At 62.7% G+C, this 108,206-nt stretch carries 120 protein-coding genes and 10 pseudogenes (1 of these 130 running past the window's edge); 83 read left to right on the top strand and 47 right to left on the bottom strand.

What is annotated here, in order from left to right:
- From SCLO_RS20475 to SCLO_RS20485, 3 genes are all read left to right on the top strand, one after another.
- Positions 1 to 1,197: an AAA family ATPase gene (locus tag SCLO_RS20475; protein WP_015460581.1), complete on the top strand. Its 1,197-nt coding sequence runs from the start codon at positions 1 to 3 to the stop codon at positions 1,195 to 1,197.
- Positions 1,194 to 2,264 (top strand): ParB/RepB/Spo0J family partition protein, encoded by a 1,071-nt coding sequence (locus tag SCLO_RS20480; protein WP_025160828.1) that lies wholly within the window; start codon positions 1,194 to 1,196, stop codon positions 2,262 to 2,264. Before SCLO_RS20475 ends, SCLO_RS20480 begins: the two co-directional genes overlap by 4 nt.
- Positions 2,265 to 2,344: 80 nt before the next feature.
- Positions 2,345 to 3,475 carry a replication initiator protein A gene (locus SCLO_RS20485; protein ID WP_020819382.1) on the top strand — a complete coding sequence of 377 codons (1,131 nt, stop codon included), beginning with the start codon at positions 2,345 to 2,347 and terminating at the stop codon, positions 3,473 to 3,475.
- A 1,938-nt stretch (positions 3,476 to 5,413) separates the two neighbouring features.
- Here SCLO_RS20485 and SCLO_RS20490 read toward each other — a convergent pair.
- Positions 5,414 to 6,448 (bottom strand): hypothetical protein, encoded by a 1,035-nt coding sequence (locus SCLO_RS20490; protein ID WP_025160827.1) that lies wholly within the window; start codon positions 6,446 to 6,448, stop codon positions 5,414 to 5,416.
- A gap of 158 nt (positions 6,449 to 6,606) precedes the next feature.
- Here SCLO_RS20490 and SCLO_RS20495 point away from each other — a divergent pair, with 158 nt between their 5' ends.
- The 5 genes from SCLO_RS20495 (at position 6,607) to SCLO_RS20515 (ending at position 10,218) form a co-directional block, all read left to right on the top strand.
- Positions 6,607 to 6,888, top strand: a complete 282-nt coding sequence (locus tag SCLO_RS20495) for a hypothetical protein (RefSeq protein WP_020819380.1) — start codon at positions 6,607 to 6,609, stop codon at positions 6,886 to 6,888.
- Positions 6,861 to 7,295, top strand: a complete 435-nt coding sequence (locus SCLO_RS20500) for a type II toxin-antitoxin system VapC family toxin (RefSeq protein WP_231923453.1) — start codon at positions 6,861 to 6,863, stop codon at positions 7,293 to 7,295. Before SCLO_RS20495 ends, SCLO_RS20500 begins: the two co-directional genes overlap by 28 nt.
- 58 nt (positions 7,296 to 7,353) lie before the next feature.
- A complete protein-coding gene (locus tag SCLO_RS20505) occupies positions 7,354 to 7,644 on the top strand; it encodes a hypothetical protein (RefSeq protein ID WP_020819378.1) in 291 nt (96 codons plus the stop codon).
- Between the two features lie 13 nt (positions 7,645 to 7,657).
- Complete coding sequence (locus SCLO_RS20510) at positions 7,658 to 8,785, top strand: tyrosine-type recombinase/integrase (RefSeq protein ID WP_020819377.1); 1,128 nt, start codon at positions 7,658 to 7,660, stop codon at positions 8,783 to 8,785.
- A 197-nt stretch (positions 8,786 to 8,982) separates the two neighbouring features.
- Positions 8,983 to 10,218 (top strand): NnrS family protein, encoded by a 1,236-nt coding sequence (locus tag SCLO_RS20515; RefSeq protein WP_051585721.1) that lies wholly within the window; start codon positions 8,983 to 8,985, stop codon positions 10,216 to 10,218.
- Positions 10,219 to 10,359: 141 nt separating this feature from the next.
- Here the strand turns inward: SCLO_RS20515 and SCLO_RS20520 are convergent, their stop codons facing one another.
- The 3 genes and pseudogenes from SCLO_RS20520 to SCLO_RS20530 form a co-directional block, all read right to left on the bottom strand.
- Complete coding sequence (locus SCLO_RS20520; RefSeq protein WP_037487314.1) at positions 10,360 to 10,677, bottom strand: ATP-binding protein; 318 nt, start codon at positions 10,675 to 10,677, stop codon at positions 10,360 to 10,362.
- A 58-nt stretch (positions 10,678 to 10,735) separates the two neighbouring features.
- Positions 10,736 to 10,963, bottom strand: a pseudogene (locus tag SCLO_RS20525) (response regulator); the annotation flags it as partial.
- Position 10,964: 1 nt separating this feature from the next.
- Positions 10,965 to 11,360, bottom strand: a complete 396-nt coding sequence (locus SCLO_RS20530) for a PepSY domain-containing protein (RefSeq protein ID WP_066521301.1) — start codon at positions 11,358 to 11,360, stop codon at positions 10,965 to 10,967.
- 152 nt (positions 11,361 to 11,512) lie between these two features.
- Here SCLO_RS20530 and SCLO_RS23510 point away from each other — a divergent pair, with 152 nt between their 5' ends.
- The 4 genes from SCLO_RS23510 to SCLO_RS20555 all read left to right on the top strand — a co-directional run bounded on the left by SCLO_RS23510 (position 11,513) and on the right by SCLO_RS20555 (position 13,882).
- On the top strand, positions 11,513 to 11,866 hold the full coding sequence (locus tag SCLO_RS23510) for a hypothetical protein (protein ID WP_037487485.1): 354 nt from the start codon (positions 11,513 to 11,515) through the stop codon (positions 11,864 to 11,866).
- An 84-nt stretch (positions 11,867 to 11,950) separates the two neighbouring features.
- Entirely contained in the window at positions 11,951 to 12,715 is a 765-nt protein-coding gene (locus SCLO_RS20540) for an IS6-like element IS6100 family transposase (protein ID WP_013054031.1), read from the top strand.
- A 113-nt stretch (positions 12,716 to 12,828) separates the two neighbouring features.
- Positions 12,829 to 13,359, top strand: a complete 531-nt coding sequence (locus SCLO_RS20550) for a GNAT family N-acetyltransferase (RefSeq protein WP_096362250.1) — start codon at positions 12,829 to 12,831, stop codon at positions 13,357 to 13,359.
- A gap of 67 nt (positions 13,360 to 13,426) precedes the next feature.
- Positions 13,427 to 13,882, top strand: coding sequence for an SDR family NAD(P)-dependent oxidoreductase (locus SCLO_RS20555; RefSeq protein ID WP_231923454.1), 456 nt, complete (start codon positions 13,427 to 13,429; stop codon positions 13,880 to 13,882).
- Between the two features lie 120 nt (positions 13,883 to 14,002).
- On the opposite strand, the gene SCLO_RS23080 is transcribed toward SCLO_RS20555, so the two are convergent.
- Complete coding sequence (locus tag SCLO_RS23080; RefSeq protein WP_066522310.1) at positions 14,003 to 14,284, bottom strand: toxin-antitoxin system HicB family antitoxin; 282 nt, start codon at positions 14,282 to 14,284, stop codon at positions 14,003 to 14,005.
- Positions 14,281 to 14,706, bottom strand: coding sequence for a putative toxin-antitoxin system toxin component, PIN family (locus SCLO_RS20565; RefSeq protein ID WP_066522313.1), 426 nt, complete (start codon positions 14,704 to 14,706; stop codon positions 14,281 to 14,283). Before SCLO_RS20565 ends, SCLO_RS23080 begins: the two co-directional genes overlap by 4 nt.
- A gap of 356 nt (positions 14,707 to 15,062) precedes the next feature.
- Here SCLO_RS20565 and SCLO_RS20570 point away from each other — a divergent pair, with 356 nt between their 5' ends.
- The 4 genes from SCLO_RS20570 to SCLO_RS20585 all read left to right on the top strand — a co-directional run bounded on the left by SCLO_RS20570 (position 15,063) and on the right by SCLO_RS20585 (position 17,703).
- Positions 15,063 to 15,668 (top strand): transcription elongation protein SprT, encoded by a 606-nt coding sequence (locus tag SCLO_RS20570; RefSeq protein ID WP_066522323.1) that lies wholly within the window; start codon positions 15,063 to 15,065, stop codon positions 15,666 to 15,668.
- A gap of 90 nt (positions 15,669 to 15,758) precedes the next feature.
- Positions 15,759 to 16,412, top strand: coding sequence for a ParA family protein (locus tag SCLO_RS20575; protein ID WP_066522316.1), 654 nt, complete (start codon positions 15,759 to 15,761; stop codon positions 16,410 to 16,412).
- Positions 16,412 to 16,747 carry a hypothetical protein gene (locus tag SCLO_RS20580; protein WP_066522319.1) on the top strand — a complete coding sequence of 112 codons (336 nt, stop codon included), beginning with the start codon at positions 16,412 to 16,414 and terminating at the stop codon, positions 16,745 to 16,747. The genes SCLO_RS20575 and SCLO_RS20580 overlap by 1 nt, the downstream gene beginning before the upstream one ends.
- Positions 16,744 to 17,703, top strand: coding sequence for a replication initiator protein A (locus SCLO_RS20585; protein ID WP_066522322.1), 960 nt, complete (start codon positions 16,744 to 16,746; stop codon positions 17,701 to 17,703). The genes SCLO_RS20580 and SCLO_RS20585 overlap by 4 nt, the downstream gene beginning before the upstream one ends.
- 574 nt (positions 17,704 to 18,277) lie before the next feature.
- Here SCLO_RS20585 and SCLO_RS20590 read toward each other — a convergent pair.
- The 7 genes and pseudogenes from SCLO_RS20590 to SCLO_RS20615 all read right to left on the bottom strand — a co-directional run.
- Positions 18,278 to 18,562 (bottom strand): annotated as a pseudogene (locus tag SCLO_RS20590) (Tn3 family transposase); the annotation flags it as partial.
- A gap of 63 nt (positions 18,563 to 18,625) precedes the next feature.
- Positions 18,626 to 19,492: a recombinase family protein gene (locus SCLO_RS20595; protein WP_006961816.1), complete on the bottom strand. Its 867-nt coding sequence runs from the start codon at positions 19,490 to 19,492 to the stop codon at positions 18,626 to 18,628.
- A gap of 142 nt (positions 19,493 to 19,634) precedes the next feature.
- Positions 19,635 to 22,544, bottom strand: coding sequence for a Tn3 family transposase (locus SCLO_RS20600; protein ID WP_006961814.1), 2,910 nt, complete (start codon positions 22,542 to 22,544; stop codon positions 19,635 to 19,637).
- A gap of 25 nt (positions 22,545 to 22,569) precedes the next feature.
- Positions 22,570 to 23,436: pseudogene (locus SCLO_RS20605) on the bottom strand (Tn3 family transposase); the annotation flags it as partial.
- Positions 23,437 to 23,601 carry a hypothetical protein gene (locus SCLO_RS23610; protein WP_157080356.1) on the bottom strand — a complete coding sequence of 55 codons (165 nt, stop codon included), beginning with the start codon at positions 23,599 to 23,601 and terminating at the stop codon, positions 23,437 to 23,439.
- Positions 23,598 to 23,816 (bottom strand): conjugal transfer protein TraD, encoded by a 219-nt coding sequence (locus SCLO_RS20610; RefSeq protein WP_066522250.1) that lies wholly within the window; start codon positions 23,814 to 23,816, stop codon positions 23,598 to 23,600. Before SCLO_RS20610 ends, SCLO_RS23610 begins: the two co-directional genes overlap by 4 nt.
- 70 nt (positions 23,817 to 23,886) lie before the next feature.
- Complete coding sequence (locus SCLO_RS20615) at positions 23,887 to 24,159, bottom strand: conjugal transfer protein TraD (protein WP_066522247.1); 273 nt, start codon at positions 24,157 to 24,159, stop codon at positions 23,887 to 23,889.
- A 175-nt stretch (positions 24,160 to 24,334) separates the two neighbouring features.
- Between SCLO_RS20615 and traA the strand changes: the two genes are divergently transcribed.
- The 12 genes and pseudogenes from traA to SCLO_RS20685 all read left to right on the top strand — a co-directional run bounded on the left by traA (position 24,335) and on the right by SCLO_RS20685 (position 36,448).
- Positions 24,335 to 27,262 carry a Ti-type conjugative transfer relaxase TraA gene (traA, locus tag SCLO_RS20620; RefSeq protein WP_066522244.1) on the top strand — a complete coding sequence of 976 codons (2,928 nt, stop codon included), beginning with the start codon at positions 24,335 to 24,337 and terminating at the stop codon, positions 27,260 to 27,262.
- 62 nt (positions 27,263 to 27,324) lie between these two features.
- On the top strand, positions 27,325 to 27,570 hold the full coding sequence (locus tag SCLO_RS20625; RefSeq protein WP_174521996.1) for a ribbon-helix-helix domain-containing protein: 246 nt from the start codon (positions 27,325 to 27,327) through the stop codon (positions 27,568 to 27,570).
- Positions 27,571 to 27,573: 3 nt separating this feature from the next.
- Positions 27,574 to 28,008: a putative toxin-antitoxin system toxin component, PIN family gene (locus SCLO_RS20630; protein ID WP_066522240.1), complete on the top strand. Its 435-nt coding sequence runs from the start codon at positions 27,574 to 27,576 to the stop codon at positions 28,006 to 28,008.
- Complete coding sequence (locus SCLO_RS20635; RefSeq protein ID WP_231923455.1) at positions 28,005 to 28,781, top strand: DUF6118 family protein; 777 nt, start codon at positions 28,005 to 28,007, stop codon at positions 28,779 to 28,781. The genes SCLO_RS20630 and SCLO_RS20635 overlap by 4 nt, the downstream gene beginning before the upstream one ends.
- The gene (locus SCLO_RS20640) at positions 28,747 to 29,511 is read left to right on the top strand and encodes an IS6-like element IS6100 family transposase (RefSeq protein WP_013054031.1); all 765 of its coding nucleotides are present in this window, start codon (positions 28,747 to 28,749) and stop codon (positions 29,509 to 29,511) included. The genes SCLO_RS20635 and SCLO_RS20640 overlap by 35 nt, the downstream gene beginning before the upstream one ends.
- A 55-nt stretch (positions 29,512 to 29,566) precedes the next feature.
- Positions 29,567 to 30,049, top strand: a pseudogene (locus tag SCLO_RS20650) (recombinase family protein); the annotation flags it as partial.
- Positions 30,050 to 31,423 (top strand): hypothetical protein, encoded by a 1,374-nt coding sequence (locus SCLO_RS20655; protein WP_031293519.1) that lies wholly within the window; start codon positions 30,050 to 30,052, stop codon positions 31,421 to 31,423.
- A gap of 279 nt (positions 31,424 to 31,702) precedes the next feature.
- The gene (gene trbL, locus SCLO_RS20665) at positions 31,703 to 32,947 is read left to right on the top strand and encodes a P-type conjugative transfer protein TrbL (RefSeq protein ID WP_231923456.1); all 1,245 of its coding nucleotides are present in this window, start codon (positions 31,703 to 31,705) and stop codon (positions 32,945 to 32,947) included.
- Positions 32,948 to 33,007: 60 nt separating this feature from the next.
- Entirely contained in the window at positions 33,008 to 33,685 is a 678-nt protein-coding gene (trbF, locus tag SCLO_RS20670) for a conjugal transfer protein TrbF (protein WP_066520914.1), read from the top strand.
- 110 nt (positions 33,686 to 33,795) lie between these two features.
- Positions 33,796 to 34,695, top strand: coding sequence for a P-type conjugative transfer protein TrbG (gene trbG / locus SCLO_RS20675; protein ID WP_169925567.1), 900 nt, complete (start codon positions 33,796 to 33,798; stop codon positions 34,693 to 34,695).
- On the top strand, positions 34,695 to 35,141 hold the full coding sequence (locus tag SCLO_RS20680) for a hypothetical protein (protein WP_066520924.1): 447 nt from the start codon (positions 34,695 to 34,697) through the stop codon (positions 35,139 to 35,141). The genes trbG and SCLO_RS20680 overlap by 1 nt, the downstream gene beginning before the upstream one ends.
- 11 nt (positions 35,142 to 35,152) lie before the next feature.
- The gene (locus tag SCLO_RS20685; protein WP_123905550.1) at positions 35,153 to 36,448 is read left to right on the top strand and encodes a TrbI/VirB10 family protein; all 1,296 of its coding nucleotides are present in this window, start codon (positions 35,153 to 35,155) and stop codon (positions 36,446 to 36,448) included.
- 573 nt (positions 36,449 to 37,021) lie between these two features.
- Here the strand turns inward: SCLO_RS20685 and SCLO_RS23615 are convergent.
- The 3 genes from SCLO_RS23615 to SCLO_RS20700 are packed head-to-tail and all read right to left on the bottom strand — an operon-like array spanning position 37,022 to position 39,247.
- On the bottom strand, positions 37,022 to 38,203 hold the full coding sequence (locus SCLO_RS23615) for a KfrB domain-containing protein (protein ID WP_066520933.1): 1,182 nt from the start codon (positions 38,201 to 38,203) through the stop codon (positions 37,022 to 37,024).
- Positions 38,194 to 38,571 carry a hypothetical protein gene (locus tag SCLO_RS20695; protein WP_066520935.1) on the bottom strand — a complete coding sequence of 126 codons (378 nt, stop codon included), beginning with the start codon at positions 38,569 to 38,571 and terminating at the stop codon, positions 38,194 to 38,196. Before SCLO_RS20695 ends, SCLO_RS23615 begins: the two co-directional genes overlap by 10 nt.
- The gene (locus SCLO_RS20700; RefSeq protein ID WP_066520937.1) at positions 38,558 to 39,247 is read right to left on the bottom strand and encodes a recombinase family protein; all 690 of its coding nucleotides are present in this window, start codon (positions 39,245 to 39,247) and stop codon (positions 38,558 to 38,560) included. Before SCLO_RS20700 ends, SCLO_RS20695 begins: the two co-directional genes overlap by 14 nt.
- A 139-nt stretch (positions 39,248 to 39,386) precedes the next feature.
- Between SCLO_RS20700 and SCLO_RS20705 the strand changes: the two genes are divergently transcribed.
- The gene (locus SCLO_RS20705) at positions 39,387 to 40,370 is read left to right on the top strand and encodes an arsenic resistance protein (protein WP_066520939.1); all 984 of its coding nucleotides are present in this window, start codon (positions 39,387 to 39,389) and stop codon (positions 40,368 to 40,370) included.
- A gap of 15 nt (positions 40,371 to 40,385) precedes the next feature.
- Here SCLO_RS20705 and fliE read toward each other — a convergent pair whose 3' ends face one another.
- On the bottom strand, positions 40,386 to 40,736 hold the full coding sequence (gene fliE / locus SCLO_RS20710) for a flagellar hook-basal body complex protein FliE (RefSeq protein WP_066520942.1): 351 nt from the start codon (positions 40,734 to 40,736) through the stop codon (positions 40,386 to 40,388).
- A 163-nt stretch (positions 40,737 to 40,899) separates the two neighbouring features.
- On the opposite strand from fliE, the gene SCLO_RS20715 reads away from it, so the two are divergent.
- The 4 genes from SCLO_RS20715 to SCLO_RS20730 are packed head-to-tail and all read left to right on the top strand — an operon-like array spanning position 40,900 to position 42,737.
- The gene (locus SCLO_RS20715; protein ID WP_066520945.1) at positions 40,900 to 41,649 is read left to right on the top strand and encodes an HAD-IIB family hydrolase; all 750 of its coding nucleotides are present in this window, start codon (positions 40,900 to 40,902) and stop codon (positions 41,647 to 41,649) included.
- A gap of 36 nt (positions 41,650 to 41,685) precedes the next feature.
- Positions 41,686 to 42,036 carry a DUF3147 family protein gene (locus tag SCLO_RS20720; protein ID WP_066520949.1) on the top strand — a complete coding sequence of 117 codons (351 nt, stop codon included), beginning with the start codon at positions 41,686 to 41,688 and terminating at the stop codon, positions 42,034 to 42,036.
- A 46-nt stretch (positions 42,037 to 42,082) separates the two neighbouring features.
- Positions 42,083 to 42,331 (top strand): DUF4160 domain-containing protein, encoded by a 249-nt coding sequence (locus SCLO_RS20725; protein WP_066520951.1) that lies wholly within the window; start codon positions 42,083 to 42,085, stop codon positions 42,329 to 42,331.
- A complete protein-coding gene (locus SCLO_RS20730) occupies positions 42,318 to 42,737 on the top strand; it encodes a DUF2442 domain-containing protein (RefSeq protein ID WP_066520955.1) in 420 nt (139 codons plus the stop codon). The genes SCLO_RS20725 and SCLO_RS20730 overlap by 14 nt, the downstream gene beginning before the upstream one ends.
- 171 nt (positions 42,738 to 42,908) lie before the next feature.
- Here SCLO_RS20730 and SCLO_RS20735 read toward each other — a convergent pair whose 3' ends face one another.
- Complete coding sequence (locus SCLO_RS20735) at positions 42,909 to 43,319, bottom strand: MerR family transcriptional regulator (RefSeq protein WP_066520958.1); 411 nt, start codon at positions 43,317 to 43,319, stop codon at positions 42,909 to 42,911.
- Between the two features lie 76 nt (positions 43,320 to 43,395).
- Between SCLO_RS20735 and SCLO_RS20740 the strand changes: the two genes are divergently transcribed.
- The 8 genes and pseudogenes from SCLO_RS20740 to SCLO_RS20775 all read left to right on the top strand — a co-directional run.
- Positions 43,396 to 44,046, top strand: coding sequence for a cation transporter (locus SCLO_RS20740; protein ID WP_066520979.1), 651 nt, complete (start codon positions 43,396 to 43,398; stop codon positions 44,044 to 44,046).
- 158 nt (positions 44,047 to 44,204) lie between these two features.
- Positions 44,205 to 44,522 carry a hypothetical protein gene (locus SCLO_RS20745; RefSeq protein WP_231923457.1) on the top strand — a complete coding sequence of 106 codons (318 nt, stop codon included), beginning with the start codon at positions 44,205 to 44,207 and terminating at the stop codon, positions 44,520 to 44,522.
- Between the two features lie 58 nt (positions 44,523 to 44,580).
- Positions 44,581 to 45,945 (top strand): TolC family protein, encoded by a 1,365-nt coding sequence (locus SCLO_RS20750; RefSeq protein ID WP_066520965.1) that lies wholly within the window; start codon positions 44,581 to 44,583, stop codon positions 45,943 to 45,945.
- The gene (locus SCLO_RS20755; RefSeq protein WP_066520967.1) at positions 45,942 to 47,120 is read left to right on the top strand and encodes an efflux RND transporter periplasmic adaptor subunit; all 1,179 of its coding nucleotides are present in this window, start codon (positions 45,942 to 45,944) and stop codon (positions 47,118 to 47,120) included. Before SCLO_RS20750 ends, SCLO_RS20755 begins: the two co-directional genes overlap by 4 nt.
- A gap of 3 nt (positions 47,121 to 47,123) precedes the next feature.
- Positions 47,124 to 50,381 carry an efflux RND transporter permease subunit gene (locus tag SCLO_RS20760; RefSeq protein WP_123905551.1) on the top strand — a complete coding sequence of 1,086 codons (3,258 nt, stop codon included), beginning with the start codon at positions 47,124 to 47,126 and terminating at the stop codon, positions 50,379 to 50,381.
- Complete coding sequence (locus tag SCLO_RS20765) at positions 50,381 to 50,728, top strand: DUF190 domain-containing protein (RefSeq protein ID WP_066520969.1); 348 nt, start codon at positions 50,381 to 50,383, stop codon at positions 50,726 to 50,728. The genes SCLO_RS20760 and SCLO_RS20765 overlap by 1 nt, the downstream gene beginning before the upstream one ends.
- A 147-nt stretch (positions 50,729 to 50,875) precedes the next feature.
- Positions 50,876 to 51,376, top strand: a complete 501-nt coding sequence (locus tag SCLO_RS20770; protein ID WP_066520973.1) for an SRPBCC family protein — start codon at positions 50,876 to 50,878, stop codon at positions 51,374 to 51,376.
- A pseudogene (locus SCLO_RS20775) lies at positions 51,369 to 51,665 on the top strand (NAD(P)/FAD-dependent oxidoreductase); the annotation flags it as partial. The gene SCLO_RS20770 and the pseudogene SCLO_RS20775, both read left to right, overlap by 8 nt.
- A gap of 53 nt (positions 51,666 to 51,718) precedes the next feature.
- Here SCLO_RS20775 and SCLO_RS24050 read toward each other — a convergent pair.
- Positions 51,719 to 53,347 (bottom strand): annotated as a pseudogene (locus SCLO_RS24050) (Tn3 family transposase); the annotation flags it as partial.
- Between the two features lie 186 nt (positions 53,348 to 53,533).
- A pseudogene (locus tag SCLO_RS24440) lies at positions 53,534 to 53,965 on the bottom strand (DUF4158 domain-containing protein); the annotation flags it as partial.
- A gap of 200 nt (positions 53,966 to 54,165) precedes the next feature.
- Here SCLO_RS24440 and SCLO_RS20785 point away from each other — a divergent pair.
- The 21 genes from SCLO_RS20785 (at position 54,166) to SCLO_RS20890 (ending at position 68,636) form a co-directional block, all read left to right on the top strand.
- Positions 54,166 to 54,768, top strand: coding sequence for a recombinase family protein (locus SCLO_RS20785; RefSeq protein WP_066520976.1), 603 nt, complete (start codon positions 54,166 to 54,168; stop codon positions 54,766 to 54,768).
- Between the two features lie 31 nt (positions 54,769 to 54,799).
- Positions 54,800 to 55,156, top strand: coding sequence for a type II toxin-antitoxin system RelE/ParE family toxin (locus tag SCLO_RS20790; protein WP_066520988.1), 357 nt, complete (start codon positions 54,800 to 54,802; stop codon positions 55,154 to 55,156).
- The gene (locus tag SCLO_RS20795; protein WP_066520978.1) at positions 55,149 to 55,433 is read left to right on the top strand and encodes an XRE family transcriptional regulator; all 285 of its coding nucleotides are present in this window, start codon (positions 55,149 to 55,151) and stop codon (positions 55,431 to 55,433) included. The genes SCLO_RS20790 and SCLO_RS20795 overlap by 8 nt, the downstream gene beginning before the upstream one ends.
- Before the next feature lie 125 nt (positions 55,434 to 55,558).
- Complete coding sequence (locus SCLO_RS20800; protein WP_083949185.1) at positions 55,559 to 56,197, top strand: NAD(P)/FAD-dependent oxidoreductase; 639 nt, start codon at positions 55,559 to 55,561, stop codon at positions 56,195 to 56,197.
- On the top strand, positions 56,197 to 56,634 hold the full coding sequence (locus SCLO_RS20805; protein WP_096362251.1) for an aspartyl protease family protein: 438 nt from the start codon (positions 56,197 to 56,199) through the stop codon (positions 56,632 to 56,634). Before SCLO_RS20800 ends, SCLO_RS20805 begins: the two co-directional genes overlap by 1 nt.
- A gap of 78 nt (positions 56,635 to 56,712) precedes the next feature.
- Complete coding sequence (locus tag SCLO_RS20810; RefSeq protein WP_013039775.1) at positions 56,713 to 58,062, top strand: IS1380-like element ISSp1 family transposase; 1,350 nt, start codon at positions 56,713 to 56,715, stop codon at positions 58,060 to 58,062.
- 177 nt (positions 58,063 to 58,239) lie between these two features.
- The gene (locus SCLO_RS20820) at positions 58,240 to 59,043 is read left to right on the top strand and encodes a retroviral-like aspartic protease family protein (protein ID WP_231923460.1); all 804 of its coding nucleotides are present in this window, start codon (positions 58,240 to 58,242) and stop codon (positions 59,041 to 59,043) included.
- 68 nt (positions 59,044 to 59,111) lie between these two features.
- On the top strand, positions 59,112 to 59,432 hold the full coding sequence (locus tag SCLO_RS20825; protein WP_083949232.1) for a TFIIB-type zinc ribbon-containing protein: 321 nt from the start codon (positions 59,112 to 59,114) through the stop codon (positions 59,430 to 59,432).
- A 150-nt stretch (positions 59,433 to 59,582) separates the two neighbouring features.
- Positions 59,583 to 59,939, top strand: coding sequence for a hypothetical protein (locus SCLO_RS20830; protein ID WP_066521945.1), 357 nt, complete (start codon positions 59,583 to 59,585; stop codon positions 59,937 to 59,939).
- 123 nt (positions 59,940 to 60,062) lie between these two features.
- Positions 60,063 to 60,350 (top strand): hypothetical protein, encoded by a 288-nt coding sequence (locus tag SCLO_RS20835; protein ID WP_123905552.1) that lies wholly within the window; start codon positions 60,063 to 60,065, stop codon positions 60,348 to 60,350.
- Positions 60,347 to 60,619: a hypothetical protein gene (locus SCLO_RS20840; RefSeq protein ID WP_123905553.1), complete on the top strand. Its 273-nt coding sequence runs from the start codon at positions 60,347 to 60,349 to the stop codon at positions 60,617 to 60,619. The genes SCLO_RS20835 and SCLO_RS20840 overlap by 4 nt, the downstream gene beginning before the upstream one ends.
- The gene (copM, locus tag SCLO_RS20845; RefSeq protein ID WP_217998863.1) at positions 60,612 to 60,956 is read left to right on the top strand and encodes a CopM family metallochaperone; all 345 of its coding nucleotides are present in this window, start codon (positions 60,612 to 60,614) and stop codon (positions 60,954 to 60,956) included. The genes SCLO_RS20840 and copM overlap by 8 nt, the downstream gene beginning before the upstream one ends.
- Positions 60,956 to 61,876, top strand: coding sequence for a cation diffusion facilitator family transporter (locus tag SCLO_RS20850; RefSeq protein WP_066521955.1), 921 nt, complete (start codon positions 60,956 to 60,958; stop codon positions 61,874 to 61,876). Before copM ends, SCLO_RS20850 begins: the two co-directional genes overlap by 1 nt.
- 62 nt (positions 61,877 to 61,938) lie before the next feature.
- Positions 61,939 to 64,509, top strand: coding sequence for a heavy metal translocating P-type ATPase (locus tag SCLO_RS20855; protein ID WP_066521956.1), 2,571 nt, complete (start codon positions 61,939 to 61,941; stop codon positions 64,507 to 64,509).
- A complete protein-coding gene (locus tag SCLO_RS20860) occupies positions 64,506 to 65,771 on the top strand; it encodes an NRAMP family divalent metal transporter (RefSeq protein ID WP_066521959.1) in 1,266 nt (421 codons plus the stop codon). Before SCLO_RS20855 ends, SCLO_RS20860 begins: the two co-directional genes overlap by 4 nt.
- A 5-nt stretch (positions 65,772 to 65,776) precedes the next feature.
- Entirely contained in the window at positions 65,777 to 66,040 is a 264-nt protein-coding gene (locus tag SCLO_RS20865) for a hypothetical protein (protein WP_066521962.1), read from the top strand.
- Positions 66,037 to 66,492, top strand: a complete 456-nt coding sequence (locus SCLO_RS20870) for an MgtC/SapB family protein (protein WP_066521965.1) — start codon at positions 66,037 to 66,039, stop codon at positions 66,490 to 66,492. Before SCLO_RS20865 ends, SCLO_RS20870 begins: the two co-directional genes overlap by 4 nt.
- 242 nt (positions 66,493 to 66,734) lie before the next feature.
- Complete coding sequence (locus SCLO_RS24060) at positions 66,735 to 66,974, top strand: hypothetical protein (RefSeq protein ID WP_231923461.1); 240 nt, start codon at positions 66,735 to 66,737, stop codon at positions 66,972 to 66,974.
- Between the two features lie 25 nt (positions 66,975 to 66,999).
- Entirely contained in the window at positions 67,000 to 67,686 is a 687-nt protein-coding gene (locus tag SCLO_RS20880) for a ZIP family metal transporter (protein WP_066521966.1), read from the top strand.
- A complete protein-coding gene (locus SCLO_RS20885) occupies positions 67,683 to 67,925 on the top strand; it encodes a hypothetical protein (RefSeq protein ID WP_066521970.1) in 243 nt (80 codons plus the stop codon). The genes SCLO_RS20880 and SCLO_RS20885 overlap by 4 nt, the downstream gene beginning before the upstream one ends.
- Before the next feature lie 39 nt (positions 67,926 to 67,964).
- A complete protein-coding gene (locus tag SCLO_RS20890; protein ID WP_231923462.1) occupies positions 67,965 to 68,636 on the top strand; it encodes an SCO family protein in 672 nt (223 codons plus the stop codon).
- Between the two features lie 7 nt (positions 68,637 to 68,643).
- Here SCLO_RS20890 and SCLO_RS20895 read toward each other — a convergent pair whose 3' ends face one another.
- The 4 genes and pseudogenes from SCLO_RS20895 to SCLO_RS20915 all read right to left on the bottom strand — a co-directional run bounded on the left by SCLO_RS20895 (position 68,644) and on the right by SCLO_RS20915 (position 71,309).
- Positions 68,644 to 68,928: a hypothetical protein gene (locus tag SCLO_RS20895; RefSeq protein ID WP_066521973.1), complete on the bottom strand. Its 285-nt coding sequence runs from the start codon at positions 68,926 to 68,928 to the stop codon at positions 68,644 to 68,646.
- Positions 68,929 to 68,930: 2 nt separating this feature from the next.
- Positions 68,931 to 69,113 (bottom strand): annotated as a pseudogene (locus SCLO_RS24445) (caspase family protein); the annotation flags it as partial.
- A 173-nt stretch (positions 69,114 to 69,286) separates the two neighbouring features.
- The gene (locus SCLO_RS20910) at positions 69,287 to 70,636 is read right to left on the bottom strand and encodes an IS1380-like element ISSp1 family transposase (protein ID WP_013039775.1); all 1,350 of its coding nucleotides are present in this window, start codon (positions 70,634 to 70,636) and stop codon (positions 69,287 to 69,289) included.
- A 100-nt stretch (positions 70,637 to 70,736) separates the two neighbouring features.
- A complete protein-coding gene (locus SCLO_RS20915; RefSeq protein WP_096362252.1) occupies positions 70,737 to 71,309 on the bottom strand; it encodes an AMP-binding protein in 573 nt (190 codons plus the stop codon).
- Between the two features lie 221 nt (positions 71,310 to 71,530).
- On the opposite strand from SCLO_RS20915, the gene SCLO_RS20920 reads away from it, so the two are divergent.
- The 3 genes from SCLO_RS20920 (at position 71,531) to SCLO_RS20930 (ending at position 75,082) form a co-directional block, all read left to right on the top strand.
- The gene (locus tag SCLO_RS20920; RefSeq protein ID WP_066522027.1) at positions 71,531 to 72,727 is read left to right on the top strand and encodes an alcohol dehydrogenase catalytic domain-containing protein; all 1,197 of its coding nucleotides are present in this window, start codon (positions 71,531 to 71,533) and stop codon (positions 72,725 to 72,727) included.
- The gene (locus SCLO_RS20925) at positions 72,724 to 73,011 is read left to right on the top strand and encodes an MDR/zinc-dependent alcohol dehydrogenase-like family protein (protein ID WP_123905554.1); all 288 of its coding nucleotides are present in this window, start codon (positions 72,724 to 72,726) and stop codon (positions 73,009 to 73,011) included. The genes SCLO_RS20920 and SCLO_RS20925 overlap by 4 nt, the downstream gene beginning before the upstream one ends.
- Before the next feature lie 475 nt (positions 73,012 to 73,486).
- On the top strand, positions 73,487 to 75,082 hold the full coding sequence (locus tag SCLO_RS20930) for a bifunctional 3-(3-hydroxy-phenyl)propionate/3-hydroxycinnamic acid hydroxylase (protein ID WP_169800596.1): 1,596 nt from the start codon (positions 73,487 to 73,489) through the stop codon (positions 75,080 to 75,082).
- Positions 75,083 to 75,429: 347 nt separating this feature from the next.
- On the opposite strand, the gene SCLO_RS20935 is transcribed toward SCLO_RS20930, so the two are convergent.
- Both SCLO_RS20935 and SCLO_RS20940 read right to left on the bottom strand, forming a co-directional pair.
- Complete coding sequence (locus SCLO_RS20935) at positions 75,430 to 75,780, bottom strand: TetR family transcriptional regulator C-terminal domain-containing protein (protein WP_123905555.1); 351 nt, start codon at positions 75,778 to 75,780, stop codon at positions 75,430 to 75,432.
- Positions 75,758 to 76,006 (bottom strand): TetR/AcrR family transcriptional regulator, encoded by a 249-nt coding sequence (locus tag SCLO_RS20940; protein WP_066522016.1) that lies wholly within the window; start codon positions 76,004 to 76,006, stop codon positions 75,758 to 75,760. The genes SCLO_RS20935 and SCLO_RS20940 overlap by 23 nt, the downstream gene beginning before the upstream one ends.
- A 716-nt stretch (positions 76,007 to 76,722) precedes the next feature.
- On the opposite strand from SCLO_RS20940, the gene SCLO_RS20945 reads away from it, so the two are divergent.
- Positions 76,723 to 79,215, top strand: a complete 2,493-nt coding sequence (locus SCLO_RS20945) for a TonB-dependent receptor (protein WP_083949237.1) — start codon at positions 76,723 to 76,725, stop codon at positions 79,213 to 79,215.
- A 59-nt stretch (positions 79,216 to 79,274) separates the two neighbouring features.
- Here SCLO_RS20945 and SCLO_RS20950 read toward each other — a convergent pair whose 3' ends face one another.
- From SCLO_RS20950 to SCLO_RS20965, 4 genes are all read right to left on the bottom strand, one after another.
- Complete coding sequence (locus SCLO_RS20950) at positions 79,275 to 79,589, bottom strand: helix-turn-helix domain-containing protein (RefSeq protein ID WP_096362254.1); 315 nt, start codon at positions 79,587 to 79,589, stop codon at positions 79,275 to 79,277.
- A 38-nt stretch (positions 79,590 to 79,627) separates the two neighbouring features.
- Complete coding sequence (tnpC, locus tag SCLO_RS20955) at positions 79,628 to 81,121, bottom strand: IS66 family transposase (protein ID WP_066522435.1); 1,494 nt, start codon at positions 81,119 to 81,121, stop codon at positions 79,628 to 79,630.
- A 294-nt stretch (positions 81,122 to 81,415) separates the two neighbouring features.
- Positions 81,416 to 81,787: an IS66 family insertion sequence element accessory protein TnpB gene (tnpB, locus tag SCLO_RS20960; RefSeq protein ID WP_062346440.1), complete on the bottom strand. Its 372-nt coding sequence runs from the start codon at positions 81,785 to 81,787 to the stop codon at positions 81,416 to 81,418.
- Positions 81,784 to 82,203 carry a transposase gene (locus tag SCLO_RS20965; RefSeq protein WP_082734689.1) on the bottom strand — a complete coding sequence of 140 codons (420 nt, stop codon included), beginning with the start codon at positions 82,201 to 82,203 and terminating at the stop codon, positions 81,784 to 81,786. The genes tnpB and SCLO_RS20965 overlap by 4 nt, the downstream gene beginning before the upstream one ends.
- A 192-nt stretch (positions 82,204 to 82,395) precedes the next feature.
- Here SCLO_RS20965 and SCLO_RS20970 point away from each other — a divergent pair, with 192 nt between their 5' ends.
- The 4 genes from SCLO_RS20970 (at position 82,396) to SCLO_RS20985 (ending at position 85,362) form a co-directional block, all read left to right on the top strand.
- On the top strand, positions 82,396 to 83,133 hold the full coding sequence (locus SCLO_RS20970; protein WP_066522078.1) for a hypothetical protein: 738 nt from the start codon (positions 82,396 to 82,398) through the stop codon (positions 83,131 to 83,133).
- Between the two features lie 46 nt (positions 83,134 to 83,179).
- Complete coding sequence (locus SCLO_RS20975) at positions 83,180 to 83,773, top strand: cytochrome c oxidase subunit 3 (RefSeq protein ID WP_066522074.1); 594 nt, start codon at positions 83,180 to 83,182, stop codon at positions 83,771 to 83,773.
- Between the two features lie 12 nt (positions 83,774 to 83,785).
- Positions 83,786 to 84,058, top strand: coding sequence for a cytochrome C oxidase subunit IV family protein (locus tag SCLO_RS20980; RefSeq protein ID WP_066522072.1), 273 nt, complete (start codon positions 83,786 to 83,788; stop codon positions 84,056 to 84,058).
- A gap of 134 nt (positions 84,059 to 84,192) precedes the next feature.
- On the top strand, positions 84,193 to 85,362 hold the full coding sequence (locus SCLO_RS20985) for an acyl-CoA dehydrogenase family protein (protein ID WP_233423709.1): 1,170 nt from the start codon (positions 84,193 to 84,195) through the stop codon (positions 85,360 to 85,362).
- Positions 85,363 to 85,732: 370 nt separating this feature from the next.
- On the opposite strand, the gene SCLO_RS20990 is transcribed toward SCLO_RS20985, so the two are convergent.
- Complete coding sequence (locus tag SCLO_RS20990; protein WP_096362255.1) at positions 85,733 to 86,983, bottom strand: MFS transporter; 1,251 nt, start codon at positions 86,981 to 86,983, stop codon at positions 85,733 to 85,735.
- A gap of 226 nt (positions 86,984 to 87,209) precedes the next feature.
- The gene (locus tag SCLO_RS20995) at positions 87,210 to 87,986 is read right to left on the bottom strand and encodes an SDR family oxidoreductase (RefSeq protein WP_066522062.1); all 777 of its coding nucleotides are present in this window, start codon (positions 87,984 to 87,986) and stop codon (positions 87,210 to 87,212) included.
- Positions 87,987 to 88,607: 621 nt separating this feature from the next.
- Between SCLO_RS20995 and SCLO_RS21000 the strand changes: the two genes are divergently transcribed.
- Both SCLO_RS21000 and SCLO_RS21005 read left to right on the top strand, forming a co-directional pair.
- Positions 88,608 to 88,877, top strand: a complete 270-nt coding sequence (locus tag SCLO_RS21000; RefSeq protein WP_083949243.1) for a cytochrome C oxidase subunit IV family protein — start codon at positions 88,608 to 88,610, stop codon at positions 88,875 to 88,877.
- A gap of 159 nt (positions 88,878 to 89,036) precedes the next feature.
- On the top strand, positions 89,037 to 89,444 hold the full coding sequence (locus SCLO_RS21005) for a limonene-1,2-epoxide hydrolase family protein (RefSeq protein WP_066522057.1): 408 nt from the start codon (positions 89,037 to 89,039) through the stop codon (positions 89,442 to 89,444).
- A 457-nt stretch (positions 89,445 to 89,901) separates the two neighbouring features.
- On the opposite strand, the gene SCLO_RS24065 is transcribed toward SCLO_RS21005, so the two are convergent.
- From SCLO_RS24065 to SCLO_RS21070, 13 genes and pseudogenes are all read right to left on the bottom strand, one after another.
- Positions 89,902 to 90,447 (bottom strand): helix-turn-helix domain-containing protein, encoded by a 546-nt coding sequence (locus SCLO_RS24065; RefSeq protein ID WP_096362256.1) that lies wholly within the window; start codon positions 90,445 to 90,447, stop codon positions 89,902 to 89,904.
- Complete coding sequence (gene istB / locus SCLO_RS21015) at positions 90,330 to 91,058, bottom strand: IS21-like element helper ATPase IstB (RefSeq protein WP_096362194.1); 729 nt, start codon at positions 91,056 to 91,058, stop codon at positions 90,330 to 90,332. The genes SCLO_RS24065 and istB overlap by 118 nt, the downstream gene beginning before the upstream one ends.
- Entirely contained in the window at positions 91,045 to 92,559 is a 1,515-nt protein-coding gene (gene istA / locus SCLO_RS21020; protein ID WP_096362065.1) for an IS21 family transposase, read from the bottom strand. The genes istB and istA overlap by 14 nt, the downstream gene beginning before the upstream one ends.
- A 114-nt stretch (positions 92,560 to 92,673) precedes the next feature.
- A pseudogene (locus SCLO_RS21025) lies at positions 92,674 to 92,939 on the bottom strand (tyrosine-type recombinase/integrase); the annotation flags it as partial.
- A complete protein-coding gene (locus tag SCLO_RS21030; protein WP_020818521.1) occupies positions 92,936 to 93,196 on the bottom strand; it encodes a hypothetical protein in 261 nt (86 codons plus the stop codon). The pseudogene SCLO_RS21025 and the gene SCLO_RS21030, both read right to left, overlap by 4 nt.
- Complete coding sequence (locus SCLO_RS21035) at positions 93,193 to 93,564, bottom strand: antitoxin PaaA2 family protein (RefSeq protein ID WP_020818520.1); 372 nt, start codon at positions 93,562 to 93,564, stop codon at positions 93,193 to 93,195. Before SCLO_RS21035 ends, SCLO_RS21030 begins: the two co-directional genes overlap by 4 nt.
- Positions 93,565 to 93,601: 37 nt before the next feature.
- The gene (locus SCLO_RS21040) at positions 93,602 to 93,970 is read right to left on the bottom strand and encodes a DUF7673 family protein (RefSeq protein WP_020818519.1); all 369 of its coding nucleotides are present in this window, start codon (positions 93,968 to 93,970) and stop codon (positions 93,602 to 93,604) included.
- Complete coding sequence (locus SCLO_RS24450) at positions 93,967 to 94,149, bottom strand: hypothetical protein (protein ID WP_020818518.1); 183 nt, start codon at positions 94,147 to 94,149, stop codon at positions 93,967 to 93,969. The genes SCLO_RS21040 and SCLO_RS24450 overlap by 4 nt, the downstream gene beginning before the upstream one ends.
- Positions 94,150 to 94,180: 31 nt before the next feature.
- Positions 94,181 to 94,462, bottom strand: coding sequence for a type II toxin-antitoxin system YafQ family toxin (locus tag SCLO_RS21050; RefSeq protein WP_020818517.1), 282 nt, complete (start codon positions 94,460 to 94,462; stop codon positions 94,181 to 94,183).
- Positions 94,449 to 94,712 (bottom strand): type II toxin-antitoxin system RelB/DinJ family antitoxin, encoded by a 264-nt coding sequence (locus SCLO_RS21055; protein ID WP_021224639.1) that lies wholly within the window; start codon positions 94,710 to 94,712, stop codon positions 94,449 to 94,451. Before SCLO_RS21055 ends, SCLO_RS21050 begins: the two co-directional genes overlap by 14 nt.
- Before the next feature lie 124 nt (positions 94,713 to 94,836).
- A pseudogene (locus SCLO_RS21060) lies at positions 94,837 to 95,067 on the bottom strand (CopG family ribbon-helix-helix protein); the annotation flags it as partial.
- 284 nt (positions 95,068 to 95,351) lie between these two features.
- Positions 95,352 to 95,903 carry a hypothetical protein gene (locus SCLO_RS21065; protein WP_020818514.1) on the bottom strand — a complete coding sequence of 184 codons (552 nt, stop codon included), beginning with the start codon at positions 95,901 to 95,903 and terminating at the stop codon, positions 95,352 to 95,354.
- Between the two features lie 73 nt (positions 95,904 to 95,976).
- Entirely contained in the window at positions 95,977 to 97,272 is a 1,296-nt protein-coding gene (locus tag SCLO_RS21070) for a hypothetical protein (RefSeq protein WP_020818513.1), read from the bottom strand.
- Between the two features lie 110 nt (positions 97,273 to 97,382).
- Between SCLO_RS21070 and SCLO_RS21075 the strand changes: the two genes are divergently transcribed.
- Entirely contained in the window at positions 97,383 to 98,336 is a 954-nt protein-coding gene (locus SCLO_RS21075) for a lytic transglycosylase domain-containing protein (RefSeq protein ID WP_021223069.1), read from the top strand.
- 40 nt (positions 98,337 to 98,376) lie between these two features.
- On the opposite strand, the gene SCLO_RS21080 is transcribed toward SCLO_RS21075, so the two are convergent.
- A complete protein-coding gene (locus SCLO_RS21080; protein WP_066520038.1) occupies positions 98,377 to 98,871 on the bottom strand; it encodes a helix-turn-helix domain-containing protein in 495 nt (164 codons plus the stop codon).
- Between the two features lie 167 nt (positions 98,872 to 99,038).
- Positions 99,039 to 99,488 carry a hypothetical protein gene (locus SCLO_RS21085; protein ID WP_020818510.1) on the bottom strand — a complete coding sequence of 150 codons (450 nt, stop codon included), beginning with the start codon at positions 99,486 to 99,488 and terminating at the stop codon, positions 99,039 to 99,041.
- Between the two features lie 349 nt (positions 99,489 to 99,837).
- Here SCLO_RS21085 and SCLO_RS21090 point away from each other — a divergent pair, with 349 nt between their 5' ends.
- The 10 genes in view from SCLO_RS21090 to SCLO_RS21135 are tightly spaced (at most 58 nt apart) and all read left to right on the top strand, a layout consistent with a single transcriptional unit that may run on beyond the window.
- Complete coding sequence (locus SCLO_RS21090) at positions 99,838 to 100,158, top strand: hypothetical protein (protein ID WP_020818509.1); 321 nt, start codon at positions 99,838 to 99,840, stop codon at positions 100,156 to 100,158.
- A gap of 58 nt (positions 100,159 to 100,216) precedes the next feature.
- Positions 100,217 to 100,507 (top strand): type IV conjugative transfer system protein TraL, encoded by a 291-nt coding sequence (traL, locus tag SCLO_RS21095; protein ID WP_020818508.1) that lies wholly within the window; start codon positions 100,217 to 100,219, stop codon positions 100,505 to 100,507.
- A gap of 1 nt (position 100,508) precedes the next feature.
- On the top strand, positions 100,509 to 101,075 hold the full coding sequence (locus SCLO_RS21100; RefSeq protein WP_020818507.1) for a type IV conjugative transfer system protein TraE: 567 nt from the start codon (positions 100,509 to 100,511) through the stop codon (positions 101,073 to 101,075).
- Entirely contained in the window at positions 101,072 to 101,872 is an 801-nt protein-coding gene (locus SCLO_RS21105; protein ID WP_021223067.1) for a type-F conjugative transfer system secretin TraK, read from the top strand. The genes SCLO_RS21100 and SCLO_RS21105 overlap by 4 nt, the downstream gene beginning before the upstream one ends.
- A 4-nt stretch (positions 101,873 to 101,876) precedes the next feature.
- Positions 101,877 to 103,202, top strand: coding sequence for a TraB/VirB10 family protein (locus SCLO_RS21110; RefSeq protein ID WP_020818505.1), 1,326 nt, complete (start codon positions 101,877 to 101,879; stop codon positions 103,200 to 103,202).
- A complete protein-coding gene (locus SCLO_RS21115; RefSeq protein ID WP_020818504.1) occupies positions 103,189 to 104,061 on the top strand; it encodes a DsbC family protein in 873 nt (290 codons plus the stop codon). The genes SCLO_RS21110 and SCLO_RS21115 overlap by 14 nt, the downstream gene beginning before the upstream one ends.
- A complete protein-coding gene (locus SCLO_RS21120; protein WP_048574957.1) occupies positions 104,058 to 105,038 on the top strand; it encodes a TraV family lipoprotein in 981 nt (326 codons plus the stop codon). The genes SCLO_RS21115 and SCLO_RS21120 overlap by 4 nt, the downstream gene beginning before the upstream one ends.
- 1 nt (position 105,039) lies before the next feature.
- Complete coding sequence (traC, locus tag SCLO_RS21125; protein WP_020818502.1) at positions 105,040 to 107,631, top strand: type IV secretion system protein TraC; 2,592 nt, start codon at positions 105,040 to 105,042, stop codon at positions 107,629 to 107,631.
- A gap of 3 nt (positions 107,632 to 107,634) precedes the next feature.
- Positions 107,635 to 107,994, top strand: coding sequence for a hypothetical protein (locus SCLO_RS21130; RefSeq protein ID WP_020818501.1), 360 nt, complete (start codon positions 107,635 to 107,637; stop codon positions 107,992 to 107,994).
- Positions 107,987 to 108,206: the 5' portion of a type-F conjugative transfer system protein TrbI gene (locus SCLO_RS21135; RefSeq protein WP_020818500.1), read on the top strand. 434 nt of this gene lie beyond the right edge of the window; only the first 220 of its 654 coding nucleotides appear in the window; the start codon lies at positions 107,987 to 107,989; the stop codon falls past the right edge of the window. The genes SCLO_RS21130 and SCLO_RS21135 overlap by 8 nt, the downstream gene beginning before the upstream one ends.

Below are 108,206 nucleotides of genomic sequence, written 5' to 3' on the forward strand. Positions count from 1 at the left end.
ATGCTGTCGGGTCAGATTCTCGATGCGATGATCACCTCGTGCGAGAATGCAAAAACCGTTCTGCGGCAAGCGGCGATAGATCCATCCGACAGGAAAACCCTCAATATTTCAATGGGGGCCTCGGTCGCCGCGGAGTTTCTGGGGAGGACGCCCGAAGCCCTGTCCAAGGCGGAAGCGCGTGGACGCCTTCCTGCGCCGAAGACGTCCGCCAACGGGCGCAGATATTACACGGTCGAGGATTTGATCGCGATTCGCGAAGCGCTCGGTATCAAGATGGGCAAATTGCCGTCCGAGCGAGCGGTCGTCGTGGCCGTGCAGAATTTCAAGGGCGGTGTCAGCAAATCGACCACGGGCAAGCACCTTGCCGATTATCTTGCCCTGCGGGGTTACCGGGTTCTTGTCGTGGACTGCGATCCCCAGGCTTCGATGAGCGTGATGTTCGACGTCAATCTCGAGGCCTTGGTCGACGAGACCCATACGCTGTCGAATTTCCTGTCGCCGCGCATCGACGAAGCGGATTCGCTGCGCAAGACGATCCAGAAGACAGCCTGGCCCAATATCGACATCTGCCCGGCGAACCTCGGCCTGCAGGACACCGAATGGGAACTGACCGCGACGATCGAGGAAGGACCGACAGCGATCGCGGGCGCGTTCCGCATGCTGCGGATCGGACTGGAGGAAGTTCGTCACGACTATGACGTCGTCATTCTCGACCCTCCCCCGGCCATGGGGTTTCTCGGCGTGAACACGCTGACTGCGGCCGATGGCCTGTTGATCCCCGTCCCTGCCCGGCAGCTCGACTATCTGTCGACCATTCATTTCATGCAGACCTGCCGCGAGGCGATGGATCTCGTCTCCAAGTTCGACACGTCGATCGACTATGGCTTCATTCGGGTCGTCTGCACGATGTTCCAGCCCAGTCGCACGAACGAGGCGCAGATGCTCCAGGTCATGGAGAAGACCTACGCCGGACAAATGCTCTCGACACCGATTCTGCTCTCGGAAGAGATCAAGAATGCGGGACTTTCGATGTCTTCGATTTACGAGATCAACAAACCCTACGGCTCGCATCAGACCTATGTTCGCTGCCGCGACAATCTCAACATGGTCTTCCGCGAGGTAGAGAAAGACATCTGCAAGCAGTGGCCATCGCGGATGGCGCAGCTTGGCACCGATCGGTTGACGGAGGCCGCATGAGCAGCGCGGGGGGCAGACGGCGGAGTCTCTTGGCGAACGCCATCGAAAGCATCGGCACGACACCGCCCCCGACACGCGCGGCCGATGGTCCCGTCGCCGGGGATCACGCGGATCGAGAAAAGCCCGCCGAAGAACCGGCGACACCGTCCTTCCTCGAACGGCGCGGGGTTGCGTTCGATGAGATCGCGCGCACCGTCAAGCGCCTCACCATTCGCCTGAAGCCGTCGGAATGCTCGATCTGGCCAGGCAATGCGCGCGACTATGCGGCGCTTAGCTATGACCGCTGCGCCTCCCTGATTGAATCGATCAGGGAGGAAGGAACCAATCGCGAACCGGTGGTCGTCAGGCGAACCCCCAATGCCGAACAGCCCTATGAGCTGATCGTCGGCACACGTCGTCATTTTTCGATCTCCTGGCTCCATGCGAACAACCATAGCGAGATCGAACTCGTAGCCCGGATCGAAACGCTCGATGACGAAGGCGCCTTCCGTCTCGCGGACCTGGAAAACCGGGAGCGCGAGGACGTCACCGATCTCGAGCGGGCCCGAAATTATCGGCACGCGGTGGAAGCCTATTATAAGGGCGTCAGGGCGCAGATGGCCGAGCGCCTGGCGATCCCCAAGCAGAATCTTCACAATCTGCTGCAACTCGCCGAACTCCCCGACGAGGTGGTGAGCGCATTTGCGGAACCAGGCGACCTGAAGGTCCGTCACGGCATGCGCCTGTCGCCGCTCATCAAGGATGAGCGCTATCGCGACGCCATTCTCGGTGAGGCGGCCATAATCGCCGCCGAGCAGAAAGAGCTGCTGGCCGCCGGCGCGGAAAAGATCGAGGGCAGCAAAGTCTGCGAACGCCTGGCCGCGGCCGTGACACCTTCCAGGCCTGCGCCTTCGCCAAAGGCGAAGCCGGCTCTGACGGCAGCTTCGGGCAAGGAGATCGGACAAGTTCTCGCCGATACCAAGGCGAAGGGCATCACGATCAACATCAATCCAAAAGGCCGCGCATCGGTCGATGAGATTCTGGACGCACTGCGTCCGGTCATCGAGAGCGCGAGATTTGCGCGATAATGAGAATCCACAATAAATCTTTTATTTTCAAATCGTTATGATGGAGTAAAACGCGTTTTACGCGTGTTGCAGGACATGAGATGCCACAGGACTACCGCGAAGACGGTCAAGTAGACCTCTTTCTGCCGCAACTGACGGCACTGCCGCTTCGCGACCAGCGCGAAACGATGGAACGCCCATTCTTTTCCCTGTCCAAGCGCAAGCGCCTGAAGCCGATCGACTATGTCAGTCCGGACCGAAAAGTTACCGTCCATGTTTCGGCCAACTCGGAATATGGCCTCGCCACGATCTACGATCTCGACATCCTGATCTACTGCGCCTCGGTGCTCATCGAACATAAGCGCCGCGGTGCGAACGACATTCCGCAAACCTTGAACGTCGTGCCCTACGACATGCTCAGGACACTCAAACGCGAGGTCGGCGGCCGAGCCTATGACTTGCTGGGCAATGCGCTTGACCGTCTGCAGTCAACCACGGTGAAGACCAATATCCGCTCGGGCGACGCTGTCGAAACCACTTTCTCCTGGATCGACAGCTACAGTCAGCTCAAGGACCGCACGGGCAACGTGCGAGGTATGCGCATCACCCTCGCCAAGTGGTTTTACGACGGCGTGCTGATGGAAGGCGGCGTCCTCGCGATCGATCCCGCCTATTTCTCGCTCACCGGGGGGAGAGAACGCTGGCTGTACCGGGTTGCGCGCAAGCACGCCGGCGGCGCCGGAACGGACGGCTTCGCGATCTCCATGCCGACGCTGTTCGAAAAATCGGGCGCGGAAGGTGACTATCGTCGCTTCAAATTCGAGATGACCAAGATCGTCCGGGAAAACGCGCTGCCGGGTTACGCGCTCGAACTGGAATTGCGCGCAGAGGCCGAACCGTTCCTGCGCATGGTCAGGCGCAACCTCACGAGCGAACCCGGAGCCCCCTCCCCTGCCCTGGTCCAGACTGCACCCACGCCTGGCCGGGCTACTCCTTCCGCACAAGACAAGGCGATCGACGAACCGCCGATCGCCTTCCCGGAATATGGACATATCGCCCATAGCGCCTTTGGCGCCATCGCACGGGCCAACCTGCCCGAACCGCAGCGTGACCACGGCATGGTCGCCGACGACTTTCGGTCATTCCTGAGGCAGCGCGAAATCGCATACGACGCCAGGAACATCACGCAGATCTTCGCAACATTCTGTTCGAAGCAACGCGCGGCGCTGTAGCGCGCTACAGCGCCGCTTCGAACAGCGCGGCCTTTCAGGAACAACCTTCCGCTACCCGAGTTGCGCATAGTTCTTGCGTTCCTGAAGTACCGACGGACAAGGGCCGGCAGTTGCGCGGCCCCTCCCCACCGAGCACCCCGTCCTACCGGGACGCTATCCCATAGAATATGAGATCTCAGCCATGACGCGGGGCTCAGCGGCCGGGCGTTGCCGCCATTATTTTCGCCTATTACGCTGTGCGGGCCGAAGTCACAGCCACCTTGGCCAAGCCGTTACGTCCTTCCGGGCCAGGCTCGGGCATCGATCATCCCACCAGTTGACCGGCGCCGGGTACATCAGGAACGCGGACACCCTTTCGATCATCGCACGTCGTTTCCAAGCAACCAGGATATAAGCCGGATAAAGCAGATGGCGGGTCAATCTCGTGCCGGCGCTTCCTGGAACGAGAGGGAAGGGAAGGGGGGAACGCTGCGATCGTTCATCGAGATCGGCTCCGCGGCAATCGATCAGGCGTTCCTGAAATACCGTGCGGAGGAAAACTCCGCCGCCTCGGTCCGCCATGGCAGACGAGATCAAACGGCCGAGCCCAATAGGCGGCCGTTCCCAAAGTACCGCGCCATCGACGTGTATTCACGCCTCGCCAGGCCCGGAGATGATGGCCCGGCGACCGCCGTTTCAAGCGCCCGGCAGCCAGTCATTGAAGTTCAAACCAGAGCGAAACTCCGCTCCAGAGGCTGGCCGCCTGTCTCGATCGGCCCTTCGTTCCTAATATACCGTGGGAGAGTCGGGAGGCCTTGCCGATTTCCCGGCCAGCAAGTGCCCGAGTGTCATGATCGCGGCTACAAGAGTGGCTATCAACTGTGTCCGCCTGTGTCGTCAGGAAGCTCAAAACTCCGGGAAATCAGGGATGTAGCATCGAGTAAAACGCGTTTTACCGCCCTTTCCGCCCCGATCTCCAATGACCCGCCCACACGGTATTTCAGGAACGGCGCACGGTACATTGGGAACCGAATCACGGTCCAATGGGAACACCGCACAGGGTATTTCAGGAACGGTCAGACGGTATTACGGGAACGCGCTGAATTCCCCGACTCGTGATGAATCCATGAGTCGCGTCCGGCGCATCCACAGCCTAACTTTCTATCTTTATTTCTAAAGGAATTAACGGCGCCTGCGGCGCTTCTCCCTTTCTTTGAAAAGATTGAAGGGGGAGGGGACGCCATCGGCAAGCACCGAACACAATGACAAGGCCCAGTGCCCGATCTCGCACGAGCATAGAGCATCCAGAGGATGGCGTTCAACATCCGCTGCCGAACCGTGCATCGCCCGCCTCCCGATCAATCAGCGCGACAACACTCGACGATGCGCACTCGAAGCTGGTCCCATCATCTTGGCTACCCTGCCTTGATTCCCGCGGACGATGGCGGACGAGATCCCGGTTCACCTCATCCTGTCGCCTGACCTACCTCATCACCGGGTCTGCCTCGACGCCTTCGAAAGAATCGAATGTCGGCGAGCCCAGATCGAAGTCCAAACTCTCGAGGGCCTGTTGGAAGCCTGGATCTACCTCGATGCTGAACGTCTGCCATCGAACGGGCATCCAGCTGGCGTAGCGCTCACGCGACATCACCTCGTTCGATCAGCTTGTGAAATGTTAGGGTACATACCGCCGAAGCCAGGGTGCTTCATATCCAGCGCACCCCTCAAAATCGGAACAAACCGAGAAATAGTCCTAAAACGCCGCCAGAGCCTTACCAGGCGCTTTTGGGCCTTCTGGCATCCACGGCCTCATGAATAGCGTCAAATCGCTCTGTGCGGGCGTCTGGCTGGGCCGTATTTTGGGCCAGTTGTCACAAGTTTGTGATCAAAATCAGAGCGCACATGATTGTGAACCCCACTTGCTCCCACCGCAAATTCGCATTTGATTCGCAACACCTGTCATGGCGACGAAAGCTTTGGCCCGCGCGCGCTTGTAAGCAGCTTGTCGATGGCGGCCATTTCCTGATCAAATGCATCGAAAGCCACGGTGAGGTCGCGGCTCGCGGGCAGGGGAGGGGGCTCCTTCGCCGGACGGCCGCGCTTCGGTGCTGCATAACCGAATTCGACCGCAAGGTCCGGTGGCAGAAACAGCCGCCAGCTGCGCCGCTGGGTAATCTCGACCAGAAGATCCGCGGCGACGGCCCGCTCCAGCAGCTTGCTCGCTCCGGCGACGCTGAGGGCCAGCGCATCGGCAACTCCCTGGGGCGATAGCAGCGGGCGATGATGCGTGAGCGCGAGCAGCCGGGGGAGGGCGCCCGGACGGAACGCTTCGACGATCGCGCGTTGGGCGTTGCGATGAAATTTCTCCAGATCGTGAAGCCGTTCCAGACCCTCGCGCGCCGATCGTTCGAGCGCCCGCAACACCGCCAGCCAATCATCGGCGTCGGGTTTGCGCTTCAGCCGGAACGCCTTGGCGCCGCCGGCGAGGCAGGGGAGGGTGCTCGCGGAGAGGCCGCTATCGCGTAGCGCGAACGGCAGGCCGAGCCAGGGCAGGATGCCGCCATCCGCCAGCGCGTGTTGGCGGACCTGATCGAGCGCGCGGACGAGGGCAGGGTGCTGCGTGGCAACCGCCGGCGCGCTGATGGCGGTGGGCAGCGTATCGCGCCAGGCGAGCGGGTCGGGATCGGCGAGCGCCGCGGCCCACGCATCGAAGCGGTCGAACAGGTCGAGGGTGGTCGAGCGCAGCGGCCGGCCGGGGATCTGGAGCCCGCAACCCCAGGAAAATACGTCGATTTCGTCGACCTCGGCCGATTGCAGTTGCAGCGCCCGCGCATAGCCTGACCAGGTAGCCCGCCGGTTCCATGCCGAGGCGGCGGAACTGACGGAAATTCGGGCATCCAGGCGAGAAATGGACGCGGTGCAAGACGCTATGGCTGCCGCCATTTGTGGGGTATAATCGGGGCCATAAGAGGCGGGCGAGGGCATGTCAGCCATGCCCAATAGTGAACTGAAAGCAAAGTTCAGTAAAGTATGCCCGGATGCCTAGTGTTGATAATGGATCGTTATCAACATTAGATGAACCGTGCTTGCGCTGTAGCAGCACGGCCACTATAATCAGGGGCCGATCAAATCTGAACCGTAGGAGTGCCGTCGTGGCTACTGCCGCCCATCATCCGCCGCGCCGCAAACAGCGCGCCATCACCATCCGCTCCGATCATGCGCTCAAGCGCCTCGAACTGCTCGCCCGCGACGGCCGCAGCCAGGTTGAAATTATCGAAGAGGCGCTGGACCGGATGCCGCTGCCAAAGGAAAAGGACCGAGACGCGTTCCTTGCGGAGATTAGGGCGATCCAAGCGCGCGTCCCCAAGCGAACATATCCGACCATGGCGGAGATTGACGCCGAGCTTTGGGACGAGGACGGGTTGCCCCGATGATCATTGATACTTCGGCGCTGATCGCGGTGCTGACGGGCGAGGAGGGCAGTGAGGCGCTGGTCGAGGCGATCGTCGCCGAACGAGGCGGAATTCCGGCACCCGCCATGGTTGAGTTTGTGCGTGTCGCGAGCAACCAGCGATTTGGTCTGCGGGCCGAAGCTGAGGATATGCTTGCCAAGTTCGAACGCCGCGGCTGCGCGACACTGGCGTTCACGCATGACCACGCGAGGATCGCAAACGAAGCCGAACCGCTTTACGGTTCTGGGAACGGCAATGGCGGACCGCTCAACCTGCTCGACCTTATGGTCTATGCTGTGGCCAGAGAACGCGGCGAGCCGCTGCTGTGCACGGGCAAGGATTTCGCGGTGACGGATATCGCGCTTCACAAGGCCAGTCGGCCTTGGTGAAAGTGGACCAAGAAGCCTGAATGCGCTCGCGGCCAACGGCTAGAGCACGGAGAAGTCAATGGACGAACATGCCGCAGAAGGTAAGCTCACCGCGCTGGTAACGGATTATGCGCGAAGCCGGGCAGTTGCCGTATCGCGCGGAGAAGAAACGCCGGGGTTGGCGGCATTGCTCGTCGGCCGCTACGGCCGCGGCATCTACGACGCGGCGGACGTGCTGCTCGGGAGGCCAGCCGCGCAGCGCATCGTCGAGATCCTCGATCGCGAGGTGATGGCGATCGACCCCGAATGGCGGCGCCACGATCAGGATCGTTGGAGGGCGCGTCCTGCCGATCTGACAGGGGGCGCGTGACGAGACGCTCCCGATGACGCTTTCGGCAGCCATGGACGTGCGCGATGGCGCTGTGCTCGACTTGGTGGTGCGCGACGTGCGCGACCTGGTCGGTGCATCTGCGCCGATCGATGCGGAACTTGTGTCTGCTGCCGTCCGGGGCTGGTCGCATAATACACGCCGCGCGTTCCGATCGGACCTGACCATCTGGGGACAATGGTGCCGCCGCAATCGCCTCGACCCGCCGTCGGCCAAGCCACACGACGTCTCCCGCTGGGTTCGATCGCTTGCTGGGCTCGAGCTGTCCGACGAAACGATTCGGGCGATGGCGACGATTGAACGCTACATCGTAAACGTCGGTTGGGCATACCGAATGGCGGGCATTGCCGATCCCACCGCCGCACCGCTGGTCAAGCTCGAGATGAAAGCGGCGCGCAAATCGCTCGGCGTCCGCCAGCGCCAGGCGCGCGCGCTGCGCTTCAAGGGTGACATCGCGGATCTCGACAGCCCGCCGTCGGGCGTTTGCCTTGTCCATCTCCTGAAGGCATGCCGTCGGGACGAGCTGGGCTTGCGGGACGCCGCCCTGCTGCGCGTGGCCTATGACGCCGGGGCGCGCCGGTCCGAGTTGGTGGCGATCGAGGTCGGACATATCGAAGGGCCGGACAGCGATGGCGCGGGCACGCTGTTCATTCCGTCGAGCAAGACCGACCGGGAAGGGGAGGGGGCCTATGCCTATCTTTCGCCTGCGACGATGGATGCGATCGCGAGATGGCGCGAGAAGGCAGGCATCCGCAAAGGACCGCTGTTCCGCCGGGTCGAAACGCATTTTGATGGGTCGGTCGCGGCGATCGGCACCGAACGGCTGCACCCCAACAGCATCACGCTCATCTACAGGCGGGTCATTCGGGCCGCCTGGGCAAAGAAGCTGCTCGGGCCGATCTCGGAAGCGGAGCTGGAACGCTGGGTATCGGCGGTATCGTCGCATTCGATCCGGGTCGGGGTCGCGCAGGACAATTTCGCGGCGGGGGAGGCTCTGCCTGCAATCATGCAGGCGTACCGCTGGCGCGATCCCAAGACCGTGATGCGGTATGGCGCCAGGCTCGCGACCAGGAGCGGGGCAAGTGCACGGCTCGCCGCGCGCTTTTCAAAGGAGCACGCCTGACCAAGCGCCGCATTGCGCCGTAGGCGTATCGCGGTTGCCGCATCCGCTGCGAAATGCAGCTTTCTCACCTCGAGAGATCCGCCAGCGGAGCGGAACGGGCCAGGCCTCTTACCCGGCCTGTCATCATCGTGATCGCCTGGGCGGAAAAAATGTTCTAGTTTCGTCTCGTGACGTCGAGAGGAGCGCTCGTCAGGAAGATGACGATCAATCAGGCGACATCGACAAGAGGCGAGCAGATGCTCGCGTTGCGGCGCGCCCGAATGGCTGCCTCGCCCCCGATCCTGCGAGGTGCTTTCCGGCCGTTCTTCTTCCTGGGGCCGCTCTGGGCCGTTGCCGCGCTGACTTTGTGGCTGCTCACCCTGGCGGGCGAGATTGTTCTCCCCACGGTCCTCGACCCGCTCGCGTGGCATCGACACGAAATGCTGTTCGGCTTTGTGGGCGCGGTCATCGCGGGATTCCTCCTGACGGCCATTCCGAACTGGACAGGCCGCCTTCCCATTGCGGGGATGCCCCTCGCCATGTTGACCGGTCTCTGGTTGATGGGACGGCTTGGCGTCCTCTTTTCCGCGTTGACTGGACCGGTCGTTGCGGCGGCAATTGATGTCGGCTTTTACTGCGTGCTTGCGGCGGTTGCCGCGCGCGAGGTGATTGCGGCGAAAAACCGCAACCTTCCCGTCGTAGCTCTGGTTCTCCTGTTCGGAATTGCAAATGCGCTCGATCATGCGGCAGGCGCGGGAGTGATAGGCGATCCCGACCTTGGGTGGCGGGCGGCAATCACGCTGGTCGTTTTGATGATTTCGCTCATTGGCGGGCGCATCATCCCGTCGTTCACGCGCAACTGGATGGCGAAGCAAGGAATGAAGGACGGGCTCCCCGGCCAACCGACGCGCTTCGATCTGGTGGTCATCGGAGTAACCGGGATTGCCTTGTTGGTCTGGACCGTTTCTCCCGAGGCGCGCGTCGTGCCCTGGCTGCTCTCGGCGTCCGGTGCGCTTCAATTGGTCCGAATGTCGAGGTGGCGAGGCTGGCGGACGCTGCGCGATCCGCTCGTGCTCATCCTCCATATCGGTTATCTCTGGATACCGACAGGCTTGCTTCTGATCGCCGCTGTCGGGTTTGGGGCTCTTGTCTCCCGTTCGGCCGCAATTCACGCCCTCACCGCTGGTGCCATGGCGACGATGATCCTAGCCGTGATGTCACGCGCTACCCTGGGACATACCGGGCGGCCATTGAAGGCCGATGCGGGGACCGTGCTCGCATATACTCTGATTACATTCGGCGCGTTGCTACGTATCGGAGCACCAAGCGGCGTATTCGATTACAATGTGGGCATGGAAATCGCCGGGCTCTGTTGGGGCGGTGCGTTCCTTGTCTTTCTTGCCGTCTATGGACCGATGCTCTTTGCCGCGAGGGTCGACAACCCTTCAGGTTAGAACTGAAGTCAGCTTTCAGCGTGGGCTTCGCTAAGCTGTTGGCTCCGATTGTCAGCCTCGGCGTCAGCATTCATTGGCGATCTGTTCATCGCGGATACGCGTGGATCAGGTGTGCTGGAGTATCAGCCGTCCGCTTGGCTATCACTCATTCCATTTCAGAAGCACGGAAAGGCCGCCGCTTGCATTGGATCGCAAGGACAGCTCGCCACCGCTCGCCTCGACGATTTCCCGGGCGATTGAGAGGCCGAGGCCGTGATTTTGGCCCCGTTCGTCAAGGCGCACACCGCGCTCGAGCACGGCCGAATGAAGATGAAGCGGAATACCGGGGCCATCGTCGTTCACCTCGATCCAGCGGCCCTTCCCGTCCGATCCGGCAAGCACCTCGACTGTCGCGCTGGCGTAGCGCGCCGCATTTTCGACGATGGCCCCCAATGCCTCGAGCGCGGCTTCGACGCTCATCGGCGCCAACCTCGATGCCTTCCACCTTGTCGAGCCATGCGCCGCGTGCCGAAAGGATGATGATCGGAAATGTCCTCCCTTCACTTCGCCAGCGCTTGAGAACGGTCAGGCCATCAAGGCGGGGAAGGCCGAGATCCAGCACCACCACGTCATAATCCTCATCCCCGCCCATCACCCACGCCTTCTCCCCATCTTCCGCGTGATCGACCGTGAATCCGGCGCGGGCAAGGGCGTCCGACAGGCCCTTGGCGATTGCTTCATCATCTTCAACCAGCAGCAGGCGCATTTCAGTCTTCTTCGAGTTCGCGGATCGTGCCGCTTCGCGCGTCGATCTTCATCTCGATCGAACGGCTGTCGGCAGTGAGGATCGTTATTTCATACTCAGGTGTGCCGTCGTCGTCTTCCAATTCGACATCGATGACGTCACCGGCGACCCGACGTTGCGCGATCTTGAGGATGCGTTCGAGGGGGAGCAGCGATGGATCGAGGGACCGGGACGGCGCCTGTTCCGTGCCGGCCGCGACAATCGCGACCTGTTCTTGAGAGCCGGCACCTTCTTCGGCGGGGGAGGGGGGCGGCGGCGGGAGGGGGGCCCTGTTCTCCGGCACGTCCGGCTGGCGCGCCGGATTTGCCTGGTCGCCTGCGCCGCCGCCATCACAGGCGCTCAGCAGCGCCAGGACCATCGCTACCAATGTTCGATGCCGGGGACCCATGGAGTAAGATCTGCCTGATCGGTCCTGACACCCCGCTGACGGCCCGGGTTGGATCGCTGTCAGGCAGCGGGGGGCATGTTGGACGGGTCATCGCCAAGGTGACTCGATCAGGAGACACGAGAATGAAACGGAGCTTGTTGGCTGTAGCGCTTGGCGCCGCGGGCGTAGGAGGTATCGTCGTTGCTTCGACAGCGCTGGCGGAACCGGTGCCGGCCGCGGCGAAGAATCAGCCATTTTTTGCCAACGCGCACTGGGACGACGATTTCGACGAGCGGCGCCGCTTTGGCCCAATGCGTGTACCGAATGTCGATGCAGTCAAGCGCGCAGGAATAGTCGATGTGGTGGAAATCGAACGGGACGACGGGCGTCTCGAAGTCGAAGGCTTCGACGCACAGGGCCGGGAGATCACGCTGCACATGGACCGGCGGGGACAGCGCGTCCTGTCGGTGCGTCGTGACCGCGACTGGGACGATTGAGTCGGCTGTTCTGCGAGGCAAGCGGCTCTGTTGCAAAAATCGTGAAGCTTGAGCATGCTTGGCGGAGATTGAACGGATGGAGCGATGACGGATTTCAAGTGGCGCCATTTCCAGGGTGATGTGATCCTGTGGGCGGTGCGCTGGTATTGTCGCTATCCGATCAGCTATCGCGACCTTGAGGAAATGCTGGCGGAACGCGGCATTTCGGTCGACCATACGACGATCTATCGCTGGGTCCAGCGCTACGCCCCGGAGATGGAGAAGCGGCTGCGCTGGTTCTGGCGGCGTGGCTTTGATCCGAGCTGGCGCCTGGATGAAACCTACGTCAAGGTGCGGGGCAAGTGGACCTACCTGTACCGGGCAGTCGACAAGCGGGGCGACACGATCGATTTCTACCTGTCGCCGACCCGCAGCGCCAAGGCAGCGAAGCGGTTCCTGGGCAAGGCCCTGCGAGGCCTGAAGCACTGGGAAAAGCCGGCCACGCTCAATACTGACAAAGCGCCGAGCTATGGTGCAGCGATCACCGAATTGAAGCGCGAAGGAAAGCTGGACCAGGAAACGGCCCACCGGCAGGTGAAGTATCTCAATAACGTGATCGAGGCCGATCACGGAAAGCTCAAGATGCTGATCAAGCCGGTGCGCGGTTTCAAATCGATCCCCACGGCCTATGCCACGATCAAGGGATTCGAAGTCATGCGAGCCCTGCGCAAAGGACAGGCTCGTCCCTGGTGCCTGCAGCCCGGCATCAGGGGAGAGGTGCGCCTTGTGGAGAGAGCTTTCGGCATTGGGCCCTCGGCACTGACGGAGGCCATGGACATGCTCAACCACCATTTCGCAGCAGCCGCCTGATCGGCGCAGAGCGACAGCCTACCTGTGACTGCCGCCAATCTTTGCAACAGAGCCGTCGGTCCCAACGGGGAACTCCGGGATTACGGTCAGCGCGTGCTTGCTGCCAAAACGCGATGATGATGACGGGAGCCCCGATCAAACTTACCCAAGCGGACGCCGCAGACGTTGCAGACCTGTACAACCGTTGCAGCGACTATTTCCTGTTGCAGGACGGGGCCGCGCCCACGCTGGACGATGCTCGCGAGCTTTTCTCCGATGTGCCGCCCGAAAAGAGCGCCCATAATCAAGCTGTCCTGGGATGGAAGGGGCCTGGCGGCCTATATGCAATCGCGGCCATCCTCCGCGATTATCCGCGTGATGGCACATGGTATCTCGGCTTCATGATCGTAGATGCCGCACAGCGTGGTCGTGGCGTCGGACGCTCAATTTACTCGACGGTCGAAAGCTGGGCCGCTGCGGGAGGTGCCACAGAGATTCGGTTGGCCGTGCTGGAAGCGAATGAAGCGGCAGAGCGATTTTGGCGTTCTCTCGGCTTCATTGAGTATCGGCGCGTTGGGCCAGACACCTTCAAAATGCGTAGCCATCGCCGGATAGAACTGAGCCGTCGCCTTTCTGGCGCGACCGTAGAAGGCAGCAACAAGTAAGATCTCGCGCCGGCTATCTGGGCGAGCTTGGCGTAGGATTCCGCCCCCTCCCGCAAACGCCCCCGAAGTGATTGAAACAAACATACTCGGCTTCACGGATTTGCTGGTCCGCCTGGTCGAAATTTTCAAGCGGCAACAGTCTGAAGTCTCAATAATCGCAGTGTCGAGCCTGGCAGGCGAAACATCCGTACCGTTCCAGGCGGTCTACGGCGCGTCGAAAGCCTATGTGAGTAATCTCATGCGGGCACTTTCCGTCGAGCTTGCCGGGACGGGGGTGAGCGTCGGATCTTTCGTACCAGGGGGCATCGACACCGACATGGCTGCCCTCAGCGATTTGAAGTGGGGGAAGTTGGGTTTGATGGACGTTGACCGGTGCGCCGCCCATGTGGTCCACGCCTTGGTTCATCGGCGATCCTTCGCCGTGCCGGGGATGGGCAACAGGCTCACATATCTGGCAAGCAGGGCTCTGCCTCGATCGTTGGTCAGCCGGCTTGCCGCCCTCCCGTACAGGCGTCCGCAATAGCGACCCATGTTCGCGGACAGGTTCAGCGCTCACCGAAAGCCTATGCTGGCAGCGGACCCCGTTTGTTCGCCGTTAGCGTGCAGATACGTCACTTTCGTGTAGTCACCCCTGCAAGTGTGATTACTGGCGGCGCAGACGGTCGGGCGTCCAGCCTTCTGGCAATTCGTCGCCGGGTTCGGGCGGCCGATTGGGCACCTTGTCAAGAACGCGGTCGAGATCATCCAGCGTGTAGCCTTTGGAGCGCCGCTTGAAGAACTCCGCAGCCGTCTCCACAACGCCGATCTTTTGGGCCACGGCCGTTGCGATCCATTGATTGAGGCTTACGCCATCTTCCTTCGCCAGTCGCGCCGCCGCCGCCTTGATCGAGGTCGGCAGCTTGAGCGGGTAAGTCGCCTTGCTCATTCGCTTAACTCCTTCAACACATCAGCCGGTCGCAGCAACCGGACTCCGAACCGGGGCGCTGCGTCGCTGAAATCCCGGATATTGTAAGTCACAAGCGCATCAGCGCGTCCGTTGATTGCCGTTTCCAGCACCATTTCGTCATCAGGATCACGGAGCTGGGGACGCCAGCGCATATGCACCTCGACCGGCTCAACCAGTATAGCGAGCGCACCTAGAAACCTGTCCACGTCATCCAGCGTAAGGCCGGATACTTCACGCTGCACGTTCCGTTTCAGCACGTCCTCATACTCGAAAAACAAGGTCGGCGTGGCGAGCAGCGTCACCCGGCGATCCCGAGCAGCACGCACCAACGCGAAGCCCGCTCCTGTCCGGCTCCGTAGCGCCGTCACAATCACCGAGGTATCCACCACAATCCTTTGCATCACGACCTATATAACATCCTATGGGATGTTTTTCCAGATGCCTTGGAGCGCCCTTCCCTTCCCGTCATTCGAGATTCTTCGGGCGGGACCGAGACTAAGCAAATAAGCTACCAAGCGACTAAGTGATTAAGCGCCTGCCGCTTCGCGGCACCGTGGCCCTACTCGCTACGCTCCCCAAGCCCGCAAGCGGTCTTGGCCCAAGGTGACGAACCACATGGCGGGGCGAGATCGCAAGCGGATCTCGCTGCATGTGTCGGCGTGCGCCGGCGCGTCGTCTGTTTGCGTGGGGAGAGAGCGTTCCGCCCCCTCTCCCCAGCAACGGGAATAGACGGGCCGTGGCTCAGTCGCCTCGCTCCCTGCGCCCGCACCACCCCGTCGATTCCCGCTGCCCCCCTCTCCTGCCGGCGCCCCTGCCCGATCGCGTGCGCGTGGCGATCGGCTTCACCAGCAGAGGCGCGAAGGCCAAAGCGATCGGCGAGTGCTGGGATAACCGCTTGAGCGCGGACGGGCATTTTGAAATCTTCATTCGCCCGGACCTCGCCCATGCGCCCGACGCCATGCCGGCGCAGATCGCGGCCATCCTCGCGCATGAGCTGGTCCACGCCGCTGTCGGCATCCCGGCAGGGCATGGGAAGGCGTTTAAACGGGTCGCGCTGGGGCTTGGCCTGGTCGGGCCGATGCGCGCCACCACCCCCGGTGAGGCGTTTTTTGCGGCCATCGCGCCGATCATGGACGCCGTTCGCCCCCTCCCCCATGCCCGTCTCGACACGGACGGCGAATCCACCGCGCCCAGGAAGCAGACAACCCGGATGCTCAAATGCGAGTGCGCGACGTGCGGCTATACGGTGCGGACCGCGCGCAAATGGCTTGAGCTGGCCGGTGCGCCGCTCTGCCCGATCGAGGATCATAGCCGGATGGAGCATGAGCCGCTGGACGACGATGAAGGCGAAGGGAAGAGCTAAGCGACTAAGCGAATAGCCGACTAAGCGGCGCGGCTTGCCTGCTAAGCGACTAAGCGATATAAGCCGCTTAGTCGCTTAGCAGGAGCCGTCATGCAGACTTGGGCTATCATCGCACAGAAGGGCGGGCAGTCGAAAACGACCATCGCAACCGCCTTTGCCGTGGAGGCCGCCCGCGAAGGGGCGGCGGTCGTGATCCTCGATGCCGACGATCGGCAGGGGTCGGCGCTCTATTGGTCGGAGCGCCGGGAAACCGACGATGTATTGGTGAAGGACAGCAGCGTCGCGGGCTTGCCGCTGCACGTCTCGCGCGGCCGTGAGAGCGGCAAGTTGGACCTTATCATCATCGACACGCCGGCGAACTCAAAGGACATTGCCATGCTGGCGGCCGAGCAGGCCGATTTCGTGGTGATCCCGGTCGCGCCGCGCGGCCTGGACGTTCATTCGGTGCTGCAAACCGTCAAGCAAGTGCAGCAGGCGGGAACGCCGTTCGCCGTGATCCTGACGCAAGTGCCGCACCAGGGCGGGGAGGGGGCCGAGGCGCGCGCCGGCTTCGCGGCGAAGGGGGTGGCGGTGTTCGATTCCGTGCTGCACTTCCGCAAGGACTTCTACAAGGCGACGCCGATCGGCAAGACCGCGATCGAGCTGGACCCCGAGAGCAAGGCGGCGGCCGAGTTGCGCGCCGCCTTCGCCGAGGCTAAGCGACTAAGCGGTTATGCGAATAAGCCACTAAGCGAGGTAGCGTAATGGCCAAGAAATCGTCGGCCCTGGCCGGAATCTTCGATGATCCCGAACCTGAGGCAGCGCCAGCGCCCGGGCCGGCGCAGCCGGCGCGGGAACCCGGTGCCCGATCGCGGCCGAAGCGGGCAGGGGAGGGGACGCAGGGCGCATCCAGCGCCGCGCCGGCGCGGCGCAGCAGCCACCCCGGCAAAAAGCCGGTATTGATCCACATTCCCGAGGATATGCACCGCACCTTGCGGCAGCTTAGCGTCGAGGAGGGCGGCGAGCCGCTGACCATCATCACCGAGCGGCTGTTGCGGCAATATCTCGTGCAGCGCGGCCATGCCCGGTTCGCGCCGTGAGCAAGCGGCGCGATCCGAACCCCGAGTTCGATTTCTTCATTCCGTTGATGAACGACCTTCCGCTGAAAGATCAGCGGGAGATGATGGAGCGCCCGTTTTTCTCGCTCCAGAAGCGCAAGCGCCTCAAGCCGATCGAATATCGCAGCCCGGACGGCGAGGCGTGGGTGAAGGTCGAGGCGATGCCGGCCTATGGCATGGCGACGATATGGGACGCCGATATTCTGATATGGGCCGCGTCCGTCCTCAACCGGATGAAGGAGCAGGGCGTCAACGACCTGCCCCGCACGCTCACCACGACCACCTACGACCTGTTGCGCGGCATCCGGCGCGGCACCGGGGGGCGGGCCTATCAGGAGCTGCAAGCCGCCATGTCGCGCTTAGAGACGACTTCCATTCGCACGTCGCTGCGCGCGCCCAAGCGCCGCACGGAGGCGCAATTCGGGTGGCTGGACGGATGGTCGCTTGAGGTGGACCCGGACACCGATCAGCCGCGCGGCATGACCATCACCCTGTCGAATTGGGTCTATGAGGGCATCGTCAGCGAGCGGTCGTTGCTCACCATGCACCAGGATTATTTCCTGCTGACTGGCGGGCTTGAACGCGCGCTCTACCGGATCGCGCGCAAGCACGCGGGCCAACAGCGGGGAGGGTGGACCTGTCGCGTCGAAATGCTGCGCGAGAAGGCCGGCAGCGACGCCCAGCCCAAGGAGTTCAACCGCATGTTGCGGAAGATCATCGAGGCCGATCAGCTCCCCGAATATACGCTGGCAATGACGCAGACCGTCGATGGCGCGCCGGCGGTGCTGTTCCAGTTGCGCGGCGCGGCCGAGGCCGCCGAGCTGCACGCCAGGCTAGAGGCCGACCGCGAACGCCGGGAGCGCATGGACGCCGATCGCCGGCGAACGCAGGAGGTGGACGACCTGATGGATCGCCTCGCACGCGGCGGGACGCGCTGAACTATCGTGGTATCACCCACCGGCTTGACTCCGGCGCTTCGCCAGCGTCGCCGTATCCGCGACTCGGAACGCCGGATTACGCGGCTTTTGGGCTTCGGGCTGTGGATAAGTCGCGCCGGATCAGCTCCCGGCATCGTGGTTTCGCCCACCTTGGCGTCGTGGTTTCACACACCCGGCCTTCGTGGTTTCACACACCGAATCACGTGGGATCACCCACCGGGCCGATTCCCAAACCTTTGCAGAAAAACGGAAAAAACCGCTTTCAGACCGGCTTAACTTACTTAACGATTCCTCTTTTAACAGAATCCCTAACGGAGAAGCGCCGCCTCTTGGGGCTTCGCCCCGCCGGCTCGCGGCCTTCGGCCGCCCCGGATCGCTTGAGCGATCCTCCCACCCGGCATCCCCATAATGAGCCGGCTTCGCCGGCACGTATTTTGTTGGTGTGTGGGATTGCAGAACCACCACACCCAACCATCCAGCGCCGCACCCAGCGGCACCGTCGCAAATTGGCTTTCCAGGGGTGACTACACGAAAGTGACGTATCTGCACGCTAAGGGCGAACGGATGACGAACATTACGCGGCAAGCAGCGAATTGACGGCGCGAAGCGGTCGCAGGGCATCCGGATCGGGGCGATCATCGACATTCCAGCTATAGTCGCCAGTCAGTGAGATATGCTCCCACCCCAATGGGGCGATGTGGCGCGCAATCTCGTCGGGTGTGCTGATGTCCGCCAGCGCCATTTCGAGATAGCGGGTGTTCCACAGGATGATGGCGGCAACGAGCAGGTTGAGGCCGGATGCACGATAGGTCTGGTTCTCGAACCGCCGATCGCGCAGCTCGCCGAGCTGGTTGAAGAAGGCCCAGTCGGCCCGAAGCTGCGATTTTGGCCATGTTGAAGAACAAAGATTGAACATGGCGATCTACCAGGCTCGCTCTTGTCCTCCAATCTCGTAAACATCGGTCTCGATCGAGCACCTGTAGCTCTCTGCGATGTTGAACATCTCTGTCTGGAGAGATGCGATCTCATCATCGAGGCTGACGCCATCGGCACCCTGATCATAGGCGACGGTCAGCGTGTAATCGCAGTTCCCGGTCTTTTGCATCTGGTAATCCCGCTCCAGCATCGCCTCAATGCGCTCGCGAGCGGGCTTTCTGCCACGACCATGCTTGTTGAAGTTCTCGATGGTCAGATGCAGGGCGATGGTGACAGAAGGCGGCTTTTCCGGCAGCCCGATCCTTGAAGGAATGACGTCAAGCGCCCGATAGACGGTCATTCTTGAGATCTTGAGGTCGCGCGCGACGCTGGCCTTGCTCGCGCCGGCGGTGATCCGGCGTCGGATTTCATCGTCATCGATGTTTTTCTTCCGGCCTTTGTAGACGCCTTCGGCGCGCGCCGCCTCGATCCCGGCGCGCTGCCGGTCCTTGATGAACGTCAGTTCCATGTCCGCGACCATGCCCAGAATGGTGATCACCATCCGCCCCATGCTTCCGGCCGTCGTCACCTCCGGCTCAAGCACCCGCAATGAGGCTCCCTTCTGGTCGAGTTCATGAACCAGATTGAGAACATCGCGTGTGGAGCGACCGAGCCGATCGAGACGCAGGACGACGAGTTCGTCATCGGCGCGCAGGAACTGCATGATCGTCTCAAGCTCCGTGCGTCCAGTGCGCGATGCGCCCGAGCCTGTTTCGGAGCGGAGGATTTCACAGCCCGCTGCCTTCAACCGGGCAACCTGGATGTCGAGATCCTGGTCGATGGTGCTGACGCGGGCGTAGCCGACGCGGGTCATGGGCAAATCCGTCACATTAGGGTGGCTTTGCCCTCGTACAGTAACATTGGTGACGGAACCACCCTTTTGTGACATGTCGTATATGTCACTTCCGATCGTCACGTTCGGGTGCACCCAAATGGTGCGAGCGGAAAGGCCCCGGTCAGGCAGCAAGCCGCCCAAAATCGATCCGGCTATTCAGATCGAGGTCGAAGCGGCCATAAGGATTGACGTGGCTGTAAATCAGCGGTGTGAGGCCGCGATAATCATCCGGCGTCATCCGGCCCGTCCATTTCGGTTCCACCAGCACGCTCTGAAGCATTCGGGTGTTCACATAGACAAGCGACGCTTGCAGCAAATGTAGCGCCAGGACCGAGAGCTGCTGCTCATCGATGCGGTTAGTGGCGATCTCGCCGCCCTTGCCGAAGAAAACGAACCCATTGGCACTGTTCCAGTTTTCAACGACATTCAGGCCTTCATGAATTTCGCGGCGGAAGGACTCCTCGCGCAGATACCGGCACAGGAAGATCGTCTTGACCGCGCGGCCCAGCTCACTCAACGCCTTGTAGGTCGGGTGCATCACCTCGGAGCGGCTAAACCGGCGCAGGATCGCCTCCGGGTCGGCGGTTTTTGTCTGCATCGCGGCTGCATATTTGACCATCTCGTCATATTGCTGCTCGATCTCATCCCAGTTGATCGGACTGGAGAGGATCGGCTGCAAGTGGGGAAGCCGCGTTCGCATGCCGACATCGGGAAGAGCCAGCTTCTGGCGAGCGATCGCTTTCAGGCGGGGTGCAAGCTCAAATCCGAGAAGCCGGCAAAATGCAAAGCCAACCGCGCTTTGGCCATGACTATCAACATATTGTCGCTGGATTTCCATGTCGGTGCAATGGCGCAGCACGCCCTCGATCATGGAGGCGACCTCGGAGGAAGAGCAGCGCTTGAGCTGGGAATAGACGCATGTCGCGCGTCGTTCGACATGCCAGTAGATCATGACGCCCCGTCCACCATAACGCGCATGCCATTCCGTCATCAGGTTGCGATCCCAGGCTCCGAACTTTGTGGAATCTGACGCACAGGCCGTGCCGGCGTCCCCCCAGACTGCAGCATTGCGGATTGCCAGGGTCGCATTCGCAACCCTGGCACACGCCTCCTTGAGCGCCGCGGCATGAACGAAGCGGCGATGGACATGCAGCAGCTCTTCATAGCTGACATCGGGGGTGGCGCCGGCGATCCGCTTGAGCCCGGCATTCGTTCCCAGGCCGTAGAGGCATAGCAGGAGACGTTGATCCAGCGCGGTTTTCGGCAGTGCAACACGCGAGGCCGATGTTTCGAACGCTTCGAGAAGTCCCGTATCAAGGGCAGCCTCCTTCAGTACGTCGAGCAGCCCGGTCATCGGCCAGCGTTGGCCGATCTCGGTCTTGATCGAGGCGAGACCCCTGGGTTCGGGCAAGGGTTTGAACGGGGTGAGAGATATACGGTTCTCGCCGCGCCACAGCAGCCGAACCTTGTCGTTCCGGGGAATATTGGCATTGAGGAGCAACAGTTCCTGAGCAAGCTCTTCCCGGATGGCGCTTGAAAATGCACGCGCATCCGCCGTCAGGTTCAATCCTGTGTAATATGCTTCTCGCCGCGCATCGAAGTCCTTGGGAAGATCGTCATCGGGATTGCGGTATCGGTCCGCCCCGACAACCCAGATTTCCTTAGAACGGATGCGATCGCGCAGTTGCGCGAGGACACAAAGCTCATAACTGATCCGGTTTACGCGCCCCTCTTCATCAATGACGGAACTGCGCCATCTCGCCGGAATGACCTCGTCGACCGGCACTGCGTGCGGCGGCACGTAGCGGCATCCATCATCCACTTTGCTTCTGATCCAGTCCAGGGCCGCCAGCACCGGACGCCACACGGCGTTGTTCGACCGGAACTCCAGTGCCGAAAGCAGGCTTGGCAGCATACGGCGATAATGATTGGCCCATGACCTCCGCATCACCTTGTAGATCCGCCGATCCAAGGCGCCCTTTGCCTGGCTTTCCTTGATGATCGCCGCCAGTTTGTCCTTGCCGGCGATTGGGAAAATGACATCGCAGATGCGCCCGGATGGATCGTCGATCGAAGCGCTGGCAATCTCGACCAGGAGTCGCTCCTTGCCATAGACCCGCTCGATGTCTTTCGCGATATCGCCCACCACCTTGCGTTTCGAGCGCGATCCGATCTTATGGACCGTCTCGATCAGCAGGTCGACCATCGCATCCGTAAGCTGAGCTTCCCGCGCCATCAGATAAACGGCATAGAGCCCGAGCTGGCGCGCCGGTACATGCCGGCGCATCTCCGAGGCTTTCTCGCCGGCAACCCGGCGAACGATCTGATCGACCCATGCCTTGCCCGTGACCGATAGGAAATCTCGGGGAAGAGCAAGCCGTTGGATAAAGGCGAGTTTGGCGGTCACGCCAAGAATGTTTTCGAGCGTCGCCTGACCTGCATCCCCCTTCATCGTGTTGAAGCCGGTCGGGCCATCGGGATCGGCGAGCGAGGCTTCCAGCAAGGCGACCGCATCCGGCGCAAGCCGATCGCGGACTCGGGCCAACAGGGCCTCCAGATAGAGGTGTCGTTGCGAACGGACGAGGCGTTCCAGCTCCTTGCGCGACGGCCCATAGATACGGCGGTCGCGGCACCACAGGAAAACATGCTCGAGCATGGCATTGATCGGCTGCCCGCCCGCACAAAGATCGTCGGAAATCCACCTCGACAACGCCCTGCGATCCGTCTGCGTCATACGGCGGAACCCGAGATGCCGCAAAATCTCCGCGCAATGCCGGCGGGCGGTGCGCCCGGAAAAATCATAGTGGTTCACGGATTTGGCATCGAGACCAAGTTGCTCCGCCAGATACAAGACACCGTCGGAGGGTATCGACGCATGATCCGGCACAAAGAAGCCATGCCCGGCGAAAAATCTAAGCTGAACCGCCAATCCCAGTCGTGCCGTCTCCGCTTTGCCGGTCACGAACGCGATGTCCGAAAAACTCAGGCTCCAGGAGCCGATCAGATCCCCACTCGAAACGCCAAGGCTCATAACGCCGCTCCCTTATCGGAGCGGAACGTCGTTCCTCGCATGGGCGATCGTCAACAACAACCAGCCCGTTCCCGACGTGTTCTCCAAGATGACCAAAATCGCAGCTTCGGGCCGACTGGGCCAAGAAGAGCGCGCGGGCGAGCGCGTTGCGGGCCTCACCCTTGTTGAGTCCAGCCTGGGTGCGCCGTCGCAGGTCAATGTCGCGCAGCCAGTCGAGCATGAAGATCGAGCGTTCGAGGCGACCAAGCTCGCGCAGCGCGAGGGCGAGTCCGTTCTGCCGCGGATAGGCGGACAGCCGGCGCAGCATGGCCGACGCCGTGACGGTGCCGGTGCGGATCGACGTGGCGAACCGCAACAGTTCGTCCCAATGGTCACCGACATGGGCCATAGCGATCGGATCGCCCGTCATCCCGGCCAGCAGCGATCCGGCTTCCTGACCCGACAGCAGGTGCAGGCGCCGGTCCTTGATGTCGCGCAGACGCGGCGCGAAACGGTAGCCGAAGAAGGGCATGAGCCCAAATACATGGTCTGATGCCCCGCCCGTATCGGTATAGTGCTCCTCGATCGTGAGGCCGCTCTGGTGATAGAGCAAGCCATCCAGAACATAGGGCGCTTCGCCAGCAGTTGCCGCGATCACCCGGCTTGCGAAGGGATCATATCGATCCGAGACATGCGTGTAAAAGGCGACACCCGGTTCGTTGCCGCTGCGCGCGTTGATGTCACCGATTGCGGCCCCGCGACCGCCAGCATGAAACTGTTGCCCGTCGCTCGACGAGGTAGTGCCGTCTCCCCACAGTGCGGCGAGCGGCATGGTGCGATGGGCGTCGATCAGCCGGGCTAACGCCGCGCCATAGGCGGCTTCGCTGATATGCCAGTCGTGAAGATGGGCGAGTTACAGCGCGTCGTCGGCGGGCGTGAGCGCCATGCCCTCGATCGCGAGATTGGCGCGGGCGTCGGCATCATCCTCGCGCCACATCGCCGCGTCGGCCGAGCTGCCCCGCTCATAGTCGAGCACGCGGACCTCTACCCGTATCGCCTCGATGTCCAGCGCGCTCATTGTGCTTCGCTCCCTTCCGCTTCCGCGTCGAAGGCTCGCTTGCCGCGCCGCTTCCAGAGCGCGAGCGCGTTGCCGTCGTCGCGCGCCTTCGCCGCCAGTTCGAGCATCGCGCCGTAGAGCGTTGCGCGATCGTCGTTGGCGAGATCGACCAGGCCGGCTTTCTGGACGAGGCCGCCCAGCTCGATCAGGTGGCGGGTGCGTTCGCGGCGTTGCACGACCCATCCTCTCGTATCGGTTCGGCGCTGCGCGGCCTCAGCCCTGCGCACCGCCTGCGCCAGCTTCGCCTCACTCCCCGCCGTTGCCCGCAGCGCCTTTGCCAGCCTTGCGCCCGCGCCGCTGAAAGAAGGCGGAGCCTTTCGCGCGCCACGCCTCCCTCGCACCGGCATCCTTCGATGAAACGGCGTCGAGCAGCGCGCCCGCCAGCGTCTCGATGTCGAGAGCATCGGCCCCGGTTGCTGCCACCAGCTCGCCAAGCTGCTGCACCTTCTTGGCCTTCAGTGCCCTGGCCTTGTCACCCAGCGCTTTCAGCTCCGCGTCGTAGTCGCGCGCCTTGCGCATATTCTTCTCCCTCGCGGCCGTCGAACAGAAGCCGCAGCGTAGCATTATCACGCGCGCGAGGAACCGTCCGATATGAGATATGCGGCAAAGTCAATCATGCGAACGACAGAGAGTGTGAGTGCGCGCTTATACGTCGTTGCCGACGTGCGCTCAGAAAGGCAGTATAGCGACCGTCATGGCGATCTACCATTTCTCGGCCAAGGTCATCAGCCGCGCCAACGGGTCGAGCGCGGTTGCGTCGGCCGCCTATCGCTCGGCATCCGAGCTGCACGATGACCGGCTCGGGCGCGACCATGATTTCTCGAACAAGGCCGGCGTCGTCCATTCGGAAATCCTATTGCCCGAAAGTGCACCGGAGCGTTTAAACGATCGCGCGACCTTGTGGAACGAGGTCGAGGCCGGCGAGAAGCGCAAGGACGCGCAGTTGGCGCGCGAGGTCGAATTCTCGATCCCGCGCGAGCTGGACCAGAAAGAGGGCATCCGGCTTGCCCGCGAATTTGTCGAAAAGCAGTTCGTCGAACGCGGCATGGTCGCGGACCTGAATGTGCATTGGGACATGGGGAAGGATGGGCAACCGAAGCCGCACGCGCATGTCATGCTCTCGATGCGCGAGGTAAGGCCGGAGGGCTTCGGCCAGAAGGTGCGCGAGTGGAACAGCACGCAGCTCTTGCAGGACTGGCGTGAGGCGTGGGCCGATCATGTCAACGAGCGCCTGGCCGAGCTGGATATTGATGCCCGGATCGATCCTCGCAGCTACGAGGCACAAGGTATCGAGCTGGAGCCGCAACACAAGATCGGGCCGGCTGCATCGCGTATGCCCGACCAGGGGCTTGAGGCCGAGCGGGTCGAGGACCATGCTCGGATCGCGCGGGAGAATGGCGAGAAGATCATCGCCAATCCCACCGTCGCGCTCGACGCGATCACCCGCAGCCAAGCGACGTTCACGCGGCGCGACCTGGCGCAGTTCGCGTTCCGCCACAGCGACGGCAAGGACCAGTTCGACCAGGTGATGAGCGCGGTGCGGACCTCGCGCGAGCTGGTGGCGCTGGGGAAGGACGGGCGTGGCGAGGACCGCTTTACCTCCCGCGAAATGATCGAGACGGAGCAGCGGTTGGAACGCGCCGGCGATCGGCTTGCCGATCGGAGCGGGCATGGTCTCCCGGCGATGGAGCAGTCCTTGCGGGCCACCGCCGGGAGTGAGGGCCTGAAGCTGGGGAACCAGCAGGAGGCCGCGCTGGCGCATATAACAGGGGAGAAGGATATTGCCATCGTGGTCGGCTATGCCGGCACCGGCAAATCGACCATGTTGGGGGTTGCGCGCGACGAATGGGAGCGGGCGGGCTTTCAGGTGCGCGGCGCGGCCTTGTCGGGGATCGCGGCCGAGGGGCTTGAGGGCGGCTCCGGCATCGCCTCGCGCACGATCGCCAGCATGGAATATCAGTGGGAGCAGGGCCGCGAGCAGCTCAGTGCCCGCGACGTGCTGGTGATCGACGAGGCCGGCATGATCGGCACGCGCCAGATGGAGCGGGTGCTGTCGGAAGCCGAGCGGGCAGGGGCGAAGGTCGTTCTTGTCGGTGACGCCGAGCAGTTGCAGGCGATCGAGGCCGGTGCAGCGTTCCGCGCGCTTGCCGAGCGCCACGGCGCGGCCGAGATCAACGAGGTTCGCCGGCAGCATGAGGACTGGCAGAAGGACGCGACGCGGGCGCTGGCGACGGGCCGGACCGGCGAGGCTGTCCATGCCTATGAGGCGCACGGCATGGTCCACGCGGCTGAGACGCGCGAGCAGGCCCACAGCGACCTTGTGGACCGCTGGGACGCGCAGCGCGTCGCTGATCCCGACAAGACGCGGATCATCCTCACCCACACCAATGCCGAGGTGCGCGACCTGAACCTGGCGGCGCGCGATCGGCTGCGCGACGCCGGCGAGCTGGGGGCGGACGTGCGCGTGTCGGCCGATCGCGGCGTGCGGGAGTTCGCGACCGGCGACCGCATCATGTTCCTGAAAAACGAGCGCGGGCTAGGGGTAAAGAACGGCACGCTGGGGCAGGTCGAGCGGGTCAGCCCCGAGCGCATGGCGGTGAAGCTGGACGATGGCCGTCAAGTCGCGTTCGACCTGAAGGACTATGCCCATGTTGATCATGGCTATGCCGCTACCATCCACAAATCGCAGGGCGTGACGGTCGATCGCGCACACGTCCTCGCCACCCCCGGCATGGACCGCCATTCGGCCTATGTGGCGCTGTCGCGGCACCGTGACGAGGTGCAGCTCCATTACGGCCATGACGACTTCGCCGACGTGTCCCGGCTTGTCCGCACGCTGTCGCGCGCGCGGGCGAAGGATATGACGTCGGACTATCCGATGTTCCGGGACCGCGACGGCAAGGTTCGGGCCTTTGCCGAGCGGCGCGGGCTTTCTGGCGAGGCCAAGGCCGTGGCTGAGCGACAGCCGCGGCGCGGCATGTTCGACGGGCTGAAACTGCCCCAGCGCACGTCGGCACCAACGCCGGCGAAGGAAGCGCCTGCGCGTGCCGAGCAGGGCCAGGACCGTGCTTTCACGCGCGCGGTCGAGCGGGCCTCGCGTTCGGCCGAGGCGGTGTTGCAGGCGCGCGTATCAGGCGGGCCAGTGCTGGAACATCAGAAAGTCGCGCTCGAGCGCGCGATCGAGGCGCTGGACCAGATCAGGCCGTCCGCCTCGCGTGATATGGCGTCGGCGATGCAGCGCGACCCCACCTTGTTGCGCGAGGCGGCGGCGGGGCACAGCGGCCCGATGGTCGAGGCGATACGCCAAGAGGCGAGCGTGCGGGCTGATCCGAACTTGCGGGCCGATCGGTTCGTGGAACGCTGGCAACAGCTCTCCCAGGACCGCGACCGGCTGTATCGCGCCGGCGACATCACGGGCCGCGAGAAGGCGGGCAGGGAAATGGCGGGCATGGCGAAAAGTCTTGAGCGCGATCCGCAGGTGGAATCGATCCTGCGCGGTCGCGCGCGCGAACTGGGGCTTGAGATCGGCATGAACCGTAGCCGTGATATGGGGCGGGGCGATTTGGGCCGCCAGTTGACGCAGGATTTGGGGATTGGCCGTGATCGTGGCCTTAGTCGATGATGGCTTTGCGGATAAGCGCCTATCATGCTAAGGTGATATGCGTTTAACTAGAGATTCGACCCATGAACGATATGACCCGCTGGACCGTTTCGGTATCGAAAAACACCGACATTGCGGTGCGTAGCTTTCTCGCGCAGCGCGGCATGAAGAAAGGCGATCTTTCCCGCTTCATCGAGGAGGCAGTCAAATGGCGTGTTCTCGATCAAACCATCACCGAGGCGAGAGCCAAGTTCGAGGATATGGACCCCGACGAGCTGGACGCACTGATTGGGGAGGCGGTGGCCGCCGCGCGTCAGCCCGCCGCCTGACCCGTGCGCGTCGTTGTCGATACCAATGTCCTCATAAGCGCGCTGCTGTCGAGCCGATCGCCGCCCGCGCAGATCGTCACGCTCTGGCGGGAAGGGCGGTTCGCGCTGCTGACTTCTCAAGAGCAACTGGACGAGCTGGCGCGGGTGACGCGCTATCCCAAAATCCGCGAGCGGCTTTCGCCGGCGCTGGCGGGGCGGCTTGTCAACGAGCTTCGCGACGTGGCCGTGATGGTGACGGACCTTCCGCGCGTGACGGCCTGCGCCGATCCTTGGGATAATTTTCTGTTGGCGATGATCGTCGCGGGCAGGGCCGATCATCTTGTGACCGGCGACAAGCGGGATTTGCTGTCGATGGGCCGTTACGAAGGCGCACGGATTATCGCCGTGCGGGATTTTCTGACGATATTCGGGTGGCTCACCAAGGATGAGCGGACATGAGCGAGCGGGACGAGTATCGCGAGGAACCGGCAAACGGCGAGGACCCGGCGCTGGCGTTCGAGCGGTTGCGCCGCGAGGTGTCGTTGCTGCGCCATGCGGTCGAGGCGCTGACCACGGCGCGCGAGTCCATCGACATTCCCGACTATGAGCCGACGCTTGAGCGCACCGAAAAGGTGCTGGGTATCCTGGTGCAGCAGATCGACGGTGTGCGAAAAAGCCCCGCCATGAGGCTCACCCCGGAGAATATGGGAGGTCGTTTAAACGCTTCTGTCGCCGAGGCGACCCACGAGCTGCGCGCCCAGGTGCAGGCAACCGACATGGTGCTCAGAGGGGCAGCGCGCGACTTGTCCGATATGGTCACATCGGCGCGGCGGGGTGACGAGCAGAACCGTTGGCTGTATATCGTGGGTGGCGTCGGTCTGGTAGTGGGGCTGTTGCTCTATACGCTGCTCGCCGGTCCGATCGCGCGGATGATGCCGGCGAGCTGGCTTTGGCCCGAGCGCATGGCGACGCGGGCGCTTGGCGAAAAGTCGGCATGGGATGCGGGGCAACGTTTGATGCAGACGGCCGCGCCGGAGAGCTGGGGATCGATCGTCGCGGCGGCCCCGCTCGCCGATGGCAACCGCGAGGCGGTGCAGGCGTGCCGCAAACAGGCCGAAAAAGCGAAAAGACCGGTGGGCTCTGTTGCAAAAATCGTGAAGCTTGAGCATGCTTGGCGGAGATTGAACGGATGGAGCGATGACGGATTTCAAGTGGCGCCATTTCCAGGGTGATGTGATCCTGTGGGCGGTGCGCTGGTATTGTCGCTATCCGATCAGCTATCGCGACCTTGAGGAAATGCTGGCGGAACGCGGCATTTCGGTCGACCATACGACGATCTATCGCTGGGTCCAGCGCTACGCCCCGGAGATGGAGAAGCGGCTGCGCTGGTTCTGGCGGCGTGGCTTTGATCCGAGCTGGCGCCTGGATGAAACCTACGTCAAGGTGCGGGGCAAGTGGACCTACCTGTACCGGGCAGTCGACAAGCGGGGCGACACGATCGATTTCTACCTGTCGCCGACCCGCAGCGCCAAGGCAGCGAAGCGGTTCCTGGGCAAGGCCCTGCGAGGCCTGAAGCACTGGGAAAAGCCGGCCACGCTCAATACTGACAAAGCGCCGAGCTATGGTGCAGCGATCACCGAATTGAAGCGCGAAGGAAAGCTGGACCAGGAAACGGCCCACCGGCAGGTGAAGTATCTCAATAACGTGATCGAGGCCGATCACGGAAAGCTCAAGATGCTGATCAAGCCGGTGCGCGGTTTCAAATCGATCCCCACGGCCTATGCCACGATCAAGGGATTCGAAGTCATGCGAGCCCTGCGCAAAGGACAGGCTCGTCCCTGGTGCCTGCAGCCCGGCATCAGGGGAGAGGTGCGCCTTGTGGAGAGAGCTTTCGGCATTGGGCCCTCGGCACTGACGGAGGCCATGGACATGCTCAACCACCATTTCGCAGCAGCCGCCTGATCGGCGCAGAGCGACAGCCTACCTGTGACTGCCGCCAATCTTTGCAACAGAGCCGATCAAGGTGTTCACCGACGTCATGTCGGGCAAGAGCATGGAGCGGCCCGGTCTGGCCGAACTGATCGCCTATGCCCGCAAGGGCGACACGCTGGCGGTGGTCCGCCTCGATCGGCTTGGGCGCTCGCTCGCCGAATTGCTCACCACGGTCGAGACGCTACGCGGCCAGGGCATCGCGCTCCTGAGTCTTGAGGAAAAGATCGACACATCGTCGGCCGCCGGCGAACTCATCTTCCATGTGTTCGGGGCCATCGCCCATTTCGAGCGGAGACTGATCTCCGAGCGAACCAGGGATGGGATCGCCGCCGCGCGCGCCAAAGGCAAGTTGCCCGGCCGTCAGCCGCTCGACATGTCCAAGGTACATGCCGCCATCAAACTGGTCGAAGCGAGCATCTCGCCGACAGAAGCAGCACGACAACTCGGCATCGGCCGATCGACCATCTATCGAGAAATGCGCCGCCTCGGCGTGGAAAGGCCCATCTGAATGTCCAGATCGAAATCGGCTCACGATCTTTCCGGCCTGATGAAATATGCGGATCGCGCGCCATGGGATGAGGCATTGGCCGAAATGCTGTCCGCGCATCTCGATCCGGCGAGCGAAGCGACCGGACTCGAGCCTGACGCCATATTCGAGATAATTGGCGATCACTGGCAAGGGCCGCTATGGGGCTGCGCCTTTGAAGATCTGCTTACGCAGGAACTGGAACCCGACGGTCGCAATCTGGTCGATGACTATCTCAAGCGCCGGGGCTGGAACGAAAAGGCGCCGAACAAGGCCTATATGCGCGCGTTACGCGATACGGTCATGTCGCTCTATGAGGTCAGCGAAGTCGTGCCTGGTCAGTCGATGACCTTGCGCGATCTGCTGCGCGACGTTGCTCCGGTGACGGTGCGCGAACACGGTGCAACCCAGACCCTGGTCAACTGGGACAAGATCGCCGCAAGGGTTGTCGACGTGAACGGGCGCCATGGCATTTCCGGAGCGCTGTTGCCGTTCAGCGCTGAGGGCGCCGTGCGAGTGGTCGAGGCATTTTCCCGACTTGCCGACGAAACTCAGGACACTGCGGAATTGGACCCGTCCGATCGGGACGCGCTTCTGGGAGCATCGGGACCGATGTTCACGAACATGTGGCTGCTCGACTGTCTGGGCAAGGCCATGCCCGGCAGCGCGCCGGATATGGTCAACGCCGACGGCGATGACCTGGTGTTCCACCGTATCGTTTTTCCGCTGGCGAAAGGCGTGGTCGGCAAGAGCCTGATCCGAAGGCTGAACGCGGCACAATGGCTGGAACCTGCCAGCGACAGTTTCTGGAACTGGCTGGCACCAGCGACGAAGAACAAGAAGCCGCAAGCGACCAAAGGCAAGCGGGCCTTCGTCACGACCATGGATGACGGCACGCCGGTTTTTGCCAATGTGGAACTGGCAGGGCGCAAGCTGATCGTCGAGGTAAACAGTGCCGCCCGCGCGGAGCGAGCAATTACCCAGATGGGCGAATGGCTTGGTGATTGCGTGAGCGCGCCTATGGCCGAAATCCGGACGCTCGATCAGGTTATGGCCGACGATGCCGCCCGCACGCCACAGGACGAGGCGCTGGATATTCCACCGCATGAAATGGAGCGCATCGTTCACGATATGCTGACCCGTGAATATACGAAAACGCTCGATGAGCCGGTCCCAGCCCTCAGCCACAAGACGCCACGCGTTCTGGCCTGTACAAAGGCGGGGCGGGTAAAGGTAGCCGACTGGCTCAAATATATCGAAAATGGCGCGGCAAAATCGGGCACCGCCGATCCGATGGGCACCTATGACTTTACATGGATGTGGGAAGAACTGGGGCTTAGCGACCTCCGGCGGTAACGGCCATCATGCGGTTCTTGAAATGTTCTCGCTTAGCGTTGTCTGGCGTACCTTCCACGCGATGCCCTCTAGAAGCGCTGAATACTTCGCCGCACATGCGGACGAGGCAAATGAGATCATCGCGTCCTGCACGGCAGGGAAGGTGAGGGGCGTCGAGTGCGACAATGCGCGAGAAGGGCTCCGCATTATCGCGAGCGCCAAGGCTATGAAGCACGTCGAACAGCCGGTGAGTGGCGGTGCCGGCCTGTCCTACAAGCGGCCATAGGGGGGCTGATGCGCTTGCGTTACCTTGCCGCCGCGGCGGTTGGCATCGGCTTGCTCTACGCTGCCCCCGCTCTCGCACAGACTGCGGGGGGAGCGCCGGCCCTGGATCAAATCGGGCAGCAATTCGTCACTCGATTCCAGTCTATCGAAAGCACGCTGCGCGGATTCGCGCTGCGGCTCTTCGGCCTGCTCGTAATAATTGAGTTCGCTTGGGCAGCGATGGGACTGGCGTTCCGCCAAGCCGATTTCGGCGAATGGGCTGCGTTGCTCGTCAATCAAATCATGTTCATCGGCTTCGGTCTCGCCCTCGTCACGTTCGGTCCCGCGTGGGCCGGCGCGATCGTGGCGAGCTTCCAACAAGCCGGTAGCCAAGCCTCGGCCGCTGCGGGAGGCGGTGCGATCCTGCATCCCTCCGACGTATTTGGCGCGGGTATGAACATCGCCGCGAAGATCCTCGAACACATGAGCGCCCTTCGTCCCGGCGAGGCCATCGGCTTTGCCCTCTGCGGCGTCGTGGTGATCGTGGCTTTCGCGCTCATCTGCGCCATCATGATCCTGACGATTGTGTCAGGCTACGCGATCGTTTCGATGGGCGTTCTGTTCATGGGCTTTAGCGGCTCGCGGTGGACCCGCGACCTCGCAATGAAAGTCATCATGGGCGTCGTCGGAATCGGCGCGAAACTCATGGTGCTGCAAATCATCGTGGGGGTCGGAGCGTCGCTCTTCGCCGATTGGTCGAACAAAGGCATCACTACGATCGACGATGCTCTTGTAATGGTCGGTTTTTCGGTAGTGATGCTGGCGCTCGCGAAGGTCATTCCGGACCTCGTGGGCTCAATGATTAATGGTTCTGTCTTCACCGGGGGCGGCGCGCTGAGCGCGGCGGGCGCGGCTGTTGCCGGCGGTGCGGCCGGGTTCGCCGCTGGCGTCGTCGGCGCTGGCGCCGCAGCTCACGGGGCTGGCAAGCTGGCGAGCGAACAGCTCGCCACCGCGCAAGGGCAGGGCACAGCCCCTCAGTCGGCGATGGGTCGATTTATGAACCTCGCCGGCAATACAGGGCGCAACCTTGCCGGCGCGGCCGTGCAAGACGTGGGGGCCCGTCTCGGTGGGCGAGCGCCCTACGGCTCGATGGGCGGACGCATGGGCGATCGAATGCGAACCCAAGCGGCCGAAATGCGGTCGGCGCGTGAAGCGCCGACGCCGGCCCCCGCTGCGGCCAGCACCGCCGAAGGAAGCAACAACACAATCAGCGCAGCATAACGGCGACCCCCGGCGGGGCCGTCTCGGATCAACCGTGTGTTTCAAGATGGGATATAAGCCATGAAGCGACCGAAAGGGCAGGGCGGGCCGGTTGACCGGAACGTCTATCTCGACACCCGCCGCGAATGGAACGAGCGTTACGGAAGCTATATTTCGCGTGAGCGCAAATGGCGTCTCGCGACCTTCTGCCTGGCGGGGATCGCCGCCCTTGCGGTCGGCGGTCTTGCTTATGATCGGGGCCAGAACAAGGTCGTTCCCTACATCGTGGAAGTAAACGGGCTCGGGGATGCCGTGCCGGTCGCGATCGCCGATCGGGCGGCCCGGCCTGATGCGCGGATTGTCCGGGCCCAGCTCGCACGCTGGATCACGAATATTCGCAGCGTCTATCTCGACGCGGCGGCCGAACGCCAGTCGATCGACCAAGGCTATGCAATGGTCAACCGGCGCGGGCCGGCTTTCCAAACGCTGACCGATTATCACAAGGCCAACGATCCGTTCGTGCGGGCTGCCAGCGAAAGCGTGACGGTCCAGGTCGAATCCGTGCTGCCGATCTCCAACGATAGCTGGCGCGTCGAATGGCGCGAGGAAGTGCGCGGCCGGGACGGCAACGTATCGAGCCGCACCAATTGGCAGGCTGTCGTCGGCATCACCGTCACGCCGCCCACGGATGAACGCCAGGTGCTGGTCAATCCGATGGGGGTCTTCGTCAACTCCGTTAGCTGGTCGCAGCGCGTCTAAGAGGGGTCTTGGTTATGAAACAACTCGTTCTCGTCTCGGCGCTGGCACTGGCGGCCAGCTCAACCTCCCTCGCTCAGACTGCCCCCGGTCCTGTTGCGCCTGGTCCGATAGTGCCGGCGATCGAGCCGGCGACGCTGCCCCCGGCGGGCGCGGGGGTGCCGGCGGGTCCGCCGATCGCCGATCAGCCCGATATTGCACCACGCTATGCGCCGCCGCCGGTCAATCTTATGTCGCGGCGCAACGCGACGCTCACGCCTCGGGAGCGCCGCTCGGTCGAGCTGTCGGACTCGTGGACCGGCAACGCCGACATGCCAGCACGCGGCAATGAGGGTGCGGTGATGTTCACCTTCGGATCGACGCTCCCCACTGTCGTTTGCGCGCCGCTTTACGTCTGCGACATCACCCTGCAACCCGGCGAGACGGTCAACGACATCAATGTCGGCGACGCGGTGCGTTGGAAACTCTCGCCCGCGACGAGCGGGCAAGGGCAGGGGGCCACGACGCACGTCATCGTGAAGCCCACCGACGCGGCGCTGCGAACGAACGCGATCATCACCACTGATCGGCGCGTGTATGTCCTGACGCTGGTGAGCCGGCAAAAGGACTGGATGCCCCGGATCGCGTTCAACTATCCGGAAGACGCGCAAGCCGAATGGGCCGCCTATCGAGCGGCACGCCAGGCTGAGCAACAAGCGACCGTGATGGACACCGGCCAGAATGTCGCCGCGTTGGACTTCGGCTATCGGATCAGCGGCGACAAACCACGCTGGCGTCCGCTGCGGGTCTATAACGACGGCTCGAAAACCTACGTCCAGTTCCCGGCCGCGATGGTATCGAGCGAGGCCCCGGCGCTGGTGGCGATCGGCGCCGACGGCAAGGATCAGCTCGTCAACTATCGCTTGGTCGGCGACCGCTACGTTGCCGACAAGGTGCTGGATCGAGCGGCCCTCCTGAGCGGCGTCGGGCGCCGCCAGGTGAAGGTGGAAATCACCCGCAACGGGCGGCAATGATGAGCCGCCCGCTTCGCGTCCTGGCGCTGGCGGGTTGTGTCGCGCTCGCCGGTTGCGCGACGCCCCGTTCCGATCGGTCCTGGGTGTCGCCGGCTGCCGTATCCGACGCCAGCTCGATCGCGGCGGCGATCGCGGAATGGCTGGGCGAGGAAGCCCCGCCCGCCACGTCGACCTTGCTCGTGCTGCCAGTATCTCGCCGGCAGGCCGACAACGGCGTGACGGCTGCCCTGACGGCCGATCTGCGCCGGATGGGCTACGGCCTCGCCACAAGCCTCGCTGCGTCGCCTGACGCCCATGTGGTGCGTTACCTCGTCACCCCGATATTCGAGCGGCACGTCGTCGTGCGCGTCCAGCTCGACGGGGTGGAAGGCGCGCGCCTGTTCTATCGTGACGGGCGGGGCGGCCTGCTGCCCGCCTCGGCCCTGACAATGAGGGGAACCCTATGAGCCCGCCTCCTGTGATCGACAATCCCGACGACTCGCCGGACCTGCTGGCGCGCCCGCCAGCGCGCGGGGCAGGGGTTCGCCGCCTCAACCGCATTCCGCTGTTCATCGTCATCGGGATCGCGTGCGCGGTCCTGCTGTTGCTGGTCTATACGGCTTCGCAGCGCTCGCGATCGAACATGGCGACGGGCATGGCAGACGACAGCGGCAACAAGGGGCCGGTGGCGTCCAGCTCGCCCCCGCAGCTCGCTGATGCTCCGGAGTCAGGCGTGATCCCGCCGGCCGTCGTCGGCCCGACGATCGACCCGACGACAGGGGCAGCCGGGGCTCCCGGTGCGCCGCAACAGGTTGTCGTGCGCCAGCGACCGCCCAATCCCTATGAGCAGGATTGGGCGCGCTATAATCAACAGCGACTCCAAGTGGCGCAGGCGCGCGAAGGCGCGTTCATGTCGGCGCTGAACGCGCCTACGGGCGTGCAGCTTGCTTCGCAGCGCACCAGCGGGGCCCCCGCCGGAACAGGAGCAGCGCCCGCACCGGCGGGCCTTGATCCAGCAACGCTGGCCGCCTTCGGCGGCATCCCCGGCGGAGCTGCGCCGAGATCGGCCGCGGCTGCTGGTGGCCTCCCGGCCGACAACGATTCTCAATTCAACGGGCAGGATGCAAAGCGCGACTTCCTCACGCGGCGGTCGCAAGAGAGCAACTATTCGCCAGCGATGCGAACGGCCGTCGTCTCGCCCTATGAAATGAAGGCCGGCACAGTGATTCCGGCGGTAATGATCGGCGGCATCAACTCCGATCTGCCGGGCCAGATTCTCGGCCAGGTCTCCGAGAATGTCTATGACACCAAGACGGGTCGTTATCTGCTGATCCCCCAAGGGTCCAAGCTCGTCGGCACCTATGACAATTCGGTCACGATGGGCCAAAACCGCGTGCTGGTGGTCTGGAAGCGGGTCATCTTCCCCGATGCCTCGTCGCTCGATCTCGACATGATGCCGGGGGCGGATCAGGGCGGCTACGCCGGCTTCCGCGACCAAGTGAACAATCACTATGGCAAAATCTTCGGCAGCGCTCTGATGTTGTCGTTGTTCTCGGCGGGGATTCAGGTTTCCCAGCCCCGCAATAGCAGCATCCTCACAAACCCCGACGTGGGGCAAACGGCAGCCGGTGCGGTCGGGCAACAGCTCGGCCAGGTCGGCACGCAGCTCATGCAGCGAAACCTTCGTATCCAACCGACGCTGGAAATCCGGCCAGGCTATCGGTTCAACGTGGAAGTGACGAAAGACCTCATTATCCAACCTTGGCGGCGCTAAGCCCTCGGGTCGCACCGAGCGGGCCGGGGCCGGGGGCAACCTCGGCCCCGCTTTTCGCCCCGACGATCGACAGCCGGCAGGCGGCCATTGGATATTAACGTTGAAGGCGCTATATAGGGGTCGGCTTCATCGGCGTCGGTCGATGCACCTACCTGAGCCCGTCGCGCTGTCACGCGGCGGGCTCAAACCTTTTTGGGCTCGATAGATGGGGCGGGCGCCCTGTCAGACGCCCGCCCCGCTAGGTCAGGTTTTCCGCTGACCCAGCTTCACAATTGCGACCACAAGCGCGAACGCTGCGATCGTCAATTGCACGGCTTCATATGCTGTCAAATCGAATACACCTCCTTCGGGCAGCAGGATTAGCGACGGAAGCTGTCACATCCCATCGCTGCCACCCACGGACGCTATAGCCGGTCAGCTCTCCGTTGCGTCCACCATAGTCGGCCGCGCCTATGTCGGCCGCCGGCACGCATAGTCGGTTGCGACTATGCTGCAGAGCCTTGGATCGATCGCGGGCCCGCGATCGCGCATAGTCGCCTTCACCTATGCTCGAGGAATTTCCTCGAGCACGGTCTAGCGGGTGCGCCCCTGGGTCTGCTTCCGGGGATCGGTCACTTTGCCGATCCCGCCGCGATAGCTGATGGTGAGGTTTCGGCCTTCGGCCAGGTCGGCTGTGCTGCCGGTCAGAAAACGGAGCTGATGGCTGATCTGCTTGCCGTCCACGAGCTGCGTGGCGGTCTTGGCGTCCACGGCGACGATCGGGCCGGTATAGGTGCCGTCATCCGCCGGGGCCTCGGCCGCCGGCTTCGGGGCGGCCGTAGGGGCGTAGAGGCCCCTTAGAAGTTGCGGGCTTCGATCTTCGCCAGTTCGTCGGGGTTCGTCGCCAGGCGCTTCGCCGCTGCCGTCAGGCTCGCGTGCCACGCCTTGCTCGCGCGCCGCGATTGGCTGGCCTCGGGCCTGGCGCTCGAAGTCGTCGCTTCCTCGGCCCTCTCGCCTGATCCGGTGGAGCTGGTCGAATAGTCTCTGCTCGGTCGATCCACGGCTTAGTTCCTCCTGCCAGTGTTTGAGCCCGTCCCTTATATCATAAGAACGCGGGTTTGTCCGGTCGCGAATATCGTGGATCTCAATCTCCACCCGGTCGCCAAATTCCGCGTGAATCGCCTCAAGCCCAGCGGGCGTTCCATCTTGAATGCGGGCCATGGTCGCGATCGACGCGCCACGCCCTACCCGCTCGAACCGCCTGAGCGTGTTTTCAAAAGCGTCCTCGATACGCGGCAGCACAGCCGCGATCGACACGGTAAGCCCCCGATCGAGCGCGCCCGCGATCTTGGCGCGGCTCGATGGGTCGAGAAGCTGGCCCTCGTAGAGCACTCGCGCGTCGGGAGGCAGGCCCGCCGACATGATAAGCGAAGTCTTGCCCGATCCGGGGGAGCCGGTGACGAAAAGCGCAAGCCGGCGCGTCGGATCGCGCTCGTCGGCCAACGTGCGCCGAAACTGCTCGGACGCCAGCACCGCAGCCGTATTATGGACGGCGTTGTTGTAACGGCCCCGCGCAATCGGCGAGGCCGAATATTCGGGGATGATCTCTTTCATGAGGTCGGCGCAGACATAGCGCCCATCGAACGATTCCGCGTGCTGGCGATAGGCGACAAAGAACGGCTCGGGATCGCGTTCGGCAGCGCACACAACGCGCTGCTCGACTTCGGCCCGGTCGGGGTCGACCGGGTGCGTGATCCGGATCGGCTCTAACGCCATCCGGCGCCAGCGCCTTCGTCGTTGGCGGGCCGCCTGTAAGCGGCCGGCGGCGGCACGTCGGACATCGCGGCCTCCGCCCCCCTCCCCCTTACCTCCGGGCCCGCAAGGGACCGATTGAGGGCTTCTCGCAACTTACGCTGCACGGTGGCGATCGCGACATTGACGACAAAACAACCGAACGCGAAAGCGAGGCTGATTCCGGCCTCGCCGATCGCCGAAGGTCGGCTGAGGACATACCATTTCAACAGGAAGATCGGGACGCCAAGGAAGCCGAACACGGTTCCCAGCGAGAAAGCGAAGCGGATCACGCCAAGCATCCAACTCAACAGCCCGTGGCCGAATATCTTGCTGACGTTAAGCAGGAACATGGTCGTTCCCTCCGGTCCGGGCCTTCTCCAAGGCCATAACCCTTTTCACCTGGGCGACGCTGCAATTGGCCAGCTCGGCCGTCGCGGCAATGCTCTTGCCGCCCTGCCGCAACGCGACGATCTGCCGGTGCTTCGCCTTGTCGGCTCGACGGCCGCTATAGCGCCCTTCCCTCTTGGCGATCTCAATGCCCTGCCGCTGCCGCTCGCGACGGTCCTCATAGTCGTCGCGGGCGGTCTGTAGCGCGACGCGCAAAAGCATGTCCTGCATCGCCTCGATCACGATCTTGGCAACGCCCGTGGAACTGGCCGCCAGCTCAGACAGGTCGATGACACCGGGGACGGCCAGCTTCGCGCCCCGGTCCTTGATGGTCGCGACAAGCTGCTCTGCTTCGGAAAGCGGCAAGCGGCTGATGCGGTCGATCTTCTCCGCGATCACCACTTCGCCGGCCTGAAGGTCTCCAATCATCCGCTGAAGCTCGGGCCGATCGGCGCGCGCACCCGATGCCTTCTCGCGGTAGATGCCGGCGACGTAGAAGCCTTGGGCCCGTGCCGTCTCTGCGATCTGCTCTTGGCGGGCCAGGTCTTGGTCATCGGTGCTGACGCGCAAATACACCCGCGCGATCTTCGCGGCGATCGGGGCGGCGTCTGCGGCCTTGGCTCGTTTGGGTGTGCCCATCCTAGCCTATATACCACGCATGGCTAATAAAGCTCCACAAGCAACTTAAAAAAGCCTAGCTCAACAAGCGGACTTCAATTGGCCTTCGGAAGCGGGTCTCCCAAAATGCGAGGGCAGGTAAAGGAGTGGGTGGTTCTCGATGACGCCTGATAGTCGCACGCTGCGCGATCGGCTCGAAGGAAGCCAGGTCGCGATCTATTTTGCAGCGGTTATCGCGGGCGCTCTGATCGCGCTCGCGGTTTCTGGCTCGGCCTCATGGGAAGCGGCAATCAACCCGGCGCTGGTTTTGATGCTGTTCGTCACCTTCCTGCAAGTGCCGCTTGCGGAGCTGGGCCGCGGCTTTGGTCGACTCCGCTTCCTCGGCGCGCTGCTCGCGGTCAACTTCGTCGCCGTGCCGCTGCTGGTGGCGGTCCTCGTCCAATTCGTGCCGAACGATCCGATGATCCGCCTCGGCGTCCTGCTTGTGCTGCTCTGCCCCTGTATCGACTATGTGGTGACGTTCGCCCATCTCGGCCGCGCCGACGCCAAGCTGCTACTGGCTTCCACGCCCGCTCTGCTGGTCGTCCAAATGCTGCTGTTGCCGATCTACCTCCGACTGTTCCTCGGCACGGCAGCCTCGGACCTCGTGCAAGCCGGTCCTTTCCTGCACGCGTTCCTGTGGCTGATAGCGATCCCGCTCGCGCTGGCGGTCCTTGTTCAACTGTGGGCGCGGCGATCGGCGACGGGCGCGCGCGCCTCGGCCGCGCTGGGCCTGTTGCCTGTGCCGGCGACGGCTGTCGTCCTGCTGATCGTCATCGCGGCCGTCGTCCCCCAGCTCGGGCAGGCTATCGGCGCGGCGCTGCGCGTCGTGCCGATCTATATCGCCTTCGCCATCATAGCGCCGCTGGTTGGTTGGGTCGCCGCGCGTGCCGCAAAGCTGGACGCGGAGGCGGGGCGGGCGCTGGCGTTCAGCGCGGCGACACGCAATTCGCTGGTCGTCCTACCGCTCGCCTTGGCGGTGCCGGGAGCGGTGCCGCTGCTGCCCGCGATCATCGTCGCGCAAACGCTGGTCGAACTGATCGCAGAGCTGGTGTTTATCCGAACTGTCTCAAGGCTGGGCTCCGCTCTCCCATCAATCGTATAATTCTTCCGATCGCGGTCAAACCGGCATGTTCATGATGTCCTTATAGGCGGACATCAGTTTGTTGCGCACTTGAAGGGTGGCCTCGAAGCTGATGGAGGCGCGCTGCTGAATGATCGCGACCGTCGCGATGTCGGTGATTTCGCCACGCTCGTAGGCTTCCGTGGCAACGTCCTCCTGTTCTTGGAGCGTATTTACCTTTTGCAGCGCGCCTTGGAACGCGGATGCAAAACTACCTTTTGGGGCGCTGACCCCCTCAAGGCCCGGACTGTTGGTTGCAGGGGAAGGGGCCGCGACATCGCGAAGCGCAGTATTGCGCTGGAGGATCGCGCTTCTGAGCGCCATCACATCGGCCGTCCCTATGCCCATCGCTCGCGCCCTGGAGTTCGTGGACAATCTTAACGAAGTTTAATTAAGAAGCCGTTAAGCATGTTGAACGCGAGCGCGCTGGATCGCCCTCGGGTCTGCTTTGCCCGAACACAGGGCGTTTAAACGCCCCGGATCAGGGCGAACGCCAAGAGAGGACAATGGAATGAAGAGGCTGATTGCGTTCGATCTCGACGGCACGCTGGCCGAAAGCAAGCGGCCGTTGTCCGACGATATGGCGGCGACACTGGCGCGGCTGCTCGCCGTGGCTGATGTGGCAATTATCTCGGGTGGCGACTGGCCGCAGTTTGCCAAACAGATCGCTTCACGGCTGCCGGCCGACGCGGCCCGCGATCGCCTCTGGCTGATGCCCACGACCGGCACCAAGCTCTATCGCTTCATCAATGATGAGTGGCGGGCGATCTATGCCGAGCTTTTCGACGACGCCGAACGCACGGCGATCCGATCGGCGTTTGACCGGGCATTGGGGGAGGCCGGATTGGCGGACGAGCGAACATGGGGCGAGCGGATCGAGGATCGGGGCAGCCAGATAACCTTTTCCGGCTTGGGGCAGGCGGCGCCGCTGAAAGAGAAAGAAGCGTGGGACGCGGATCGATCCAAGCGAACTGGCCTGCAAGCAACGCTCCGGTCAGCGCTGCCGGGCATGGCGATCAACCTGGGCGGCACGACATCGATCGACGTAACCCGTGCAGGCGTCGACAAGGGTTATGGCCTCAAGCGCCTGAGCGCCGAAAGCGGCATAGCCTTGGCTGATATGCTGTTCATCGGCGACGCGATCTATCCCGGCGGAAACGACTATCCCGCCGCTCAGATTGGGATGGAAACGATCCGGGTGCGCGATGTCGCTGAGACAGCGGCGGTGATCGCCGCCATCGTCGCCTGCCTGCGCCGATAAGGGCGAGGCGAACCACGGCCTGAAAGCGGGGCACCTATGTATTTTCTGGCGGCCAAAGCCATCATTTCGGGGATTCTGATCGCCGCCGCATCGGAGCTGGCCAAGCGCTATCCGGGGTTCGGCGCGCTGATCGCTTCCCTTCCGCTCGTCTCGGTGTTGGGGATGATGTGGCTTTGGCATGATCGGCCCGACGCCACCAACATGGCGGCGCACTCGCAAGCCACGTTCTGGTTCGTGCTGCCCTCGCTGCCGCTCTTCCTGCTCATCCCGTGGCTGCTGCGCCACGGCGTCACCTTCTGGCCTGCCCTGCTGGCGGGATGCGCGCTGACCGTCCTGCTCTATTTCGCGATGGTGGCGGTTCTTCAACGTCTCGGGGTCACACTGTAATCGTGCAACTATTCCCTAGCGGTTGGGTTTCTGATATGGTCGGACAATGCCAACCGTGATGCGCATAGACGGCCTGCGCGTCGTGATCTGGCCGAACGACCATAAACCCGCGCACGTCCATGTTAAGGGCGCGCAAGGAGAGGCGATCTTCAATCTGCGATGCCCCGGCGGACCGCCGGAGCTGCGCGAAAGCTACGGGTTCCGGCTGACGGACCTGAACCGGATCGTGGAGGCGCTGGCGGCGGCGATCGGCGCGCTCTGCGAGGAATGGAGGACGATTCATGGCAATTACTGAGCGCGAAATGGCGCTGGCCGAAAAGCGGATGGGTGCGCTTCGCGAGGCGGGTCATGCGGTGTCGGCGCGTTACGATCGTCGCCGCGCCCGTGTGGTCGTCGCTCTAAACACCGGGGTCGAGCTGACCTTTCCTGCGGGCCTTGCCGAAGGGCTGGCCGACGCCTCGCCGGACAGCCTGGCCGAAATCGAAATCAGCCCTGCGGGCTTGGGGCTGCATTGGCCGAAGCTCGACGCTGATCTCTCTGTCCCCGGCCTCCTGCAAGGGGTGCTGGGCTCCAAGAAGTGGATGGCCCGCCAGCTTGGCGCCGAAGGCGGCAAGGCGCGGACCGCCGCCAAAGTGGCCGCGTCCCGTGCCAACGGGCGAAAGGGTGGTCGGCCGCGCAAGCTGGCGGGCGTGGCCTCCTAACGGCCGTTATTCTTCCGGCACGTCCTCGACGCTCTCTCGACCGTCATTATCAGGCTGCGGCGAGAGCTGATCGGGTGCCTCGCTAGGCCCGGTCGGCGGCGAGTCAGGATGCGGGTCGGGCGGGGCGCTAGCCATGTCTGTTCCTCCAAAACCTCGGAACCCGCAAAATCATCAAGCAGTTCCGGCGGCCGGGCCGATCGGCGACAGCGCTTCGATGATCCGACATTCCGCGATCGTCGATCCCTCACAGCACTGCAAGCTGCGGACCAGCTCGGTGCGGAGTGCTGTGAGGTCCGCCAGCTTGCGATCGATCTCGGCGACGTGATGCCCGGCGATCACGTCGACCTCGGCGCAAGAGCCATCGCGATTGTCGGCGAGCCGCAGCAGCTCCTTCACCTGGTCGAGCGTGAACCCAAGGTCGCGCGAGCGCTTTATGAAGGATAGCCGATCGAGGTGCCCCCGATTGTAGATGCGGTAGTTTCCGCCCGTTCGATCCGGAGGCGCTATCAAGCCCTCGGCTTCATAAAATCGGATCGTCTCGATTTTCAGCCCGATCCGGCTCGCTATTTCGCCGATTTTCATACCCGCCTCTTCGCGCTTGACCCTCTAGTGGGATGAGGGTTCATATAAGGTGTCCGTCACGCGAATCGAGGCTGTCTTGTCGGACGATTGCTGCTCACGAAAAGGCGACACGATCGCCCAGCTCGGCCGAAAGGCCGATCAGCGCCGTGTGCTGCTCATCGTCATGGCGATCAACTTCGTCATGTTCGTCGCTGAGTTTGGCGGAGGTCTGATCGCGCAATCGTCCGCGCTCATGGCAGATTCGGTCGACATGCTCGGCGATGCCGTCGTCTATGCGATCAGCCTTTACGCCCTGACCCGTGGCCCGCGCTGGGAAGCAGGAGCGGCGCTCGCCAAGGGTGGGATCATTCTCGCCTTCGGCGTCGCTGTGCTGTTCGAGATCGCCAACAAGATCGTTAATGGCGTGCCGCCTTCCTCGACGTTGATGCTCGTTTTCGGCGGGATCGCGCTCGTCGCAAACCTCAGTTGCCTTGCCCTGCTGTGGCAGTTCCGGTCCGAAAATGTGAATATGTCGAGCACATTCGAGTGTTCGCGCAACGATGTCGCTTCAAATATTGGCGTCTTGATTGCCGCCGGCCTGGTGGCCTTCACTGACACGGCTTGGCCGGACATCGTGGTCGGGGGCGTGATCGCCCTGATATTCCTTCGATCGGCGTGGCGGGTTCTGGCCGAAGCCATTCCGGCTTGGCGTGATGCCCGTCCCGTTTCGCCCGACGTGTTACGGTGAGCCACGATGACCGTGAAACCTGCTTTTCACACCAAGGGATCAACATGCGCGCCGGCAGAAACCTTTGCCGGGCGAAATCTTCTCATCCGAGTCGATTGTTTTCTTCGTCACCGAACATCGTTGTGCTAGGTCTCTAAGTGATGCGCCGCCTATTCCTCATGCTTGCTGCGATTTTCGTCAGCCTGTCTTTGACGGGCGGAGCGATCGCGCACGCGGCGGAGCCGGTCGCCTGCATCGACACCAGCACTGCGGCCAGCATGGGCCATAGCAGCGGCGATGCCGATCAGGTGCCCAAGGATGCCGAGAAAGGCTATCCTCATCATCATGGTGGCTGTCACGGCCATCAGGTGTGCGATCGCGTGTCCGAAGCGGTTGTGGTGACGGGATTCCACACGGCCGTATCGCTGCCGCTTCGCAGCCTCCCGTTCGTGCCGCTGGCCACAGCCGACCCGGCTCTTCGTCCTCCGATAGCCTGACAATTCCACTCTAGCCGCACGTCTGCGGCGCCCTTGGAATTGTCAGGAGCCATCCTTCATGTATCGAATCATCGCGGCCGTGCTGGCCGCGGCGTCCTTGGCCGAAGCGGCCGGGGCGCAGACGGCGCCGTCGCCGGGTCTCCCGGCGGCGAGCGCGGCGTCACAGACAGCGCCCATCTTCACGCTCGACAGCGCGCTTGCCGCTGGCGGCATGTCGCCTTCTCCAAGTGCTGCAAATATCAGCAGCACAACGCGCCCGCTTGGCGGGCCTTCGGCCGCCCCGACTAGCCTGCCGTCCGTCGCGGCGGCCACTGCCGGGGTCGACGCTGCCACGGCCGCCCGCCGGGTGGCCGGGTTGCGGCCCAATCCTGAGCTACAGTCGCAAGTCGAGAACATCGCCGGCTCGGGCGTCTATAAGGGGCTGCGCAGCTCCGAAACGACAGTCGGCGTCGCTCTCCCGCTCGAACTTGGCGGCAAGCGGCCGGCGCGGGTCGCGCTCGCCACCGCGCGCCTGACACGGGCGCAGATTCAGGCGGAAATCGCGCGCGCCGATCTGCGGCTCCGGATCATTCAACTCTACATCGAGGCCGCCGCAGCCGAGCGGCGGGCCGACGTGCTGGCCGAACAAGCCAGCATTGCGGCCAATGCCTTCCGCGCCTCGCGGGAGCGGGTCACGGCGGGGGATGTTGGCCCGATCGAACAGCAGCGCGCCGACGTGTTGCGGATCAACGCACAAGTGGCAGCGGAAAGCGCCGCTCGCCAGGCGCAGGCCGCACGCACCAATCTGGCCACGCTGCTCAACGCGCCTGTCACCGGCCCGCTCGACCAAGCATGGTTCGATCGGGTCGACGGTTACGGCCCACCGCGACCGATCGAGGTAGAAGGCACCCTGACGCTCGCGGCGGCCGAAGCCGACGTGCGAACGGCGGACGCGCAAGTGCGCGTCGCGAAGTCGCTGAGGGTGCCGGACCTCACGGTCAGCACCTTCGCCCGCCGCTTGCAGGCGACGGGCGACACGGCCGCCGTCGTCGGCATTTCGATCCCGATCCCGCTGTTCAATAACGGCAGCGCCTTCGTGGCACAGTCCCGATCGGAACAGACGGTCGCGGTTGCACAACGCAACCTCGCCGTGATCGACACACGCCAGGCCATCGCCAGCGCTCAAGCCGAAGTGGCAAACGCCGCCGCGACCGCGCGGGCGGCCGGCGGGCCCGGGCTTGCCGCAGCACAGGAAGCCGCCCGCATCGCGCGGATTGGCTGGGCCCAAGGCAAGTTCGACCAAATCGCGCTGCTCGATGCCGAGCGGACCCTTTCACAGACCCGCCAGACCTACGTCGATGCGCTCGCCGCCTACCACGACGCACAGGCTCGGCTCGACCGGCTCACCACGCCGGCCCCCCTCGTTTCCGGAGACAACCGATGATCGATCAGGACGCTAATCAGAAGCGGCGACTGCTGGGCGGCGCTGGCGCCATCGCCCTCGTAGCAGCGCTGGGCGGCTTCGCCGTCGCCAAATGCACCGCCGACAAGCCCGCGACGGAAGCGGCGGCCGGGAACGCTGCCGCCCCGGCAAAGGAAGAGAAGACGCCCGATGCGGTCGCGATGAACGCTCAAGCGATCACGCAGGCCGGCATTTCGACAGAGACGATCCAAGCCGGCGGCCTCGGTGCCGAGATCGTGGCACAGGCGACGGTGAGCGCATCGCCGCAAGGCGAGGCGATCGTCACGGCCCGCGCTGCGGGCGCGGTGACGCGGCTGATGAAGCGGCTCGGCGATCCGGTTCGGGCTGGCGAGACGCTGGCGATCGTCGAAAGCCGGGACGCGGCGCAGATTGCCGCCGATCGCACTGCTGCGGCGGCTAAGGCGGTGCAGGCGCAAAAGGCGCTCGCCCGTGAACAATATCTCTTCCGGCAAAAGGTATCGGCGCGGGTCGAGCTGGAACAGGCTGAGGCCGATGCCGCCGCCGCCGCCGCCGAAGCGCGGCGCGCAAGCGTATCTGCCGGCGCGGCACGGGTCACGTCCGATGGGCGCGGCGTTGTCGTATCGAGCCCGATTTCAGGGCGTGTGACGGCCGCCAGTGTCAGCCTGGGCGCGTTCGTTCAGCCCGAGACCGAACTGATGCGGGTGGCTGACGCCTCCAAGGTGCAGATTGAGGCGGCTGTCGGGCCAACGGACGCACAGCGCCTATCACCGGGTGACAAGGCCATTATCGAGCTGCCGGACGGTCGGACGATGGACGCGCGCGTCCGCGCCGTCACGCCGGGCCTCGCGAGCGAGACGCGCTCGGCGACGGCGGTGCTGGATGTGTCCGGCACGCTGCAACCGGGACTCGCGGTGCGTGTCCGCTTGTTGCCGAGCCGTGGCGACAGCTCGAATGCGATCGTCGTGCCCGAAGAGGCGCTGCAATCGCTTGAAGGCCGTGACGTAGTGTTCCTCCGCACGGCGCAGGGTTTCCGGGCGCAGACGGTGACGATCGGCCAGCGCAGCAATGGTCGCGTCGAAATCATCCGGGGCCTGTCGGCGGGCAGCCAAATCGCCACCCGCAACGCCTTCTTGCTCAAAGCCGAGATCGGCAAGGGCGCGGGCGAGGAGGAATAGAGCATGATCGCCAATCTCATGGCGCTCTCCGTCCGCGCTCGCTGGACGGTCCTAGCGCTATTCCTCGTCATCGCCGGCCTCGGCGTCTGGCAGCTCTCCAAGCTGCCGATCGACGCCGTGCCGGACATCACCAACAAACAGGTCCAAATCAACACGATCGACCCGCGCCTGTCGCCGGTCGAAATTGAAAAGCTCGTTACCTATCCGGTCGAAATTTCGCTCGCCGGCATTCCCGGCCTCGAAACCACACGCTCGATCTCGCGCAATGGTTTCAGCCAGGTCACGGCGATCTTCACCGACAAAACCGACCTCTATTTTGCACGCCAACAGGTCGGTGAACGGTTGCGACAGGCAGCCGAGAAGCTGCCCGAAGGCGTGCAGCCGCAGGTCGGGCCGGTCACGACCGGCTTGGGCGAAATCGTCATGTATACCGTTGGCTATGCCAACCCCGACGGCCGCGGCGCCAAGAAGGTCGCCGGGCAACCCGGATGGCAGCCCGATGGCAGCTATCTCACCCCCGAAGGCGACCGCCTGAGCGATCCGGTTTCCAAGGCCGGCTACCTCCGGACGGTCCAAGATTGGATCATCAGCCCGCAGCTCCGCTCGGTGGGCGGCGTTGCCGGCGTCGACTCGATCGGCGGCTATGCCAAGACATTCGTCGTCGAGCCCGATCCCACGAAGCTCGCCAGTTTCGGCATTTCCTATAGCGAGCTGGGCCAGGCGCTCGAAAACGCCAACCTCGCGGTCGGCGCGAACTACTATAACCGGGGCGGCGAAGCCTATCTCGTCCGCGTCGATTCCCGCGTCCGCACGGTCGACGAGATCCGGAACGCCGTCGCGGCAACGCGGGGCGGCGTGCCGATCACGATCGGCCAGATTGCCAATGTGAAAATCGGGGGCGATCTGCGCACCGGCGCCGGCAGCATGAACGGCAACGAAGCCGTCATCGGCACCGTTCTGATGCTGATCGGCCAGAACAGCCGGGTGGTTGCCGAACAGTCATCCGCCAAGCTCGATCAGGTCGCCAAAACCCTGCCACCCGGCATCGAAGTCAAAGTGGTGCTCGACCGTGCCAAGCTGGTCAGCGCCACGGTGGCGACAGTCCAGCGCAACCTGACCGAAGGCGCGATCCTCGTCGCGGCATCGCTCTTCCTGCTGCTCGGCAATTGGCGCGCCGCGCTGATCGCCGTTCTTGTCATCCCCTTCTCATTCCTGATGATGGCGATGGGAATGAACGCCTTTAACGTGCCCGGCAATCTGATGAGCCTGGGCGCGCTCGACTTCGGTTTGATCGTCGATGGCGCAGTCATCATCATCGAAAACTGCCTCGCCAGACTGGCGCATCGACAAGAGCATGAAGGCCGGTTGCTGTCGCTCCGCGAACGTCTCGAAGAGACGATGCGGGCGGCGCAGGAAATGATTAAGCCGACCGTCTTCGGGCAGGCGATCATTCTCTTGGCCTTCGCGCCGCTGCTGACCTTCACGGGCGTCGAGGGCAAAACCTTCTCGCCGATGGCCATCACCATCATGCTCGCGCTGGTCGCGGCGTTCGTGCTCGCGATTACCCTCGTTCCGGCGATGGTCGCGATCCTGATCCGGGGCAAGGTCGCGGAAAAGGACGTGTGGCTGATCCGCAAGTCCAAGGAACGCTATCTGCCGCTGCTGGACAAGGCGATTGCACGGCCATGGCCGTTCATCCTCGGCGGCCTCGCCTTCTTCCTGGCCGCCATCCCGGCCTTCGGCCTGCTGGGATCGGAGTTTATCCCCCAGCTCGACGAAAAGAACCTCGCAATGGCCTCGACGCGCGTGCCCTCGGTCAGCCTCGAACAGTCGCTCGTTATGCAGCGCCAAGTCGAAGCGGCGGTGAAGCGCCTGCCGGAAGTGGAGACGATGTTCTCCAAAACCGGCACCGCCGAAGTCGCGACCGATCCGATGCCGCCGAACGTGTCGGACGGCTTCGTCATCCTCAAGCCGCAAGATCAGTGGCCGGCGGGTGTCGAGACGAAGGCGGACGCCGTTGCCCGGATCGAAAAGGCGGCGGGCGGGAAGCTCGGCAATCTCTATGAAGTCAGTCAGCCGATCCAGCTCCGCTTCAACGAGCTGATCGCGGGTGTGCGCGGCGATGTCGCGATCAAGCTCTATGGCGATGATCTCGATAAGATGTCGCAGGCCGCGAACGAAATGGTTCGCGTGCTGCAAGGCATCCCCGGCGCGGCCAGCGTGAAGGCCGATCAGGTGGGTGGTGCGCCGACCCTCGACGTGAAGCTCGATCGCGCCGCCATCGCCCGCCTCGGACTCACGGTCCGCGACGTGGCGGACACGGTTGCGGCGGGCCTTGGCGGACGCGAATCCGGCCTCGTCTATGAAGGCGATCGCCGGTTCGACGTGACGGTGCGCGTGCCCGACGCGACCCGTGCGAACCTCGACGACATCCGGGTGCTGCCGGTGTTGCTGCCGGCCGCTGAGGGCCGTCCGCGAAGTCAGGTGCCGCTCGCTCAAGTGGCTCAAATCCGGCTGACCGAAGGGCTCAACCAGATTAGCCGCGAGAATGGCAAGCGCCGTGTCGTCGTGCAGGTCAACTTGGCCGGACGCGATGCGGGATCGTTCGTGGAAGAAGCACAGGCGAAGATCGCACAGGTCAAGCTCCCGGCGGGCTACTACCTCGAATGGGGTGGCCAGTTCGAGAACCTACAGGCCGCGTCCAAGCGCCTGTCGATCGTCGTGCCGCTCTGCTTCCTCGCGATCTTCGGGCTGCTCTACATGGCGCTGGGGAGCTTCGGGCGAGCCGGCGCGGTGTTTCTGGCGGTGCCGCTGGGCTTGGCCGGCGGCGTGTTCACGCTCGCCCTGACCGGCATCAATTTCTCGGTGTCGGCAGCAGTTGGCTTTATCTGCTTGGCTGGTGTCGCAGTTTTGAACGGTCTCGTCGTGATGACCGCCATCCGCGAACGCAGTGAGGCAGGGATGCCGATCGTGGAGGCGATCCGCGACGGCATGGCCGACAAGATGCGCGCCGTAGTGATGACCGGCTTCGTGCCAGCGATCGGCTTCGTGCCGATGGCGCTCGCCCATGGGACGGGCGCTGAGGTTCAGAAGCCGCTCGCCACAACCGTGATCGGTGGCCTGATCGCGGCCACCATCCTGACCCTGCTCGTGCTGCCGGCGATCGCCAAGGTGATCCTCGGCCGCAGCGACAAACACCAAGCAGAAGAGACCGGACCGCAGCATGGCGCGGAACCCGTCCCCAGCCAAGGAGATGCGTGATGGCAGAGCCAGCCAGAAAATTGCTTCGAATCTACACGGATGAAGCGGCCTACATCGGCGACCGAAAGGTGTTCGAATATGTCGCTTCGCTCGCGCGTGATCGGAAGATTGCGGGTCTGACGGTCCTTGAAGCCCTGATCGGCTTCGGGACTTCCGCGCACGTCCATCGCCGCCATGTGCTCGAAAGCGATCGGGCCGTGGTGATCGAGATCGTCGATTTCGAGGATGCGTTGCGCGCGTTCGTCACCGATCTGGATGATGTGCCCGACATCGGGCTCATCACCCTCGAAGCGATCGAGGTCATTGGCGGCAAGGCCAGCAAGACGCTGAAAGGCCCCGCCCGATGAACCCCGGCCCGGTGAGCGCGGAGGCTTGCACCAAGCAAGCCCTCGCGTCCTCGCCAGCTCCCATCAATCCCCCGTCATATGGGGAGGGAGGCCGCCTTGGCGCGGCCTCCGGTTTGGCCGTGTCGCGGCCAGACAGGACAGGCTGCCATGAAGGAAGAAACCACACTCGATTTCAATATGTCGGCGCTGCGCGTCTGGTCGCTGCTCTCCGATTTGAAGGGCTATGCGCGCTGGCACCCGGTCTATCGCATAGCGGGAGAAGCCGAACGCGGCGCGGAAATGGATGTCACCTGGCTGCTGTTCAAAGGCGACCGGAAGATGACGACGCAAATGGTCATCAACAGGCTGGTCAAGCCGCAACTGATTGGCTGGCAGATGGGCGTACGGGGGTTTTTGACCTTCGACGAGCGTTACGAGATCGAGCCCATCGCGAACGGTGTTCGCATCCACCATTCGGTCGAGTGCCGGGGCATCGTCGGGGCCTTGGTGGGCCGCATGATGCGCAAAGGGCTGCGGCGGACGATGCGGATACAGGATGCCGCGTTCCTCGCGCTTCTGCGCCGGCAATCGCGCCTTCCGGGGCAATCCATGCGCCAGCGAAGACGCCCCCTCAAATCACCGCCCGGTGGCCATGCGGCCAATGATTGACACGGCAACCTCGAACGCGAGCCCAGAGCGGTGCGGTCCTTACGATGCACTGATCGTCGGCGGTGGCCCGGCAGGCTTGACCGCCGCGATCTATCTCGCCCGCTACCGCCGTCGCGTGATCGTGGTCGATGAAGGGCACAGCCGCGCGAAATGGATTCCGCGCTCGCATAATCATGCAGGCTTTCCGGACGGCATCAACGGTGAGGAACTGCTAGGCCGCATTCGCGATCAAGCGGAACGCTATGGCGCGACGATCACAACCGGTCGCATAGACAGGCTCAAGGCGTCACTTCAAGGTTTGTGCGCCAGACAACGATTTGACGGACATTTCGGGAACATCGGTCATGCCACGAGCTTGAGCCGCGCCAGCGGATCGTTCAGCGGCCGAAATTCGCCCGCAGAAATTCGCTTGGCCTGGTCCCAAAGATAATCGCCGGTCAGGCTGATGTGCGCCCAGCCCATTGGCGACAGATGGGCAAGCAGCGCTAGATCAAATTCGATGTCGGTAGCACCGAGATGCTGCACAGCCCGGTCAAGATAGAGCGTGTTCCAATAGGAAATCGCCGCGATCAGCAGATTGAGGCCCGAAGCGCGGTATTCCTGGTTTTCGAGGCTTCGATCCGTAAATCGGCCCTGGCGATTGGTGTAGATGGCCGCTGCCAAAGTATGCCGCGCCTCCCCCTTGTTCAGGCCCGCTTGGCATGCCCGCCGAAGCGTGGGCTGTTCCAGCCAGTCGAGCGCGAACAGCGTGCGCTCGATGCGGCCGAGTTCGGCAAGCGCAAAATCCAGTTTGTTTTGCCGCTTGTAGGCAGCAAGCTTGCGCATGATGACCGAGGGCGCGACAGTGCCATCCTTGATCGACGCCACGACCCGGACGATGTCATCCCAATCGGCTTCGATCGCGGCTGTCTTGATCGTGCGGCCCATCAGACATTCGATGCCCCGATAGGATGATGGTGCCAGAATGGAGCCAAGCTTGCGATCCGCAATGTCGCGCAATCGCGGGACGAATCGGAAGCCCAGTAGGTGGCACAACCCGAACACATGGTCACTGGCACCGCCGGTGTCGGTATAATGTTCGTGCAACGGGAGTTGCCCGGCGCCCAGAACCAGACCATCGAGCACATAGGGCGCTTCCCCGGCTGTTGCGGACATGATCCGCGAGCCGAAGGATGCAAAATGGTCGGAGACATGCGAATATATCTTCACCCCTGGCTCTGCACCGTACTTGGCATTGACCTCGGCGGCGCCCGACCGGCTTCTTCCGGAGCGGAAAAACTGGCCGTCGGACGACGAGCTGGTTCCCGCGCCCCAGTGGCGCGCGAACGGAAGCTGATGATGGGCCGCGACTATCGTCTGGAGTGCGTGGCTGTAATTTTCGGGCGACAGGTACCAATTGTGCGTCCACGCGATCTGAGCATAGGTCACGCCTTCGCTGGCATTGGCCATGCGCTCCAAGCCCAGATTGGTGCCGACCGCCAGCTATCCGGCCTGCGCCTTTGCGGCCACCAGCTTGTGCCAACCCACCATTTCATCGATCAGCTCGAGCGGATCGCCGCCGTGCTGGATCGCTTCATCAAGGGCCGAAATCGTCGCGCCGAACAGTCGCATCAGCTGGCCGACGGACTGGATGCTGTCCTGATAGCGCCTCTCCCGGCCGCGCCGTGCGCGGGTGAACATGCCGCCGATCAGACGATCGAACATCTGGATCGCACCATCGGCAAGCCGGGCTTCAAGATCGATGACGGCTGCCACAAGCGTCGCGCGGCGGCGATTAAGGCTGTAGTCAGAGAGGAGAAAGGCCGGGGCCACGCCGCCTTCGCGAACAAATTGGGCGAAGCGGAATTCGGGGATCTCGGAGCTGACTGCGGGATCGATGCCAATATTGCGCACAAACCGCAACCGCTCCAAGAGGCCATTGATGTTCGCTGTATTCGGCGCTTCATCGTAGGCGCGGAGCCAGGCCAAGGGCGTCATCCCGAAATCGGAATTGTTGACGAGCAGGTCGTCGAGATGCGCCATCTCGGAGGAATCTAGCGTCTCGATGAGTGCGGCTGCGGCCGCTTTGCGCGCGCGAGCCCGTCCGGCAAGTCCGGCCCGCCCCAAGGTATCCGAGGCGGGCAAGATGAAGCGCTTGTCCTTCAGCCCCTCGATCAGTGCGCGAACGATGGGTTCGCCGCGATCTGTGTGTCGCGCGGCGGCTTCCGCCAGTTCCAGCGCGAAAGGAATGTCCATGCGCCGGAAGGGATGAAGCCCCAGGTATCGGGCGACGATCTCGGCATGGTCGTTTCGGGTCTGTGAGCGCTGACCATAGCTGGTGAGCGCTGCCGGATCGACGTGCAGTTGGGCGGCGAGGTAATGCAAAACGGGGGTCGGGACGGCATTGTTTCCCGGCAAGCCGAATCCAAGATGACGCATCAAGGCAATATGGCTTGCGAGGCCAAGCCTGTTCGGCGCGCCGTAGCGCCTGCCGATCACTTCGATGTCTTCGGCGGACAACGTGTAGTTGGCGATGATCGCGATGTCGTCGGTCGGCGGCTCGAATAGGCATCGGCGCTCGTGATCAGTCAGGAGCCGTCGTCTCGCCAATTTGCCCTCCCACCGATTCGTCGCGTCAGATTAACGCGAGGGTCTGCCAATGCGAAGAGGTGCACTGTCCGATAGACGATCCCTTAGCGAACATGTGTCGGCAGCGCCGCCATCGCACCGAAAACCTGTGTTCCGCCTGTCTCGTTTGACTGGTCCGATTTGTTTTGCGTTGAAGGCCCCTTCTGCGATACAAGTCCCGGATGACCAACACCCTGATCGGCTATGCCCGCTGCTCAACGGACAAGCAGGATCTTGCCGCACAGCGCGACGCTCTGGTCCAGCTTGGGGTGGCACCGGATCGAATTTATACCGACCACGGTTTCACCGGGACCAATCGTGCGCGACCAGGTTTGGATCAGGCCTTGGCCGCAGTTCGCAATGGCGACACGCTGGTGGTGCCCAAGCTCGACCGACTTGCGCGCTCCGTTCCCGACGCACGGGCGATCGGCGACCAGCTGACGGCACGCGGCGTGAGATTGCAACTCAGTGCCAGCGTCCACGATCCCGGCGACCCCATGGGCAAGCTGTTCTTCAACATCCTTGCCACCTTCGCGGAATTCGAAGCCGATCTGATCAGGATGCGGACCCGGGAAGGTATGGCCGTCGCCCGCGCCCGGGGAAAGCTGCGCGGCAAGAAGCCAAAGCTATCTGATCGGCAGCAGAAGGAGTTGCGCCGGATGTATGACACCGGCGATTATTCGATCAGCGACCTGGCCGAACTGTTCTCGATTTCGCGTCCGACAGTTTATCGCACCCTTGGCCGGCAGCCCACGGTCACTGCCGTGACGGCGGAACCAGCTTGACTATGCACCTTATATAGTGCATATGGTAGCCATGGGATCGGGGACCGCACAACGCATCGAGCTGGTGTTCTACCAGACCGATGCAGGCAATGTCCCCGTTCGCGACTGGCTACTCGGTCTCCCTGAAGCCAATCGCCGCGAGATTGGCCAGGACTTACAGCGGGTCCAGTTCCGCTGGCCGGTTGGCATGCCGCTGGTTCGCCCTATGGGAAAGGGGCTGTTCGAAGTGCGTACATCCCTGCCTGACGGAACGATCGCGCGTGTGCTGTTCTGTTTCCACCAAGGCGAACTCTACGCGCTGCATGGATTTATCAAGAAGTCACAGACGACGCCAGCCGCAGATTTGGAATTGGCACGCAAGCGCCAGAAAGAGGTTGAAAATGGCTGAGAACAAACATCGCGGCCCGACGCTGGACAGCTTCCTCGAGGAAGAAGGTGTGCTCGCGGAATTCCAGGCCAAGGCCATCAAGGAAGTCATCGCTTGGCAGCTTTCCGAGGCGATGCGCGAACGCAAGCTCAGCAAGAAGCGACTGGCGCTATTGATGCATACCAGCAGGACACAAGTAGACCGCATGCTTGATCCCGCCGATGGCAATGTCACCATCGAAACCCTGCAGCGCGCTGCCGCCGTCGTGGGGCGTAGGGTCGAGCTCGCGCTGATCTGATAAGCAAACAAGGCCGACTACGCCGAATGTTCCGCTTATGTCCGCCAAATCGTTGTTTGGCGCACAAACCTTGAGGTGACGCCCTCAAGGGTTCGTCAGGCGGATTCTTCGCGGGCGGCGACAGATTGGCAATCTCAGCCCGCTCGATCCTGATCGCGACCGGCGTGGAAAATCGGCGGCCGGAAATCGATGACGCCACGCATCGGGACGCGCTCGATCGGGGGCTTTTGCGCTATTGCCCCGTTTGCGACGGCTTCGAGGCGAGCGATCAGGCGATCGGTGTCATTGGCGCTGATGCGCACGGCGTTGCCGAAGCCTTGTTTCTGAGGACTTTTTCCGACCGTATCACCCTGATCGCGCACAACGCGGTGGAGCTGGACCGCAGCGATCGCGACAGTTTGACAGGTGCCGGGGTGACCATCGCGAGCAGTGCGCTCGAACGGCTCGATTTCTCTGACCCCCAAGTCATCACACATCTGGTCGATGGCAGCGAACTGCGGTTCGACACGATCTATCCGGCGCTCGGATCGGACAGTAACAACGCGCTGGCCCGGCAGCTCCGGGCCGAACTCAGCGACGATCAGTGTATCGTCGTCGACTCCAAGCAACGCACGAACATCCGCGGCGTCTATGCGGCCGGTGACATCGTTTTGTCGCTCGATCAAATCAGTGTGGCGATGGGGCACGCGGCGATCGCAGCGACCGCGATGCACAACGATCTGCGCGACTTGGACGGTCAGACGCCCATCAGTGAGCGAAGCTGATGGACATGCCGCGCCGCACGGTCTTGGAGGGCATTGCCACAAATGCGGCATTGAGCGTCGCGATCGGAGCGCCTTGGGCTGCCGGAGTAAGCGCGAAGTCGACGCACGGCGGGGACGTGGCCCGCTGGGACGCTTTCGAGATCGTTACCGGCGACACAATAGTAGCCGCTGCAAAGGTCGCGGGCCAACCGGCGAGGGGCATTCTCGATAGCGGCAGCGGCGCGACCATCCTTTCGTCCGATTTGGCGGCCCGGCTCGGTCTGGCAGGTGATGCCCGCACGATCAGCGGCTTGGCGGCCAAAACCGGCGTCACGCTCGTCAAGGATGTAGTTGTCGAGCTGGCGGGGCTCCCCCGTGCGCTTCCGTTCGTAATCGTCGGCGACCTAACCCGCCTTATTCACCAAAAGTGTCCTGAAGGGTTGGCGGGAGTGGCGTAAGCCTCTGATCTGAATTAGGAACTGGGTGTCTAAGCCGAACCTGCCGCAGGGCAGAAAATGCCACGGGCCACACCCGCCATGAACGATGATATCGCAAGCTCATTTGGATTCCCAGCAGTCGGCCGCAAGAAAATCACAGCTGCGTTCGACGGTGGCCGGCTTACCTCGGATGGCGGTGTTCTACTGCTTGCACAGGCCGAGCGCGCGATGGGGATTTGCCAGCGCCTGGCGGCTTGTATTGCCGATCCGCGCGATCCAGCGCGGGTGATCCATCGCCTGGATGACATTCTGCGTGCCCGTGTGTTCGCGATTGCGTGCGGCTATGAGGATGCCGATGATCTCGATGCTCTGCGCGACGATCCAGGCTTCCGCCTGGCGCTCGGCAAGCTGCCGGAATCGGGCGCGGGGCTGGCCAGCCAACCGACGATGAGCCGGTGGGAAAATGCACCGACTACGCGCGAACTGGCCAGCATGATGGCCGCGATGATCGACATCTACTGCGCCAGCTATCCCGCCCCTCCGACAGCGGTCACGCTGGATATCGACGACACGTGCGACGTCGTGCATGGCTATCAACAGCTCTCGTTCTGGAACGGGCATCATGGGGAGCGCTGCTTCCTACCGATCCATATCTACGACACCGCGACCGGCAGGCCGGTGGCCATGCTGCTGCGCACAGGCAAGACGCCTTCTGGAAAGGAGGCGGCGGGGCACATCCGACGCCTGGTGCGTCACCTGCGCCGTAATTGGCCCGATACCCACATCACTATCCGCGGCGACGGGCACTATGGTCGACCCGAGGTCATGGCCTACTGCGATGCGGCCCGCGTCGATTACGTGTTCGGCCTGCCCACCAATTCAGCGCTGCGCGCCGATCCCGCCATTGTTGCGGTCGCCGATGCCTGCGCGGTCAAGCGCGCCCAGCGTCAGTGTCCCGTCCTGCGCAACTATGCCGAGACCCGCTATGGGGCAAAGACCTGGAAGTGCCAGCGTCGCGTCGTTGCACGGATCGAGGCCAGCACGCTGGGCATGGACATCCGCTATGTCGTCACCTCGTTGGCAACAGGATCGGCCGAGCACATCTACGACACGCTCTACTGCGCGCGTGGTCAGGCCGAGAACCTGATCAAGCGCCACAAGTCCCAGCTCGCCAGCGACCGAACCTCGTGCCGCTCGGCCAATGCCAATCAGATGCGCCTGATACTGCACACTGCCGCATACTGGCTGCTATGGCGCATCCAGCAGGCGATGCCCAGGACCGCTGCTCTGGCAAGCGCGGAGTTTACCACCTTGCGCCTGCGGCTGCTCAAGGTCGCTGCGCGCGTCGTAGAAAGTGCTAGCCGCATCCGCATTGCCTTCGCTTCCGCCTGTCCGGATGCCGACCTGTTCCGCGCCCTCGTTCTCCGGCTGAAGCCTGCGCCGACGTAGCCCATGCGGCAGCGCCGCAGAACTCCGAGCCCAGCCCTTCAACCCGAAAAGCCCATCAATCCGAATGCGGTGAAACAAACGCCAGCGATGCCGGTCGTCCGCGCAATACAGCCAGCCGCAGCAAATGCCCAGAGCGGACCCGAAACCGAGCGTCGTGAATAAGAGAGGCTAAGTGCCGTGTCGAGGACGATTGGCCAATCGGTCGATCTGGTGCTTGGCACCGATCTATTCATCGATCGATGTGTTGCGATCGACTTTGGGCGACGCCGCTACTCGCTCTCGCCAAGCGGCACATTTCAGGGCGGCGCTGGCTGGAAGGTTCTGCCGGTGTCGCGGGGAGACAAGCAAGAGCTGCTGACGCTAGTCACCCTTCCTCACGGCGGACCTGTGTCAATGATGGTCGACACGGGCAACTCGAACGCCCTGATCGTATCTCAAGCCGTGCTTCAGGACCGGGCTTTGGCGGAAGGCCGGCCACAATCCAGCGCTCTGATCGCAGGCGTGGACGGCGTGCAGACGGCGGGCCTGGTCACGATCGACGGCGTGCAATTCGGTGGACTAACGCTCGACGGCATACCCTCGATCGCGATGCCCCGTTGGCTGCCGGCGCGTGCGGTCGGAAATGTCGGCCTCCCGCTGATCGCTCAGTTCGATGTGGTATTCGACATTTCGAGCAGCCGTCTTTGGGTGCGCCCGCTCCGCAAAGCCCAACGACTTCCTTTGCTCAAAGACCGAAGCGGCCTTGGGCTTCAGGCCGATCGATCGGCCCTGGTCGTTGTCCATGTCGCGCGAGGAAGCCCCGCCGCGCGTGATGATTGGGTTGTGGGAACCCGGATCGTCGCCGTGAACGGACAACGCATCAACGGGGGATACACCCATGGCCAGCTTTGGAAATGGCGGTTCGACCGGCCAGGCACCGTCGTGAAGCTACTTCTCGACACGGGCAGAATAGTCCCGTTGGAGCTTGAAGATTATTACTAGCGGTCGCGTCGGAGGTGGCGCGATGATCGTTCAATCGGGAAAGATGAATACAGGAAAGAGGATGCCTCATGGAAGATAATCGAACCTCTAAAGGCTTGTTATGCCCAACGTGCCGCGTTGATTTGGTTATGAGCGAGCGCCAAGGCATCGAGATCGACTATTGCCCGCAATGTCGCGGGGTCTGGCTCGACCGTGGCGAACTCGACAAGATCATCGAACGCAGCGTCGCCGACGACGGGGTGAGGCCGCTGGGCGGCCGTCTTGGAATGTTCGACGAACAGCGCGGCCATGGCGATCAGCACGGCCATGGCGGTCATGGCGGAAAGCATGGCTACGAGCGCGGGGGTCATGGCCGGCGCAAGGGCTTCCTGCGCGAATTGTTCGACTGAACTGCTGTGAATCGGCCGCCGCACAATGAGTCCTTCGGGTGCCCGTGTGAGAACGGCCCGCGCCATGGGCGTGCCCCCTTGAATGCCCATGGCGAACGATTGAGGAAGGCCCGGCGATCGCAAAGCAGGCCGGCTCGATGGATTAGCATCGTGGCCGGGCTTGCCCTAGCGCCGGGCCTGCTCGGCTGCTCGCCGTCGTCGAACGGCGACGACAGCGCCGTGTCAGGTGATCGTCGCTTGCCGGATTTCATCGGGGAGCATTTCTACGCCTGCCCCGATGGTTCGCGCCTCGATGTCGATTTCCTCGGCGATGGCCTGACCCTTGATATCAAGACCAATCCGAAAGCCGCCCCGGTGCGCGTGACCTCGCCGGCCAGCGGACAAACTTATGTCGGCCACAACCTCAACGTGACGATCTCGGGCGGGGACCGGATCACGCTTCTGCGGCCTGGCTCCCCGCCGCTGGCCTGCAAGCGAACGCAAGTGCGTTCGGACGGGGCGAGCTAAGCAATGCTCGCGCCCCTCTTCCTCACCGCCGGCCCTGCCGCCGCTTCGTTGCGCTCCGAACCGGGGCGCAAGCCCCATCGCCGATCATCGCGACGCATCATTTGGATGATCGGCCTATCGCTGATGCCTATTCCGCCAGGGCTGATCTGGCTGGCGATGAGCATTCACGACCATGGTTTCGATTGCGGGCCACAAAGTTGGCACGGCGCGCTCGCGCTGCTGTGTGTCGCAGCCGCCGGATGCCTCGCCGCGCTCTTGATCGCTTTCAGGCGATCGCCGGACGGGCGTTTCATTCCCGCGCCCGACACGCGGGTCATCAGCATTTTCGTCCTGATCGGGATCGCCAGTTACCTCGCCTGGGCGGTGCTCCTGCACAGTGGATTCTGCACATCGCCGGGGGTGCCGCGATGACACGACGCAACGCCAATCGGCACCCCGGAGAAATGAAAATGTCGGATGATGTCGCGCGCCCCGGTGATGAATCGGAACAGGCTTACTGGCATAGGCGCGCCGACGAAGAGCGGGAACGGGCCAAGCACGCCACGACCCCGGAAGGGGCCACCGCGCACCAAGCGATCGCTGATGCCTATTCGGCCCGCGCCCAACAGCAGCCGGGCCCGGCCGCTCCCGCCTCATCCGACGACGACAAAGACGATGATGATGGAGGGCCAAATGCGTAAACGAGTAATATTCGTTTGTCTGCCGGCACTGTTTTTGATCGGCTGCTCGCAAGCCAAGGACAACCGGCGTGAAGCGTCGGCCGCAGCGGCCGATATGTCGCAACATCAACCGATGCCGGTCCATCCGTCGTCGGGCGATGCCGATACGGACTTCCTGCAAGCCATGATCCCTCACCATCAAGGGGCGATCGACATGGCACGCGATGAAATCGCGAAAGGGAGCGATCCCAAGGTGCTCGCGCTCGCGCAGAAGGTGATTCAGGACCAGCAAGCCGAGATCACGCAGATGGAAAAGTGGCTCGCTGATCGCCGCTCGCAACGCCAGGAGACGAAGTGATGGCGCACGATCATGCGGGTGAAGCCGGCCACAGCCACGATCATACTGCCGGCGCCAATGCCAAGATGCTGACTTGGGCCCTTGGCTTGACGGCGACCTATCTGGTGGCCGAAGTCATCGGCGGCTTCGTGTTCAACAGCCTCGCTCTGCTGTCCGATGCCGCGCACATGCTGACCGACGTTGCCGCGCTCATCATAGCGCTCATGGCGATCAAGCTCGGCGGCAAAAGTGCCGACGACAAGCGAACCTTCGGCTACCGTAGGTTTGAAATACTCGCGGCGGCCTTCAACGCCGTCCTCCTGTTCTGCATCGCGATCTATGTTTTCGTTGAAGCCATCAAGCGCTTCAATGCCCCGCAGGAAGTCCAGTCGTGGGGCATGATGATTGTCGCCGCGATCGGTCTGGCGGTGAATTTCATTTCGATGCGCCTGCTGATGTCCGGCAAGGATGCCAGCTTCAACGTCAAGGGTGCCTATCTGGAAGTGTGGGCCGACATGATCGGCTCGGTTGGGGTGATCCTCGGCGCGCTGGCGATCAAGTTCACGGGCTTCACCTGGATCGATCCCATCGTTGCCGTCGGCATCGGCCTTTGGGTCTTGCCGCGCACCTGGATTTTGCTCCGCGACACGACCAACGTGCTGCTTGAAGGTGTCCCGGCCGGTCTGACGCTCGGCGAGATACGATCGGAGATCGCGGCCCTCCCCGGCGTCGCCGGTCTTCACGACCTCCATGTCTGGTCGACGAGCAACGAAGAGATTAGCTGCACCGTCCATGTCGTCCTGCAATCGGACGCGGACGGCGACAGCACCCGCACAGCGGTTCAGGCAATGCTCCGCGACAAGCATCGGATCGAACATTCAACGGTCCAAACCGAGCGATCCGAAGCCCCCTGCGACGGCCAAGAACACCTTCACCAATAGCAACTGAACGCGATCCAACTCCACGCCCGTGCCGGCGTTCCGACCCACGAAAGGAAGTCGTCATGGACGATAAACTCAAGCTCGACATACCGGTCATCCTTCCCGATCTGCCCGACGCGGCTGACGCCTGCCTTGATCGCCTCGTCTCTACGCTGGTCTCCCGCGATGGGGTCGATCGCGCGCATGTCATCTGCGTCGATGGCGATGAGCCGGCGGCCCTGTGCATCCATTTCGATGCGGGCAAGCTGCCTCTGTCGCGCGTGCGCGAAATGGTGAAGGCGGCGGGTGCCGAAATTACCGAGCGGTTCGGCCATGCGATCTGGCAGGCCAAGGGGATCAATCACGAGCGCCGCGCCCGCACGGTGAGCGAAGCGCTCAGCGCCATGAAAGGGGTTGTCCAGGCAAACGCCAGCACGAGCGGATCGATCAGGGTCGAATATGATCGCCGCGAAACGACGGAACAGGACATTCGCGGCGCTTTGGCCAAGCTGAACGTCGGTCTCGGGAAAAGGATCGCGGCCGACGACCACGCCGGCCACGATCATGCTGGCCACGATCATGCCGGACACGATCACTCCGGGCACAGCCACGGTCCCGGCGGCCACGGGCAAAAGGAAGAGAAGCATGGCCCCGGTGACGGCCACGATCATGCCCATGGCGGGATACTCGGACCCAATACTGAGCTGATCTTCGCGCTCGCTTGCGGCGCGGCGCTGGGCATCGGCTTTGCGATCGAGAAGCTGGTGACGGGCGCGCCCTCGTGGCTGCCGCTCGCGCTCTTTATCGCCGCCTATGTCTTCGGCGGCTTCTACACGCTGCGCGAGGCGATCGAGAATTTGCGCTTGAAGCGATTTGAGATCGATACGCTGATGCTGGTTGCCGCTGCCGGCGCTGCGGCCCTCGGGGCCTGGGCGGAAGGCGCGCTGCTGCTGTTCCTGTTCAGCCTCGGCCATGCACTCGAACATTACGCCATGGGCCGCGCCAAGCGAGCGATCGAGGCGCTTGCCGAGCTGGCCCCGCGCACCGCCATGGTGCGCCGGGACGACGGCGGGACGAGCGAGGTTCCGGTTGAGGAATTGAAGCTCGGCGACATCATCATCGTGAAGCCCGATGAGCGGGTCGCTGCCGACGGTTTCATCGTCAAGGGCACGACGGCGATCAATCAGGCCCCGGTCACGGGCGAGAGTATGCCCGTCGACAAGCGGCCCGTGCAGGATGATGAAGCGGCACGCCAGAACCCTGATAAGGTCGATGCGGCCAGTCGGGTGTTCGCCGGCACCATCAACGGTAGCGGCCTCGTCGAGATCGAGGTCACGCGACTGTCGACCGAAAGCACGCTCGCCAAAGTGGTCAAGATGGTCAGCGAGGCGGAGACGCAAAAATCGCCGACCCAGCGGTTCACGGATCGCTTCGAGAAGTTTTTCGTGCCGGCGGTGCTGGCGCTGTCCTTCCTGCTGCTGTTCGCCTGGGTGGTGGTCGACGAGCCGTTCCGCGCTAGCTTTTATCGCGCCATGGCCGTGCTGGTCGCAGCCAGCCCGTGCGCGCTCGCCATCGCGACCCCCAGCGCCGTCCTGTCCGGCGTTGCGCGTGCGGCCCGTGGCGGCGTTCTCGTCAAGGGCGGCGCGCCGCTCGAACTGCTCGGCTCGCTCGATGCGATCGCCTTCGACAAGACAGGCACGCTGACCAAGGGGGAGCCGCGCATTCAGGAGGTCATCCCGGCGCCAGGCGTAGCCAAGGAAGACCTGATGGCGATCGCCGTGGCGGTCGAATCGCTGAGCGATCATCCGCTTGCGCAGGCAATCGCCCGCGACGGTCGCGATCATATCGGCGACAAGGCGGTCCCCTCGGCCGACAATCTCAAGAGCCTGACCGGCCGCGGCGTCTCGGCTGTCGTCGGCGAGGATGAAGTGCTGATCGGCAAGGCCGAAATGTTCGGTGCCGATGGGATCGCGCCTCTGTCAGCCGAAATGACGGAGGCGATCGAAAAGCTGCGGGCGGGAGGGCAGACGAGCATGATCGTCCGCCGCGACGGCAAGGACATGGGCGCGATCGGCCTGCTCGACACGCCCCGCGAGACGGCCAAGGCCGCTCTCGAACAGCTTCGGGCAATCGGCATCAAGCGCATGATTATGATCTCGGGCGATCATCAGCGCGCCGCCGAAGCGATCGCCAAGGATGTCGGCATCGACGAAGCATGGGGCGATCTCATGCCCGAAGACAAGGTTGAGGCGATCAAGAAGCTCCGCGCCGAAACCAAGGTCGCCATGGTCGGCGACGGCGTGAACGACGCCCCGGCGATGGCCACGGCGACGGTAGGCATCGCCATGGGAGCCGCCGGGTCCGACGTGGCGCTTGAAACAGCCGATGTCGCCCTGATGGCCGACGATCTCTCGCATCTGCCGTTCGCGGTCGGCCTGAGCCGAAGCACCCGCTGGGTGATCCGACAGAACGTCTTTGTTAGCCTCGGCGTCGTCGCCTTCCTCGTGCCCGCGACCATTCTCGGGCTCGGCATCGGGCCGGCGGTCGCGATGCACGAAGGATCGACGCTGCTGGTCGTCTTCAACGCACTGCGGCTTCTCGCCTACCGAGATACGACCGATAGGGTAACGGGCCGCCAGGGAGCCGCCGCATGAAACTCGGGGCGCGGGTTCGCTCGATCGCCCTTTTCGAGCAGCTCGGCCCCGGTCTCGTCACAGGTGCCGCCGATGACGATCCAAGCGGCATCGCGACCTATTCCCAAGCTGGCGCTCAGTTCGGCTTTGGGCTGCTGTGGACGATGGTGCTGACCTATCCGCTGATGACGGCCGTCCAGCTCATCAGCGCGCATATCGGTCGTGTGACGGGCTGTGGCCTGGCAAAGAACATGGGCGACGTTCTCTGGCGGCCGTTTGTCACGTTCCTCGTCCTGCTGCTCTTTCTCGCCAACACGATCAACATCGGCGCCGATCTGGCGGCGATGGGGGCCGCCGCCGAGCTGGTGACGGGCGGAAGCGCCCACATTTTCACCTTCGGCTTCGCGGCCTTCTCGCTGCTCCTACAGCTTTTCCTCCCATACCAACGCTATGCCGGTCTGCTGAAATGGCTGACCCTGACGCTGCTCGCCTATGTCGCGGTCCTCTTCATGGTGAAGCTCGATTGGATGGGCGTGGCCAAGGGCCTCACTATCCCCCGCACCGAGGGCAAGGGCGCGATCGTCACCATCGTCGCGATCTTCGGCACCACGATCAGCCCCTATCTGTTCTTCTGGCAGAGCGCGCAGGAAACCGAGGAAGTCCATCGCAATCCGCACGAAGAGCCCCTGGTCGACGCGCCGTGGCAGGCCCGGCGCGAGTTCCGGCGGATGCGCCTCGATACCTTCGCGGGCATGGCAGTCTCCAACCTTGTCGCGCTGGCGATCATGATCGGCACGGCTGCGACGCTCCATGCGTCGGGAAGTGTTACGATCAACACCGCCGCCGATGCAGCCAAGGCCCTGCAGCCGGTCGCCGGCCCCTTCGCTTTCCTCCTGTTCAGCCTCGGGATCATCGGCACCGGACTGCTCGCGGTGCCCGTGCTCGCCGGATCGGCCGCCTATGCGATCGGTGAGGCTCGCGGTTGGAAATGCGGGCTCGATCAGCGCCCTTGGGAAGCCGTTGGCTTCTACACAGTGATCTCGTTGGCCACGCTGCTCGGGATCGGCATTGACTGGTCGGACCTCGACCCGATCAAGGCGCTGTTTTGGAGCGCGGTTATCAACGGCGTGGTGGCAGTGCCGATTATGGTCGCCATGATGCTCGTCGTTTCCCGGCGACGCGCGATGGGCAAGTTCGCCGCCTCGGGAAAATTGCTCTTCTTCGGTTGGGCGGCGACTGCCGTCATGGCCGCAGCGGCCATCGCCATGATCGTCTTGCAATAGCGCCGATGACCACGAGCAACCGCCACGCCATCAACCGCTTCCTGTTGAAGACCGCAGGGCTGAGCGCTGCCGCCTTGCTGCGGTCTCGCGAGGGCCCGTGGCGCGTTGCCGCCTTGCTGTTCCTGTTCGCCTCGGCGCTCGACGCCTTCATCGCCCTGGTTCGGCGAAATCGGCTCATGGAGCCGGGCCTGACCTATTGGGACGAGGCCGCCGCCTTCCTCCTTCTGAGCGGCCTCGCCGCCGTGATCGCGATTGGATCATCGAAATGACGCTGCCGTCTTGGTGGGAAGCCCTGTCCCACATCCTGAGCCTTGGACTGGCCTATGCACTCGCCTTGCCGGTTGGCTGGGACCGCGAAAAAGACGCGCGCAGCGCCGGCATTCGCACCTTCCCGCTCGTGGCGATCGCCAGTTGCGGATTCGTGCTGGTCGGCATCGCGATCCTCGGCCGGACCGATCCTGCCCAAGCCCGGATTCTCGAAGGCTTGATTACGGGTGTGGGCTTCATTGGGGGCGGTGCGATTTTGAAGCATCGCGGCAAGGCATCGGGCACCGCGACCGCTGCGAGCCTGTGGGCGACCGGGGCCCTCGGGGCTGCTGTCGGCTATGGCCTTTTTGACATCGCTGTGGTCCTGAGCCTGACCACCTTTCTAACGCTGCGTTGCTCGCGACCGTTGAAGCGCGCGACGCACGACCAAACCGGGGCGCTGGACAGGTCGTGACCGGCCAGCGGCCTTCCGGTGCCCGGCCACGCTGGCAACCGCCAGCTCCGGGTGGCCGCGCCGTTCGCAAGCGGGCGATCGGCGCGAGCGACCGAAAAGAGCGCTTAGAGCGCTGGGCCGCGCTGCTCGAACGTGATCCGCACAAGTTGGTTGGCCTCCTGCGGCCATCATGGGCGTCCGGGAATGATCTTACGGCGTTGGGGGGAAACCCCAGCGCGATCGATTTGGCGTGGGATGATCCTGTGTTCCGCGTAACCGGGCTTGAAGCGCGATCGCGGGAGAGCTTCAAAGCCTATTTCGGCCTGTCCAACACCGAGCTGGATCGGATCGTTTCGGGATCGTGGCGCGTGCCGATCCGCTCTGCCTGGCAGGTTGCGGGGCGGATCAGGAATGTTGCCGATCCACGTCCCGAACGAATGCTGATGGCAAGCGTCATCGCCATGGTGATCGTCGTTGTCGGGATTGCGCAATGGCTTCGGTGAAGCGGACACTTTCGAGGAACGGCTAATGTCGGCGATTCTCTACACCCTTATTCCACTTGCGGCAGTTCTCGCAGGCGCGATCCTGTCGACAGTCCGGCGTCCCGGTGCCGGCTTTGTCAGCGCCATGCAGCATCTTGCGGCGGGCGTCGTTTTCGCCGCCGCCGCGACCGAGATCCTGCCGCAAATCAAGCATGACGCCTCTCCCGTCGCGACCCTGCTAGGCGGCATGGCCGGCGTCGCCGTCATGCTGCTTTTGAAGGAGTTGGAGGGCCGCGCCAAAGGGCCGGTGGCGATGCTCGGCGCGGTCGGGATCGACATTCTCGTTGATGGCCTGGTCCTCGGCCTCGCCTTCGTCGCGGGGGAGAAAGCCGGTATCCTTTTGACCGTCGCCCTGACCCTGGAAGTCCTATTTCTTGGGCTGACCGTCACGGCGGAACTCGGCGAGACGATCGCATCGAAGCTGCGCGTGATCGCGACGGTGTTCGGTTTGAGCTTGCTGCTGCCGTTGGGCGCAGCGATCGCCATGCCGGTCGCGGTGTTGCCGACGCCCGTGATCGTCGGCTTTCTGAGCTTCGGCCTGATGGCGCTGCTCTACCTCGTCACCGAAGAGTTGCTGGCCGAAGCCCATGAACGGCCAGACAGCCCACTTATCAGCGCGATGTTCTTCGTCGGTTTCCTCGGCCTTCTCGTGATCGAAGAGCTACTGCCATGAACACTGCCTGCCGCATCAAATCGGGGGCGGTGAGACGCCGCAAAGCGCATTTTGCGATGCTCATCCTGCCGGCGGGCATCTGGATATGGGGCGGCAAGGTCATGCTGCGGTTCGCACGCGCGATCGCGCAGACGGGTATAGCGCCAAGGCAGGCGATCCTTCGCTCGATATGGTGCTCGGGCCGTCTCTCCCGCATTGGATTTCTGGTGTGGCGGGAACGGAAGGGAAAGTGGCGCTGAGCTGCCGCCTACACGACGACCTCTCACGAATGACGCGGCATGTCGGTGCCGCAAGGTAACGACGCTGTTGAGATTGTGACCATGATACGAACATCGAATCCCCGCCTGACGCTCATCCTCACCCTTGTTTCCATCGTGGCCCTCGGCATCGGGGTGGCACTTTGGCAAGTGACTTCCGATCGCCATACCCCGATGGCCGACGCTCCCCTGGCCGGCGCGAAGATTGGCGGTTCCTTCCGGCTGATCGATCAGGACGGTAAGTCGCTGAGCAGCGACAGCTTCAACGGCCGCTATCGACTGATGTATTTCGGCTATACCTACTGCCCGGACATTTGCCCGACCGATGCGAAGAAGATGGGCCAGGCGCTGCGCGCCTTTGAGGGCAGCGATCCGGAACGTGGGGCTCGCGTGCAACCGATCATGATAACGATCGATCCAGAGCGCGACACGCCTGCCGTGATGAAGCAGTTTGTGGCTGCGTTCCATCCTCGCCTGATCGGACTGACCGGCACGCCTGAGCAGATTAAGACGGTGCTCTCGACATTTTCGATTTACGGCCGCCGCGTAGGGCCGGCGGGGTCTCCCAATTATCTGATGGACCATAGCGCGATCATGTATCTGATGGATCGCGACGGGAAACCCATCACCTTTTTCGCGCGGGACGCTACGCCAGAGCAGATCGCCGCCGATCTCGCAAAATATGTCGCGTAAGACGCGACTATAACTGCGCTTTTTTAAGCGCTGCCGCGATAATCGGCAGATACCGAGCCACTTGTTCCCGATCGCTCTCCCGCTCACGATCGCCAAGGGCATCATAGCTGGTCGCGGCTTGCCGGTCCCAGCGCTCGACGAGTTCCGCAGGGATGGTCAGCGCTCCGTCATTCTGGCGCACCCCCTTAGAGTGCATGTAGCGCTGCCAATGGGCCCATCGCTCATGCTCGACGGCTGCCAGCTCTTCCACCAAGCCGTTCAGAACGGCATCGATTGTTGGTTCGACCGTCATGGTTAGATGAGCCCGTCCGCGACAAGCTGCCGGTAATGCTGGCCAAGCACCGTAAGTTCACAGGATTTGCTGTTCATCGCAGCGTGCCACATATGGGTCTCGCCGACAGGTCTTACCAAATTGACCTTCACATATCGCTGCAACACCGCGAACACGGCCGTCTTCTGCGGATCGGGCGGCGGCAATTTAGCCTCTCTTATTCACGACGCTCGGTTTCGGGTCCGCTCTGGGCATTTGCTGCGGCTGGCTGTATTGCGCGGACGACCGGCATCGCTGGCGTTTGTTTCACCGCATTCGGATTGATGGGCTTTTCGGGTTGAAGGGCTGGGCTCGGAGTTCTGCGGCGCTGCCGCATGGGCTACGTCGGCGCAGGCTTCAGCCGGAGAACGAGGGCGCGGAACAGGTCGGCATCCGGACAGGCGGAAGCGAAGGCAATGCGGATGCGGCTAGCACTTTCTACGACGCGCGCAGCGACCTTGAGCAGCCGCAGGCGCAAGGTGGTAAACTCCGCGCTTGCCAGAGCAGCGGTCCTGGGCATCGCCTGCTGGATGCGCCATAGCAGCCAGTATGCGGCAGTGTGCAGTATCAGGCGCATCTGATTGGCATTGGCCGAGCGGCACGAGGTTCGGTCGCTGGCGAGCTGGGACTTGTGGCGCTTGATCAGGTTCTCGGCCTGACCACGCGCGCAGTAGAGCGTGTCGTAGATGTGCTCGGCCGATCCTGTTGCCAACGAGGTGACGACATAGCGGATGTCCATGCCCAGCGTGCTGGCCTCGATCCGTGCAACGACGCGACGCTGGCACTTCCAGGTCTTTGCCCCATAGCGGGTCTCGGCATAGTTGCGCAGGACGGGACACTGACGCTGGGCGCGCTTGACCGCGCAGGCATCGGCGACCGCAACAATGGCGGGATCGGCGCGCAGCGCTGAATTGGTGGGCAGGCCGAACACGTAATCGACGCGGGCCGCATCGCAGTAGGCCATGACCTCGGGTCGACCATAGTGCCCGTCGCCGCGGATAGTGATGTGGGTATCGGGCCAATTACGGCGCAGGTGACGCACCAGGCGTCGGATGTGCCCCGCCGCCTCCTTTCCAGAAGGCGTCTTGCCTGTGCGCAGCAGCATGGCCACCGGCCTGCCGGTCGCGGTGTCGTAGATATGGATCGGTAGGAAGCAGCGCTCCCCATGATGCCCGTTCCAGAACGAGAGCTGTTGATAGCCATGCACGACGTCGCACGTGTCGTCGATATCCAGCGTGACCGCTGTCGGAGGGGCGGGATAGCTGGCGCAGTAGATGTCGATCATCGCGGCCATCATGCTGGCCAGTTCGCGCGTAGTCGGTGCATTTTCCCACCGGCTCATCGTCGGTTGGCTGGCCAGCCCCGCGCCCGATTCCGGCAGCTTGCCGAGCGCCAGGCGGAAGCCTGGATCGTCGCGCAGAGCATCGAGATCATCGGCATCCTCATAGCCGCACGCAATCGCGAACACACGGGCACGCAGAATGTCATCCAGGCGATGGATCACCCGCGCTGGATCGCGCGGATCGGCAATACAAGCCGCCAGGCGCTGGCAAATCCCCATCGCGCGCTCGGCCTGTGCAAGCAGTAGAACACCGCCATCCGAGGTAAGCCGGCCACCGTCGAACGCAGCTGTGATTTTCTTGCGGCCGACTGCTGGGAATCCAAATGAGCTTGCGATATCATCGTTCATGGCGGGTGTGGCCCGTGGCATTTTCTGCCCTGCGGCAGGTTCGGCTTAGACACCCAGTTCCTAATTCAGATCAGAGGCTTACGCCACTCCCGCCAACCCTTCAGGACACTTTTGGTGAATAAGGCGGGTTAGGAAGGCCCGTGGTCCCGGAAGTATACATGATCGACAGGATCGCATCGCCGGCGGCGCGCACTTGAGGCTCCGCAACGGTGCCGGTGTTCCGAAAATCGCAATAGCTTTTCGCAAACGGCGCGCATTCGCCCTCGGCGCAGATCTGTAACCAGTGCTCGACATCGGTCTTGTCACCCCGGCGATGGAGCTCGGCTGCAGTTTTCTGAAACTCGTTGTCGAAAACCAGACGACTGACTCCGGAGTCGCGTAGAATGAATTCCAGCTCGTCGGGCACGAGACGCCAGTTCAGCGGCACGACAACGGCGCCGATCTTCGCCAGAGCAAAATAGGATTCCACGAATTCGGCGCCGTTCATCGTCAGGATGCCGACGCGTTCGCCCACTTTGACCCCAGCCTCAACGAAAGCATTGGCCAGGCGATTGCTGCGCTCGTTGAGTTCCTTGAAGGTCAGCCGCAGGCTGCCAGTACCGTCGACGAAGGCTTCCCGCTCAGGGTTCAACAAGGCCCGCTTCGTGAGGAACAGGCCAATGTTATCCTGCATTCCCTGGTCTCCTTCTCCACCTCTACCTTCGTCCCAGTCCCGCAATCTCCACTGCGGTGCTCCGGGTCCTGCATGGTGGCCACAGTTCTGGCTAAGTCCGGCCGCCTAGCTGCCGCGCGCCGGACCTTCTCGATATCTCTAGACCCATACTTACTTGCCCGCAAGTAAGTATGGGTCTAGAGTGACTCGATAAGATCGTCGACAATTCGAACTGGAGGGGAATGGCTTTGGAGCAGCGGGGCAAGCAGGATGCGCGCACAGGTGACGAATTCGTGGCCGAAAAGGCCGATCAGGGGATGCACCGCCGTGCGGCATTGAAGGTCGGTGCGGCGCTGGCGACCGGGGGTGCGGTCGGGCTCCTGGGCGGCCAAGCGACGGCCGCCAAGCCGCAGGCGCCAGCCGTGCTGACCGGCAAGCAAGCGGGAAGGAAGTTTCGCGCTTGGGTCCAAGAGGGCTTGTGGGTCGGCGGGAAGGCCGGTGTCGAGGAGCTTCGCCTCAAAGAGCTGCACTCGCGACAGGTTGTGGTGCGCACAGAGGCTTCAGCGCCCTGCTATTCGCTGTGTCAGCGCGGTATTGGTGGAACCCCTGCCGTCAATCCGGCACCCAAATATGCCCCGGACACTGTTCCGCAGATATCGAACCATACCGCCGTTGGTGTTGTCGAGGCTGTGGCATCAGACGTGCGACGGGTGAAGCCGGGCGATCGGGTCATCGTCGGCGTGGTTCCGCAATGTGGCAATTGTTACATGTGTCTGCACGGCCGGGCCGATCACTGCCAGTGGGCGTTTGCGGTGCCCGACGGGTTTCCACCGAAGATCGCCATTCGTGCGGATGGTTCCGAGATCATCGCGCAAGTCGGAGTCGGGGGATTGGCCGAGCTGACCGTCTGCTATGAAGAATATCTGTGTCCCATTTTCACGGATCTTCCTGCCGATCAACTGTCGCTCCTGGGGGACACGGCGGCCACCGGCTTCGGTGGTGCCACGGCGGTAATGAAGGTCCTGCCAGGATCGAATGTTGTCGTGCTGGGCGCCGGACCCGTGGGCCTCGCAGCCGTCATGGCTGCCCGTCTGGTCGGCGCTGCACAGATCATCGTCAGCGAGCCGGTCAAGCACCGTCGCGAGTCGGCGAAGCGGCTCGGCGCTACAACCGTCCTGGATCCGAATGCATTAGGCGATCGGCTCGTCGAAACCATTCGCGAATTGTGCAAGGGCCCGACCGGCCGCATCATGTCGGGAGGCCGAGGCTGGATCCCGCAGGCCGAATCAGACTTCGTGAATGCAGCTTTTGGGGCAACACGCGACAATCGGGGAGCCGATTTCACGATCGAAGCCGCGGGTCCGACCGGGATATTCCAAAGGTGGAGACGCCGCCTGATGCAACGGGCACATTGGCGATGCGGCAGGCGTGGGAAATGACACGGCGAGGGGGCGAGGTCGTCTACCTCGGGTTCGGTCAGATCGGCGATGTTTCCTATCCCGCCGCAGCATTCGCGAATGCCGGGCGTACCGTGCATGCCGGGCAGCAAGGTGGTCTCAACTTCATGCGGGATATTCCCGGCATGGTGGCGCTGATGGAGCAGGGCAAATATGACCTCGCTCCGATAGTCACCTCTCGATGGCGCCTTGAAGACACAGACAAGGCGTTCCGGGTGGCGTCGGATCGCACCGAGTTGGCGCCGGTCGTGGTCTTCGACAGCTGATGTGCTTTTGATGCTGCCACGTCAGAACGGAGCCTGCCAGTTCCATTCTGGCGTGGCAGGCACCTCCGATGCTTGGCCTTCCGGATTGTCTGGGGCTTCTGCCCAAGCCGGCCGGATACGGGTCCGGTGAACGGGAAATGGCGAGAACGGTTTTCGCGCAGGCTCACATCGGACTGTCGCTTCAGACCCCAGGGTCTTGTCGGACCGGGCGGGCTTAAGTTCCACGCTGCTTTGATGCCGGGGCAATCGCATTCGAACGCCGAGCGCCCGTTGTCAAAATCTGACATGCAGAGTTGAAAACTTACTTCCATGCAAGTAAGGATGGACGTGCAATCCTGGGAGGTTCTTTTCTCAGTGCTCAAGGATCCGAGATGCCTCGAAACGCAACCATCGAAGAGCACAGCCGAGTTCATCCTGAAAGACACTGCCGGAAGACAAGCCTCAATTTTGCGACAACGGCGGAATGGAGAATGAAATGACCACCGAGCCGGGCGATCGAGCCTCGCAGTTTGATGTGGCTATTGTCGGCTGCGGCCCCGTCGGCGCTCTGCTGGCTAATCTACTAAAGCAATACGGGCATAAAGTCGCGGTTCTCGAGCGCGAGCCCGATATTTTCTACGCGCCGCGAGGGATGGGATTTGATGATGAATCGACGCGGATCATGCAATCCGCGGGCATCCTCGATCGCCTGAAAGCGGAAGGGCATATCTATCAGGCCGACCTCGAATTGATTGACCGAAGTGGCAAACGCCTTGGTGGATTCGATCGGCGTAGCGTTGGAGAAGATCTCCTGTCCGGCCTTCATGGCCATCGCCATATGACCTTGTTCCACCAGCCGAGCTTGGAGGCGACGCTGCGGGAGGAGTTTGCGACTGGCGAAAACGCGGCAACCGCTTATTTCAATCACGAGGTCACTGGCATCACCGACCAAGGCGATCGGGTCGAATTGAACTGCAAGGATCGCGCCACGGACGAGGAACATTCCCTCATCGCCAAATATGTCGTGGGGTGTGACGGTGCGAGGAGCACCGTGCGCAAAACGATGAACGTTCCGAGGATAGACCTGAAATATACTAAAAAGTATCTGGTCGTCGACGCCATCGTCGATGACCCTGTCTATTTCAGGACGATGATACCGCAAGGCGGATATATTCTGCTCGATGGCAAGGAAGCTGGTGTCCTGGTCAAGGGACTGCACGGGCATGTTCGTTTTGATTTTCTGCAGCATTCCGAGACAATCGGGCAGGAGCTGAAGACTGATGAGGACTACCAAAAGGCTGCGAGAGACCTGATCAGGTCGCGAGGTTTCGATCCGGAGAACTTCCGCGTGATCCGAAGCGTCTCATACACGTTTCACGCTGGGATGCCGAGTAAATGGCGGGTCGGACGGCTGATGGTGGCAGGAGACGCAGCGCACCTTACGCCACCGTGGTCGGGGCAAGGCCTGAACATGGGTGTGCGCGACGCAGCCAATCTTTCTTTTAAATTGAATCTGGCGCTTCGAGGCAAGAGCTCCGATCGGATCCTGGACACATATGATGAAGAGCGCAGGCCGCAGAGTCTCGAGACGATCCAGGCTGCCGTCGACATGGGCATCAGAATGCAGAACACGAGTCCGTTGCAGATCGGACTGCGTAATCTGGCCTATGCTTTGTCGCGGAAAAGCAAGTTTGTTAACCGCCTCCTATTCAAAAACTGGATCAGAAAGCCTTCCTACAAAAGCGGCCTTTTGGGGCTGCAGCATCGCTTGTCGGGTGGACCTATGTTTCAGCCGTGGGTGGAGACAGCTGAGGGCAAGCGCGTGCGGATGGACGATCTGATCGGCCTGAACTTCGCGCTCATTTCCACGGACAGTCCAACTGGTCCCGAGGTGAGGCAATTCGTGAGCGAACTTGGGGGCGTCGTTCTCAAACTCGACTGTGATTTTTTCGACCCCAGCGAGACCGTCTGCAAGTGGTACGACGAGCACCGGATCAATGCAGTGCTGCTCCGCCCCGACCGTGTCATTTACGACGCGGGTCGCGACGGTCAGGCGCTATGCCGATCCCTCCTTGCCGAGCTCAGGAAATAGGTTGGTCTGGAAGCGCGTTGGAGGATGGCCGCTAGCCGTTTCGGATGGCGTTGGCCTGTTGCACGTAGACAGGAGCGGCCAGATCTCGGCGGTGGCGAGGCTCTCGAAGGTATGTGCGACACGGTCACGCATTCGGCGTCAGCATCGCGTGCGGCCCCGACCTGGCCTGCGGTTGACCTTCGCCCAGGCCGGAGGTTTGAAGGCGGGCGCCTTACGGACGGCACACTGAAGTCCTTGTCCGATAGCCGGCGCGCAGATTTGCTGCCGAAAAAGCTTGTCTGGCGGAAAGGTGAAGCGGCAGTCGAGTTCGGTCCGAAGTAGACAGGGCAACGGAGGAGCGCATCTGATTAGCGCAGGCTGGTCGCCCAATCGACAAGCAGCCCGCCCAGGTATCGTTTGGCTTCCTGTTTCGTTTCGAAAAAATGCCGGCTCGTGAAGATGCCAGTCATCATCACCATTGCCTTGGCAGCCGCTCTGTCGACATCTACATCTTTTCTGATCTGGGAGCTTTTGACCGCTCCCTGGACGGCGTCTCTTACGATCCCGGCGATTCCATCATAGAGTTCTTTGCACCCTTTTACGACCTCTTCGGGTAAATCGTCGCTGGTAACGATTTCCCGAAGTACCACTCTACTGCCATCGTCATTGTGATAAACGTCAGTCCAGAATGACACTTCAATCTCGTTGAAAAAAACCAACGAAGTCGCCTGCGAAGCGCTCTCTCAACTGCTGGTACTGGGATAAAGTCCGAGCCTTGTGTCTCGTAAACACTTCAATCGCAAGATTTTCCTTGTTCTTAAAATGATAGTGGACGTTAGCTCGCGTGATATCGAGATCCTCGGCTATTCGAGCAAAGTTGAGCTTGGCATAGCTGCCGGCCAGCAATTGCTCGCTCGCTTTATCCAATATCCGTTCTTTCATCATGACGGGAGGCGGGCCGTTTTTTCGAGGCATAGGATCAAGCTCTTGTGAGACAACATGAAAACACTGCATGGAACACTGATTGAAGAGTTCCGCCACAGGGTGCGATCGCTCTATTGCACATTCCGATCCGCCCCTTCCAGCATCGATACAAACACACGAGCTCGGCGTGCTGCCTCCGGTGAGTTTCTGGCTCCTCAGGTCAGAGTGACGGACGGTGCCGGAGACTTCGCACATGTGGGAATGCCTATCTGCTCACGCGCCTCGGACCTCGAGCCATAACGCGTCCGGAGTGAAGCGAAACATCCGCCGGAATCCGAAGACACGCTCCAGTCAGTCACTGCTCCGCGATTGATCTCGGAGTTAACCGCTCGGGTTGGCAGCGAATCTGAAAGCCGATCTCCAGACCGGTGGTGTCGCCCGGGCTGAAGCCCGTCATGCGCAACCGACGCAGCAACCCTTTTGTGTTGCGCGTGTGTCACGGCCAAGAGGCCTGAAGTCGTAAACGACAAGAGTGGCACCAAAATACCAGAGTTTGGCAGTAAAATCTCTTCAACAATCGTTGAAGAATGTCACTTTCTCCAAGTCACGGCACGCGAGCTGGCAGGCGATGGTGTGCGGCTGAGCTATAGCTCTCTAACGTGCGCGCCTCGCGTAGCTACATGCCTGCTGTGCAGAATAAACGAAAACTATAACGCTGGGAAAAGGGGGATGCTGCCATGAATTTCAAATCAGCACTTTTGGCGAGCACGAAGTCCAGGCCATTGGCAATAGGCATAGCCGCAACATTGGGGCTGAGCAGCAATGCAGTTTCTGCTCAGGTGGCGGAAAACAGTGCCGCGCCCGGCGGGAAGTCCGTGGCTAACCAAGGTCTTGACGAGATTATCGTGACTGCGCGGCACCAGGAGGAGTCTCTGCAGGACGTTCCGGTCACCATATCGACCTTGGGGCAAGCTGACCTCAACCGCTACGGCGTGAGTGATCTCACCGATGTGGCGGCGCTCGTGCCGAACCTGCAAGTCAGCGACGGGGGCGCCGGAGCGGGTGCGACGGTTTACCTGCGCGGCGTTGGGTCCTCCCGCCTGGGGGCCGGCTTCGATCAGTCGGTCGCCATGAACTTTGATGGAGTCGTGGTCACGCAAGGGCGCATGATCCTTGCTGGACAGCTTGATGCCCGACAGATCGAAGTATTGAAAGGGCCGCAAAGTCTCTACTTTGGCAAGAGTGCCACAGCGGGTGTCGTTTCGATTCTGTCGAACGATCCAGGCAGCAAATTTGAGTTGATGCTGCGGGGAGGCTATGAGTTCGAATATAATCAAACGGCCTTGGAAGGGATGGTGTCCGGACCGATCACTGATACCTTCGGCGCGCGGCTGGCCGTAGCATGGAGGGACTCCAATAAGCTCAATGAGAATCTTGCTTACGACAACCCGGGCTTGCTGCCCGGACGTTCCGTCGAGAATCATTATCGTGGGAAGAAGTCTCTCGACTCCAGATTGACTCTCAAGTGGGATCCCAGCGACAGTTTATCGGCGAAGTTGAAGTGGACGTACACAGACTACAAGTCTGACGGCACCGCCGGCAACTATGACATGGTGTGCCCACAAGGTACACCGCAGCCGTCTCAATTCTTCCAAGGGGCCATGATCGTCGGCCCTGGGCTGGACGACTGCAAGCTAAACGGTAATTTCGCAGCTCCCGATATCATTGCGGAACTGTTACCCGCCTCGACGGATCCAACGTTTAAGAAATGGAATAACGGGGTCCCCTATCATGATCAGACAAACCACCTTGTGTCGCTGCAGCTTGACTGGGATATCTCCGATGCGCTGAGCCTGACATCGGTAACGGGCTATTTCAATCTCGACAGTGATTACGTCGATTCATTTGGCTACGTCCAAGGTGTCGGTGGCACTTGGGCACATGATGCCCAGGAGACATGGTCACAGGAGTTGAGGCTGATAAGCGATTTTGCCGGGCCTCTAAACTTTGCAGCTGGATTATATTACTCAAAATCTGAGCAGGAGTACCTAACAGGACAGGATGCGATCCATATAGGATTGACGGAACCTACGCTCTTTCCACTACCCTTCCCCTTGGGGCCGGATCCCATAACCGGGAATGGTCATGACTGGACGAAAGAACATTACACCGACACAAAGGCATGGTCCGCTTACTTCGCTGGATATTGGAAACTTTCCGAAGCATGGGAGCTGACGGCTGGCGCGCGGTACAGCAAAGAGAAAAAAGACGGCAGGATCGAAGTACCCTATATGCATGCCGTCCTGTCAGGCGGATTCGGATTTGTACCCTCGGGAACGTCCGTGCAAGGTCTGAACTTCGATACGGACGATATAAGTCCAGAAGTGGCAGTTACCTGGCACGCGTCGGAGGATACCAGCTTTTTCGCCTCCTATAAGGAGGGGTTCAAGACAGGCGGCATCGACGTGATGGTGCTCCCGTCCTTTGGTTTCTTCGATGCTGATGCCCTGGAAGACACTATTGTATTCGATTCGGAGACCGCCCGGGGATTTGAAGTCGGTATGAAATCGAAGTGGCTGGGGAGAACGCTCCGCTTGAACGCCACGGCCTTCAATTACGTATATAAAAACCTTCAGGTCCAGCAGTTCGACGCTTCGGTCATTCAGATACGGACGTTCAATGCGGGGGAATTGACCACCCGCGGGGTCGAAGCTGATATGCTTTGGAAGACTCCGGTCGAAGGTCTGACGCTGCGCGGCGCGGTCGCCTATACGAACACGAAATACACCGGCAAGTTCGTCAACCTCGACGGCGAGGATATGGATGGGGAAAAAGGCGAACGAAATGCCGAATGGACGGGCTTCGTCGGCGGGACCTACAAGCGACCGTTAAGCGGGAATGTGATGATCGCCCTGGATAGCGATCTGCGTTATAGCGATGGCTATTCATTGGCACCGTTCAAGAACAGTTTGAGGCAAGACAGCTACTGGTTGCTGGATGCTTCACTCCGGCTTTACACCAGCGACAGTCGGTTTGAAGTGGCTCTGATCGGGAAAAATCTGACCGACGAGATTGTCGCGTACGAGGCTCAAGCGCGCCCCTTTGCTTGCGCCCCCGATCCCGGCGGGATGTTGCCCTGCAATCCGGCCCCCAAACAGGTCGCTCTGGACCAGACCGTCGCAACCTCGCTCGGAAGACAGCTGACCTTGCAATTCACCTATCGATTCTGAGACGTACTCCGGCTCCACAAGCCCGCGGGCTTGTGGAGCTGTCACCACGTGGTGGGCAGCTAATGCGTCTCGGCGGAGAGTGCTGGGCCAGTGCCGCCCATATCCTGCCGTTGCTTGCGGTAGCTGCCCGGCGACATCCCGCACCAGCGCTTGAAGGCTTTGCCGAAGTTTGCCGGATCGTCGAAGCCGATCGCCGCAGCAATCTCCTTGATCGCCAGCTGATCGTTCTCGAGCATTTCGCGGGCGCGACAAAACAGAAAACGATCGGTAATCTCCTGATAGGTCGTGCCGAGCCGTCCCAGGCGCCTTATGAGGGTTCGCTGCGCGATGTGAAGCTTGTCTGCTACCTCGCTTAAGGTCGGCGTATCCGTCATCCCAGACCCACGTGGCGGAAACGTGCCGGTCAAGCGTCTTAAGAGGGGGCGTTGCGCCCGGCGATCTTGGGGAAGTGCCAGGGCATGAGGGAATCGAGGTCCTTGTTGCTATGACCGTTGGCAAGCTTGGTGAGGGTGGCGGTGAGCCAGGCGAGCGGATCGACGTCCGAGAGTTTGCACGTTTCGAGAAGGCTGGCGAGCACCGCCCAATTGTCTGCCCCGGCATCGCTGCCGGCGAACAACGAGTTGCGGCGCGACAGGGCAATCGGGCGGATGCTTCTTTCGACCGTGTTGGTATCGAGCTCGACGCGGCCGTCGAGCAGGCAATAGGTGAGCTGCTGCCAGTGGTTGAGCATATAGTTGATCGCTTCGGCCATCTTGCCCTTGGCGCTGAACCGGCCGAGGTTCTTCGAGAGATAGTCGCGCAGGTTATCGAACAGCGGCTTCAGTATCAGCTGCCGCCCTTCGAACCGCGCCTCGGGCGAGGTGTCCCTGAGCGTCGCCTCGATCTTGTAGATCGCCGAGAAGCGACGGAGCACCTCGTCGGCAACGGGCTCCTTTTCGCGGAAATCGTAGAACTTGCGCCGCGCGTGAAGCAGGCAGAATGCGAGGGTGACGCCATTGCGGCGCTTGATCTCATTGTAGCCGGCATAGCCGTCCACCTGGAGCACCCCGGCGAAGTCGCCGAGATGGTCGATCGGATGCATGCCGCCGCGGCCGGCGGCGTACATGTAGACGACGGCGGGCGGCGCGAGTCCGCCCCATGGCCGATCGTCGCGGGCATAGGCCCACAGCTGGCCGCTCTTGGTCTTGCCGGTCCCGGGCGCCAGCACGGGCATGCGCGTCTCGTCGGCGAACAGCTTCACCGAACTTCGCAGCTCGGCGAGCAGATGCTGCCTGAGCGGAGTCAGCCACCATCCGACGCGCCCGACCCAGTCGGCGAGCGTTGCCCGGTCGAGATCGATCCCCTGGCGGGCGTAGATCTGGGCTTGCCGGTAAAGCGGAAGGTGATCGGCGTAGCGCGCGACGATGACCTGGGCGACGAGCGCGTCGGTGGGCAGGCCCTGATCGACGATGAAGCTTGGCGCCGGCGCCTGGGTGACGCCGCCCTCGTCGCAGCCGCGGCAGCCATAGCGCGGACGGCGGGTGACCAGCACGCGGAAGATGGTGGGCACGACGTCGAGGCGCTCGGTGACGTCCTCGCCGATGACATGAAGATCGTTGCCGCAGCAGGCACACTGCTTGTCTTCGATGTCGACGACCTGCTCGATACGCTCGAGATGGGCGGGCAGCGCTCCACGGTTGTTGCGGCGGCGGCGCTTTGTCTCGCCGGTCGCGTCAGCCTGGTCGATCAGCGCTTCGAGCCCGGCCTCGGCGCGCGACAAGGCAGCTTCGAGCTCTTCGAGCACGAGCTGGTACTGGTCGGGATCGAGCCGCTCGGCGCTCTGGCCGAAACGGTGGCGCTTGAACTGGTCGAGAATGTCGTTGAGGCGCTTGACCTCATCGCGGGCGGCCGCGAGCGCGTCCTCCATCTCGGCGGCCTTCGCCTCGGCGATGACGGCGGCGTGTTCGGCCGCTTTCGCGGTGGCGAGCGCGATGATCTCGCGCGCCTCAGCTTGGGCCGCAGCGCGGGCGAGCGCCTCGTTCTCGGCGTTGATGCGAACGATCTGCTGGTCGCGTTCGGCCGCCTCGGCGGTCAGCTTCGCGATGGTCGCGAGCAGCGCAACTGGGTCTTTGCAGGAGGCCGTCAGCGGGTCCATGGCAGGCATCGAATCACATGCGTAACGACGCGTCCAGCGCAGTTGACTCGGCCTGTCGCGACTATCTCACGCATCAGCGAAACCCTCGATTTTAGGCGGATTTACGCGCCTTGGCGCGCGGTGCCGACGCCAGTCCATGCCCGAGGTGAGTGCTGCCATCTGCGCCGCCGTGATCGAAAAACTGCCATCGACCGCCGGCGGCCAGGCGAATCCTTCGGCGGCCTCGGCGCGCTTGGTCATCAGCCAGATGCCGGTGCCGTCGAACCACAGAATCTTCAGCCTGTCCTTCCTCTTGGAACGAAAAATATAGGCGACTCCGCGCCACGGATCCTGGCTCAACTCGTGCTGGACCTTGGCCACCAGCGTGTCGATGCCGCAGCGGAAATCGATCGGCTTGGTGTAGATCAGCACCTTGGCGTCGCTGCCCGGCCCGATCATCGCGCCCTCAGCAGCGCTGCGATTACCGAGGCGACCAGCGTCGAACTTGCGCCGTGGGCGACCATCACTGGCACGCCGCGCACTTCCATTGCGACCTGCACCACCGCGTCCGGCAGCAGCCGCGCGTTCGCGGCCTCCGGTTCGAGCAGCACCGCCGGCACCGATGTCGGCTCGATGACCGCCGGCAGGAACATCGCCCTGTCCTCGCGCGCCGCGTCCTCCGCCATCTCGCGCAACTCGCGGCGCCAGGCATATATCTGGGCCGGAAGGACATCGAAACACGCGGCCACCTCCGCCATGCTGCACGCCGGATCGAGCGACAGCTCCACCACCGCGCGCTTCTCTTCCAGCGTCCAGCGCCGTCGGCGCCCGTTCTCCACGCCGCCACTGCCGTCGATCTCTTGCTCCACAGTCACCCCGCCGAATCAAATTACGCGATATGCACGCGGGACACTCAAAGCTCATGGCCATCTACGCCACGTGGGTCTGGGATGACGGATACTTTTTTGGCGGCGGCGTCTATCATCGTGGAGACGGCGAACGTTCGACAATCTGCATGATCGCCCGACTGGCTTCGTGATCGTTCAAAAAACAAACGGGGAGGCGAAATGAACAATCCTTATCGATATGTGCGTGCGAGCGCTTGGGCCGGCGGCCCCTTCATGCTCGCGGCGACCGTCCTGTTCTGGGGTGTGCTGGGCCACAATATACCGCCCTATTCGGCAGGTCTGAGCGCCGACGAAGTGGCACAAAAGATAATCGCCAACGCGACCGAAGTTCGCATCGGCATGGCAATCATGATGCTGCTGGCAATCCTATATTTCGTCTGGGGCGTGGCGGTCGCGAAGGTCATGGAGGTCGTGGAGCGGGAAAACAAGGACAACAACGTCCTATCCACCATGGCGTATTTCAGCTGGGCGCTCACCGTCATGATCTTCATCATGCCCTGCAGCATGTGGCTGACCATTTCGTATCGACCGGAGGTCATGGAACCTCAAACCCTCATGCTCTTGTATGACTGGTCATGGATATTGTTCGACACGTCCTATTCTCTCACAACCCTTGGCATGGTCGCCATGGGCGTGTGCTTGATGTCCGACCGGCGCGAAAAGCCGCTGGTTCCGCGCTGGGTGTGCTGGGTTTCCATCGCCGATGGAGTCGCGTTCCTGCTCCTCTCGCTGATGCCTTTCGTCTACGAAGGGCCTCTGTCACGCAGCGGTTCGCTGAACTATTATGCTCAGTTCTCGGTGTTTTTCTTCTACTGGCTTGTCGTGTCGATTGCGATCGTACGAGCAAGCGGGCGCCTGGTTCGGGAGCATCGCGAGTCCAGCAGCATCCGGACTTGAGCCGCGGCGCGCCTAGGGACATTTGGTTCGAAGAAGGGAACGTTCGTTGTCTGAGACAACTTTACAAGGTTCGGAGGGCAAGTCTGCCCTCCAGACCTACCCCTCGATCTGGGCGTTTATCGTCCTTGACAGCGTCATTTTCGGGGTTTTCTTTCTTGTATTCATGGTCGAGCGGCTGGCGCAGCCGGGCCTTTTTTCGGCTTCCGCCAAGCACCTGGATCCGTGGCTCGGCTTCGTCAATACGTTGATATTGATCAGTGGCAGCCTGCTGGTAGCGCTTGCTGTGAACGCACATCGTAGGGGCCAGGGCGAACGTGTAACCCGACGGCTGCTGGTAGCGGCGATCGCCGTATCCAGCTGCTTCGGCCTGATAAAAATCACCGAATATGCTGAGAAATTCGGGTCGGGCATCACGCTCGTTACGAATGATTTCTTCACGCTGTATTTCGCGCTCACCGGCCTTCACTTCGTTCATTATCTCTTTGGCATGGTCGTTCTGGCCTATCTGGCCTGGGGCACCTCGTCGCGGGAAGCAACAGACCCTCGTTTTGCCATCTGGCTGGAGTCCGGGGGCTTGTTCTGGCACTTCGTTGATCTGTTATGGATCTTCCTGTTCTCAATGCTTTACCTGCTTTGGTAGAGGCTCACTCACATGACACACTCTATACGCCTGACAGGCATTTGGGCGCTGCTCATCGCGGTTTCGCTGGCCAGCTTTCTGATGGCAGAATATCACCATGCCAGAATGTTGGCCGTCGCCGTCGTGATGGCTATCGCCGGCTTCAAGGTGCGCTTGGTGCTGTACCACTTCATGGACCTTGGCACGGTGCCGCCCGGGTTTCGATGGTTCTTCAACTGCTGGGTGATCACCTGCTCCGTGATGATCTTCGGCATATACTGGTATACGGCAAAGATGATTGCCTGAAACGGTCGCAAACTCGGCCACCAGAAGATCCTTTTTATCGCCGGCGTGACGAGGTCGGTAGCAGCTCCAGTGCGCCGTTGGCTTATTGGTGAGAGCCCGAGCGAGCCTGCAAACAGACGACGGGGCGAATGACTATGTATTTTTCTGATGAACCCGATCACATTCAGATGTTGCGCGCAACCCTGCGCCGCTTCATCGAAAAGGAAGCGCCGCGGCCGAAAAGGGAGGAATGGCGGCGAGCGCAAGCGTGGCCGCGCGACGTTTTCGCAAAGCTGTCAGAACTGGGAGTCTGCGCTCTGACGGTTCCGGCGGAGTTTGGCGGCCAGGGGCCGGACTGGTACGCGGCAACGGCCGTGATCGAGGAATTAAGCCGGTGCGGTTCCTTTCTCGCAGGGCCTTATATTCATTGCGCCTTCTATGGTGGAGGCAACGTCGCCGAGAGCGGTTCGCCGGAACAGAAAGCGGTGTTGCTACCGAAAATAGCGGAAGGCAAGGTGCAGTTCGCTTACGGATTCTCCGAACCCGACGTCGGCGGCGATCTCGCATCGGTGCAGACTCGCGCCCATCTGGAGGATGGTGGCGACACGGTGGTCATCAACGGCTCCAAACGCTGGTGCACGGGCGCGGATTGGGCAGATTATATCATCTGCCTCGTGAACTCCGATCCTGAGGGGAGTAAATATCGTAATCTGACCCTGGTGCTCGTTCCGACAGATGCGGTCGGCATCACCCGGGCGGCCTTGAGCCATCGCAACATGGTCTACACCCACAGCTTTGATGTGCATTTTGACGATGTGCGGGTTTCCGCGGAGAACATCTTGGGCGGTCCTCAGGCCTGGAACGAAGGCTGGCGCGTGCTGGCGGGACAGTCGCTCGATGTCGAGAAGGTTGAAGTCGCCGCAATCACTTACGGCCTGGCGCAGGCCGCGGTGGAAGAAGCTTGGCAGTATGCCCAGGAACGGCAACAGTTCGGCAGGCCGATCAGCGGGCACCAGGCAGTGCGCCATGAACTGGTGGACGCGCGTACGCGATTGCAGGCCTGTCGTCATATGCTCTACCATGCGGCATGGCTTGTCAGCCAGGGCCGCCCGGCTTCCGTTGAGACGAGCATGGCCAAATTGTTCGTTGCCGACGTCTCAGTTCAAATCGGTCTCGCGTGCCAGAGGGTCCTTGGCGCTTACGGCTTGTCCGACGAATTCGATATGCCACAGATCGTGATCGATTTGATCGGAATGCCGATCATTGGCGGATCATCAAACATGCAGAAGAACAATATAGCCAAACGCTTGGGACTGGCCGAATAGCTTAGCTCCCCTTCTCTGGCTCGATCGTTTCGGAGCGGGTCGAACAAGGTCAACACCTTGTGGAAAGACCCTGATCGGAGTGGGGTAAAGGCTCGGTCCGGCGTGGGCGCTCAGCGAAGACGCAAATGCATTCCATGGGCGCAAGCGTCGCAGCCTCGGCTTCTCCGGGCGGGGCACCTGATGCCGCTATAAGGCGCAATATCCAGGCGACGGACACTCGCCCGTCGCCTGGATTATTCATTCGCCGACGGCGCCGGCCTCGCACCTCAAGACGATTTCGCGAGATCTGCAGCCGCCGGAACCTGCTGAACCATTCCGACCGAGCCGATGCGCTCACCCAGCACCAAGCACCACGTTCGGCTTTAGTAGGTCAAGTCGTCGCGGGGCGGTTGCCGACCCTCAGAGGCGCCGTTTCCTTGAGGAGCAAGCAGACGAACACCCCAATGGAAACGCCTGTCAGAGCGACGGTGAGGACGCTCGGTAGCCCGAAATTATTGGCCACAAACCCGGCAATAGCAGGCGCAACACCGCCGCCGAATATCTCACCTGCGCCAACCACAATGCCGATCGATGCGGCTACCAACCCTGCTGGAGCCGATTCAGTGGCAATGGGACCGGTTATCAAGGCGACGTTTCCGAGGCAGAAGAAGGAAGTTATGAACAGGGCGACGAACAGCAAGGTTGTGTCGGCACCGATCTGCGAAAACCAATATACCGAGACCGCTGCAGCCAGAAAACCGATGATGGCGAGCGGTTTGCGGCCGAACTTGTCCGAGAGTCCCGGCCAGCTAAACTGCCCGATAAACCCGCCGAAACCCATGGCCGACGTCACGATGCCCATTTCCTGCGGAGACAGTCGGATGACGTTCATCAGGTAGATCGGTACCATTGCGCCAAGAACGAAGACGCATGCCATTGCGCATATCAGCGCCATCATACAGACAATGATGTTACGGCTTTTCAGAGCTTCCATCCATTTGACGGGTGCTGCTTCCTCAATCCCCACCAGACCGGCAGCAGGTGCATTTCCAGGATCGCGCAGGACGAAATACAAAAGAAGTGCGACCAGGAAGCCCGGTATCGCGACGACCCAGAAAACCTCTCGCCATGACGGAACAACGGTGAGCAACTGTGTCGCGACCATCGGCGCCAAGGCAAAGCCGAACAAGGCAAAGCCGCTTTGTTGCAGGCCCAGGTTGAAGCCGCGCCGCTCCGGTTTCGAGGCGGCAGCCGTCGCTGCGAAACTTGTTGGACAAAAGGCACCTTCCGTCGCTCCCATCAGCGACCGGATAACCACCAGGAAAGTCAGACTGTGGGCTAGCCCGGAAAATCCCGACATCAGCGAGAACAGGATGATCGATGGAATGAGAACTTTTCGATGTCCTATGCGGTCTGACAAACGCCCGGCGAATATCGCGAAAAGCCCCCACACGATGCCGAGGACGCCGGCGAGGTAGCCAATATCGCCCTCTGCGAGACCCAAATCGGCTGCGATGAAGGGATATAAGGGTGCCAGGATCCATCTATCCAGCCCAACCAGACCGAACCCCAAGGCGAGCAGGAGCACCACCTTCCACTCATAGTCGGTGTCCCACGACTTGATTTCTTGGCTAGCACTCACCTTTGTCTCCCCAATCCTAAGTTTTTATCTATGACTCGGAATGAAAGCGTCGCACGACCTGAATGCCGGGAAGTCATTCAGAATTGCCGATATTCGTGGATCGCGCCCCCCGTCGGCCGATGCTATCACAAAAAGCGTAGCCGATACCAGCGGCGGCTTCTTCACTCCGGGGCAGCAGGCGTCGATGATGCCATCACCCCGCCGAACCCTAGATGTAAGCTGTCGACTAGGAGGCAGGGGTGCCAAACCCTGACCGGTTCAGTGAGTTCTCCAGAGCGCCCTTCATGATGTCGATCATCGGCATGACGAAGGAGTGCTGGTCCGCCGAGTTCTTTACGCGGACCTCACCATTCGCCCCCTTGCGCAGCAGATAAACAACTTCCCGGGCCATCACCTCAGCGGGCATCGTGGTTGAGGGATCACGGAAGGGAGGCGGCAGGAGAGGGGTGTCGACGACGCCGGGGCAAATCGCATTCACCCGCAAGCCCGATCCCTCGTTTGCCTGCGCCACGCTGCGGACAAGGCCGACCAGCGCATGTTTTGTGGCGACATAGAGCGGATCGATAGGGACCGGCTCAAAAGCGACAACGCTCGCGGTGACCGTGATCGTTCCGGACTTCGGCCGCATGAGCGGAATGAGCGCTTTCAAGCCGTGAAACACCCCGTCCACGTTGACGCTCATGATGTTTCGGTATTGCTCGAGCGTGACATCCTCGAGCGCCAGAAATGGATCGTCCTTCGGGACCGTCATCAGGCCGGCATTGAGATGCGCGAAATCGGGAACGCCAAATTGTTCGACGCAAGCGGTCACGGCGTTCACGACTGAATCGTAGCTGCGAACGTCGCAGTGTAGATAGGCACCGCCAACTTCCTGGGCGAGTGCTTCGCCGGCTGCCTTGTTGACGTCACACAGGGCGATCTTGACCCCTTCAGCGGCCAATTGTCGGACAGTCGCTTCGCCGATGCCGGTCGCCGCTCCGACCATGAAAGCCAATTCACCCATATGTCGCCTCCGTATAATTGATGCCTGCAACAGTCGGACTCATCGGGCGCCGCCGAATCAACTCGCAAGAGGGCGCACCCCGTTCAAAGGCGTGGCAGCCGGAAGCCGTGACGACGGCCCCTCGGCTGCAGTTTCGCTCGTCCCCCTCCGCAGACTCTCTTCCAAGAATGCCGCGGCCCTTGTGGAGGCGATTGTTCAAAACCTCCGCAGGCTTATCCGATAGCTTACTTACGTGCAAGTAAGGTGTCGTGGCGAGTGGTGCCTGGGAGCGTCTCAATCCGTTTTCCGCCTGAACAAAGTCTGGCGCTGGCGATGCATCCCTCCACGTGGGCGACTTGGATTGCTGAAGCCGTTGCTGCCGGGAAGGACCTTATGGCGAGAGCCGCTCCACTCTGCGTCGGACCGCTTGACCATACCGATGCCCAGGGCTGCGCTTTTTCGACACCCCGAGACTGCGAATCGGCTCTAAGCCGTCTTCGCGGAGCTTCTGGAAGTTAGGCAAGTAGCGCCGAATGGCTATGTCGGTTTTGTGTCGACTCGTCCGATTTCGTCAGTATTGCAGCGCAAGGACGGACAGAGCCGCAGATCGAATGACTCCTCAGATAATGTCGAGTTTACCTCATGAAAAATAATGTGTTTGTTACATCCACTACAGCGGTGTTCGGCGTTCTGGTTGTGGTCACCCTTCTCTCTTTCGTTCAGAGTGTAGATGCTACCGTGGCTGACTCCAAAAAGGCGGCGGCAGTGATCATTGCGGCAGCGATGATCAAATCGCTGGCCATAATTGAATTCTTTCTCGAAGTTCGCCACGCTCACTGGGCGGCAAGGCTTGTCGCCTGCGCTTGGACGATCTCTTTAGGCGGAATTCTGATGTGGTATCTGGTCGCTTGATGATCCAGGGAACTCTACAACGGGCAGACTGAAGGGGAATTCGGTTAACCGCAAGAGATCGCCGATCTGGTTCGCAAACCCTTGTTCGCACCCGAAGGCAAGGGGTAACCAGGGGCTTTCGACACTTCGCAATGATGAACAGCACGGGAGAATGAATTCATGGCTACGCCTATTGAAACCGTCACCGCCTTCTTCAGCGGCTGGACCGGAGGTCCGGGCGCGCTGCAAGAATTGATCGCCAAATATTTCACCCCGGAAACCGTGTGGGAAACCATCGGATCTGAGACCACCTACGGGATCGATCAAGCGATCGACCTTTGCAACAGGCTGGAAAACGATGCGCCGCCATTCAAATTTGTTCTCGAGTGGAGCGCTATCGCGGCGGACGGAGACATGGTGCTGTCGGAGCGTATCGACCATTATTATAACTTGGACGGTTCGAAGCGGACGATGATCAAGTGCATGGCGATCTGTCAGGTCCGGGACGGAAAGATCGTCATGTGGCGGGATTACTTCAATCACAGCGATTGGGCGGCAGTTCTCCAAGCTCCCGAGGTGGCCGCCTAGTTCCGTTATTCGGAACAATCGTCGGCGCGCACTCCTTTGCTAGAATTCTGCCGATGGAGTGCGGCAGCGGGCAGCTTGGGGATCATTGCCGCGCCCGATACGCTTGGCAGGGCCCTCTAGAACTGGCTGACCGCCGTCCGGTGCATCTCAAGCGGGCGCGTCGATCCTGGTCCGATCGGTCACGCCGGCCTGGCTGGCCAGACCGGCGGAGTGCCACTGAGTCCGCTCACGCTGCTCACGGATCAATCGGCTTTAAACTGTTGTGCGGGCGATGCGCCGGTCGTTCACGCCCGGGTCAGGTGAGACTGAATGGGGAATGGCTCGATCCGGCGCATCTACGGCTCGCTCAGCTGGAACCATCCATCAAGGAGCACCGCCGGGTCACGGATGGTCCTATTGCATCGACAAATCATGGTTCAGGGGAGCGACCAAGCAGCCGTGGTCAAGGAGCATCACCCTAAATGACATTCCTCCGCCGAGCCAGCGAGTTTCGGCGGCGTTGCGGTTCATTGGTAGCGACCCATTCCCGCACGCTGCTGCCCACCTGGGCGCGGAATGCCCGGCTGAAATTGCTCGGATCGGAGTAGCCCACCAGATAGGCGATCTGCGTTGCCGACATATTCGTGGTGCGCAAATAATGTTGTGCTTTTTCGACCCTGACTGCGCTCAGAAGATCCTGGAATGAGAGGTCATGTTCGTCACGCAGATGTGTCAAACGGCGTTCAAAAGGGACCCCCGATCGGCGTCGAAGAGGGACCCCCTTTTTCGGATATGATGTTGGTTTGTTGAAGATGGCCTTGCGCTGCGTGCGGCGGAGGGCGGGCGTAGCCCGACCGGAGGCGCGCGCAGCGCAAGATAGATTTTTGAAGGCGCCGAAGGTAGCGGTCAGCTGCGGTTTTTGAAGCGCCAGCTGTCGTTGCCCGTCTCGATGATATCGCAGTGGTGGGTGACGCGGTCGAGCAGCGCCGTAGTCATCTTGGGATCCCCGAAGACGGTAGGCCACTCGCCGAAGGCAAGGTTGGTGGTGATGATGACGCTGGTGCGCTCATAAAGCTTGCTGATGAGGTGGAACAGCAACTGCCCTCCCGAGCGTGCGAACGGCAGATATCCAAGCTCGTCGAGCACGATCAGATCGAGCCGCGACAGCTGCGCCGCCAGGGTCCCGCCTTTGCCGATCCGGGTCTCCTCTTCGAGGCGTGTCACCAGATCGACGGTGTTGAAGTAGCGGGCGCGAGCGCCCCTTCGCACGACATTGGCGGTGATCGCGATGGCGAGGTGGGTCTTGCCTGTCCCCGTGCCGCCGACCAGCACGATATTGCGGCGAGGCGGGAGGAAGGAGCCATCGTGAAGGGAGCGGATCATCTCCTCATTGATCGGTGTGCCCTCGAAGCTGAACCGCTCCAGGTCCTTCACCACGGGCAGCCTCGCAGCCGTCATCCGATAGCGGATGGAGGCTGCATCCCGGTGGGTCGCCTCAGCACGGAGCAGGTCGGTCAGTATCTCCATGGTGGTGCGCTTGCGCTGGAGGCCGGTGGTGACCGCCTCGTCGAACGCCGCCGCCATGCCCTTGAGTCCGAGGCCGCGCATCGTGTCGATCATATCATGCCGCTGCATCATAGCCTCGCAGCAGATCATAGCGGGCACAGTCGGCGAGCGGAGGATGCTGCAGCATCCGGTCTTCCGAAGTGACGATGCTGTGGGGTGTCGCCGGCTCGCGGCGCCGGGAGAGGATGTTGAGGATCAGCTCGTCGCTGGCCGTTCCGTTCGCCAACGCTTCGCGCACGGCAGCCTCTACCGGCTCCAGGCCATCGGTGAGCACCGCCGAGAGGACCCGCACGAACCTGCGATCGGCCTCGTCCCCGGTGCCGAGCCTTCGCCGTAATCGGTGCAGGGCGGGCGGCAGATCCCAGTCCTGGAACGGTGCGCCGTTACGCAGCGCGCCGGGCTTGTGCGCGAGGACCGGCAGATAATGCCAGGGATCGTATATCGTGCGGTTCCGACCGAAGTGGCGCTCATGCTCCCCGACGATCGCATCGCCGCAGCGTATGACGATGCGATCGGCATAGGAGCGCACCTGAACGGTCCGGCGTGCGGCCGTCGACATGACCGAGTAGCGGTTGCGATCGAAGCTGATGAGGCAGGTGCCGGTGACGGCATGCTCGCTCTCATGGAAGCCGTCGAACGGTGCCAGGATCGGCTGCAGGGCCGGTCGCTCCATATCCAGCGCCTCGGCGACGGTAATATCCCCGCGTTCGGGATGGGCATGATGCTCGGCCCAGCGCCGGCACTCGGCCTCCAGCCACCCGTTGAGCTCGGCCAGGCTGGCGAACCGGAGTCGCGGCTGGAAGAAGCGGCCTCGGATCGTCTGGACCTGCTGCTCGACCTGGCCCTTCTCCCATCCCGCCGCCGGCGAGCAGGCGGTCGGCTCGACCATGTAATGATCGGTCATGATCAGGAAGCGGCGGTTGAACACACGCTCCTTGCCGGTGAACACGGCCGTCACCGCCGTCTTCATATTATCGTAGATACCGCGTCGCGGCACACCGCCGAAGAACGCGAACGCCCGGGCATGGGCATCGAACAGCATCTCCTGGCCCTCGCGCGGATAGGCCCGGACATAGGGTGCGCGCGAGTCGCAGAGACGCATATGCGCCACCTTCACCCGCATCGGCTTGCCGGCGATCTCCACATCCTCGTGGCTCCAGTCGAACTGGTAGGCCTCACCCGGCTGGAAGGTCATCGGGATGAACGCCGGTGCGCCTTCGCCAGCATCCTTCCGCCGCGCAGCACGCCAGCGCGCCGCATAGCGGCGCACCGCATCATAGGATCCATCGAACCCCTCGCGCACCAGCAGGTCATGGATACGCGTCATCCGTAGCCGATCGCGGCGGCCGCGCCCCTCGTTCTCCTCAAGCAGCGCATCGAGACGATCCTGATAAGGACCGATCCGCGGCAGCGGCTGGACTTTGCGCTGATAGTTGAACGCCGCCTCCGGCGACCGGATCGCCTTGCGGACTACCTTCCGCGACAAACGAAGGTCGCGCGCGATCGCCTTGATCGCCTTCCCCCCTGCATGCTCACGCCGAATCCGAACCACTGTCTCCACGATCAACATCCCGTTCTCGCCAACTGATCAAAACCAGTCGGCCGACTAAATCCCCGGGATGAAGGGGTCCTTTTTGCACGCCGATCACCCCACGAAGGGGGTGCCTATTGCACGCTGATCCTCAGCCAGCTCGCCGCCTAGCGCCTCGATCCAGTCCGCGAAGTGGAGCGGCTGCACCTGGGCGAGCGAGGCGACACCGCGCGCCTCACACCAGGCCAGGAACTCGCCCGCCGCGCGCATATAGGCGCGGCGCGTGTGGGGATTGCGGATCGCAACGGCGAAGAACTCAAGGAATCGAAGCTGCGCGCGCTCGTCGGCCGCCGCGATCAACGCCGGCAGCGCCAGCGCAGCGACGATGCAGGCGAGGCCAGGGGGGCGAGCTGATTCATCGCGCGCGCTCCTGGCGGGCCGCGTCGATCGCCCGCTCGATCGCGCCGCGCGCCATCGGACTGTTCGACCAGCAGCTTGCGCCCAGCATCGCCGCGATGCGCCGGCACACCTCGTCCGCGCCCTGGCACGCCAGGGCTTCCATGCTGGCGATGCCAAGCGTTTCCAGGCGCTCAAGAACCGTGGGGCCGACGCCTTTCACGGCCAGCAGCACGGCGCGGTCCTCGGCGCTGAACCGGGCAGGGGAGGGCGCGGTCATTGCGCCGCCCTCTGCCACCGCGCCGGTTCGGGACGCGGCTTGGCGATCCATTGCTCTATTTTGGCGCAGACTTCTTCGTGCGGAATCCCCGGCCGCGGATCATCTATCGCGGCCTGAATACGACGCCGCAGCAACTCGTCGCGTAGATCGCCGTGCGGCTCCATTTCGATGAAGTTCTGGACGGTCAGGAACACCGCCTCGGAAGGATCGGCAAACCTGCCCCGTTCGATCTGCTCCAACAGCCAGTCGGCCTGATCTTTGGTAAGATACGCCTCGAAGCGCAAGCCCCCGGCGCGGGCCTGGTCGCGCAGCGCCGCCGCTTGGGCGCGCTCGGCCGCGTTGTCGTCCAGAAGCTCGTCGTCGGTCATATCGCCTCCCATTGATGGCGGTGGATCTCCGGCACGTTTAAACGGCCTCGGCCGGGTCGCCACGATAGCGCACCCAAAGGTCGCCCATCGCGTCGCGGTAGCCCCAGGCATCGGCGTAGGTCGTCGACTCCTGCGCCAGATAGGCCATGATCGTAAGCATATCCTCGGCAATAACGGCATCGACGTTGCACAAGTGGATGATCGGGAAATGCCCGCACTCGTCGCCGTTCCACCAGGCCAGGAGAAAATCCGCGACCTTCCATGATGCGCCGGTCTCGGCCGCGCGCGTCGGCGGCATGGCGATGGCGAGCAAGCGGCCGATCGCCGCGCCGGCCTCATCGAAGCTGACGTGCAGAATGACTGGGCGGCGCTGCGGGGGTGTCGTGGCCGAAGTGCCGGGGATCATTTCGGTAACCCGTTTTCGTCGTAGAGCAATTCGGCATGGTCAACATAGGGACGCTTCACATGCGCCGCGGCGCGGTCGGCGATAGTCAGCAGCTCGGCGCTGCGCCCACGCCGGGATGGCCTCATGCCAGCCATGAACGCTTCGTCCATCGGCGGATTGTCGGGTAGTTCATCGGTCATAGGGCCTCCATATCGGCGGCAAGCCATCTGCCTACAGATCGAGCTGCGAATGGGAGCCGAGACGGGCGAGGATCAGCCGGTCATCGTCAATGAGCCGGTAGATCAACACCAGGTCGGGCTTTACATGGCAGTCCCGATAGTCCTTCCAGTTGCCGGTCAAGGCATGATCCCGGTGCCGCGCTTCCAGCGGCGCATCCGTAGCCAGCGCCTCGATAATCCGCCGCAAATCGGTATCCAGCACATTGCGGCGCGGCCCTTTCGCCTCGCGCTTGAAGTCCCGGCGAAACGCCGTGGTGCGCTCAATCGTCCGCATGAAGATCGGCGAACAGCGCATCCACGGACGCAAACCGCTCGAGGCCGCCGCGCTCGACCTCGGCGAAGGCGGCCAGCGTTTCCGCGTTGGGCTGGAACAGCGCCGCCGGAATCTCCTTGTCCTGCGCGATCCGGGTCATCAACACGCGCACCACGTCGCTGACCGTCAGGCCCGAAGCCCGAATAACCTGACTGGCCGCATCCTGAATGTCGCCAGGAACGCGAGCCTGCACCATACGGCTTGCCGCCATGATAAACTCCTGCATCTGAAATCTGTATTTCAGTGTAATACACTTTGGGTGAAATTGCTAGAGGTGAATCCGGTTGCTGCATCGCACCCTGACATTGAGAGGCGTCCTCGCCGGCTTCGAGCTTCGCCAACCAGGCATCGGCTTCCTCAAGCGTCAGATGCAGGCCCGTCTGCTGATATTCGTCCCACACCCGTATGGCGTCCTGGCGGAATGCCTCGCGCTTTTCCTCACGTTCGACATACTGTGCGATGGCTTCGCGCATGATCCAATGCGAGCTGCGTCGACGCACTTCGGCCAGGTGCTGGACGCGCCCCTTAAGGGCGTCATCGAGTATGATTGATGTTGGCGCCACCATAGCGCGACCTCCGTAGCACCAGGCATACCTTGCGCTAAGCTACCTTATCTGGGCTGCGCCGACCAATTCTAGCGTCGACCGCGACGGCGAGTTCGATGTGTCCGCGTCAGTCTGGCTATGTCCGCTGTCAGGCTTCGTCAGGATGTTAGGGCCGGGGATTTCGGATGCTTTTCGGACCACATTCCCAGAAGGCGAGCACGTTTGCGGAATTCGTGCCCACCGAGGGTGATAGCTTTGCGCCACTCTCCGCGCCCCTTCCCTAAGCTGCCGACGCCCGCCAACCCTCAAGGTGCAGCTCGCAAGGGCAGAGGCGTTCTGCGCCAGATCACATAGCCGAATATTTCGCGCCGGTGGGCGCGCAGCTTGGGCCAAGGCCATCTCGTCTCGTGCCACCAGGCAATTCCGTGGCGATGGTCGTGCGCCTCGAGCCAGTCGCGGATCGCGGCGGGCGGCTCCGGCAGCTCCTGACCAGATTTCTCTTCGATGCGGTAGGACAGGAAAAAGGCGAGCCAGATGGCTATGGCCGCAACAGGAGCCGCGGTCCAAAGCGGAACCTCTAGGATGAAGCCCAAATAGGGCGCGAGCGCGGTCGGCTCGAGCCATAGCATCCCATGAAACACGGCGATCGTTTCAGCGATCAGCATGAGCAGCATGCCGAGGTGCCGCACGAGCTGTCCGTGGTTGCCGGGCCGGCATCGGGCACGCTGATAGGCGATGATGGTGGCATCGATCTGGCGGGCGCCGTCGCCAGGATCGTCGGGATTGAGGTGAGCGGCGAGCGCCGCATAATCGGCGGACCGGTCCTGCACAGCGTTATCCTCCAGACAGAATGCCATGAACGGGCGATGAGAAAGCGGCAGGCGCCATCGGTCCGAGGCCGCTCTCTCGAAACGGAACGAGAGGGGCCGGTCACAAGCCGAACGCCTTCCGCACGAGCGGCGCGATCCGCGCCTCTTCCACGTCGTCCGGAGAGACGCACAGAACCGGGGCGATCTGCTGCATGCGGGGGTGGGTCACGGCTTTCGCGGCGAGATAGGTTTCATCGGTGGATCCCATTGCCTCGACGATGATCTCCCGCGTTTCGCCGGTGCTGCGCGAGCGCGCTTCCAACAGAAAATCCGGGCGGCATGATCCGATTGGCGTGAGCGTGTCGAACACGGGCTTTTCGAGGAGAAGGTCGAGCCCTGCGCGATCGAAGGACCAGCGCAGCCGCAGCAGGTCACGCAGCACCGCGCGCTCGAACTCGGAATCGACAGGGATGAAGCGCTTTCCCGAGTAGATCGGCTGGGCATAGCCGCGAAGCGGCGCATAGCCATGCGCTTCGGGATATTGGCCCGCCACGACGATCGTCAGATAGGGGCCCTTGATCGTGTTCCCGCGGATCGAGGGGGACTGGACGCGGTTCGCCAGCACGACAGGATCGCTCCCGGCGACATGGATCGTCGAACCTTCGAACTTCTGCGTGAAGAGCGCGAGGAAGCCCTGGGGCGCATGCCCGGGCGGCCAGACTCGGGAGAGCTCGCGCAAGCGGGCATAGATGCGCTTGCTGTGGAGCGCCTGTGCATGCGTCCAGAGGGCACGGCCGAGCTCGATGCCCGGTGCGATTTCGACGCGCTGCGCCGCGATGGCCAGCGTCTTGAACTCGTCGCTGATCGAATGTTCCGGGTTCTCGTCGGAGAGGCAGAGCGTACGATTGAGACCGGAGAGGTTGATAAGACGCCAGAGCAATCGGGCGAGCCTTGGCACCGAGGCCTGGCGCGTTCTGTCGTCGCTGCTTTCCTCTTCGGGACGCTGCGCCAGCTTCTCGGGCGCCGGGCGCAGCACCTCGAAATAGCCGGTCGGCGGATCGGCCGGGCTCTCCTGCGTTCGCACTTCGCTCAGCCGGTTGGTGGCCTGATCGCGGAAGAACGGGCAGTCCGCCCTGTGTTCGGGACGGTTAACGCTGGTGAGACGGCGCAGATAGTAGGTTTCTGCTTCCGACAGGAACGCCGGCGTCAGGATCGGGGGCGGAGCGTCGGCCGACAAACAGTCGCAGGCGATCCACCTCTCGCCGATGCGCGCCTGCTGGACAAGCATGATCCCCGCTTCCTCGTCGGCGCGCGAACCCTGTCCGACATACCAGCGGACGAGAGCCTCTCGGACGGGCGCGGGAAGCGCAATTCTCCCTGCGCGGGTCCCGTCCGTATTGCGCGGGATCAGCCACATCGGCGCCTCCTGATCTTGATTTTTGAGGCTGACACTGCTCGGGCACGCGGATTGACAACCCGGCGGCCGCTGATCTTCCCTTGGCCTGTTTCGGTAGCAGGGAGGGTGCAATGAGGGCGTTGGGGATCGGTTTCGGCATTGTGGCGCTGGTCGTGTCGGGGGGCGCGGCAGCCCAGGGGAAAGAGGCCAAGCCCGCGCGCAGAGTGCAGCTCATCACGATGACCGCGCCCGGGCCGGAGAGCCGGCCGGATGCAGCCGCCGAACCCCCGAGCGTGCCCAACCCGGTGTCGACCGGTGCCCGTCCGCCGGACTTTCGGGTGCATGACCTCAGCCGCCGGTGGGTGGAATTCCAGATGGCGAACAGCTTCACGAACAGCGGCGTTGCGCTCGAGCAGGCAGCAAGCGGAAGCGCCGGGAGTGAAGGCTCGGCCGCCTCCGCCGAATGGTTGCCGCCGGCGCCTGCCATCCCCGTTCCTGCGTGGATGCGCGGCGGCGCGAGCTTCGATTTCGCGGCCAATCGCTTCGAGCCAGGCTGCGGCGTCCTTCCCTATCGGCCGACAGGATTCTTGAGGGCGGACGCTGAGAGCAGGCGCGCCAGCTATTATCAGCTGATGAGCGGGATCGCGTGCGAATACGGCATTCCGGTCGGGTTGTTCGATGCGATGATCATTCGCGAAAGCCGCTATCGCACCGATGCGCTGTCGCCCAAGAACGCCTTCGGCCTGACCCAGCTGATGCCCGGGACGGCTGCCTCGCTGGGAGTGAACCGCTATAGCGTCGAGGATAATCTGCGCGGCGGAGCGAGATATCTTCGCCAGCAACTCGACAGGTTCGGCCATTATCATCTGGCGCTTGCCGCATACAATGCCGGGCCTGGCCGCGTCCGTGGCGGGCTCGTGCCGCGCATCGCCGAGACGCAGGCCTATGTCGACAATGTCCTCATGAACTGGGCGCGCTTGAGCGGCGTCTACCGGCAAGCAACCGTGCTGCCGCGCCAGACCGCAAGCGTCTTCCCGCCTCGGTCGGTGCCGCCCGCGCGCGTCGCGAGCGTCTCGCTCTTCTAGGAGCGCGGCGGGGAAGGGCCCGGCGCCGAATCCGGTCGGGCTAGATCCGGAAGTCATCGCTCTCGGCCAGGCGTGCACGGCGGGCCAGCTTGGCGCTCACCTCGTCCAGCAGTTTCCAGACGACGGCTCGCCTGACCGGCACCGCCCATTCCGGGCGGACTTCCGAGCCATCGATGCCTTCGAGTTCTTCGAGCAGAACGATCAGGCCTTCCGGCATGTCGACGAATGCGTCGCAGATCATTGTGAAGAGCACGTCATGGCGCTCGATCAGGGGCTGCGGGATCGTCCCGCTTGCCTTGATGCGCACATAGGCCGCGACGATGTCGGTTCCGAGCGCGTGCAGGATGATCTGAAGCTCGTCCACAGTCATGGGCGACCGCTTCGTGGGGTCGCTGTGCAGCAGCAGTCCCAGGCGCGTCTTGCTGATGCCGGTGAGGGCGGCGAGCTTGCGTTGCGGGATGTCCTTTCGGTCCATCATGCACCGAATGAGCGGTACGAAATCGCGCAGGATCGTTTCGTCATCCGGCTCGAGCACGAACTATGATCCAGCTGTGGCGCGAGACGACATTAGCCCCCGAACCTCCCCGTTAGGGGACAAGGCAAACACGGTGAATCCCGCTTTGCAAGCGTCGTTGGAGCCAGAGTGAGCGCAATATTCCAGCGCAGATACCGCGATATAGCTCGCGAAGATCGGGCGATTTCCTAGTTTAGCCGCGTGCTCGTGCGCCCCGGTTCGCCCCCGTCAAGGCGCTGCTCAAGCGACAACCGGTCCAGTATCTGCGAGGTCTTGAGCTCGACGACATAGTCGAACAGCAGCGCCGAAAGCGCGTCGCCGATCGTCAGTGTGGTGTCGAGGCGGCGGCCGAGAGCCTGCCGCATTTCCTCAAGCGCCTGGGCATTCGCATCAGAGAGCGGAAGCCGGATTTTCACGTCGCCATGGGTCGGAATCGCCGCGAAATGCTCGCGCATCGTGCGCACTTCATGCCTGCCCGCGGCACCCGGTTCGGCGAGCCGCGCCGCGACCAGCGATACGAGCGTCTGATGCTCGTTCGTCTCATTGGAGAATAGGCGCAGGCACTCGGTGGTCAGCCGAAAGAGATATCCGGAGACATCGAGCACAAAGCCTTCGTGTTCGGCGGCCGTCGTCCCCACGTCGAGATGAATCCTTCTTCCTGAAAGGCAGCATGGCGCTGACTACTGCGACGGAGCCTGGAGTCTCGATGGTTAATATCTGCTGAGTCGTAGCCCCGAGTCTACCGGGACGCCACCAGCGCCGCAATTTCCGGGGCAAGTTGTCCCGCATTCCGGGCCAGTCTGCCCCGTAATCCGGGGCGCCATGCCCCGAATGAGCGGGCAGGCCGCCCGGCGTTCGGGGGCAGGGCCTCGATCGGCGAAAGATTCTTCCCCCGTCACCCCGGCTGCCCGTGACGACCCGGCCGCGGGTTGGTCAGCTTTCCCTGGGCGCGGTTCTCGTCGCGTCTCCAATTGAAGGGAACCCAACATGCAGTCAGTCCTGAAAGAGACCGGGCGCGCAGAGTTGGCGATCGTCGTGATCGCCGCCCTCCTGTTCGCCTCCTTCTGGTTCGCCGGTCCGGCATTCGCCGGCGCCGACACGACCTTCGACACGGCGCTCAACAAGTTCACCGATTTCCTCGAGGGCTCGGGCGGCAAGATCATCACGGTGCTTTCGCTCGCGGGCGGCATCGTCGCGCTCGCCTCCGGTCGCTTCTCCATGGGCCAGATCGCCATCCCGGTCGGTGTCGGCGTCGGCGCCGGCACGGGCATTCCCATCGTCACGTCGACGGTCACCGCGACGATCTGATCATTCCTGCGGTCGGGCGAAGTAGCAGCTTTGACCGACCCAAGGAGAGGGTGGTGCAATGGCGGCGGATAAGTACGTCATCCCGACTCATCTGGATGATCCCGAGCTGATCGGGCTGTGGACCCTGGATGAGTTCCTGGCGATGGTCATCCCCTTCGTCTGGGGGATTCTGTCTCAGCACATCCTCATCGGCATGTTGCTTTCGGGTGCGGGCTGGTGGGGTCTCAGAAAAGCGAAGGCAGGCCGGGCGACGTCATGGCTTCTCCATCTGGCCTACTGGTTTCTTCCGGCCGGCTTCACCGGTCTGAGAGCCACGCCACCCTCGTACCTTCGATTGATGGCGGGGTGATATGGAACTTTCCTACAGCCATTCGCACAGCCAGCGGGTCTTGCGGCAGCGGAATCTGCTCGCGATCGTCGCCGTCGGCCTCTGCGCACTGACGATCCTGCTGCTTATCTTCACGGTGTCGCGGGACCGCGAAATCGTGCTGCAGCCGATCCTGCGATCGCCGGTCACGGTAAGCTCCGCCGGGGTCAGCCGCGAATATCTCGAGATGATCACGCGCGACACGGTGGTGCTCACCCTCAATCGCAGCCCGCAGAACCTCGAATACTGGATGAACGCGGTGCTCGATATCACGGCGCCGGCCTCCCAGGGCAAGGTCAAGGCGGACCTGCTCAAGATCGTGAACGAACAGCGTGGATCTTCGATTTCGCAGTTCTTCACGATCGAAAAGATGGAGCTCGACACGAAGGGGCTGCGCTCGGAGGTGACGGGCAGTCTGCATACGATCGTCGGCAATCGGGTCATCTCGAACGAGCGGCGGACCTTTCGGTACGACTGGGAATATTCCGGCCTGTCCCTGAAGCTGATCGGCTTCGGCATGGTGACGGCCGAGCAGGGGAAGGATCAATGATGTCCGTCTATGTCGTCGGCAGTGCCGCTGCGGGCACCGCCTTCCTCTCGCGCGTCAACTGTCATCTGAGCCGTTGCACGGGCGCTGCGCTGATAGGCATTGCCGTTCTGCTGAGCGCGCAGCCCGCCTGGGCCGATCAGACCATCATGGCGGCGGACAGCAGCCAGGTCGACTGCCAGGCGTCCGCCAAGGACCTGACGCGTATCAGCCTGGTCGAAGACGAGTTCGCGTCGGTCTCCAAGATCTCCACCGGCAATCCGACCGATGACTTCTCGGTCGTCAACGAGCCGGTCCGCGGCGACATCTACCTGTCCGTTCCCGACGGATTTGCCCGCCCGGCGCTCTCCTTCTTCGCCACGAGCAAGCGCGGCTATGTCTACAAGTTCGTCTGCCGGATCGGCGGCGACCAGGCCGCCCAGGTCTTCGTCTCCAATCCGGCGATCGCAAACGAACGCGCAGCGGAGAACGGTCCGGCCGAGAGGCTCGGGACCCACGATGCCGCGGTCGAGCTGGTGCAGGCGATGTATTCGAATGCGGTCGCCGACGGCTACGAGATGCGCCAGCGCGCCTTGCGGCCGGTCTATGTTGGCACCCTCAAGGTGCAGATGATCGCGGAATATCGCGGTTCGGAGCTCAGCGGCAAGGTCCTGCGCATCGAGAACAAGGGTCCGTCAGAGGTCGAGCTGACCGAAGCGATGGTCGCTCCAGCGAGCGCCCTGGCCGTGTCGATCGCCGAGAGCAAGCTCGCTCCGGGCAAGGTCACCACCGCCTACCTCGTGTCCCAGAACGGAAGGTGAGGACATGGCATTATTCGATTTCCTGAATCGCAAGCGTCCCGCTCTTGATGGGGCTTCGGACGAGGGCGTATCTCCTGTCGCCAGCGATCTCACCGCGAACGAAGCCGTTCGCCGCAAGCAGCGCCTGCTGCTGGCCGGGGTGGCGGGCGCCGGCCTGATCCTCTCCTCGTTCTGGATCTTCAGCGGCGATGAGAAGGGCGACAAGCTCGCCGACGACGGCACGAGCGAGGTCACCGTTTCGACCAAGGACCTGGTGAACCGCAATCTCTCGCAGCAGGAGTGGATGGCGCTCTCGGAGAACCGCTTCCAGTCCACCGAAAATCAGTTGAAGTCGATCGACGGCCAGAACCGCCGGCTGGAGATGCTGACCGCCCAGGTGGAGGCGCTCAAGGGCCAGAACCAGGCAATGCAGGCCGACGGCCAGCGCGTGCTGTCGGCCTATCAAGCCGAGAACGAGCAGCTGCGGCGGCAGATCAATGCGCGCCCGGCCGCCACGCCGCCCGCGCCCGGCCCGGCGGCGCTCTACGGCCCGAACGGACCGCAGGCTTACCAGCGTCCCGACGGTGCCCCAGGCGCCGCGGCGCGCGGACCGGTGGGCACCGCAAGCGAGGTGAAGCTTGTCAGCTTCAACACGGCGGAGACGGGGAACGCCACGCGGGTCGCCAAAGGCAACACCACCTACACGGACAGCGTCAATTATTTGCCGCCGAACAGCTTCGCGAGGGCGAAGGTGATCGTCGGCGTCGACGCGAGCGCCGGCGTGAACAGCCAGACCGACCCGCTTCCGGTGGTGCTCCGCGTTACGGGGCCCGCGCGTTCGGTCTATCAGAACGGCCGGCTGCTTACGACCAAGATCGAAGGCTGTCTCATCAACGGCGCGGCGCGCGGCGATCTTTCGAGCGAGAAAGTCTACGTCAAGCTGCAAAAGATGACCTGCCCGCAGCCGGGCGGCCGCTACGCCGTGTCGGAGGTGAAGGGATTCATTGCCTTCGGCGGCAAGACCGGCGTGCGGGGAAGGGTGGTGTCCCGCGAGGGCTCGCTCGTCACCCAGGCGTTCCTGGCCGGGCTCGCCGGCGGCTTCGGCCGCGGCTTCTCCGCGAATGCCAACAGCGTGTTCCAGGGAACGAACATCACCACGAACGGGCAGCGCGACAAGCTTTCGACGGGCGAAATCCTCGAAGGCGGCTTTGGCGAAGGCGTCGCGCAGTCGGGCGACATGGTGTCGAAATATCTGATCGAGCGCGCCGAGCAATATCAGCCGGTGATCGAAATGCCGACCGGGATCGATGTCGAAATTGTTTTCTTGGAGGGTGTCTATGTCCGCAATTGATCGTGTCCGCTCGCTCACTCGGCGATCGCGCCTTCTGGTTGCGACCGGCGCGGCCCTGAGCGTCGCGGGCATCGCGCTGGCCGCAGATGTGGGCAGCGCCGAAAGCCAGGTGCAGGCGCTCCTGAAGGCGCGGTTACCCAAGACTGCCGTGAGTGCGATCGACTGCGGCAAAATTGCGGGCCTGTGCGAGATCACCGCGGGCGAGAACCTATTCTATGTCGACACCAGCGCCCGCTATCTGGTGATCGGGCGCGTCTATGACATGCAGACCCGTCAGGACATAACGGCGGCGCGCCTGCTCGAGATGAACCCCGACATGCTGGTCGGCTCCTCCGCGCGGGCAAACGCGCTTGCCGCCGGCGGCGAGGAGGAGGCGGGCCAGCAGCTGGCGGCAGCACCTGCACGGCTCGAGCGGCCGGCAAGTCCCGCCAAGGCGCGAACGCTTTCGCTCTCGAGCCTGCCGAAGGATGGCGCGATCGTCTGGGGGAATCCGGCGGGCCCGACCGTCACGGTCTTTTCGGATTTTCGCTGCGGCTATTGCCGGGCGCTGACTGGCGTTCTCAAGGACATGAACGTGCGCGTGGTCGAGCGGCCGATCTCGGTGCTGGGAAGCCGGGATCTCGCCGACCGGGTTTACTGCGCCAAGAACCGCGAGGCTGCGCTCCATGCCGCCTATGCCGGGCAGCCGATAAAGGGCGAGGCTTCGTGCAACACGGCCGGCCTCGATGCGAACGAGGCCTTCGCGCAGCGGAACGGCCTCAATGGCACTCCCGTCATCGTGCGTAGCGATGGCGCGATGATCGAAGGATATCGCCCCCGGGCTTTCCTTGAAGCATGGCTTCGGGAGGCGCGGTCATGAGAAACGCTGCGTTGCATAGCCCCTGGCGCCGTCTCGGCGCGCCGCTGCTGCTTTCGACCGCTCTTGCGCTTGGAGGTTGCGCAGCGCTCGGCGGAAATGTGCGCGGCGACTTTTCCTGCGCTGCTCCTGATGGCGTCTGCGCGCCGAGCGCAACGATCGATGACCGCGCGCTTGCCATGATTACGGCAGATGCAGCTGAAGGGGTCGCGCTTCCGGCTGACGCTGCCCCGCGTTCCACCAGGGATCGGAGCCGTCTTGGCTCATCGAGGCGGACCGCCGCCACTGTCCCCGCCGATCCAGCCCGGACGCGCGAGAAGGTGCTCAGGATCGTCTTCCAGCCCTACATCGACGAGCGCGGCCGCCTGCATGAGAAAAGCGCCATACATGCGGTCGTCGCGAGCGGTGAATGGCAGCAGAGCCTTGCGCAGACCGTCCCATCCAATGCGCGTCTGGACTACGCGCTAGGGGTCCCGGAGAGTCTGGCCGATGCCGTCGACCGCGTCGACCCGCCGGGTGGGTCGCCTGGTGTTGGGGATCCTGCTGCGCCGGATCCCGATGCCGTCGCTGCCGCGCGTGCGAGGAGAGGCGACCCGCTCGAGACAATCAAGGCGGATGTCGCCGCGCGGCTCGCGCAAAAGCAAAAAAGCCCAGCAGCCGCAGCCCCCGCGGATGGTGTTGCCCACGCACCATCCGTAACCGCCTCGCCGGCGCCCTTGTCCCCCTCTGGGGCGCCGGCGGGCGGCCATGCGAGGGAGCCGGCGGCTTCTGCGGCGCCGCCGACGACGATCTCTGCGGCGGGCGAAAAGGCCGTCGAACGGGTGAAAAGCGATCCCGCCTATCGGCAGATTGCCGGGTCCGCTGCGAAGGATGCGCGTGATGCCGCCGCTGATGGCACTCCCGTCGCCTCGAAGCCGAACCTATCTGCGCCGACCGTTCGCGCCGCGGACTTCCCCGCCTCAGTGCCGGAGGATCATTGAGATGGCGGGGAAGGGCGGCTTCTTCGAGAGCCTTCTTTCAGGGATCCTCGGCGACAGCCAGCGTCCCGATGCGGATCGGCCGGAGCTTGGCGTGCCCATGCTGGCCGACTGGCTCCCTTATCGCAGCTTCGACGCAAAGACGGGCGTGTTCTACAACAGCGCGTCGCGGGGCTTTGTGATCGAGGCAGCTCCCTTGATCGGTGCAGACGAACGGACAGGGGAGATCCTCACCCAGTTCCTTTCCGAAGCGATCCCCGCGCCGGGATGCCTGCAATTCCACCAGTGGATGAGTCCGCGCGTGTCCGAGCGTCTCTCGCGCTGGTATCTTCCGCGCTACTCGGCTCGCGGCGTCTACGAGCGCATGGCGAAGCACCGCATCGACTTCCTGACCGACGGGGTGTGGCGCTCGCTCTCCGCGGATGCGCCATTCTCGCTGCGGAACCACCGTGTGGCGATCTCCTACTCGACCCCGGAATCCTCGAGCGTGTCTGTCGAGGAAATCGTGGCGGTGATGGACGGTCTGATCTCGGCCCTCGCATCGATCAATGTGCCGGCCCGCAAGATGGATCCGACCGACCTCATCGGGTGGATCGACGACATAACCTCGCCGACCACTGCGGCGGGGGAGGACGTCGTCAACTACAATCCGCTCGATCCGATTGCGGACCAGGCGGTGCGCCGGGATGTGGAGCTTCACATCGAGCCCGATCGCATGCTGCTCAGAACCGAGCGATTTCGGCCAACCGGGGCGACGGTGGACGAGGCGCCCGAGATCGGTGAGATTCTGCCGGACGTCTTCGACGTTCGCTCATTCTCGGTCCGGAACCTGCCGAGCCGCTGGGCGCCGTGGGATGTCGCCCGGCTCATTGGCGACATGTTCACCGACAAGCTCAGGATGCCATGTCCGGTCGCGACAAATCTGTGCGTCGAGTTCCCCGATCCGCTGGCATCGTCGAACAAGGCGAGCTTCAAGTTCATGCGCACCACGAGCCTTGCGGACTCCAAGTCGGCGCGCTTCCTGCCGCAGCTGCGCGAGCAAAGCCAGGAATGGCGTTACGTCAACGACGAGCTGCGCCAGGGGCGCAAGCTGGTGCGTGTCTTCTTCAGCGTGACCTCCTTCTCGCCGAAGGGCAGGGGGGACGCCAACGAACGCGTGCTCAAATCGGTTTATCGCGCAGCGGGCTGGGACCTGCTCGACGATCGGTACCTGCAGGTGATGGGCCTTTTGTGCGCCATGCCCATGACAATGGCGAACGGGCTTGCACGCGACCTCGAGCGCATGAAGCGGATGCGCACATTGCTCACGACAACGGCGGCGAACCTGGCCCCGATCCAGGGCGAGTATCTCGGCGGCCAGGTGCCGCATCTCATGCTCATCGGTCGGCGTGGACAACCCTTCTTCTGGAGTCCGTTCGAGAATGCGGCGGGCAACCACAATGTCGCCGTCTTCGGCAAATCGGGGTCGGGCAAATCCGTGACGCTGCAGGAGCTCTGTGCCTCCCTTTGCGGTGCCGGCGCGCGCGTCGTCGTGATCGACGACGGTCGCTCCTTCGAGCACTCCGCCAAGCTCCAGGGCGGCGCGTTCGTCGAATTTACGATGTCGTCCGGCTTCTGCCTCAACCCCTTCAGCATGATCGATGAGGAGCTGGCCCGCAGCGACGAGGATTACCTGCTCGACTGCATGGCGATGCTCAAAGCCATCGTGAACCAGATGTCGCGCCACATCGACCGGCTGAACGATACCGAGCGTGGCCTCATCGACGGGGCCGTTAACAGCGTCTGGAGCGAAAAGGGACGCCAGGGCTCGATCGACGACGTGATCGCTGCGCTCGAAGCCACCGGAAATGGCCTTGCCATGGATCTTGGCATCGCCATGCGCCCCTTTTCGTCGGCAGGGACGTACGGGCGATTTTTCCAGGGCGAGGTATCGTTCGAACTGTCGGCGCAGCTCACGGTGTTCGAGCTCTCCGACCTTTCATCCCGCGAGGAACTGCGCAGCGTCGTGCTGACCGCGATCATGTTCATGTCGCAGCAGATGATGCGCAAAGTCGATCGTTCGGTCCCGAAGGCGCTGCTTCTGGATGAAGCGTGGCAGATGCTGCGCGGCGGTGCGATGGCCGATTTCATCGAGACCTATGCTCGCACCTGCCGGAAATATGGCGCGGCGCTGGTGACGGCGACGCAGTCCCTGAACGATTACTATAAGTCGGCCGGGTCCGTCGCGGCGCTGGAGAACTCCGACTGGTTCGTCATTCTCCAGCAGAAGCCCGAGACAATCGCGGACTTCAAGAAGCACGACCGCTTTGAGATGGACGACTATACCGACGCGCTGCTGCGGTCCTTGAAGATCAACGGCCGCGAATATTCCGACATCCTTATCAAGGGCCCCGAGACCCTGGCCGTCGGCAGGCTGGTGCTCGATCCGTTCTCGGCCACCGTCTATTCGTCGAGCCCGGCTATCTACGCGGCGATCGAGGCGCTGGTCGCGCGAGGGCTAAGCATGGATGAGGCGATCGAACGGGTCGCCTTCCCCGGCAATCCGGAAAAGTGGGCGTCGCACGAGCAAGTCGACGTTGCCGAGGCGGCGGAGTAGGCCATGGATGCCGCAGCGCACAGGAGGAATGGCGCGGACATCGCGGTCGGGCGACAGCCCGCCCTGCGGAGCTTGCTCCATTTCTATCTGCACTTGATCGGCTTCACGGCATCGACGCTCTTGCTGACCTGGGGGCTGTTCGCGCTCTTCTTCGTGGCGCTCGGGGGTTTCTCGCTCGATGGGCTCATGCACCAGCTCAACAATTTGACGGCCCGCTACGTCGCCGCGTCTCCTGACCGCATCGCGTCATTCAAGAACATCTTCATCGCCGCACATCTCCTGATTGCCGCCGGACTGATCGTTCTGCGCCGCGAGAAGATCGTGCCTGCGGCCCTGCCCGAAGGAAAAGCTGATCATGGCTGAACAGACCGAGCTCGACCTGCCGTCCCCTGCGCCCCAACCGGCGGCCGCAGCGAAGCGCGCAATTTTCGCGGGCTTCTCGTCCGTTCAGATCGTCGCGGGCCTTCTGGTCATTGGTGTCCTGATATGGGGGATGTGGGTCACAAAGGCGCTGATCACGCCCAAGCAGGAGCGGATCGTTTCCGCGCGGCTGTCCTCGATCGTCGGCGAGTATG

It is taken from the genome of Sphingobium cloacae (assembly GCF_002355855.1).
GTDB classification, from domain to species: Bacteria; Pseudomonadota; Alphaproteobacteria; order Sphingomonadales; family Sphingomonadaceae; genus Sphingobium; species Sphingobium cloacae.

What these genes read in the sequence shown, in the direction of transcription:
- SCLO_RS20475 (WP_015460581.1), top strand. Translation starts at nt 1, where the DNA reads ATGCTGTCGGGTCAGATTCTCGATGCGATGATCACCTCGTGCGAGAAT.
- SCLO_RS20480 (WP_025160828.1), top strand. Translation starts at nt 1,194, where the DNA reads ATGAGCAGCGCGGGGGGCAGACGGCGGAGTCTCTTGGCGAACGCCATC.
- SCLO_RS20485 (WP_020819382.1), top strand. Translation starts at nt 2,345, where the DNA reads ATGCCACAGGACTACCGCGAAGACGGTCAAGTAGACCTCTTTCTGCCG.
- SCLO_RS20490 (WP_025160827.1), bottom strand. Translation starts at nt 6,448, where the DNA reads ATGGCTGACATGCCCTCGCCCGCCTCTTATGGCCCCGATTATACCCCA.
- SCLO_RS20505 (WP_020819378.1), top strand. Translation starts at nt 7,354, where the DNA reads ATGGACGAACATGCCGCAGAAGGTAAGCTCACCGCGCTGGTAACGGAT.
- SCLO_RS20510 (WP_020819377.1), top strand. Translation starts at nt 7,658, where the DNA reads ATGACGCTTTCGGCAGCCATGGACGTGCGCGATGGCGCTGTGCTCGAC.
- SCLO_RS20515 (WP_051585721.1), top strand. Translation starts at nt 8,983, where the DNA reads ATGACGATCAATCAGGCGACATCGACAAGAGGCGAGCAGATGCTCGCG.
- SCLO_RS20520 (WP_037487314.1), bottom strand. Translation starts at nt 10,677, where the DNA reads ATGAGCGTCGAAGCCGCGCTCGAGGCATTGGGGGCCATCGTCGAAAAT.
- SCLO_RS20530 (WP_066521301.1), bottom strand. Translation starts at nt 11,360, where the DNA reads ATGGTCCTGGCGCTGCTGAGCGCCTGTGATGGCGGCGGCGCAGGCGAC.
- SCLO_RS23510 (WP_037487485.1), top strand. Translation starts at nt 11,513, where the DNA reads ATGAAACGGAGCTTGTTGGCTGTAGCGCTTGGCGCCGCGGGCGTAGGA.
- SCLO_RS20540 (WP_013054031.1), top strand. Translation starts at nt 11,951, where the DNA reads ATGACGGATTTCAAGTGGCGCCATTTCCAGGGTGATGTGATCCTGTGG.
- SCLO_RS20550 (WP_096362250.1), top strand. Translation starts at nt 12,829, where the DNA reads ATGATGATGACGGGAGCCCCGATCAAACTTACCCAAGCGGACGCCGCA.
- SCLO_RS23080 (WP_066522310.1), bottom strand. Translation starts at nt 14,284, where the DNA reads ATGAGCAAGGCGACTTACCCGCTCAAGCTGCCGACCTCGATCAAGGCG.
- SCLO_RS20565 (WP_066522313.1), bottom strand. Translation starts at nt 14,706, where the DNA reads ATGCAAAGGATTGTGGTGGATACCTCGGTGATTGTGACGGCGCTACGG.
- SCLO_RS20575 (WP_066522316.1), top strand. Translation starts at nt 15,759, where the DNA reads ATGCAGACTTGGGCTATCATCGCACAGAAGGGCGGGCAGTCGAAAACG.
- SCLO_RS20580 (WP_066522319.1), top strand. Translation starts at nt 16,412, where the DNA reads ATGGCCAAGAAATCGTCGGCCCTGGCCGGAATCTTCGATGATCCCGAA.
- SCLO_RS20595 (WP_006961816.1), bottom strand. Translation starts at nt 19,492, where the DNA reads ATGACCCGCGTCGGCTACGCCCGCGTCAGCACCATCGACCAGGATCTC.
- SCLO_RS20600 (WP_006961814.1), bottom strand. Translation starts at nt 22,544, where the DNA reads ATGAGCCTTGGCGTTTCGAGTGGGGATCTGATCGGCTCCTGGAGCCTG.
- SCLO_RS23610 (WP_157080356.1), bottom strand. Translation starts at nt 23,601, where the DNA reads ATGAGCGCGCTGGACATCGAGGCGATACGGGTAGAGGTCCGCGTGCTC.
- SCLO_RS20615 (WP_066522247.1), bottom strand. Translation starts at nt 24,159, where the DNA reads ATGCGCAAGGCGCGCGACTACGACGCGGAGCTGAAAGCGCTGGGTGAC.
- traA (WP_066522244.1), top strand. Translation starts at nt 24,335, where the DNA reads ATGGCGATCTACCATTTCTCGGCCAAGGTCATCAGCCGCGCCAACGGG.
- SCLO_RS20625 (WP_174521996.1), top strand. Translation starts at nt 27,325, where the DNA reads ATGAACGATATGACCCGCTGGACCGTTTCGGTATCGAAAAACACCGAC.
- SCLO_RS20635 (WP_231923455.1), top strand. Translation starts at nt 28,005, where the DNA reads ATGAGCGAGCGGGACGAGTATCGCGAGGAACCGGCAAACGGCGAGGAC.
- SCLO_RS20640 (WP_013054031.1), top strand. Translation starts at nt 28,747, where the DNA reads ATGACGGATTTCAAGTGGCGCCATTTCCAGGGTGATGTGATCCTGTGG.
- SCLO_RS20655 (WP_031293519.1), top strand. Translation starts at nt 30,050, where the DNA reads ATGTCCAGATCGAAATCGGCTCACGATCTTTCCGGCCTGATGAAATAT.
- trbF (WP_066520914.1), top strand. Translation starts at nt 33,008, where the DNA reads ATGAAGCGACCGAAAGGGCAGGGCGGGCCGGTTGACCGGAACGTCTAT.
- SCLO_RS20680 (WP_066520924.1), top strand. Translation starts at nt 34,695, where the DNA reads ATGAGCCGCCCGCTTCGCGTCCTGGCGCTGGCGGGTTGTGTCGCGCTC.
- SCLO_RS23615 (WP_066520933.1), bottom strand. Translation starts at nt 38,203, where the DNA reads ATGGCGTTAGAGCCGATCCGGATCACGCACCCGGTCGACCCCGACCGG.
- SCLO_RS20695 (WP_066520935.1), bottom strand. Translation starts at nt 38,571, where the DNA reads ATGTTCCTGCTTAACGTCAGCAAGATATTCGGCCACGGGCTGTTGAGT.
- SCLO_RS20700 (WP_066520937.1), bottom strand. Translation starts at nt 39,247, where the DNA reads ATGGGCACACCCAAACGAGCCAAGGCCGCAGACGCCGCCCCGATCGCC.
- SCLO_RS20705 (WP_066520939.1), top strand. Translation starts at nt 39,387, where the DNA reads ATGACGCCTGATAGTCGCACGCTGCGCGATCGGCTCGAAGGAAGCCAG.
- fliE (WP_066520942.1), bottom strand. Translation starts at nt 40,736, where the DNA reads ATGGGCATAGGGACGGCCGATGTGATGGCGCTCAGAAGCGCGATCCTC.
- SCLO_RS20715 (WP_066520945.1), top strand. Translation starts at nt 40,900, where the DNA reads ATGAAGAGGCTGATTGCGTTCGATCTCGACGGCACGCTGGCCGAAAGC.
- SCLO_RS20720 (WP_066520949.1), top strand. Translation starts at nt 41,686, where the DNA reads ATGTATTTTCTGGCGGCCAAAGCCATCATTTCGGGGATTCTGATCGCC.
- SCLO_RS20725 (WP_066520951.1), top strand. Translation starts at nt 42,083, where the DNA reads ATGCCAACCGTGATGCGCATAGACGGCCTGCGCGTCGTGATCTGGCCG.
- SCLO_RS20730 (WP_066520955.1), top strand. Translation starts at nt 42,318, where the DNA reads ATGGCAATTACTGAGCGCGAAATGGCGCTGGCCGAAAAGCGGATGGGT.
- SCLO_RS20735 (WP_066520958.1), bottom strand. Translation starts at nt 43,319, where the DNA reads ATGAAAATCGGCGAAATAGCGAGCCGGATCGGGCTGAAAATCGAGACG.
- SCLO_RS20745 (WP_231923457.1), top strand. Translation starts at nt 44,205, where the DNA reads ATGCTTGCTGCGATTTTCGTCAGCCTGTCTTTGACGGGCGGAGCGATC.
- SCLO_RS20750 (WP_066520965.1), top strand. Translation starts at nt 44,581, where the DNA reads ATGTATCGAATCATCGCGGCCGTGCTGGCCGCGGCGTCCTTGGCCGAA.
- SCLO_RS20755 (WP_066520967.1), top strand. Translation starts at nt 45,942, where the DNA reads ATGATCGATCAGGACGCTAATCAGAAGCGGCGACTGCTGGGCGGCGCT.
- SCLO_RS20760 (WP_123905551.1), top strand. Translation starts at nt 47,124, where the DNA reads ATGATCGCCAATCTCATGGCGCTCTCCGTCCGCGCTCGCTGGACGGTC.
- SCLO_RS20765 (WP_066520969.1), top strand. Translation starts at nt 50,381, where the DNA reads ATGGCAGAGCCAGCCAGAAAATTGCTTCGAATCTACACGGATGAAGCG.
- SCLO_RS20770 (WP_066520973.1), top strand. Translation starts at nt 50,876, where the DNA reads ATGAAGGAAGAAACCACACTCGATTTCAATATGTCGGCGCTGCGCGTC.
- SCLO_RS20785 (WP_066520976.1), top strand. Translation starts at nt 54,166, where the DNA reads ATGACCAACACCCTGATCGGCTATGCCCGCTGCTCAACGGACAAGCAG.
- SCLO_RS20790 (WP_066520988.1), top strand. Translation starts at nt 54,800, where the DNA reads ATGGGATCGGGGACCGCACAACGCATCGAGCTGGTGTTCTACCAGACC.
- SCLO_RS20795 (WP_066520978.1), top strand. Translation starts at nt 55,149, where the DNA reads ATGGCTGAGAACAAACATCGCGGCCCGACGCTGGACAGCTTCCTCGAG.
- SCLO_RS20805 (WP_096362251.1), top strand. Translation starts at nt 56,197, where the DNA reads ATGGACATGCCGCGCCGCACGGTCTTGGAGGGCATTGCCACAAATGCG.
- SCLO_RS20810 (WP_013039775.1), top strand. Translation starts at nt 56,713, where the DNA reads ATGAACGATGATATCGCAAGCTCATTTGGATTCCCAGCAGTCGGCCGC.
- SCLO_RS20825 (WP_083949232.1), top strand. Translation starts at nt 59,112, where the DNA reads ATGGAAGATAATCGAACCTCTAAAGGCTTGTTATGCCCAACGTGCCGC.
- SCLO_RS20835 (WP_123905552.1), top strand. Translation starts at nt 60,063, where the DNA reads ATGCCTATTCCGCCAGGGCTGATCTGGCTGGCGATGAGCATTCACGAC.
- SCLO_RS20840 (WP_123905553.1), top strand. Translation starts at nt 60,347, where the DNA reads ATGACACGACGCAACGCCAATCGGCACCCCGGAGAAATGAAAATGTCG.
- copM (WP_217998863.1), top strand. Translation starts at nt 60,612, where the DNA reads ATGCGTAAACGAGTAATATTCGTTTGTCTGCCGGCACTGTTTTTGATC.
- SCLO_RS20850 (WP_066521955.1), top strand. Translation starts at nt 60,956, where the DNA reads ATGGCGCACGATCATGCGGGTGAAGCCGGCCACAGCCACGATCATACT.
- SCLO_RS20855 (WP_066521956.1), top strand. Translation starts at nt 61,939, where the DNA reads ATGGACGATAAACTCAAGCTCGACATACCGGTCATCCTTCCCGATCTG.
- SCLO_RS20860 (WP_066521959.1), top strand. Translation starts at nt 64,506, where the DNA reads ATGAAACTCGGGGCGCGGGTTCGCTCGATCGCCCTTTTCGAGCAGCTC.
- SCLO_RS20865 (WP_066521962.1), top strand. Translation starts at nt 65,777, where the DNA reads ATGACCACGAGCAACCGCCACGCCATCAACCGCTTCCTGTTGAAGACC.
- SCLO_RS20870 (WP_066521965.1), top strand. Translation starts at nt 66,037, where the DNA reads ATGACGCTGCCGTCTTGGTGGGAAGCCCTGTCCCACATCCTGAGCCTT.
- SCLO_RS20880 (WP_066521966.1), top strand. Translation starts at nt 67,000, where the DNA reads ATGTCGGCGATTCTCTACACCCTTATTCCACTTGCGGCAGTTCTCGCA.
- SCLO_RS20885 (WP_066521970.1), top strand. Translation starts at nt 67,683, where the DNA reads ATGAACACTGCCTGCCGCATCAAATCGGGGGCGGTGAGACGCCGCAAA.
- SCLO_RS20890 (WP_231923462.1), top strand. Translation starts at nt 67,965, where the DNA reads ATGTCGGTGCCGCAAGGTAACGACGCTGTTGAGATTGTGACCATGATA.
- SCLO_RS20895 (WP_066521973.1), bottom strand. Translation starts at nt 68,928, where the DNA reads ATGACGGTCGAACCAACAATCGATGCCGTTCTGAACGGCTTGGTGGAA.
- SCLO_RS20910 (WP_013039775.1), bottom strand. Translation starts at nt 70,636, where the DNA reads ATGAACGATGATATCGCAAGCTCATTTGGATTCCCAGCAGTCGGCCGC.
- SCLO_RS20915 (WP_096362252.1), bottom strand. Translation starts at nt 71,309, where the DNA reads ATGCAGGATAACATTGGCCTGTTCCTCACGAAGCGGGCCTTGTTGAAC.
- SCLO_RS20920 (WP_066522027.1), top strand. Translation starts at nt 71,531, where the DNA reads ATGGCTTTGGAGCAGCGGGGCAAGCAGGATGCGCGCACAGGTGACGAA.
- SCLO_RS20925 (WP_123905554.1), top strand. Translation starts at nt 72,724, where the DNA reads ATGACACGGCGAGGGGGCGAGGTCGTCTACCTCGGGTTCGGTCAGATC.
- SCLO_RS20930 (WP_169800596.1), top strand. Translation starts at nt 73,487, where the DNA reads ATGACCACCGAGCCGGGCGATCGAGCCTCGCAGTTTGATGTGGCTATT.
- SCLO_RS20940 (WP_066522016.1), bottom strand. Translation starts at nt 76,006, where the DNA reads ATGATGAAAGAACGGATATTGGATAAAGCGAGCGAGCAATTGCTGGCC.
- SCLO_RS20945 (WP_083949237.1), top strand. Translation starts at nt 76,723, where the DNA reads ATGAATTTCAAATCAGCACTTTTGGCGAGCACGAAGTCCAGGCCATTG.
- SCLO_RS20950 (WP_096362254.1), bottom strand. Translation starts at nt 79,589, where the DNA reads ATGACGGATACGCCGACCTTAAGCGAGGTAGCAGACAAGCTTCACATC.
- tnpC (WP_066522435.1), bottom strand. Translation starts at nt 81,121, where the DNA reads ATGGAGGACGCGCTCGCGGCCGCCCGCGATGAGGTCAAGCGCCTCAAC.
- tnpB (WP_062346440.1), bottom strand. Translation starts at nt 81,787, where the DNA reads ATGATCGGGCCGGGCAGCGACGCCAAGGTGCTGATCTACACCAAGCCG.
- SCLO_RS20970 (WP_066522078.1), top strand. Translation starts at nt 82,396, where the DNA reads ATGAACAATCCTTATCGATATGTGCGTGCGAGCGCTTGGGCCGGCGGC.
- SCLO_RS20980 (WP_066522072.1), top strand. Translation starts at nt 83,786, where the DNA reads ATGACACACTCTATACGCCTGACAGGCATTTGGGCGCTGCTCATCGCG.
- SCLO_RS20985 (WP_233423709.1), top strand. Translation starts at nt 84,193, where the DNA reads ATGTATTTTTCTGATGAACCCGATCACATTCAGATGTTGCGCGCAACC.
- SCLO_RS20995 (WP_066522062.1), bottom strand. Translation starts at nt 87,986, where the DNA reads ATGGGTGAATTGGCTTTCATGGTCGGAGCGGCGACCGGCATCGGCGAA.
- SCLO_RS21000 (WP_083949243.1), top strand. Translation starts at nt 88,608, where the DNA reads ATGAAAAATAATGTGTTTGTTACATCCACTACAGCGGTGTTCGGCGTT.
- SCLO_RS21005 (WP_066522057.1), top strand. Translation starts at nt 89,037, where the DNA reads ATGGCTACGCCTATTGAAACCGTCACCGCCTTCTTCAGCGGCTGGACC.
- istB (WP_096362194.1), bottom strand. Translation starts at nt 91,058, where the DNA reads ATGCAGCGGCATGATATGATCGACACGATGCGCGGCCTCGGACTCAAG.
- istA (WP_096362065.1), bottom strand. Translation starts at nt 92,559, where the DNA reads ATGTTGATCGTGGAGACAGTGGTTCGGATTCGGCGTGAGCATGCAGGG.
- SCLO_RS21030 (WP_020818521.1), bottom strand. Translation starts at nt 93,196, where the DNA reads ATGACCGCGCCCTCCCCTGCCCGGTTCAGCGCCGAGGACCGCGCCGTG.
- SCLO_RS21035 (WP_020818520.1), bottom strand. Translation starts at nt 93,564, where the DNA reads ATGACCGACGACGAGCTTCTGGACGACAACGCGGCCGAGCGCGCCCAA.
- SCLO_RS21040 (WP_020818519.1), bottom strand. Translation starts at nt 93,970, where the DNA reads ATGATCCCCGGCACTTCGGCCACGACACCCCCGCAGCGCCGCCCAGTC.
- SCLO_RS24450 (WP_020818518.1), bottom strand. Translation starts at nt 94,149, where the DNA reads ATGACCGATGAACTACCCGACAATCCGCCGATGGACGAAGCGTTCATG.
- SCLO_RS21050 (WP_020818517.1), bottom strand. Translation starts at nt 94,462, where the DNA reads ATGCGGACGATTGAGCGCACCACGGCGTTTCGCCGGGACTTCAAGCGC.
- SCLO_RS21055 (WP_021224639.1), bottom strand. Translation starts at nt 94,712, where the DNA reads ATGGCGGCAAGCCGTATGGTGCAGGCTCGCGTTCCTGGCGACATTCAG.
- SCLO_RS21065 (WP_020818514.1), bottom strand. Translation starts at nt 95,903, where the DNA reads ATGGCATTCTGTCTGGAGGATAACGCTGTGCAGGACCGGTCCGCCGAT.
- SCLO_RS21070 (WP_020818513.1), bottom strand. Translation starts at nt 97,272, where the DNA reads ATGTGGCTGATCCCGCGCAATACGGACGGGACCCGCGCAGGGAGAATT.
- SCLO_RS21075 (WP_021223069.1), top strand. Translation starts at nt 97,383, where the DNA reads ATGAGGGCGTTGGGGATCGGTTTCGGCATTGTGGCGCTGGTCGTGTCG.
- SCLO_RS21090 (WP_020818509.1), top strand. Translation starts at nt 99,838, where the DNA reads ATGCAGTCAGTCCTGAAAGAGACCGGGCGCGCAGAGTTGGCGATCGTC.
- traL (WP_020818508.1), top strand. Translation starts at nt 100,217, where the DNA reads ATGGCGGCGGATAAGTACGTCATCCCGACTCATCTGGATGATCCCGAG.
- SCLO_RS21100 (WP_020818507.1), top strand. Translation starts at nt 100,509, where the DNA reads ATGGAACTTTCCTACAGCCATTCGCACAGCCAGCGGGTCTTGCGGCAG.
- SCLO_RS21105 (WP_021223067.1), top strand. Translation starts at nt 101,072, where the DNA reads ATGATGTCCGTCTATGTCGTCGGCAGTGCCGCTGCGGGCACCGCCTTC.
- SCLO_RS21110 (WP_020818505.1), top strand. Translation starts at nt 101,877, where the DNA reads ATGGCATTATTCGATTTCCTGAATCGCAAGCGTCCCGCTCTTGATGGG.
- SCLO_RS21115 (WP_020818504.1), top strand. Translation starts at nt 103,189, where the DNA reads ATGTCCGCAATTGATCGTGTCCGCTCGCTCACTCGGCGATCGCGCCTT.
- SCLO_RS21120 (WP_048574957.1), top strand. Translation starts at nt 104,058, where the DNA reads ATGAGAAACGCTGCGTTGCATAGCCCCTGGCGCCGTCTCGGCGCGCCG.
- traC (WP_020818502.1), top strand. Translation starts at nt 105,040, where the DNA reads ATGGCGGGGAAGGGCGGCTTCTTCGAGAGCCTTCTTTCAGGGATCCTC.
- SCLO_RS21130 (WP_020818501.1), top strand. Translation starts at nt 107,635, where the DNA reads ATGGATGCCGCAGCGCACAGGAGGAATGGCGCGGACATCGCGGTCGGG.